Here is a 115343-nt window from a genome sequence, read left to right on the forward strand (position 1 = left end):
GCCCGCCAGCCTGTGGTGAGCGACGGGACCGGGCAGGTGCCCTAGCCTGGGGCGATGGCGGGCTGCGTGTTCTGCGGGATCGTGGCGGGCTCTACCCTCTCCCCACACCACCCACCACGCCGCACGCACCGCTCAACCCGCGCGTCGATCATGCACTTACTGTCGGGACACATGCCGCAGAAGTGATGTATCGGCGACCAGAGGTGCAAGATCGGCGTTATCTAGGAGAGCATCATGGGGTTCAGTGTGCTTGCGGGGACGCGGGCACCGGTGCGGGTCTGGACGGATCCGTACGGGATCGAGGAGCAGGCGGCTCGGCAGCTGCGCAACATCGGGGTGTTGCCGTGGGTGCAGGGGGTCGCGGTGATGCCGGACGTGCACTTCGGCAAGGGGGCCACGGTCGGCTCGGTGATCGCGATGCGGCAGGCCGTGTCACCGGCGGCCGTCGGCGTGGACATCGGTTGCGGCATGTCGGCGGTACGCACCTCGCTGACCGCCGCCGACCTGCCCGACGACCTCGCCGGGCTGCGTCGGGCCATCGAGGACGCCATCCCGGTCGGCTTCGCCCAGCGCGAGAACCCGGTCGACCCGCGTCGGGTCCGGGGTCTGGAGCAGCGCGGCTGGGCCGACTTCTGGCAGCGCTTCGCCGACCTGGATCGCCGGGTGGCGCAGCTTGAGACGCGGGCCCGCCGGCAGTTGGGCACCCTCGGCGGCGGCAACCACTTCATCGAGGTCTGCCTGGAGTCCGGCGGCGCCGACGCCGGCCGGGTCTGGCTGATGCTGCACTCCGGGTCGCGCAACATCGGCAAGGAACTGGCCGAGCGGCACATGGCGGTGGCCCGGCGGCTGCCGCACAACGCCGATCTGCCCGACCGGGACCTGGCGGTCTTCCTCACCGGCACGCCGGAGATGGACGCCTACCGCCGGGACCTGTGGTGGGCGCAGGAGTACGCGCGGCGCAACCGGGCGGTCATGCTCGCCGTGCTGATGAACCTGGTACGGGACCGGTTCCCACAGGTCAGCTACGACGAGCCGATCAGCTGCCACCACAACTACGTGGCCGAGGAGCGTTACGACGGAGTGGATGTGCTGGTCACCCGCAAGGGTGCGATCCGGGCCGGCACCGGTGACCTGGGCATCATCCCCGGGTCGATGGGCACCGGGTCGTACATCGTGCGTGGCAAGGGCAACGAGGCAGCGTACTGCTCGGCCTCCCACGGGGCGGGGCGGCGGATGTCGCGCGCCCAGGCCAAGCGGACGTACAGCACCGAAGACCTGGCGGAGCAGACGTCGGGAGTGGAGTGCCGCAAGGACGCCGGGGTGGTCGACGAGATCCCCGGCGCGTACAAGGACATCGCCGAGGTGATGGCCCAGCAGGACGACCTGGTCGAGGTGGTGGCCCACCTCAAGCAGGTGGTCTGTGTGAAGGGCTGACCGACGCCGGGATGACAGGGGGCCGCACGGTCATGGCCAGCGCTGCGGAAGTTCGTCACGCCCTCGCCGCTCTCGCCGATCCGGACCGGGCGGCGGGGGTGAGCCGGTACCTGCAGATGGTGCCCGGTGGTTACGGCGAGGGCGACCGGGCCATCGGTGTCACCGTGCCGGAGCAGCGGAAGGTGGTCGGCCGGTACTGGCGTGACCTGCCGCTCGATGCTGCGGCGCTGCTGTTGGGCGGTGACGTGCACGAGGAGCGGCTGACCGCGATCTTCATCCTGGTGCGCAAGTTCGCCAGGGGCGACGAGGCGGAACGCGGCGCCATCTTCCGCCTGGTCCTTGCCAACACGGATCGGATCAACAACTGGGACCTGGTGGACTCGTGCGCGCCGTACCTCGTCGGACCCTGGCTGATCGACAAGGACCGCGGCGTACTCGATCGCTTGGCCGCGTCGGACCTGGTGTGGGAGCGACGGATCGCCATCATGGCGACCTTCGCCTTCATCAAGGCCGGTGACTTCGAGTGGACCTTCCGGCTCAGCGAGCGGTTGCTGGGTGACCCGCACGATCTTGTCCACAAGGCGGTCGGCTGGATGCTGCGCGAGGTGGGCAACCGGGACCGGGCGGCGGCGGAGGAGTTCCTGTCCCGGTGGTACCGGGACATGCCCCGGGTGATGTTGCGGTACGCGATCGAGAAGTTCGGACCCCAGCGGCGCCGGCAGTATCTGACCGGGACGATCACGCCGCCGCAAGGATCGTGAGCCGGGGAGTGGGCTACAGCCAGCCGTTGTTGTACGCCACCCGGGCCGCCTCATGCGGGTCGGGGGCCCCGGTTTTCGACACGGCTGCCACGACGTGCGCCTGCAGCGTTGCACTGGACAACCCGAAGATGGAACGCAGCGCCGGCACCGGCGTGCCGTCGTGCAGCGCGGCCAGGATGCCGCGTTCGCGCTGGGTCAGCGGGCCGATGCGAGGGCGTTCGACCGCCCCGGTCGGCGCGGAACTGCTGTCGGCGAGTTCGATGTCGATGACCCGCCGCCCGGCGTGCACGTCCCGGATGGCGCGGCACAGTCGCTCGCTCGGCGCGTCCTTGACCAGGAAACCGGCCACCCCGGCCTGCATGGCCCGGTCGAAGTTGCCCGGCGTGCCGACGCTGGTCAGGACCAGGATGCGGACCGGCGAGCCGGCGTCCTTGAGGCGCTGCGCGGCGACGATCCCGTCCATGCCGGGCAGGTCGATGTCGACCACCGCGACGTCCGGCCGGTGCTGTTCGATCTCAGCCAGGATGGTGTCACCGCGCTCGGTCTCCGCCACGACCCTGATGTCGCTCTCCAACGACATCAGGGCCACCAACGCACCCCGGATAAGGTTCTGATCCTCAGCCACCAACACGCTGATCATGGCTTCTCCTCGGTTCTCAGCAAGGTATGAGCACGGTGAGGACGAATTCTCCGCCGGCGCGGTGACCGGCGGTGAGGCTCCCGCCCAGCGGGGCCAGCCGCTCGGCCAGGCCGGTGAGTCCGCTGCCACCGATGTCTTCGGTGGTAGCGGGGGTGGCCGCGCCGTCGTTGGCGACGTCGAGGCGTACCTCGTCCTCCGAGCGTCGCATGCTGATGCGGCACTTGCTGGCACTGCTGTGGCGAAGCAGGTTGGTCGCCGCCTCACGGACGGCCCAGGCGAGTACTTCCTCGACCGGTGCGGGCAGCGTCGCGGCCGGCGTCGCGACTTCGCACCGGACACCGGCGGCGACCAGCACCGACTGGACGCCCTCCAACTCCCGTTGCAGCGAGTCGCGACGGTAGCCCTTGACCACGGTACGGACGTCGCGCAGTGACTCACGGGCGATGCTGTACACGTCGTCCAGCTCCGACCGGGCACGCACCGAGTCTCGATCGAGCAGTCGCAGGGCGAGTTCACTCTTGAGCGCGATGGCGGAGAGATTGTGTCCCAGGGTGTCGTGCAGGTCGCGGGCGAACCGGACGCGCTCCGCGTCGACGGCGAGGCGGGCGACCTCGGCCCGGGCGGCGAACAGTTCCTCGATGAACGCGACCAGCACGATGATGCCGGCCAGCGCGGCGCCCGTGAGCACGTCCTGCACGGTCAGGAAGACGACGCCCGGAGTGTCGAGCACGATCCGTTCCACCGTGATCAGGACGAGCACCGCGGCGGACAGGAGCAGGCCGTGCCGGGGACGGAAGGTGACCGCTACGGCGGCGAGCGCCAGGAAGCCGATCACCTGCCAGTGCTGGTCGACGAGCACTGGCAGCAGCAGCACGATGCCGGTTATCAGCAGGGCGTCGTGGCGCCTGCGATTGCTCCACGGCTGGCGCATCGCGTGGGTGACCAACCGGATGAAGGCGGTGGCGACGACCGCGAAGCCGACGGCTCCGACGATCACCACCCACCAGGGGCGGCCGTCGGTGACCCCGGCGACGATGGGCAGTAGACCGAAGGCGAGCATGGCGACGGTGAAGACGTACGCGACGGTACGGGTGACCACGACCGCCCGGGCCCGGCGGACCTGCCCGGCGGCGGGCGATCCCGTGCCCGCCGCCGGGGTGATGGCAACGTGCCCGGTCGCCATCTCAGGCGCTCATTCCGACGCAGGCTCCTGGGCAGCTGACGGTGCCGATCGTGGCCATCGCCGCGCCGGCCGTGGTGCTGAGGTCCTCGACCGCGAGTTCGCCCGGGGCGGGCGGCAGGTCGGGGATCTCGTCGCCGTCACCGAGCACAATGCCGTATTCGGTGAGTACTGCGGTGGGGTCGAGCTGGTATCGGTTGGCGAGGGTGGGATCGGACCACGCGTCGGCGACCAACCGAGCAAAGCGGGTACGGTGTTCCGCCGGTACTGGGGCCATCGGTTTATCCCTTCCACGCGATCGGCTGGGGCGCCCCGCGCTGCCTGGCGCTGACGGGGGACAGCGGGCAGGCTGCGCGGGGCGCCCCAGGCGTGTTCGTCAGTTGACGATCGGCTCTTCGATGCCGAACGTGCCGGCGGTGCTGGCGGTGAAGGCGGTGCCACCGATGGTGCTGATGGAGCTCGCGCTGCCCAGCGTGCCCTCGGCGGCGCCGGCGGCGACGGCCTCCAGCGCCTCCATGCTCAGCTCGCCGCTCGGCTTCGGCGGCAGCAGCGGCGGGGCCACCGCGGCGGGGTAGTCGATGCCGTGCTCGGCCAGCACGTCGTAGGGGCTGGTCTGGTAGCGGTCGGCGAACGCGGTGTCGGACCAGGCGCTCGACACGATCTTGGCAAACTTCCGGCGGTCCTCGTCCGACAGGACGTAGATCCCTTCGGCCATGACGATCCTCCTCGTACCGCGCCAGCGGGGCCGGCGCTCGCGGATGTGCGAGGAGCGGACATCTGGACTGTCCGCTGCTCCGGTGGGCGCGGGATTGCGATCACCGGGCCGCCTCCGAAGAGTCACCGGTCTGCTGCTCTCCGGCGGATCGGCCATACCCATGGTGGCGTCCCGTCGGTGCAGCTAAACAGTAATCATCGACACGATCTGCACATGACGAGTGTCATGTCGATCGCCGGATCGCGGGCACGACCGACCTCACCCTCCTGTCCGCAGGGTGCGGTCAGAAGCTGGTCAGGCGCTGATCCAGCCCCGGTCGCGGGCGATGCGGATCGCGTCCACCCGGTTGCGGGCCCCGATCTTCGACATGATGGCCGACAGGTAGTTGCGCACGGTCCCCGGTGCGAGATAGAGCTTCGCGGCGACGTCGGACACGTCGGAGCCCTTGGCGACGTGGGAGAGGACGTCGCGCTCCCGCTCGGTCAGCGGGTTGGGGCCATGGTGGAACGCCGCCACGACGATCTCAGAGTCGATCACCCGCTCGCCCCGGTGCACCCGACGTATCGCGTCGGCCAACCGGGCCGGCGGCGCGTCCTTGGGCAGGAAGCCGGAGACCCCGGCCAACATCGCCCGGGCGATGTTCGCCGAGTCGGCGTGACTGGTCAGGATGATGGCCCGGCACGCCGGCAACTGTTGGCTCAACACGCTGGCCGCCGCCAGGCCGTCGATGCCGGGCAGTCCGATGTCGAGTACGGCCACGTCGGGCCGGTGCGCCAGCGCGTTGGGCAGGATCGCGGTGCCCTCGGCAACCTCCGCCACCACTTCGAGATCCGCCTCCAATGACAGCAGCGCGACGAGCGCGCCGCGAACCATGTGCATGTCCTCGGCCAGCAGGATCCTGATCATCGAATTGCCTCCACCATCGCTGCCTCCGTGACCGTGCTCGGCACGAAGACCACCAGTTCGAAAGATCCGCCACCGAGCGGGCCGGCGTGCAGTCGCCCGTCCAGTTCGAGCAGGCGCTCACGCAGGCCGTCCAAGCCGCTGCCGGCCGGGTGAGGCGGTCCGGAGGGCACGCCGTCGTTGACGATCCGCAGCCTGAGGCCGTCGTCCTGCGCCCGCAAGGTGATCGAGCAGTGCCGGGCGGTACTGTGCCGCAACACGTTGGTGGCGCCCTCCCGCAGGGCGAAGGCCAATGGGGTGGCGGCGTCGGGCGGCAGCGTGTCCAGCGGCACAGCGTCCACATCGCACGTGATGCCGGCCGAGGTGAGTACCGAGGTCACCCCGGTCATCTCGCCGGCGAGCGAGACGCTGCGGTACCCGGCCACCACCTCCCGGATGTCGCGATGCGCCTCCCGGGCCAGCCCGATCACCTCGTCGATCTCCCGTTCGGCGGCCTCCGGCCGGGTACGCAGGACGGCGGCGGCCAACTCACCCTTGAGCGCGATGGCGCACAGCTGGTGCCCGAGCACGTCGTGCAGGTCGCGGGCGAAGCGCAGCCGCTCGACGTCGACGGCCCGGTGCGCGAGGGTGGAGCGCAACCGGTGCACCTCCCACACCAGGGTCGCCATCTTGACGAAGCCGAAGACCACCGCGCCGGTCAACGCGACGCCGAGCGTGGCGTACGCGACGTCGCCCTGCTCCTCGTGGACGAGCAGGGCGAACGGGACCTCCGCCACGACCACCCCGAGGTAGGCGACATAGGACAGCGGCGAACGCAGGGTGATCAGCGCCGAGGCGGCCAGGAAGGACGGCACCCCCAGCCATGCGTCGCCGGCCAGCGGAGCCGGCGCGTACGACAGGATCGCCTGTAGCAGCAGGGTCCACGACCAGGTGACCGGCGGTTCTCCGCGCAGCCCGTGCCAGGTGTGCCGGAACTGCAGCAGCGCCACACCGGTGAGGGCGAGCAGGGCCAGTCCGGCGTTCGGCGCCGTCTGAGTGGTGATCACCCGCGATGCGGGGATGCTGAGGTAGGCGATCGAGAGGAGGAAGACCAGCGTCTGCGCGGTCCGCACCGCCACGCCCGTCGTCGCGCTCTCCGCATGGGGTGTAGGACCCACGTCGACCATCCATCTACCCCCAAGCACTTGCCAATAAATCCTCACATTCATCGATGGGGACAGCAACCAGCCGAACAGATGCCGTTATTCGGCCGCCTTACCGCTTTCCTTCCCAGCGAAAGAAGCGGCGGGTGGCGATCAGACCCACCGCCCACCAGACTCCGAGCACCGCCGCGTCCAGCGGTAGAGCGCCACCGCCGTAGAACGCCGCTCGGACCGCGTCGACCAGGGCGGTCACCGGCAGCAGTTCCGCCAACGTCTGCAACCAGTCCGGGAAGACCGATAGCGGAACGAATATTCCCGAGCAGGCGAAACAGGCGAACAACACCGGAATGCAGAGAATCTGAGCGCTCTCTGCATTAGGGATGAGAGCCGTGTAAGCCGCCGCCAACACGGCGAACACCGCAGTCCCGTAAGCGAGGGCGACCACCAGCAGGAGCGGATTCTCCGGAGCCGGCACGCCCAGGGCGACCAGCCCGATCGCCAGCAGCAACCCCAACTGCAACCCACTGAGGACGTACGCGGTGAGCACGTTGCCGGCCAGGATCGACCGGTCGGACAGCTCGGTCCCGCGCAACCGTTTGAGAATCAACGCGTCCCGGCGGCTGGTCAGGGTCACCACCAGGGTGGTGAACGTGGAGTACACCGTGATCATGGCGATCATGGCGGTCAGGAAGTGCCCCCGGTAGGGCACCCCGTCCCAGTCGAGGCCCGCCGGCACGGTGAACGGGATGCTGACGCACATCGCCACCGGCACCAGGAACGTCGGCACCACCAGGGCCCGGTTGCGCCAGAACAATCGCTGCTCCAGTCGCCACACCGCCACCGAGCCGCCGACCACCGTCACTGCGCTCATTGGTGCCCCACTTCCTGCGGCACGGAATCGACCGGGCCGCGTTGCCGATCGGAGCCTCGGTCGACCAGCCCCAGGTAGACCTCCTCCAGACTGGCCGGTCGGACCGCCACCTGCGGCAACACCCGGCCACGGGCCGCCGCCCAGGCGAACACCTCGGCGGCCGTGTCGTCCGGCGTGCGGGTACGGATCACGACCCGGCCGGCGGAGTACTCGGCCGGCCAGTCGGCCGGCAGGTCGTCCGGCAGCCGGTCCGCCGCGAAACTGACCGTGCCGGCCCCGGCCGAGAGTACGGTCGGCAGGTCCCCCGAGACCGTCAGCCGCCCGGCCTCCAGCATCAACACCCGCCCGGCCAGCCGCTCGGCCTCCTCCAGATAGTGGGTGGTGAGCAGGACCGTCGTGCCACCGGCGGCCAACCCCTCGATGACCTCCCAGGTGTTGTGCCGGGCCTCCGGGTCCAGCCCGGTGGTCGGCTCGTCGAGGAACAGCACCCGGGGCCGGTGCAGTATCGCCAGCGCGAGATCCAACCGGCGCCGCTGCCCGCCGGACAACCGGCCGACCCGGATGCGGGCCTGGGCTCGCAGATCCACCAGATCGAGCACCTCGTCGGGGGACAGCGGATTTCTGCCGAACCGGCGCCACGCCCGTACCGTCTCCGCGACGGTCAACTCACCGAGGAAGCCGGCCTCCTGCAACATGATGCCGACGCTGCGGCGTACCGTCGCCCGGTCCTTGAACGGGTCACCGCCGGCCACCCGGACCCGCCCCGAGGTCGCCGCCCGGTGCCCGGCCAACACCTGCATCGTGCTGGTCTTCCCGGCGCCGTTGCGGCCCAGCAGAGCCACCACCTCGCCGGCCGCGACGTGGAAACTCACCCCTTGCACCGCCCGCACCGAGCCGTACGCCACCGTCAGGTCGTCCACCTCGATCATGACGGCTCCTCCGGCACGGCGCGGTCGTGGCGGGCGGCGCTGAGCAGCTGTCCGGCCCGCTGCGCCCAGTCCGGGTCGTTGGCGCCGCGCCAGTTGGTCCGGCCCTGGTGCGGATCGGTACCGTCAGCCCAGCGCGGCAGGCTGCCGAGCATGAATTCGCCGACCGACGACTCGACCTGCCAGTCCAGCCCGAAGACCCGGGCCGACAGGTGGGCGTCCCCGCTGCCGAGGCCGCACGGAGCCAGTCCCATCGCGGTGGCGACCAGGTACGCGGTCTGGTACGCGACGCCGACGTGCTTGAGCGTGGCGGCGTACCCCATCGCGTCGTACTTCCAGGTCATCCGGCCGAAGCGGGAGGTGAAGGTGATCAGCGCGTCCGGTGTGGGGGCTCCACCGGTGGCCTGCGCGGCACCGGCGAGCAGCCCCTGGATCAGCGTCGGATCGTCGCAGACCCGGATCAGCCGGTGCTCCCCGGCGTCGTAGTGGTAGGCGGCCCGCGCCAGACCGGCCACCCGGTGCGCGGTGACGTAGATCTCCAGGTCACCCGAGGCGCCTCCGGTCGGGTACGGCCGATCGACACCCTCGTACGGCATCCGGTTGTCGTGGTCGGGTCCGTACACCGAGCGGACCCGACCGACCCGGTAGAGGAACTCGGCCAGTTGCGCCAAGGTCATCGGCTCGGCGCCGAATCCCCGCACCGAACGGCGCGCCTCCTGCACCAGCACCAGTGGCGGGTCGCTGGCCCGCAACGCGTCGAAGTCCGGTCGCGGCAGCACCAGCGCGGGGCCGGCCGGGGCGGGCTTGACCGCCGGCAGCGGTGGCCGCACGTCGACGAACGGGAAAGTGGCCCCGAACGACTCGTCGGTCCGCCCGCACCGGCTGCGGGAGTGGAAGTACAACTCGTGCAGGTCCCACTGGTCGGCGGCCGGGTCTACCGCGTCGGTCAGCGCAGCGGCGGCGAGGAAGCCGACCAGTTGCCGGATCGCGGTGTCGTCCAGTCCCAGCCGACCAGCCAGCTCCGGCACGGTGAGCGGCTCGGCGAGCGCGCCGACGAGGGCGAGCGACTGTTCGTGCAGCACGGTGACCCGGAACGGCGCGAGCCCCGACTCGACCACCAGTTGGCCGTCGCGGCGGCGCAGCAGTGCCAGCCGGGACAGCGCCACCGGACCGTCCCCCTGGTACGGGGCAGGGGTGAAGCGGAGGTCACTGGTCAGTGCGGTGACCCGCAGCCAGCCCGGTTCACCGGCCGGGCCGAGCTGCTGCTCCAGCGCGCTGCCGATCCGGTCCAGCAGCCAGTGCAGCCGGGCCAGTACGGCGATCTCGTCGTCCGTTCCGGTGGCCCCGGCGGTGGCCAGCGCCAGACGTTCCAGATCGGTCGGTGTCACCTCTTTCGCGGCGAGCGCCTCAAGCACCGCGACCATGGGCAGGTCGCGTTCGCCGACGGCGGCCCGGCCGTGCCGGGACCACAGGGTGAGCTGCCCGCCGCCGGGCACCAGTCTGCTCGTCGGTTCCAGCCGTAGGAGTCGTTCGTACGGCCGGGTCGACTGTGTCAGGGTCATCGCACCCCTCCAAACCAGGGACGGAACATGCCGCCGGTCACAGGAACATCGGAATGGGGTTCAGGGCGTCCTCCGGCGTGGGTTGGTCGAGCCAACCGAGCCGGACCGGTACGTCGTAGAGCCGTCCGGCGCCGAACCGGGCCCAGAAGTGCCGCATACCGGGCACGATGACCTTGACCACCGGCAGTTCCAGGTCGGGCCGGGTCTGATCGAGCACCAGCATCTGCATGCCGGCCCGCTCGACGAGCCCGCGTACGGTGTCCACGTCGTCCTTGAGGTCGGCGGAGGCCAGGTTGCGGTGCGTCGCCACGGTCGACACCTGCGCCGACGGTGCCAGGTAACCCTCCGTGGCCAGCGTGGCGTGTCGCCACCAGCCCTGCTGGACCGGGTCCGGATAGGCGTAGCCGGTGCCGTCGGGCTGCACGTCGATGACCGCCGGAAGGAACTGGTTCATCTCGCTCAGCGCCCGTTGCACCGCGGTCTTCGCGTCCAGGTGGGCGCCGAAGGCCATCAGGATGTCCTCGGCAGGCTTGTCCGTGCGCCGGCTGATCGCTGCGGCGACCGGGATGCCGAGGTCGGCGGTCAGGTCGAGCACCCACAGGTCGCGGTTGAGCCCGGCGTAGACCTCCCGGAACTCGTCGAACCACGGCTCGCCGAAGCTGTCCAGGTCGAACCGGGGCATGTTCAGCCGGTTGTACCACCACAGTGCGACGCTGTCGCGCTCGACCAGTTCCAGGAAGCCCTGCAGCACGGCGTCCTCGATGCTGGACCCGGCGGCGTTGCCGTTGGAACAGGCCGATGCGAACAGCTCACCGGGCCGGCTCGGGTACTGGAAGTACAGGTGTGCGGTCGGCACGTGGAAGTGCCGCTCGTGGGTCAGCGACCAGACCGGGCTCCATTCGATCGGCCGGTCGGCCGGCAACGGGTCGCAGACGATCTGGAAACTCGACCGTTGTGCCGCGTTCCATGCGACCCGGTTCTCGTGCTGCCGAGGACTGTAGAGCTGCAGGTCGTTCGGGGCCAGCGCCCGGTCGCCCAACTCCGCCGAGGTGGCGGTGATCCGAGGCTCGTCGCCGACGTACAGCCCGCTGTAGCGCTCGATGGCCTCGCAGATCGCGCTGGCCCGGGCCTGGGTGTCGGTGGTGCCCTTGCCGGCCGCCATGCTGCGCAGTCCGCTGCGCAGGTGCCGCAGGTTGTGCACCCGGCGAGCGAAGTTGTGCCCGGCGTAGTACCCCTTGACGAACTCCCGGCCGGTGGCGAAGGGACGCAGCTCGCGTACCACGCCGGTGACCGAGCTGACCTGCGGGGAGTAGCGGGCCAGCACCTCGTCGGGACGCTGGGCCCGGTGCCCGCCGTCGCCGGTGTAGGTCTTCGTCCGTGACGCCAGGCGTACCGGTGCGGCGAACCGCCGGGCGACCAGCTCCGGTTCACCGCAGGACGGGCACTGCGGGCGGCGGTGCAGCGGATGCCGCTGGGTGTCGAGATAGATCGTGTCGAGAGTGAGGATGCCGTCCTCCTGCTCGGTGGCGAGGCCGGCAAGGTGTTTGACCGCCTCCAGCGCGGTCAGCCGCGCGCCGATCTCCCGGGTGGTCGGCAGGTCGGCCAGCGGCACCCGCAGCGGGCCGACGTGTTCGAGCTTGTCGCGCAGATACTCGTCGACCTGCCGGTGCCCGGCCAGCCGGAACGCCACGCACGCCCAGCAGCCGTGCGTCCGGCTCGCCGGCTTGAACGTCGGGCCGATCCACAGCACCGAACCGATCGGCTTGGTCAGCAACCACGGGCGGCCGCTGCGCAGTGCCGCGTCGTTCTGCTCGGCCAGCTCCGGGTTGAGGTAGTTGTCGGTGGCCACCACCGACAGGTCGACCTCGGAGGTGCCACCGGCGACCGCCGGCCTGACCCGCAGGCCGGCCGCCCCGAGCGCGGCCAGCAGCGGCTCCGGGTCGACCTCGCCGACGACCGACAGGCCGACCGTGGCCGCAGACAGCTTGTCGGCGACGACTTCGGCGCTGGACCCGGCCATGTCCCAGAAGGCCGACTCGCGCTGCGGCAGTTCGGGATCGACCCGGAGCACGATCCCCATCCGGACCAACCGCTCGATGAGGAAGAGCACGCGCTCCGGCGGTTCGTCGTCGAGCGCGTCGAGCACGTCGTCGACGTCGTGCTTGCCGTCCAGCAGCGGCATGACCCGCTCGGTCAGCTCACCCTCGATGACCTGGTGGCCACGCTCGGAGAACACGTAAACGGCTTCGCCGGGCACGTTCTCCACACGCAGGTTCCGGCGTACCCGTGGACGGATGGTCATGGAATCTCTCCCGTCAGCTCATCGTTCGAAGCGAGGTCACGTCCTCTTCGGCCAGCGCCAGGCAGGCCAGCCCGGCCGCCGCGAGACCATCCACCGCGGACAGCTGGGTCCGGTCGGCGCGGCGGCGGTCGGGGAACCAGCGGCGCTGGCTGGCGCGGCGGCTCAGCAGCGTACGGGCGGCGGCGTGCGCGGCCGTGCGGTGCTGCTCGTCGCCCTCGCCCCGCCACGCCGCCAGGCCCAGTTCGATCCGGTCGAGCAGGTCGGCGCTGGACGGCGGCCCGGCCAGCACCGGTGCCACCGCCTCAGCGGGCCGGGCCCGGCCGAGTGCCGCGGCGGCGACCGTCGCCGCCAGCCGCCCACCGGGGGTGGAGTCGACGGCCAGCACCAGGTGCTCCCCGTCGGTGCTCAGGCCGTGCCGGGCGGCGTACTGGGCCAGCGCCATCGCCACGCCCGGTGCCCCGGACGGCAACGCGTCAAGCAGCGGGACCCCGGCCGGGTACGCCGACGGCACTCCGCCCGGCAGCTCGGCGAGAAGCTGCTCGTACAGGCTCGCGGCCAGTTCGTCGGCTGCCGCGCAGGGCTGCGCCTCGGTGAGCTTCAGCAGGGCCAGCAGCAGGCCGGCCCGACCGGTCACCGGATCGGCGAGGCTCGTTCCGGTGGCCAGCAGGTCACGGGCTGCGGGCACCAGGCTCTGCGCTTGGGCCAGCAGTTGCGGATCGCCGATCACCTGCCCGCAGCGGGCCAGCGCGTAGATGGTCGCGCCGATGCCGACGAACCCGCCGACGGGCGGCCGGCCACCGGCCATCCGCCGGTAGAGGCTGGCCTGCCCGGCGATCGCGGAGAACTCGGTGGTGGCGGCCAGCGCGTCCTGCGCGAACGCCCAGTAGGTCGGCTTGCCGGTGGTCTGGTAGAGCTCGGCGAGGAAGACCGCGATCCCGGCGGTGCCGGTGAGCAGGTCGCCATGCAGCGGTTCGAGTTGGTCGAGACCGAAGGCCGGGTAGTGGACCGCGCCGACCCAGCCGTGCTGCCCGTCGCCGACCGGCACGGCCGCGGCGATGATGTCGTCGGCCGCCGCGCAGGCGCCCGCGAGTAGCTGGCCGTGGTCGACCTCGGCCCGGAACGCCTTGGGGTGGTAGATGGAGATTCCCAGCTGGGCCGGATCGCGGCGACCGTCGGGATCCCCGGGCGGCGGGGCCCAGACCGGCCGGCCACCGGAGGCGAAGTCCAGGCAGGCGGCCAGTGCCTCCTCCGGCATGGGTGCGCCGCATTCGGCCCGTTCGACGAGTTCGTCGAGGCGGTCACGCAACCGCTGCCAGGCGGTACCGGAGAAGTGGTTGTCGACCCGGGAGCCCTCCGGGGTGTGTACCGTCGAGGTCATCGGCTCGGACTGGAACAGTGGGATGTCCAGCCGGCGCAGCGACTCGATCTCCCGCTCGATCATCTCCAGGCTGTCGGTACGGCGCGGGTCGGTGTGCAGCACCTCGCGGGCCCCCCGGAACAGCCGGGCCAGCACGATCTCCCGGGCCACCCCGTCGGTCAACGCCAGCGGCCCGGACGCGACCTGCAACATCGCCAGGTAGTCCCAGGTACTGCGCCAGATGTAGCGGACCCGGGCCCGGGACAGCAGGTGCAGGGGGCCGCGCTCGGCGGCCAGCGCAGTCGCGTTGGCGACCAGGCAGGCGTCCATCTCGCGGTAACCGGTCAACACGTCGTCGGCGTGCTCCGCCGGGTCGACCGGTCGGCCGTCGACCATCGGCCGGTACGGTGGCGGCTCCCACCCTTCCGGGAAGCCGTCGGAGTCGACCGCCAACTGTTCCTGCATGGGCGCGCAGCAGCCGATGTCGTGCGCCCGCCGGCCGGGCGCCCCGATCCGTGGGTAGGACACTACAGCGGTCTTGGCGACGCTCTCCTCGACCTCGTGCCAGAGTGCCTCGGCACGCGGGCCGAGCAGCACCGGCTTGCGCATCCGGCCCTGGAGCACGTTCTCCAGGTCGATGAACATCGGCCGTTCGCCGATGGCGATGAGGTTGTCGGCCCACAGGTCGCGGCATTCCAGGAGTTGGGCCAGCCGGGTGAGCATGCCGAGTCGGCGGTAGAACCGGGCCGGGTCCTCGCCGCTGACGCAGGGCCGGGCCACGACGTACTCCTCCCAGCCGTAGCCGTCGCGCAGCAGCACCTGCCGGGTGGTCAGGTCCAGCGGCAGCCCGTGGGTGTTGAGGAAGGTCAGCACGTCCATGAAGCCGGCGACGCTGCTGAGGTCCTTCGGCTTGTAGACGACCCGCTGGCCACCGACGAACGACAGCAGGCTGACCGTACGGCCGCTGTCGTGCAGGTCACCGGAGTCACCGGAGTACGAGGCGAGGGCACCCGGGTCGGCCCAGGCCCACAGCTCGCGGCGCAGCATGGGCAGGTCCTGATGCAGCCGGTCGAAGACCTCGCCGACGGCCCGCTTGTAGTTGAGGCAGGTCACCCCGATCAGGTAGGCGAGGCCGGGCAGACCCTCCAGCCGGCTCAGCCAACCGAGCCGGCTGACGTCGATGCCGGCGCGGCCGTACCAGTTGACCGGAGTTGCCGAGCCGTCGGCGATCTGGAGTTCGAAGCCGAGCGCGGCGTGGCACACCTTGATCAGACGTTGCACCAGTTGACCGGTGACGTCGTCGGCGGCCTCCGGAGTCAGGGCCACACCACGCAACCTGCCCTGGCGCATCCCGGTCAGCCGGGCCGCGGCCCGCTGGAAGGAGACGAAGACCCCGCCGACGAGTTCGGCGGCCGGGTCCTGTGCGGCGGTAGGCGGCTGGGCGAGCAGGAAGTCCACCAGGGCGTACGACCAGTCGGGCAGCTTGCCCGGGTCGCGTACGACCACGTCGACCAGCCCGGCGCCGAGGTCGCGGTTGGTCTGCTGACGGTGCAGCAGCAGGGCCCGCAGGGACACGTCGTCCTCGGCGACCGCGGAACGCAGCCACCGCTGTGAGCGTTCGGCGAGTTTTCGGCGCCCGCCGGAGCGGACCGGGGCGAAGTAGACGCCGGCCTCCCGCTCGTCGAACGGCGCCGCCAACGCGATGACGCTGAGCAGCCGTTCGTCGGCACCGCCGAGACCGAGCAGGGTGTCGGGTGCGGACATGGTACTACCCAGACCGATGGATGCGCTGGTCGTGGTCATCAGGTGACCTCCTGCCTGGCGACGAGTCGAGCGAACAGCGGTGCGGTGGCGACAAGGTCGTCGAAGGTTCCCTCGGCCGCGATCCGTCCGCCGTCGAGCACGTAGATGCGGTGTGCGGCACGGATGGTGCTGAGCCGGTGCGCGACGACGATCCGGGTGACGTCGAGGTCGGCGATGCGGTCGGTCACCTTGCGCTGAGTGATGTTGTCCAGCGCGCTGGTGGCTTCGTCGAGCACCAGCACCGGCGGCTGCTTGGCCAGGGCGCGGGCCAGCATCAGCCGTTGGATCTGACCACCGGAGAAGGCCTTGTTGTCCTCACTGACCATGGTGTGCAGCCCCATCGGCATGTCACGGACCTCGTCGGCGAGCCCGGCGAGGCGCAGCGCCTGCCAGACCGCCTCGTCGGTGAGGTCCTCGGTGCCGGCGGCCACGTTGTCCCGGATCGAGCCGCGTACGGCTCGGGCCTGCTGGAGCACCACGCCCAGTTGCGCCCGGACCGCCCGTACGTCCAACTCGGACAGGTCACGGCCGTCGTAGCGGACCGCGCCGGAGCTGGGCGGCACGAGGCCGAGCAGCAGCCGGATCAGGGTGGACTTGCCGGCTCCGGACGGACCGACGACGGCGATGAACTCGCCCGGCTCGGCCGTGATGCTGACCCGGTCGAGGACGGGTCGGCCGGTGCCGGGATAGGTGAAGGTGACCTCGTGCAGCTGCACCCGGCCGCGCAGCCGGCCGGGATCTGCGGCGCCCGGTTGCACGTCTGGCGGGGCGGCCAGCACCGGCGCCAGCCGACGGTACGCGGCGACCAGGGAGAACGCCGAGATCACGCCCCCCTGGAGCATCCCGACCGAGGCGGCGAACTGCCCCACCGCGATGCTGGCTGCGACGAAGGTGCCGAGGGTGACGTCCTGGCGCAGGGCGACCACGAGGCCGAGCGCGGCCAGCAGGGTCGGCTGGAGTGCCGCCGCGCAGGCCGCCACCCGCGCCTGCCACCGCAGCGTTTCGGCGTCGGTGGACCGCTGCCGGGCGTACCGCTGCGCCCAGCCGGCGAAGACCCGTTCCTCCCGGGCCGCGACCTGGATCTTCTCGATCGCCAGCAGGGCGGTGTGCAGGAAACCGGCGACGGCGGCGAACGCCTCCCGGTTGGCCAGCTCGTGGCGCTGTTGACGGATGGCGGCGTAACTCGCCGCGCCCATCAGCAGCACGGTCGCGGCGAGCACGCAGCCACCGACCAACGGGTGGACGAAGATCAGTGCGGCCAGGCTGACCAGCCCGAAGGCACTGCCGAGTACGCCGGCGGCGACGCTGTCGGACAGTGCCTTACGCATCTCGGTGACCGAGTTCGCGCGCTGGACCAGGTCGCTGGTGCCCATCTCTTCGAGTGCGCGTACGTCCCGGCTGAGCAGGTGAGCCCAGACCGCCGGTTCCAGCCGCAGTTGCAGCCGGCCCTGGAGTCGGACCAGGGCGGCGTTGCGGGCCGAGAGCAGCAGCGCGTTGGCCACCACGAAGCTGGCGATCAGCGCGGCCAGGCTCCACAGCAGTTGACCGCCCACGCTGCCACCGGCCACCCCGGTGATGATCCATGCCGACAGGAACGGCAGGACACCACCGATCAGCGCGGCGAGCAACCCGGCCGACAGCAGGAAACGCAGGTCGGCCCCGGCGCCGCGGGCGGCGAACCGGAGCAGGTGACGGCCGGTCACCGCTTCGCCCGACGACAGCGGAGGGTAGACCTGCCAGGCGGTCTGGTCGTACTGCGCCGTGCTGGCGGCGGTGACCGGGCGACCGTCGGCGGTGCGGTAGCCGCGCCGGGCCGGCAGGAGCGCCACGGCCGGCCCACTGTCCGTAAAGACGATCAACGGGGCCGCGCCGCGCCGGTACCAGCGGCCGTCGAGCCGTACCTCGGTCCAGTGCAGTCCGGCGGCGCGCAGCGCGGCGATCAGACCCAGGCCCGGGGTGGGCTGCGGCAGGTCGTAGTGGGCGGCGAGGGTCTGCGCGGCGTCGCAGTCCGGTCGTTCGGGCCGCTCGGCGGCGGCTGCGGCGAGCTGTCGCCAGGCCTCGTCCACGGCGGCGAGATCCGCACCGGCCCGCCCGGTGGTGGGATCGGTACCGGTCCGCCGGGTGGCGGCTCGGTCGACCAGCGCGTCCACGGTGACCGGGTCGACGGTGGTCATACCGGCCGCCCGTCGGTGGCCAGCCGGCGGTAGACGCCGTCGACGTCGATCAGTTCGGCATGGGTGCCGCGTTGCACGATCTCACCCCGGTCGAGCACCAGGATCATGTCGGCGTCGCGCACGGTGGAGATCCGGTGGGCGATGAACATGCAGGTGACCCCTCGGCGGCGAAGTGCTTCCAGGACTGCGAACTCGGTGGTCGCGTCGAGCGCACTGGTCGCCTCGTCGAGCACCAGCAGCGGCGGGTCGGCCGCCAGCGCCCGGGCCAGTTCCAGGCGCTGCTGCTCACCGCCGGACAGGTTGCGGGCGTGTTCGTTGACCGCACCGCTGTCCAGGCCACCACGTTGCTCGACCAGTCGGTCGATGCGAGCGTCGAGCAGGGCGGCCCGGAGCCGCTCCTCGGGCAGGGTCGGATCCCACAGCGTCAGGTTGTCGCGCAGATTGCCTTCGAAGAGTCGCAGCTGCTGCTCCACGTAGCCGATCGACGCGGCGAGCGTACGGCGGGAGTAGGTCTCGCGGGGCCGACCGTCGAGCAGCACCGCACCGCTCCACGGTTCGGCCGCGCCGACGGCCAGCCTGGCCAGGGTCGACTTGCCGCTGCCGCTGACACCGACCAGGGCGACCCACTGTCCGGGTTCGACGGTGAAGGAGATGTCCCGGACCAGCGGCGGGCGGTGCCTGTCGTAGCCGAAGCTGACCCCGTCGAACTGGATCCGGCCGGACAGCCGGGTCGGATTCTCCGGTTCCGGCGCGGCGGTCGGCTCCAGGACGGTGGCCCGGGCCGGATGCGGGGTGGCCGCCAACGCGTCGTCGATCACCGAGACGTGCACCCGGGTCACCTGGATCTCCGAGCCCAGTCCGACGAGCAGCCCGAGTGGGGCGAGCATCGCTCCACCCACCAGTTGGGCGGTGAGCAGCGTGCCGAGGTCGATCCGGCCGCCGGCGACGTCGTGCGCGCCGACCAACGCCAGTCCGGCCAACGCGGCCGGACCGATCGCCGCGCTGAGCGCCATCACCCCCAGCGTCGCCGAGGCCAGCGCATTGGCGGCGTCCAGTGTCCGGCCGGCGGATCGGGCCCAGGACGCGAAGAGCCACCGCTCGGCACCGTCGGCCTTGACCGCCTCGATCATCTTGAGTCCGCTGTGTGCGGTGCTGTCCCGCCGCAACTGCTCGAACAGCAGCCGTTGCTGATGTGGACCGGCCCGGCGCCGGACCACGTTCAGCAGCACGATCTGTGCCGCCATCGCCAGCGACATGACCACCAGCAGCCGGGGTGCCAGATAGCCGATGAAGAGTCCGTACCCGACCACGGTCACCGCTGCCGCGGCGGGCAGCACGACCCGCTCGGACAGCGCGATGGCGAGACCGTCGTTCATCTGGGTCCGGTTGACCAGGCCGCTGAGGTGCCGGCGGTGGAAGAACTCGCCTGGCAGCCGCAGCAGCGCGGTCAGGTACCGGCTGGAGAACCGGGTGGCCATCACCGCCAGCGCGGTGGCGAAGATTCGTTGCTGCGCCCACCCGGCCAGCGCGGCCAGCAGCGCAACGCCGACCAGGATCGCCAGCAGAGCCGGGCGCCAGGCCAGGTCGCCGAAGATCAGTACCCGGTTGAGCACGGCCCGCATGGTCAACGAGGCCAGCAGGGTCGGCACCGCGGCGACACCGCCGAGCAGCGCCCCGGCGAGGATCATCGGCGCGTACGGCCGGATCCGCTGCGCCACCGCGCGGGCGAACGGCCAGCGGTCACCGCCCGGCTCGAACTCCGGTGTGCGGCCGGCGACCAGCACCGGGCCGTTGGCTCGGGTGGCGAACTCGGTCGGAGTCAGCGGCAGCCGCCCGACAGCCGGGTCGTTGATCCAGGCCCGGCCGCGCCGGACGCCCTCCAGAACCGCGTAGTGCCGGCCGTCGAGGAGTACCACCGCCGGCACCGGCACCCGGGAGGCCATGTCCAGGTCGGAGGTGTCGATCCACCGGCCGGTGACCTTGAGCCCGTAGCCGGCGGCGGCCCGCGCGAACCCGGAGGCGGTCATCCCGTCCCGACCCACCCCGCAGCGGTCCCGCAGTTCGGCCAGCGGCACCCGCCGGCCGTGATGGTTGAGGATGATGCTCAGGCAGGCCGCACCGCAGTCGGCATCCTCCATCTGCGGTGTCTCGACGGTGCGGACGGCCCGTTGCCGGCGGGGCTGCGGCTGGGGTTCCTCCGCCGGCCGTGTCGCGGCCTGGTTGTCGGCGAGGACGACCATCACCGACCACCTCCGAGCAGTACGTCGACGGGCCGTTCGGTGCCGACGATGAGGTCCAGGCGGATCGGGGTCAGGGTGGCGCCCGGCCAGGCCGGCACCCCGAGGTCGACCAGGACCGGCCGGACCAGTCGGTCGTCGGCGTACCCGGGCAGTCGCGCAATCCCGTACCGGCCGGCGAGATCGGTGGTGGTCAGCGGGTACGCCTCGACCTGGGTGACGGTGCCGGTCAGGCCGGCGCCGCGGACCTGTGCCCCGGCCGGAATGCCGGCCGGCCGGCCGGCGTCGAGCAGCAGCAGCGCGGACAGTCGCTGGTCGGTGCGGTCGACGGTGCCGAGGGTGGCGCCGCCGTCGACCTGGGCGCCGGGCCGGGCGGTCAGCGTGGTGAGGATCCCGGTCACCGGGCTGGTCACCGCGACGGTTTTGCCGTCGCCCCGCAGGGTCAGCAGCACCTCCCCGGCCTTCACCGGCCGACCGACGGTCGCCCTGACCGAGGCGACCGTGGCCGGGGCCGGGGCGGTCACCAGGGCCGGTCCCCGTCCGGCCAGCAGGATGCCGTCCAGCGACACCGTCGACTCGATTCGGGCGACGACGGCCCACGCCGTACCGGCGCCGAGCGCCAGGAGTACGGCGACCAACAGGGCCCAGCTACGCCGGGTGGTCAGGCGTACGACGTCGTCCAGTTCACCGGTTCGTGGCATGGAGCCTCGCCTCCGCTCGGATCGACAGGGGCTCGCCGGCCGGGGTGACCGTCACCGGCAGCGAGTCGTACGTGAGCAGCGCGGCGGTGTGCCTGCGCCGGGTCGGACCGGATCCGGCCCGCAGGCCCTCGTACGCCGCCAGTTGCCGCAGTACCTCGGCGGCCTGGACACGGGCCATCGCCGCGCCGAGGCAGTGATGCGGCCCGCGACCGAACGCGAGGTGCCGGCCGGCGCGGCCGGGCCGGAACTCGTCGGGGCGGTCGAAGACGGCCGGGTCCCGGTTGGCCACCGCCCAGAGCAGGAACACCGGGTCGTTGGCCTCGATCACCTGGCCGTCCACTTCGATCGGTTCGACGGCGCGCCGCGCGGCGAGCCAGACCGGGCTCTCCAAGCGCAGGCACTCGTCGACCACGTCGAGGGCGCGGTCGGGTTCGCGGCGCAGCTCGGCGGCCAGTCCCGGCTGCCGCAGCAGGGCCGCTACGCAGGTCGAGACCGCCGCGGTGACGGTCTCCAGACCGTTGATGAACAGCAGCGCCACGAACGAGACGAACTCGTCGTGGCTGAGCCGTGGATCCGTGCCGCAGGAGGCGCCGAGCAGTTCCGCGACGAGGTCACCGGTGCGGTCGCGGCGTGCGGCGGCGAGTTCGTCGATGAACCGCAACATCTCGTCGACCTGCCGGTGCATGTCGGCCAGTTGGTCGGCGGTCTGACCGAAGCGGAAGAGTTGGCCGGTCAGCGTGCGGGCCCACCGGTCGACCCGGGACCAGCTCTCGGTCGGCAGGTCGAGCAGCCGACAGGAGGTGAGTACGGGCAGCCGCTCGGCGATCGCCGGCACCACGTCGAACTCTGCGCCGTCGGCCGTCGCCTGCGAGATCAGGTCGGCGACGAGGTCGCGTACGGTCCGGTCGAGGGCGTTGGTGCGGCGGGCGCTGAACGCGCCGGACACGAGCTGCCGCAGGCGCCGATGGGCGGTACCGTCGCGGAAGCTCAGCATCCGACCGAAGATCAACTCCAGTCGTTCGGACTGGGTCAGGGGCAACGGCGGGTCGCCGGCCCGTGGATCGATCACGAGCCGCGGGTCGCCCGCCAGCCTCGACACCTGCTGATAGCCCGACACCAGCCACAACCCGGCGGTACGCAGCACCGGCGCCTCGGTGTGCAACCGCCGGTAGAGGCTCGGGTCGTCCCGGGTGGACGGGTCGAGCAACAGCGCGTGTCCCACCGCGGGCAGCCCGGACATCGCGTTACTCCGCCAACGGGGTGCTGCCGACCCAGCAGAAGGTGCCGAGGCAGAAGCACGGGACCGGTTCGGTCGGCCCGGTGGCCAGGTTCTCCACCCGCAGGAGATCCTGGGGTGCACCGGCGGCGCCATCCAGCCAGGAGGCCGCGAGTGCGGCGGCCCGCGCACGGATCACACTGACGGTGTCTGCTCCGAAGTCGCGCATGTCGTCTCTCCTGAAGTGGTGCATCTGGTTCGAGCGCGGGCCAGCAATTCCGGATAGGATGAAGCCAGCTGTGGGTATCTGGACTACCCACAGCTGTTTCATGTCGGCCAGCTGTTTCATGTCGGCTGCCCGCGAACGGGCCGCCGGGCTCTCATCCGGTTGCTCTCCGCGCCTGCGTCGGCTTGGCTGCGTTATGGATCAGTGTTTCCCGCAGCGATCAGCGGCGGTAGGGCGCCGTACACGTCCCACTCATGACAGTTGTCATCCATTGAGGTCGGTGCCGGCTCCCGTGCTGACTCGGCGTCCCGCATGATCCATGGACCTGGCGCCCCGGCGGCACTCCGTCGGGCAATGATGGACGGATGCTGCCACTGCTCCACTCCCTGCCGGCCGAGCCGTACGCCGGCTGTGTAGCGATGCCCGGCCGGCTGGCCTGCGCTCAGTTGCAGCCGTACGTGTTCGGTTATGCGGGGTTCCACGCGTCGGTCGACGGGCCACTGCGACGTCGGATGCTGCCGTTCAGCCTCACCACGTTGATCGTGGACTTCGCCGGGCGGGGAAGCTGGGTCACCGGAGCGCGTGGCGTTCATGCGGTACACGAGCAGGCCGAGTGGCGGCACGGTGTGGCGATCGGGCTGACGCCGGTGGGGGTGTCCACGCTGTTGGGCGTACCGGCGGCGAAGCTGGTCGGCGCGACCGTGGAGCCGGCGGCGTTGCTCGGCGCCCGCGCGGTCGAGCTGGCGGACCGCCTGGGCTCGGCGTCGAGCTGGCCGGCACGGTTCGCGCTGCTGGACGGCCTGCTGACGGCGTGGCTGCCGGAGCGGGGCCGCCCGCCTGACGCGGCGGTGACCCGCGCGTGGTGGCGGCTGCACCGGCCGGGACGGACGGTGGGGGAGGTGGCGGCCGGTCTGGGCGTCAGCCGGCGCGGGCTGGAGGTGGGCTTCCGACGGCACATCGGCATGTCGCCCAAGACGGTGGCGCGAGTGGCCCGCTTGCAGTACGCGGTACACCGGCTCGGTCGGCCCGGAGCCGGGCTCGCCCGGGCCGTCGAGTGCGGATACGCCGACCAGTCGCACTTCAACCGAGAGATGCGGGCCCTGGCCGGGGTCACGCCGAGCGCATTGTTCGCATTTCTCCAAGACCTGCGGGCGCTGCCCGCCTACCGTCGCAGTTCATGACGTTGAGTGGAAAGACGGCGTTGGTGACCGGCGGTTCGCGGGGGATCGGACGGGCCATCGTACGGCGTCTCGCTTCCGACGGCGCGCGGGTGGTGTTCAGCTATCGCGACAACGTGACCGCCGCCGACGAACTGGCCGGCGAGTTCGAGCGGGTGAGCGCCGTCCGCGCCGACCAGGCCGACCTGGCCAGCCTCGACGCGCTGTTCGGCACGGTGATCGACGGTCTGGACATCCTGGTGAACAATGCGGCGATCAACCCGCCGTCGCCGATCAGGAAGCTGACCGGGGCACAGTTCGACGAGGTGATGACGGTCAACGTCAAGTTTCCGGCGCTGGCCATCCGATGGGCCGCCGAGGTGATGCGTGACCACGGCCGGATCATCAACATCTCCACCCTCAACACGGTGGTGCCGGCACCCGGTGCCGTCCTCTACTGTGCCAGCAAGGCGGCGCTGGAGCAGTTCACCGCCGTCGCCGCACGTGAGCTGGGCGATCGGGGCATCACCGTCAACGCGGTCTCGCCGGGCGCCACCGACACCGATCTGCTGCGCGCCAGCAACCCGCCCGAGGCGCTGGCCCGGACGACGGGGTTGACCGCGCTGGGCCGGCTCGGCCGACCTGAGGACATCGCCGACGTGGTGGCCTTCCTCGCCGGCCCGGACGCGCGCTGGATCACCGGACAGAACATCCGAGCCACCGGCGGCCTCCTGCTCTGACCTCCGCCCGGCAACACCCCGTCGATCATGCACTTGCTGTCGCGGCAAAAGCCACAAACAGCACTCATCGGCGACCGGAAGTGCAAGATCGGCGGGGTCGAGGTCGGGGTGGGGCTTGTGAGCAGGGGAGTGTCCTTTGTGGTGGTCCGGGGTTCGGGGGTGTTTGGGGGGTGTCATAGGCTGCCGTCCGGTTGTGAGCCGGTCGAGGAGTAGCATGACGCGCACTGCCCGTAGTCCGTTGCACCGGCTTGCCGTACGGTGCCAGGCCGTCGTCGGCGCCTCCTGGTTCAACCTGGCCAGCTTCGCCGTGGTCATCGTCAACGCGGTGGCGTTGGGCCTGGAGACGTACGGTGGCGTCGTCGTGACCGTGGGAACCGTGCTGCGCACGGTCGAGTACGCCTGCCTGGCAGTGTTCGTGCTGGAACTGCTGTTGCGCTTCGGCGCGCACGCGCTGGCTCCGGGCGGGTTCTTCCGGGACCGGTGGAACGTCTTCGACCTGTTGATCGTGGCCGCTCCACTGCTGCCCGGTGTCCGGGAGAACGTGACGTTGCTGCGGCTGTTGCGGCTGGCCCGCATCGTACGTGCGTTCCGGCTCTTCCCGAGCCTGCGGGTGATCCTGGTCGGGATCCGGCGCAGCCTGCCCGGGTTGGGCAGTTTCCTGCTGGTCACGGCGCTGCTGCTGTACGGGTACGCGATGTTGGGCTGGATGCTGTTCGGTGCCGCGTACCCACAGGAGTACGGCACCGTCGGGCAGGCCATGCTCACGCTGTTCCTGTTGCTGTCGCTGGACGGCATCACCGACACGCTCCAGGCCGGACGCGAGGTCACCGCCTGGGCGGTGCTGTACTACGTCTCCTACATGGTGGCCGCCTGCTACCTGCTCACCAACCTGCTGGTGGGGCTGGTGCTGACCGCCCTGCAGGAGGCGCACCAGGACGAGCAGGTCGCCGCCCAGCGTGGCAGCCGCCCGATCGGCGGGCACGCCGAGGACGAGCCGTCGGTCCGCGAGCAGTTGGCCCGGGTGCAGGCGATCATCACCGACCTGGAACGGCGACTGCCGGACCGGGACCTCATCGACCCGGCAGTCGCCGTCCGGGGCGACGCCGCGCCGGCCGCCGAGGTCGGCACGCTCGTGCTGCCGAAGCCCCGGGCGGACCGGCGGTCGCGTACGAGAGGACGCCGCAAGCGCAGGTGACGGCCACTCGCCGCGGAGCAGTCGCGACCACCACGGCGGGGGGTTGCGAATCGAGCGGCTGACGCTATTGCGTGGCGGCCAGCGTCACCGGTACGGAGACCAGTTTCGTGCGGGAGCCGTCGGCGCCGGACACCTCGTACGCCTCGATCGTGCCAGGCTGCTCACGGGCCAGCCGGTAGCCGACGGCGAGCCGGTAGTCGCCCCGGCAGCCGATGCCGCAGGTGGCGGTGGTGAACGCGGTGGCGAGTTGCCGGCCGGCGGCGTCGAGTATCCGGACGCTGACGGTCGCCTCGAACACGTCGGCGTTGCCGGTGACGGTGACCGGGCTGGTCACCCGGTCACCGATGACCGGGTGGGTGACCACGATCGCGGGCAGCAGGTCGGCGTAGTCGCCGCGCCCGGCGGGCGCGGCGGTGCCGAAGGCGACCTGCCGGACGGTGGGGAACTGGGTGAGCGTGTAGACCACCTGCGCCTCGCGTAGCCGGCCGGTGCTCGGATCGGGGGCGTCGGGCATGCGGACCACGGCCACCCCGGCCGCGATCCGGCTCACCTCGACCCCTGCGGGCAGCAGGGTGACCAGCCCGACGGTGGCCTCCGCCGGGCTCGGCCCGGCGACCAGTTCGGTCAGTGCCAGCCGGGAGGTGGCCACGGTGGTCGGTCGGGTCCGGCGGGTCGGGGCGAGGCGACCGTGGCGGACGTACCACAGCTCCAGGGTCAGGTTCGTATGCCGAGGGCTGGTCGCGGGCCCGGCGCCCGGTGGCGGAGACGCGGAGATGTCGGCGGTCGACGCCGCGGTGGCGGCCGGTGAAGCGGCGGCGGTGCTGGGCCCGATGGGGACGGCCGGCGCGGAGGCGGTGGTCGCCGGTGCGGGGGCGGTGGGCGCCGGGCCGAGCGCTCCGGATCGCGACGGAGCACACCCCACGGTCATGATCAGCAGAACGGCCGCAGCCCCGGCCATCCGGTGGCGGGACCGGCCGCGCCGACGCCGCTGCGGCCCGCCGACCGGCCGCCGGCTCATCCGGCACCTCCGGCAGCGGCGTCGGACGACTCCACCTCGCCCCGATCGGTACCCGCGCCGACGGAATCGGGCAGGTCGAGGCGGAACCGGGTGCCGATGCCCAGGGCACTGTGCACGGTGAGCCGGCCGCCGAGCAGCCGGGCGTTCTCCTGGGCGATGGCCAGGCCGAGCCCGCTGCCACCGCCGGAGCGGGCCCGGTCGACCTTGTGGAAGCGATCGAACAGGCGCGGCAGGTGCGCGGCCGGGATGCCGGGCCCCTGGTCGTCGACGTCGAAGAACACCCGGTCACCGACCCGTACCACCCGGGCGTGGATCTCACCGGCGCCGTGCTGCACCGCGTTGGCGATCAGGTTGCCCAGCACCCGTTCCAGCCGGCGCGGGTCGGTGCGCAACCGTACCGGCTCGCCGTCGACCTCGACCCGGTGCTGCCAGCCCCGGGCAGCCACGATCGCGCGCAGCAGGGCCGGGGCGTCCACGTCGGCGACCGCGGCGGCCTCCTGCCCGGCGTCCAGCCGGGAGATCTCCATCAGGTCCTCCACCAGCCGTCGCAACCGGACCACGTCACCGACCAGCAGCTCACCGACGCGTCGCGCGTCGCCGGGCAGGTGGTCGAGGTGCTCGCCCAGCAGCGAGGCTGCGGCCACCAGCGCGGTGACCGGGGTACGCAGCTCGTGGGCGACGTCGGCGGTGAACCGCCGTTCCCGTTCCTGGGCGCGACGCAGCGCGGCGATCTTCGCCTCCAACGCCTCGGCCATCTCGTTGAACGAGGAGGCCCAGGCGCTGAACTCGTCCCGGCCCCGCACCGGCAGCCGGGTCGCCAGCAGCCCTTCGGTGATCGCTTGCGCGGCCCGACCGGCCCGACCGACCGGTTCCAGGGTGCGTCGGGCGAGGGTGTGCCCGACGGCGGCGGCGAGCAGCGTCACCAGAACCCAACCGGCCACCAGGGCGTTGCGCAGCTGGTCCAGGCCGGCGGCGACGTCGTCCTCGCCGCTGATCACGTACAGCTCGGCGGTGGAGCCGGGAATCCGGCCGCCGACCACCAGCAGTCGGGGCGGCCCGCTGGTGCGCTGGTAGCCGAGTTGCCCGGCCGCGACGCTGGCTCGTAGCGGTTCGCCCAGCGGCGGGGCGTACTCCGGATGCGACGGTTGCACGTCCCCGGCGACCAGCACCACGTGCTGGCCGCTGCTCTCGAAGCTGGTGAGCAGCTCCGCGCTGCGCTGCTCGGTCAAGGGTAGGAACTGCCCGGCCAGCACCAGCCGGTAGCGGGCGTCCGCGGCGGCGGCGTGCAGCGAGGCGTCGTAGCCGGCCTGCCGCAGCAGCAGGTACGATCCGCCGGCCAGCACACCGGCGGAGACTCCCGCGACCAGCACGAACGCGATGGTCAGGCGGCGACGCAGCCGGCCGGGGCGTACTGGGTCCGTGGCCATCGCCGTCGCCCGCTCAGCTCGCGGTCAGCTTGTAACCGGCACCGCGTACGGTGCGGATCAGGCGCGGGTCGGCCGGGTCGTCCTCGACCTTGGCGCGTAGTCGTTGCACCGCCACGTCGACCAGCCGGCTGTCGCCGAGGTAGCCCTGTTCCCAGACCCGTTCGAGCAGCAGTTCGCGGGTGAAGACCTGCCCCGGCCGACGGGCCAGCTCCAGCAGCAGCCGGAACTCCGTGGCGGTCAACGGCAGTTCGTGACCGTCCCGGCGGGCCACGAAGGCGCCGGGGTCGATCTCCAGGCGGCCGATCCGCAGTGGACCCGGCTCGGGTGGACCGACCGCGCGGCGCAGCAGCGACCGTACCCGGGCCACCAGTTCGGGCAGGTCGAAGGGTTTACGCAGGTAGTCGTCGGCGCCGCACTCCAGCCCGACCACCACGTCGATGGTGTCGGTGCGGGCGGTGAGCATGAGGATCGGCACCGCGCTGCTGCGCCGGATCTCCCGGCACACCTGGAGACCGTCCAGGCCCGGCAGCAGTACGTCCAGCACGATCAGGTCGACCGACCCGGCGCGCCAGGCCGCCAGGGCCTGCCGGCCGTCGGCGGCGGTGACCACCCGGAACCCGGCGCGGCGCAGCCCGAGGGCGGTGACCTCCCGGATGGAGGCGTCGTCCTCGACCACCAGCACGCGGCCGTCCATGACGTATCCAGGGTAGTCCCCGTCGCCCCGGTCGTCGCTCGGCGTGACGGTCGGGGGCGGGTGCCCGAACGCCGGACACCCGCCTCCGTGGCCGGTCACTGCTGCCACTGGTGTGCCACGTCGAGCACGATCCGGCTGTGGGCGCCGGGCCCGGCCAGCACGAGGACCCGGAACGGCAGCCGGGCCCGTACGCCGACGGCGAAGGTGGTGTAACCCTCGAAGCTGCCGCCGAAGACCACGTCGCGCAGCGTCTGGTAGCGCAGCACGTTGGCCACATGGTCGCCGACCCGGTACGGCACGGTGCCGAGGTGCTCGTCGTCGTACGCGGGCGCCCGCAGCGAGACCCGCAGCAGCGCGCCACCGGCGGTGTACGGCGACAGCGCCAGCCCTTCACCATCGGTGTACGTCTCGCCGTAGCCGACGGAGTAGCCGGTCGCCGTCCCGTCGAACTCGAACACCACCCGGTCGTAGCAGTCGTGCCGACCGGTGCGTACCTCGGTCAACGGGGTGTCGCTCAGCGTGCCGGCCACCTTGTCCGCGCTGCCCCAGGTGATTCCGCAGTACGGCTCGCCGGTCGCCGCCGTGCCGACTGCGGCCGTGCCCCCCGTAGCTGTGGCCGTCGTGCCGGCGGTGGCCAGTAGCACGGTGCACGCCACCGTCAGGGCGGCGAGTGTTCTGCTGATCCGCATCGTGGTCTCCTCTCCACTGCCGGCCCGTCCGTGCGGGCCGGCGATGCTCGTGGAATCCACCGTCGACACGCTTCGCCACCGGAGCTTCACCACCAGGTAACAGCCGGGCAACGGTGGCCGGGCGGTATGACACTTCCGCGATGACACCTATTGACGGACGTCTACTAATATCCACGGACATCGATAGCGGTGCGTCGATGCGCCGCGGGTATCCGCAGGGGAGTACGAGATGATCCGACAACGACTGCTGCGCGCGGCCACCGTCGCGCTGGCGGCGGTGCTGGCCGCGGCCGGGCTGCAGGTGGCCACGGCCGCCAGCGCCTCCGCCGCCCGAACCGTCTACTACGACGCCAGCCGGGCCGGCGAGTTCCGGACCAACTTCGACCAGGCCGCCCAGATCTGGAACAGCCGGGTCAGCAACGTCCGGCTGGTGCCCGGCACCCCCGCCAACGTCACCATCCTGGTCGACACCGGCTGGCCCCGGGCCCAGGTCACCGGCCTGGGCTCCGGCCGGATCTGGATGGGATGGCAGGCGGTCAACCAGGGCTACCACCGCACCCGGATCGCCACCCACGAGTTCGGCCACATCCTCGGCCTGCCCGACCGGCGTACCGGGCTCTGCTCCGACCTGATGTCCGGCAGCAGCGCGCCGGTCTCCTGCACCAACGCCAACCCCAGCGCCGCCGAGGCCAGCCGGGTCAACCAGCTCTTCGCCGGCAGCCGCAGCACCGCCGAGGTCGCCGAGACCTACACCTGGACCGGGGACGAGACCGGAGGTATCGGCATCCAGGTGGTCAACGGACGCCCGGCCACCGAGAACTACCCCTGGCTGGTCTACACCTCCGGCTGCACCGGCACCCTGATCAAGGCCAACTGGGTGGTCACCGCCAAGCACTGCCCGACCCCCTCCTCGGTACGGGTGGGCAGCATCAACCGCACCAGCGGCGGCACCGTCGTGGGTGTGAGCCGGGCGGTCAACCACCCGAGCATCGACGTCAAGCTGTTCCAGCTGTCCAGCTCGGTCAGCTACGCGCCGGCCCCGATCCCGACCACCTCGGGTGCGGTCGGCACCGCCACCCGGATCATCGGCTGGGGCCAGACCTGCGCGCCCCGTGGCTGCGGCTCCGCGCCCACCGTCGCGCACGAGCTGGACACCTCGATCGTGGCCGACAGCCGGTGCCTGGGCATCAACGGCACGTACGAGATCTGCACCAACAACACCAACGGCAACGCCGGCGCCTGCTACGGCGACTCCGGTGGCCCGCAGGTGCGGCGGATTAACGGCGTGTGGAACGTGATCGGCGCGACCAGCCGCGCCGGCAACAACAACTCCACCTGCGCCACCGGCCCGTCCATCTACGGTGACCTCCCCTCGATCCGCTCCTGGATCAACACCCAGGTCGGCGGCCTGCCCGTCTGACCCTGATTCCGATCGATCATGTGGTGCCCGTAAGCCCGAACGTGGCTTGCGGGCACCACGACGCTGTGCAGGGCGGCGGGGGAGGGCGGGTGTCGTCGTGGAATAGTGGCTGGTCGTGAAACGGTATGGGGTGTTGATCCTGCCTTCGAGTAACCGGGTGTACTCGGGGGCTGCGGTCGAGTTGACGCGGGCAGAGCTGGAGATCTTCGGCGGGGCGGTGCTCGGCGGGCGACTCGGGACGGTGGAGACGGCCACCGTGGGTGGCGTTCCGTACGTCACGTTCGGGGTCGAGGGCGGGCTGAGCGCGCGGGACGTGGCGCTGCTGGGCAACCTGTCCAGCGCGTACGCGATGTTCGAGTTCGTCGACGACCTGCTGCGCCCGGTGCCGCTGACCCGGCTCGACCGTTTCGACGACGACCTGATCACCATTCAGAAGTACCCGGGCAAGACCAACGAGCAGTTCACCAAGCTGCTGCTCAACGTCACGCTGCTCGCCTCGGACTGGGCCGACGAGCTGCTGACCCGGCGGTTCCGGGTGCTCGATCCGCTGTGCGGCCGGGGCACCACGGTGAACCAGGCGATGATGTACGGCTTCCACGCCGCCGGGCTGGACCGCGACAGCAAGGATTTCGAGGCGTACCAGGCGTTCCTCACCACCTGGCTGAAGCGCAAGCGGGTCAAGCACCGGGTGCTGGAGTCGGGGCCGGTACGCCGGGAACGCAAGGTGGTCGGCCGGCGGCTGCGCCTGGAGGTGGCCACTTCCAAGGAGGCGCACAAGGCCGGCGACGTGCAGACGGTGGACGTGGTCAACGCCGACACCACCCGGATCGGTGAGTTCTTCCGCCCGGAAAGCATCGACCTGGTGGTGGCCGATGCGCCGTACGGTGTGCAGCACGGCAGCCGTACCGCCGACGTTCTGGCCCGCGACCCCCTCGCCCTGCTCGCCGCCGCCGTGCCGGGCTGGGCGCGGCTGCTGCGCCCCGGCGGCGCCCTCGGCATCTCCTGGAACACCAACGTGGCCCGCCGTGAGGCCGCAGCCGAGCAGCTGACCGCAGCCGGCCTCACCGTCCTGGACCACGGCCCCTGGCGCACCCTCTCCCACCGCGTCGACCAGGCCATCGTCCGCGACATCCTCGTAGCCCAAAAACCCACCCCCTAACCCCCACCCTCCCCGCCTCACCCTGACCCCGCAGCCTGCCCTGCCCTGCCCTGTCCCACCCTGCCCGGCGATCTTGCACTTTCGGTCGCCGTGATGAGGCTTTTGTGGCTTATGCCGCGACACAAAGTGCAAGATCGACGGGGTGAGGCGCGGCGGGGCTGGGCGAGGGTGGGGTGAGGGAGGGGAGTGGATGTTGACGGGGGTCGTTGAGGGTGGGAATATCGACTCTCGTGAGTGTTAGCGCTCACAGTTTTGGTGTGCGCTGGGACTAGTGGCAGGAGTGGGGATGAGGATGAGGGTGCGATGGCTTGCGGTGGTGGCCGCGGTCGGTCTCGCGGTGAGTGCGGTGGTGACAGCTGCGGGCACCGCCAGTGCGGAGTCCAACGGTGGGGTGCGGGTGATGCCGCTCGGCGACTCGATCACCGAGGGCACCCAGATCCCGGGCGGCTACCGGATCGGCCTGTGGCAGCGCCTGGTCAACGGCAGGTACACCGTGGACTTCGTCGGGTCGCAGTTTAACGGGCCGGCCAGCCTCGGCGACCGTGACCATCAGGGGCATCCCGGCTGGCGCATCGACCAGATCGACGCCAACGTCGTCGGCTGGCTGAACACCCAGCGGCCGCAGAGCGTCCTGCTGCACATCGGCACCAACGACATCCTGCAGAACTACAACGTGAGCACCGCGCCGAACCGACTCTCCACCCTGATCGACCGCATCACCAACACCGTCCCCACCGCGGAGGTGTTCGTCGCGCAGCTCATCACGCTTTCGAGCACCAACCAGGCGGCGGCCGTACGCACCTTCAACGCGGCGATCCCCGGCATCGTGCAGAGCAAGGTCAACGCGGGCAAGCGGGTCCACCTGGTCAACATGCACAGCGCCCTGACCACCGGCGACCTGATCGACGGCATCCACCCGACGGCCAACGGCTACGACAAGATGGCCGCGGTCTGGTACAGCGCGTTGCAGTCGGTGCCCGGCAGCATCGGCACCCCCGGCAGTGGTGGCACTCCCACCCCGACCCCCAATCCCACCACCACCGCGATCGTCGGCAACCAGTCCGGACGCTGCCTCGACGTGCCGGGTTACAGCACCGCCAACGGCACCCAGTTGCAGTTGTGGGACTGTCACGGCGGCACCAATCAGCAGTGGACCTACACCTCCGGCCGGGCGCTGACCGTCTACGGCAACAAGTGTCTCGACGCCGAGGGCTACGGCACCTCACCGGGCACCCGGGTCACCATCTACGACTGCCACGGCGGGACCAACCAGCAGTGGAACGTCAACGCCAACGGCACCATCACCGGCGTACAGTCCGGCCTCTGCCTGGACGCCAACGGCGGGGGCAGCGCCAACGGCACCCGGCTCGTCCTCTGGACCTGCAACGGCCAGGCCAACCAGCAGTGGAGCCGGCGGTAGTCCACACCACCGGCCCCACGCCCCGGCCCGGCCTCAGCGGGACTGAGCCTGCGGCCGGGCCGGGGCGGAGCCGAAGGTGGTCAGGAAACGGTCGCGGAAGGAATCCATCGACCAGACCGGGGCGGCGGCATCCGGGGTGAGACCCTCCTGCCAGCCCCAGTCGGCGATCTGATCCAGCACGGCGGGGTCCTTCGCGAGCAGGTGGATCGGCACGTCCGGGCTGGCGTTGTCCCCGGTGACCACCGGCGCGGGCTGGTGGTCACCGAGGATCACCAGCACCGTGTCGTCGTCGCCGTAGGTCTCCAGGTAGGAGATCAGGGTACGCAGGGTGTAGCTCACCGCGTGCCGGTAGCCGGTCCGGGCCTGTGCCGTCGGCGTACCGATGATGCCCTTGCGGAACACCTCGCCGTCGTCGATGTCGTCCCAGCCGACCAGCGAGGGCACCTTGGTCCAGGGGGAGTGGCTGGACACCAGCGCCAACTCGGCCATCACCGGACGGTCCCGTGGCCCGACCCGCTCACGGGAGTGGAACACGTTGATGGCGTACTGGTCGGGCATCGGGGAGAAGGCGAACCTGGGGCCCTGGTAGCCGAGATCGGGCCCGCTGTAGAACTGCTCGTAGCCGTAGAACTTCCCCTCCGGCCAGGCCTGGTTGACCGCCGGCATCACCCCGACGGTACGCCAGCCGGCGCTCTGGAACGCCTCACCCAGGGTGAACCGGTCGCTGGCCAGCAGGCTCTTGTGTCGCTGGTTGTTGTCGATCCACAGCCCGGACAGCAGGGTGGCGTGCGCCAGCCAACTGCCGCCGCCGATGGTCGGCGAGGTGAGGAAACCGCTGCGCGAGGAGAAACCGGCCGTCTGCAACCGTCCGGCGCCTTCGTCGAGCAGTCGCTGCACCGAGGCGAACTCCGGGTCGGAGACGGCGTCGCGGCCGTAGCTCTCCACGAAGGCGATCAGCACATCCTTGCCGCGTAGCCCGGTCAACAACTGGTCTGCGGGTACGTCCCGGAACGGGTCCACGCCCACCTCGGTGCGAAACGCCGCGCGATCGTTGATCCGTTCGCGTACCTCGGCGACGTGGTCGTACACGACGGCACTGGCGTTGCTGTCGGCGACCAGCACGCCGGTCACGATCCGCGCCTGGAACGCGGCCAGCAAAGCCCAGACCAGCACCAGCGACGCGACGACCCGGGTGGCGCCGGTACGGTGCCGCACCAGCAGCCGGGACAGCCGTACGGTGGACAGCGCGGTCAGCGCCGGCACGGTCAGCAGCACCAGCACGACGCCGGCCGCGATGGCGATGGCGCCCGGTCGGCCGATCGACTCGGCCACGAAGGTGAACGCCTCGTCCAGCAGCGACCAGTCCAGCACCAAATCGAACGGGCGGCCCAACGAGGAGTAGAAACCGAGATCGCCGATCTTCACCAGCACGACCAGACCGAGCAGCAGACCGGCGAGTGCGGCGACGGCCTGGCGGGGTCGGCCGGGCAGCGCGAGCAGCAACGCGGCGATCAGCAGCGCCTCCAGCGGGATCCGCAGGAACGCGCCGGGCTGCATCCGCCACGGCTGGTTGGGCAGGGTGAAGGCGGCCAGCACCAGCGCGGCGGCCAGCACGGTGACCACCCGGGCCAGCACCCGCCGGCGCCGGCTGACCGGCTTGGCCTCATCGGTGCCGGAGTCGGTCGCGGGGAGGCTCTCGTCGGTGCTCACGGTGAGCCCCGCATCGGAGGTCGACAACTGTTCTCTCCCAGGTCAGCGCAGCGACAGGACGGGCGCGGGCGGCAGGTCGCGATCCTCGACCCGGTCGAGCGGGCGCACGCCCAGCGGCACCGTCGCGACGACGATCGTGGCGACGGTACGCGGCACGCGGTGCCGCCACAGCCAGGCCACGTCCCGGCCGAACGACTCGACCAGCAGGCCGAGCGCCACCACCAGCACCAGCGCCGTCACCGGTGCGGGCAGCACCTGGGACGCGGCGACGGCGAGCATGATCCCCTGGACCGCGGCGACCACCTTGCGCCAGTACCGGGGCGGCAGTCGCGCGTCCATCCAGGGTGCCACCCAGCTCGCGGCGAGGAAGGCGTACCGCATCAGGCCGATGGCGAGCACCCAGACCCCGACCGACGGTGCCACGTAGAGGCTCAGCATCAGCACCAGGATCGAGTCGACCTCCATGTCGAAGCGGGCGCCGAGCGTGCTGACCGTCCGGGTCCGCCGAGCCACCTTGCCGTCGACGGCGTCCAACGCCAACGCCACCGCGGTCAGGGTGACCAGCACCGCCACCGGCGCGGGTCGACCGGCGATCAGCGCGTCGGCGATCAGCGCGGTCACGGCTCCCACCAGCAGTCCCCGGCCCATGGTGACCCAGTCCGCCGGGCCGAGCCGGGCCGAGCCGCTGCGCCGTAGTCCCCGCACGAGTGCCAGGCAGGTCCCGGCACCGTACGCCAGGCCCGCCAGCCAGCCCGCGACGCCGAGGTCGACTGTCGTGGCGAGCCCGGCCAGCAGGACAATCTGGACGATCAGCCCGATTTGCGGACCGGTTCGAACTGTGGACACCGTGCCTCCGTGTTTATGATCGACGACCCCTGTCAAAGAAGTACGGAAAACATGACGGATCGGTTCGGTCCGGACGCAGGTGAGGAGAAATGCCGGTGACGCGAGCCGCCCGCGCCTTCTGGCTCCGTGCACCCGGCACGGGAGAGATCCGTCCGGTGACGCTACCCGAGCCGGGCCCGGATGAGGTGCAGGTGCGCACCCTGTTCTCCGGAGTCAGTCGGGGCACCGAGACACTGGTGTTCGCCGGCAAGGTGCCGGCCAGCCAGTACGCGACGATGCGCGCCCCGTTCCAGGACGGCGACTTTCCGGCCCCGGTCAAGTACGGCTACCTCAGCGTGGGCGAGGTCGAGCAGGGGCCGGCCCACCTGCGCGGACGTACCGTGTTCTGCCTGTACCCGCACCAGAGCGCCTACGTGGTGCCGGCCGACGCGGTGACCGTCGTACCGGAGCAGGTGCCGGCGTCCCGCGCGGTGCTGGCCGGCACGGTGGAGACTGCGGTCAACGCGCTGTGGGACGCGCCACCGCTGCTCGGCGACCGGGTCACCGTGGTGGGTGGCGGCATGGTCGGTTGTGCCGTGGCAGCGCTGCTGGCCCGCTTCCCCGGCGTGGCGGTGGAACTGGTCGACACCGACCCCACCCGGGCCGAGGTGGCCGCCGCGCTCGGTGTCGACTTCGCCGCACCCGAGGCGGCGACCGGCGGACGTGACCTGGTGGTGCACGCCAGCGCCAGCGGCGCCGGCCTGCAACGCGGCCTGGACCTGCTCGCTGCCGAAGGAACGCTGCTCGAACTGAGCTGGTACGGCGACCGCCCGGTGCAACTGTCCCTCGGCGCGGCGTTCCACTCCGGACGGCTGACCATCCGCAGCAGCCAGGTCGGCATGGTCGCCCCCGTGCGCCGCAACAGCCGGGGGTACGCCGACCGGCTGGCGCTCGCCCTCGACCTGCTGGCCGACCCGGTCTTCGACGCGTTGATCACCGGGCGGTCGGCCTTCGCGGAACTGCCCGACGTCCTTGCCCGACTGAGCGCCGGCAGCCTGCCCGCGCTGTGCCACCTCATCACCTACGACGGGGAGTGACTCCGTGTTCAGTGTGACCGTCCGTGACCACATCATGATCGCCCACAGCTTCCGGGGCGACGTCTTCGGTCCCGCGCAGCGGCTGCACGGCGCGACGTTCGTGGTCGACGCCACCTTCCGCCGTCCGGATCTCGACGCCGACGGCATCGTGGTCGACATCGGGCTGGCCACCGACCAGCTCAAGGCCGTACTCGGTGAGTTGAACTACCGCAACCTGGACGACGAGCCGGCCTTCGCCGGCACCAACACCACCACCGAGGTGCTGGCCCGGACCATCGCCGACCGGCTCGCCGACCGGGTGTACGCCGGTGACCTCGGCGCGGGCGCCCACGGACTGACCGGCATCACCGTCACCCTGCACGAGTCACATGTCGCCTGGGCCAGCTACGAACGGTCACTGTCGGGGACGAGCGGTACCGGCGAGGGCAGCGCCTGACGTGCCGAGTGTGCACGTGATCCTGCCCGGGGACATCGACGATCCGGCAGCACCCAGCGGCGGCAACGGCTACGACCGGCGGGTCTGCACCGGACTCGCCGCCGCCGGCTGGTCGGTACGCGAACACGCCGTACCGGGAGCCTGGCCGGCGCCGTCCCCGGCGGAGCACGCCCGGCTCGCCGAGATCCTCATCGGACTGCCCGACGGCGCCGTCGTACTGGTCGACGGGCTGATCGCCTCGGTGGTGCCGGACGCCCTGGCGGCCCACGCCCGACGGCTGCGCCTGGTCCCGCTGGTGCACCTGCCCCGCGACGACGACACCGAGGCGCGGGCCCTGGCCGGCGCCACCGTCATCGTCGCCACCAGCACCTGGACCCGGGACCAACTGCTGCGCCGGTACGCGCTGCCCCCGTCCCGGGTGCACGTCGCCGCCCCCGGGGTGGACCCGGCGCCGGTGGTGGCCGGTGCACCGGCCGGGACGGCGCTGCTCTGTGTTGCTGCGGTCGCCGCCCACAAGGGCCACGATGTGCTGGTCGAGGCGATGGCCGAACTGGCCGACCGGCCCTGGACGCTGACCTGCGTCGGCCCGCTGCACCGCGAACCGGACTTCGTCGACCGGCTGCGTGAGCGGATCACCGCCCACCGGCTCGATGACCGGATCCGGCTGACCGGTCCGCTGGGCGGTGACCGGCTGGCCGCCGCGTACGCCGCCGCCGACCTGCTGGTGCATCCCTCGCGCGGGGAGACGTACGGGATGGTGGTCACCGAGGCGCTGGCACGCGGCATCCCGGTGCTCGCCACGGCGGTCGGGGGCCTGCCCGACGCCCTCGGCCACGTCGCCGGGGAACGCCCCGGAGTGCTGGTGCCACCCGAGCAGCCGGCCGCGCTGGCCGACGCGCTGCGTCGCTGGCTGGACGACGCGACCCTGCGCGAGCGACTGCGTCGCACCGCCGCCCGGCGGCGGGCCGCGCTCGACGACTGGACGAGCACCACCACCCGGATCACCACGGCCCTGGAAGAGGCGATGGCGTCATGACCGAGCACCAGGCAGTTCAGGACGCGCCCATCGAGTTGCCGCCGCACTTCGCGCAGTGGCTCGCGCTACGCGAGCCGGCCGACGTGGCGGCCCGCGCGGCGGACCTGGTCGACACCGTCCGCGCCACGCTGACCGGCGACGGGCCGTACGTGCTGCACGACCTCGGCGCCGGCACCGGTTCGCTGGGCCGCTGGCTGGCTCCGCTGCTGCCCGGCCCGCAGCACTGGGTCCTCTACGACCAGGACGCGGACCTGCTGGCCCGGGCCCGCGCCGGCATGCCCACCGTCGCCGCCGACGGTGCGCCGGTGACGGTGCAGACCCGCCGGGGTGATCTGACCCGGTTGAGCGTCGCCGACCTGGTCGGCGCCGCGTTGGTCACCGCCTCGGCGCTGCTCGACATGTTGACCGCCGCCGAGGTCGACCGCTTGGCTGCGGCCTGCGCCGGAGCCGGTTGCCCGGCACTGTTCCTGATCTCGGTCACCGGCACCGTGCGGCTGACACCTGCCGACCCCCTCGACGGCGAGATCGCCGACGCGTTCAACGCCCACCAGCGTCGCACCACGGGCGGCCGGCGACTGCTCGGCCCCGACGCCGTCGACGCCTGCACCGCCGCGTTCACCCGGCACGGGATGACCGTGCGGACCCGGCCCAGCCCATGGCGGCTCGGGCCGGATCAGGCCGCCCTGGCGGAGCAGTGGTTCACCGGCTGGCTGGACGCGGCCTGCGAGCAACGGCCGGAACTGACCGACCTCACCCGCGAGTACGCCCAGCGTCGGCTGGACGAGGCTAACGCGGGCCGACTCGGGGTACTGGTCGATCACACCGACCTGCTGGCCGTACCTCGTTGAACCGGCGGCACGCCGGTTACGTGCGTACAGTCAGGGAAGATCACCATGCCGGGGAGGCTTGCGTGGCGGATGAAGCTGGTGGCGCCGGGTCCACGGCCGCCCCGGCAGGCCGGTCCTTCTGGGGTTGGCTGCGGCTGGCGCTCGGGCTCGCCGTGCTGGTGGGGCTGCTGTGCTGGCTGGGCACCGGGCCGTTCCTGGCCGGGCTGCGCCTGATCGACGCGCCCGCGCTGGCCGCGGCGCTCGCCATCGGCGTGCTCACCACGGTCTGCGCCGCCTGGCGGTGGAGCCTGGTCGCCGGCGGGCTCGGCGTGCGGCTGCCGCTGCGCGAGGCCGTGGCCCACTGCTACCGGGCCGTCTTCCTCAACGCCACCCTGCCCGGCGGGATCCTCGGCGACGTGCACCGGGCGGTGCGGCACGGCCGCGACGTGGGTGACGTCGGCCGGGGCATCCGGGCCGTGGTCTGGGAGCGCGTCGCCGGCCAGGTCGTGCTGCTCGCCGTCGCCGTGGTGCTGCTGTTCGCCTTCCCGTCGCCGGTGCGGCCGTACCTGCCGGTGGCCACCGCGGTCGTGGTGACCGCGCTGGTCGCCGTGGTGCTGGCCGCCCGCCTGCTGCCGGACTCGGGTGCCTCCCGGTTCACCCGCGCGATGGTCACCGCCGTGTCCGACGTACGTGCCGGGTTGCTGGGCCGGCGCACCTGGGCGGGGGTGCTGGTCGCCTCCGCGCTCGCGGTCGCCGGGCACCTCGCCACGTTCCTGGTGGCCGCCCGCACGGCCGGTTCCACCGCACCGCTGACCCTGCTGCTGCCACTGACCCTGCTGGCCCTGCTCGCGATGGGGGTGCCGGCCAACGTCGCCGGGTTCGGCCCCCGCGAGGGGGTGGCCGCGTGGGCGTTCGCCGCCGCCGGCCTGACCGCCGCCGAGGGGGTGGCCACCGCAACGGTGTACGGCGCCTTGGTGCTCGTCGCGAGCCTGCCCGGAGCGGCCGTGCTGCTGGCCCGTCGTGTCCGTGTACCCGCCACCGTCTGACGAGGAGAGCCATGTCCGAATCACTGCCTGTCGCCACCATCCGGACGCAGGTCATCGTGCCGCTGCGCTTCTCCGACGGATACCACACCACCGCTCGGCTGCACACCTTCGACGGGCTGGTCGACGGGCGGGAACACCTCGCCTTCGCCCTCGGTGACCACCCCGACCACCCCGACGGCGCCGGTGCGGTGCCGCTGGTCCGCCCGCACAGCGAATGCCTGACCGGCGACGTGTTCGGCAGCCAGCGCTGCGACTGCGGTCCCCAGCTGCGCGAGGCGGTGCAGCGCATCGCCGAGGTCGGCGGCTACCTGCTCTACCTGCGGCAGGAGGGTCGCGGCATCGGGCTGTACGCCAAGCTCGACGCGTACGCCCTGCAGGACGCCGGGCTGGACACCTACGAGGCCAACGTCGCCCTCGGCCACGACGAGGACGAGCGTGACTACACCGTCGCCGCGCAGATGCTCGCCGCGCTGGGCGTCGGGCCGATCGCGGTGCTGACCAACAACCCGGAGAAGATCGACCAGCTGAGCCGGCTCGGCGTCACGGTGACCGAGCAGGTGCCCACCGGCGTGTTCCTCTCCCCGGCCAACGCCGACTACCTCGCGGCGAAGGCCAGCCGCGCCGCCCGCGCCGCCGACCTTCCCGCCGTCCGGTGACCGGCCCGTCCACGGCCCGCCGGCCGTACGTGCTGCTCAGCTGCGCCACCTCGATCGACGGCTACATCGACGACGCCACCGACGAACGGCTGATGCTGTCCAACGACGCCGACCTCGACCGGGTCGACGAGGTACGCGCGAGCTGCGACGCCATCCTGGTGGGCGCCGGCACCGTCCGTCGCGACGACCCCCGGCTGCTGGTGCGCTGCGACCGTCGCCGCGCCGCCCGGATCGCCCGTGGCCTGCCGGAGTCCCCGATCCGGGTGACGGTGACCGGCTGCGGGGACCTGGACCCGACGGCCCGGTTCTTCACCGTCGGTGACACCGAGCGGATCGTCTACTGTGCCAGCGCGGCGGTGGAGAAGACCCGGCACCGGCTGGGGGAGCGGGCCACCGTGGTTGACGTCGGTGATCCGGTCGACCTGTCGCGGGCCCTGACCGACCTGGCCGACCGAGGGGTACGCCGACTGCTGGTGGAAGGTGGTGCCCTGGTCCACGGCCAGTTCCTCACCGCGGGGCTTGCCGACGAACTGCACCTGGTGGTGGCCCCCTTCTTCGTGGGCGACCGCCGGGCACCGCGCTTCGTCGGTGACGGCCGGTTCCCGTGGCATTCCGCCCGACGCGCCCACGTGGTCGAGGCCCGCCAGATCGGCGACGTGGTGCTGACCCGGTACGCCCTCTCGGAACGTTGCGAGCTGGCCTGAGCGCCCGGGTCTCGTTCGGCCGCTAGCTCCCGTGACCGCGTGATCATGCAGAACGTCGCTTGTCAGTCGGCTCCCCCTCCGCCACCGCCTGAGCCGAAGTGTGCCGCGTCGCCATAGGCGGCGTTCTCCGCGATGGCGGCGGGTCCTCGCCGTCGGCTCGATGCCAACCGCCGTCGCTCCCTACTGGACCATGCAACCTTTCGTACGCGGTGGCCTCGTGACTTGATGGACGAGAGTCAGCCGTCCCACCGTCGGGGTTCGGCAGGACACGCACTCGCGGGGCGAGTGGTGCAGGGCGTCGCAGGGCAGCCAGGATGTGGTTACCTTCTGATATGCCGCATCCCATCATGTTCGACGAGGCAGACCCGATCCTGGGCCGAGTGCGGACGCTCGCCCTGGCCTTTCCCGGCGCGGCCGAGAAGGTCTCCCACGGGCGTCCCGCCTTCTTCACCACCAAGGTCTTCGCCTACTACGGCGGTTCGGTGAAGGTCGACGGCGTCTATCGCCAGCACGAACAGTCGGTGATGGTGCTGGTCGACCCCGAGGAGCGTGCGGCGCTGCTGACGGAGGAACGGTGCTTCGTGCCGGCCTATCTGGGTGCCTCCGGCTGGGTGGGGGTGGACCTGACCGACGACACCGGCTGGGACGAGGTCGGCGAACTGCTCGACGCCAGCTATCGACTCACGGCCGGGGCCCGCAGGATCGCGCGGCTCGACGCCCGGCGGCCCTGAGCATCCCGCAGCCGGTCGGGCAGTTCAGCCGAAGGCGCCGGCGCGGGCGGCGGTGGCCGTGCTTCGGGCGACACGTTCGGGAAGGCGCGCGTCGGCCGCCGACCGCAGGAGTACCAGTTCGTGATACAGCGGGGCGGTTGCGGCGATGAGCAGCCGGCGCGCATCCGTGCCTGCCGGTATCTCACCGCGGTCGACGGCGCGCCGCACGATGTCGGTGCAGCGGTCGTACCTGTCGGTCCAGAAGGCACGTAGGGCCGTGGCGGCCTGCGTGGACCGGAACGAGGCGGCGATCAGCGCGACGGTCACCGGGTCGCCGGTCAGCGCGGCATGGACCTCCTGGTTGACCGCGATCAGGTCACTCTCCAGCGAACCGGTGTCGGGCGGGCGCCACGCGTCGACACTCGCCTCGTTCAGGACGTCGGCCAGCAGGCCACCGACATCCCGCCAGCGCCGGTACACCGTCGTGCGGTGTACGCCGGAGCGCTCGGCCACCACGTCGATGCTCAGCGAGTCGTAGCCGTGTTGCACCAGCTGGGTGAGCGCGGCGTCGAGCACCCGGCGGCGGACCGCGGCGCTGCGCCCGCCGGGGCGGCGGGTGCGGCCGGTCACGGAGTCGTCGGGAAGTTCGCTTGTCGGTCGTGGCGACGCCATGCCACGATGCTACCGCTACACATGTAGCTTTAGCGAACGGGGACTTCCATGACACCTGACCCCACGGCCCTGCACCCGGTGCCGCTGCATCCACGTGTGGTGTTCCTCAAGCCGCTGATCACCACCCCCACGATCACCGTCGGGGACTACACGTACTACGACGATCCCGACGACCCGACCGGCTTCGAGCGACACAACGTGCTCTACGGCTACGGACCGGAGCAGCTGATCATCGGCGGGTTCTGCGCGATAGCGGCCGGGACCCGGTTCCTGATGGCCGGCGGCGACCACCCGGCCATGGGCCCGTCCACCTTCCCGTTCACCCTCTTCGGCGGCGAATGGGCGCAGCGGACCCTCGACGTCGTGAGCGCCATGCCGAGCCGCGGCGACACCATCGTCGGCAACGACGTGTGGTTCGGCTACCAGGCCACCGTCATGCCGGGAGTACGCATCGGCGACGGGGCGGTCATCGCGGCCGGCGCGGTGGTCACCACCGACGTCCCGCCTTACACGATCGTCGGCGGGAACCCCGCCCGACCGATCCGGCAACGCTTCAGCGACGAGGACATCAACCGGCTGCGGCGGGCCGCCTGGTGGGACTGGCCGGTCGACCTGATCAGCCAGCACTGCCGCACCCTGATGACCGGCACCCCGACCGAGATCGAACGCATCGCCGTCGAGAACGGACTGGAGCAGACGCTGTGACCTTCATCCAGGAGTACGCGGTGGCCGACCCCGGTGCCGGTCCGTACGGCATCACCCTCGGCCCCGACGGTGCCCTGTGGACGGCACTGGAAATCGGAACCCTCGCCCGCATCACCACCCCTGGGCGATAAGGCGGCGTGGGGCGACCTGGCGCGAATCCTCAGGGGACGAGTCGATCGAGCAGGTCGAACCGCTCGTACGGCTGGTCGTGGTCGCCGAAGTGCCCGTCGTCGCGCACGATCTGGGTGCCGCCGAGCCGCTCGAACATGGCGCGTCCCTGCCGGTCGTCACAGCCGTACGGATCGGTGCGGGAGTTGACGAAGTAGAGGTCCCGCACGTGCTCCCGGATCGCGGCCCAGTCGTAGCTCGGTTGCAGGACCGGCTCCTCCTCCGTGTTGGGTGGGGTGCAGTAGCCGGCTACCAGGATCGCCTGGGCGACGGTCACGTCCAGGTGTTCCAGGAGCGCGAGCAGCAGGGCCGCCCCGCCGGAATGACCCACCAGGACGGTGTCCTCGTCGAAGGTGTGGCTGCCCAGCACCTTCGGCAGGAACGTGGTGATCGGCTCGATGTTGATGCCCGGGTGGTGCGGCACCTCGACGGCGTAGCCCCGGATGGCGAGCCGCCCGGCCAACCAGGGATACCAGCAGTTGTCCGGGCGACCGCCGGTCCCGTGGAAGATGATCGCGTTGCGTCCCACCGTGCCCCCATTCGAGTCTCGCCGATCCAATCACCTGGGTCCGACGCGATCGGCGGCCCGGTTCACCGCCCTTGCGCCGAGACGGCTGCCGGAGCGCCGTCGGCGGAGTCCGGGGCGCGGTCGAGGAACATCAGCCGGGCCCGCTTGTGCGGCAGGTCGATCAGTGGCCCCTCGACGAAGCCGGCCCGCTTCAGTCGGGCGATCGCCTTGTCGTTGCGGGCGTCCGGCTCCATGACCAGCCGCAGCCGGGCGGGGTCGGTGAAGACGAACGCGATGAACTCGGCCAGCAGGGTGCCGGTGAAGCCCGGCTCGGGGCGTACCGGGGTGCCGATCAGCAGGTGACCGCCGTGGTCGCCGGGGCGTACCGGGTAGCACTCGCCGACCGGGTCGTGTTCGGGCTGGTAGGTCTGAAACAGCGCCACCGGCTGACCGTCGCGCAGGGTGAGCCAGGCGTGGTGGGTGGGCAGCGAGTCGACGTACCGGTAGATCTCGGCGACCCGGTCGCGGTCGGCGTCGCGCATCCCCCAGAACCGGGCCCGTTCCTGGCTGGTCCAGCCGTGGATGACCTCGGCGTCGGCGTCCGGGTCGACGGGCCGGAAGGTGACGGTCCCGAAGCCGGGGACCTGCCGCCGGTAGTGGTCAGTCATCGTGCTCCTCGGTCAGCCGGTCCCAGTCGCAGGTCACCTCGATCAGTTCGCCGCGTACCCACAGCGCCAGCTGGTCGTCGTGGTGCGGCCCGGCGCCGGTGGCGCCCAGCGGCACCACCCAGCGGCTGTTCTCCCGCCGGCCCAGGTCCCACACGTAGCGGGCGGCCGGGCCGCGTCCGCACAGGTCGGTGACGCCGGGAATGCTGGAGGTGGCCAGCACGCAGTCGTGGTCACCAGCCAGTTCCGGTCCCGGCGGGGCGGCCGGGTCGGGCAGCGCCCGCCACGGCACGAGCCGGTGCCGCTCACCCCAGCGACGGGTGTCGTCCGTCGCGGCGACCTCCTCGACGGCCGTCCGCACCAGCGCGTCCGCGTCCAGGCCGGGCAGGTCGGCGCGCAGCAGCGAGGTCAACGCGTGCCCGACCCGGGGCCGCAGGGCCAGCCAGGGCGCGAACACCTCCGGGTGGGCCGGTGCCTCGGCCAGCCCGGCCAGCGTCGGGTGGGCGGCGAGTCGACGGACCACCGCCGCCCGCAGGTCGGCGAAGCGGGCCGCGTCGACACTGTCGGCGCCCATCCGGCCGTCCCAGCGCAGCAGCCGATCCCGCAGCGCCTGGGCCTGTGCGCTGAGTCCGTCCACGTCGGCGAGCAGATCCAGCAGCGGTTCGGCCGCCGCCAGGTAGGTGTCGGTGTGTACGGCCCCCATCTGCTCGGCCCGCCAGTCGGTGCGTTCGCCGAGCAGCTCACGGATCCGGTCGGCCCGGTACGGCGGGGCGTACTCCACCCCGAGGCCGGCGGAGATGCTCTGTTCGTTGGCCATCACCGCCACCTGATCGACCGGGCGCTTCGGCATCGGCTGCCAGCCCTGCCAGGCGTACGCCGGCTCCCAGGCGGGCACCACCCGCAGCCCGTTGTCGGCGTGGCGGCGGGGTACCCGGCCGGCGACCCGGTGCAGCAGCCCACCGGCGGTGTCCGCGGCCAGCACCACGTTCACCGGCTCCACCCAGCCGTCGAGGGCGGCGTCCAGATCGCCGACGGTACGGGCGCGCAACAGCGCAGGCAGTACGGCGAAACCGAGATCCCCGGTGACCCGGGGCGGATACCGCAGGCTGACCGTCACGTCGGGATGTTCATCGGGACCGCCGGAGATCACCGGCCCCCGCTCGGTCTCGATCACCTCGACCTCGACCGGATCCCCACCGGCCACCTCGATCGTCTCGACCTGCCGGTGCACCGGCTGCCACCCCTGCGGCCCGTACGCCTCGACCAGCTCACCGTGGCGGCGCAGCCGTTCGGCGTACACGTCCTGGTAGTCGGCCGAGGCGTTGGTGATGGCCCAGGCGACCGTGCCGGCGTGCCCGAAGTGCGCGATACCCGGTACGCCGGGCACGGCGAAGCCGAGCACGTCGTACTCCGGGCAGGCCAACCGGATCTGCTGGTAGATGCCGGGGGCCTCGATGAACCGGTGCGGGTCACCGGCGATCAGCGCCGCCCCGGTGGCGGTGCGGTCGGCGGCGAGCAGCCAGCCGTTGCTGCCCGAGGTGACGTGACCGTCGACGGCGAACAGCCGGGCCGAGGCCGGGCCGAGCCGACGGATGACGTGTTCGCGCCAGAGCTTGCCGGGGAAGCCGGCGAAGAGCACGTGATGGCCGAGCCAGATCGCCAGCGGCGTCCACGGCTCCCAACGCCCCGGGGTCAGCCCGGTGGCGGCGAACTCGGGTGCCCGCGCCGCCCCGGCGACCAGTCCGGCGTTGACCCCGTCGACGTAGCGACCCACCCACGCGGCGGTCGCCGGGTCGAGGGCGGCATGGCAGCGGCGGGCGGTGTCGTCCAGCCGCACCCGGCGGGCGAAGCTGTCCCAGCCGAGCGCCTCCGGCCCGAGGAAGGCCGCACTGGTGCCCTGCGACCGGTGCCGCTCCACCTCGACCTGCCAGGCCCGGTCCAGCGCGGTGACCTGGCCCTGGGCGAACGCCAGCGCCTCGTGGTCATCGGCGCGCAGATGCGGGACCCCGTACGCGTCGCGGTACCGCTCGCTCATGCCCGCCCTCCGCTGCTGCCGGTGCGGACGCGGGCGGCCGGGATGACCAGCGGGGTGCCGGTCTCCGGGTCGTCGATGACCCGGCAGGGCAGCCCGAAGACCTCCTCGACCAGTTCGGCGGTGACGATCCGGCCGGGTTCCCCGGCGGCCACCACCCGCCCGCCGCGCATCGCGATCAGGTGGGTGGCGTAGCGGGCGGCGTGGTTGAGGTCGTGCAACACCGCGACCAGGGTACGGCCCTGCTCCTCGTGCAGCCGAGCGCACAGGTCGAGTACCTCGATCTGGTGAGCGATGTCCAGGTAGGTGGTCGGCTCGTCGAGCAGCAGCAGCGGGGTCTGCTGGGCCAGCGCCATGGCCAGCCAGACCCGTTGCCGCTGGCCGCCGGAGAGTTCGTCGACCAGCCGGTCGGCCAGGTCGGCGACGCCGGTCGCGGCCATCGCCTCGGCCACGATCCGTTCGTCGTCGCGGGACCACTGGCGCAGCAGCCCCTGGTGCGGGTAGCGGCCCCGGGCCACCAGGTCGGCCACCCCGATGCCGTCCGGTGCGATCGGTGACTGGGGCAGCAGCCCGAGGGTACGGGCCACCGCCCGCGCCGGACGTCGCTGGATGTCCTCGCCGTCGAGCAGCACCGCCCCGGCGGCCGGTTTCAGCAGCCGGGACAGTGCCCGCAGCAGGGTGGACTTGCCGCAGGCGTTCGGGCCGATGATGACCGTGAAGGACCGGTCGGGCACGTCGACGGTCAGGTCGTCGGCGACGATCCGCCGCTCGTAGGCCAGCCGCAGTCCGCTGCCACCCAGCCGGGAGGTCGGCATGCTGGTTGCTCCGTTCTCGTCGTTTCGGGTCACAGCCGGCCCGCCCGGCGTTCGGTGGCCAGCAGCCAGACCAGATAGCCGCCGCCGAGCACGCCGGTCACCACACCGACCGGCAGTTGGCTGGGGAAGGCCCGCAGGGCCACCTGGTCGGCGACGACGATGATCAGCGCGCCGATGATCGCGGCGGGCAGCAGGTTGGTGCCGGGTGCCCGGGTCAGCCGCCGGGCCAGGTGCGGGGCGGTGAGCGCGACGAACGACACCGGGCCGGCGGCGGCCGCCGACAGCGAGACCAGCAGCACCGCCGTGGCCAGCAGCAACATCCGCAGCCGGGGCACCGGTACGCCCAGCCCGGTGGCCGTGTCGTCGCCCAACTCGGTCATCCGCAGCGCCGGTCCGCAGGTCAGCAGCACCGGCAGGGCGACCGCGAGGGCGGCCAGCAGCGGCGCGGCGTCGGACCAGCCCCGACCGTCCAGGCTGCCGGTGAGCCAGAGCACGGCCCGGGCCGCCTCCATCAGCGGGGCGCGCGTCAGCAGGTAGCCGTTGACGCCGGTGAGGATGGCCGACATGCCGATGCCGACCAGCACCAGCCGGTAGCCGTGCACGCCGCGTCGCCAGGCGACCAGGTAGATCAGCAGGCCGGTGAGTACGCCGCCGATCGCGGCGGCCCCGGCCAGGGCGGCGCTGCTGCCGCCGACGACCACCACGATCAGCGCGCCGGTCGCCGCGCCCTGGGTGAAGCCGAGCACGTCCGGGCTGCCCAGCGGGTTGCGTACCAGGGCCTGGAACACCGCGCCGGCCAGGCCGAGCGCGGCTCCCACCGCCAGCGCGGTGACCAGCCGGGGCAGGCGCAGTTGGGTGACGATGAAGTCCTCGGCGGGACTGCCGCCACCGGTCAGGGTGCGCAGCACGTCGGCCGGTGACATCGGATAGTCGCCGTGGCCGACGGCCAGCACGCCGACGGCGAGGGTGAGCAGCACGCCGGCCGCCCCGACGGCGAGGGCGCGGGGGTGCAGCCGCAGCGAGAGCCGCCCGGGTACACGAATCACGATCATGGGCGGGCCGCCCTCGTCCGGGTCACCAGCCAGAGGAACAGCGGACCGCCGAGCACGGCGGTGACCAGCCCCACCTGCAACTCGCCGGGACGACCGAGGACCCGACCGGCCACGTCGGCGCCGAGCAGCAGCACCGGCGCCAACAGTGCGCAGTACGGCAACAGCCAGCGCAGATCCGGCCCGGTGACGGTACGCACCAGGTGCGGCACCAGCAGCCCGACGAAGACGATCGGCCCGCAGGCGGCGGTGGCGGCGCCACAGAGCAGCGTGATGGCGACGATCACCGCAGCCCGGATCAGCGCCGGGCGGGCACCCAGGGCGCGGGCGGTGTCGTCGCCGAGGGCCAGCGCGTTGAGTGGTCGCGCGGCGGCCAGCGCGGCCAGCAGGCCGACCGCGATGAACGGCAGCACCCGCCGCACGGTGGCGTCGTCGGCGCTGGCCAGCGAGCCGACGGTCCAGAACCGCAGCCGTTGCAGCCCGGCGGAGTCGAGCAGCATCACCGCGCTGACGTACGAGTACAGGGCCGCGTTGAGCGCGGCGCCGGCCAACGCCAACCGGGCCGGCGTGGCGGTTCGGCCACCGCCGACGGCGTACACGCCCACGGTGACCGCGGCGGCGCCGCCGAGGGCGAACCAGACCTGGCCGGTGCCGCCGCCCACGCCGAACAGCAACGAGGCGGTGGCGATCGCGGCGGCGGCGCCGGCGTTGATGCCGAGCAGACCGGGGTCGGCGAGGGGGTTACGGGTCAGCGCCTGCATCGCCGCGCCGGCTGTGCCGAGCGCGGTGCCGGCGAGCAGTCCGAGCAGCGTCCGGGGCAGCCGCATCTCGTGTACCACGGCGTAGTCGGCGACGCCGGGATCGGTGAGCGCCGGCCACACCTGAGCCAGGGGGATCGGTTTGGCGCCGACGGCGATGCTGAGCACCACCACCGCGACCAGAGCCAGCGCGGCGGCGACAAGGCCGGCGGCACGTGACGTGACGCGACGCGACCGAGGCGGTGGTGCGGTCCGCGTTGGCGTCTCAGGTGGTGGCGACTCGATGACGGACAGTGTGGGCTCCAGTGCGGTACGAAACGCCGGACGAGGACTTGACAGCCAGTTAGGTTAGGTTAACCTAACGCCGGCTGTCCATCGCCACCTATGAACTTGATCGGAAGACCACACCATGCCTGATCCTGTTTCCGTACGCCGCCTCTCCCGTCGGGGCCTGCTCGCCGCCGGTGGCGCCGCCACCTTCGCCGCCCTGCTCGCCGGATGCGGCCGGGACGAGGCCGCGAACCCCGGCAGTGGCAACAGCTCCGGACCGTGGTCGTTCACCGACGACCGCCCCGAGGCGATCACCGCGCCGACCCGGCCCGCCCGGGTGGTGGCCTTCACCGGCTCGGCCGCCGCGCTTGTCGACTTCGGACTCGGCCGCGAGGTGGTCGGCGTCTTCGGCGAGACGAAGAAGGCCGACGGCAGCAAGGAACCGCAGGCCGGTGACCTGGACGTGGAGAGCGTGGAGATCCTCGGCAACGTCTGGGGCGAGTTCAGCGTCGAGAAGTACGCGGCGCTGCGCCCGGAGCTGCTGGTTACGCACATGTACGACCCGGGCGCCTACTGGTACGTGCCGGACGAGAGCAAGGACAAGATCCTCCCGCTGGCGCCGGTGGTCACCATCACCACCGCCCGCGTCCCGATGACCAAGCCGATCGAACGCTACGCCGCACTCGCCGAATCCCTCGGCGCCGACCTGTCGGCGCCCAGGGTCACCGACGCCAAGGCCCGCTTCGAGGCCGCCGCCGAGGCGGTACGCCAGGCGGTCAAGGCCAACCCGGGCATCAAGGTGCTGGCGGCCTCCGGCAGCCCCGACCTGTTCTACGCCTCCAACCCGAAGGTCAGCACCGACCTGATGTACTTCGCCGAACTGGGCGTCGACATCGTGGTGCCCACCAAACTGGAATCCGGTGACTACTTCGAGGCGCTCAGCTGGGAGAACGCCGGCAAGTTCCCGGCCGACCTGATCCTGCTCGACAACCGCAGCACCGCGCTGCAACCGGCCGACCTGGCCGCCAAGCCCACCTGGAAGCAGTTGCCCGCCGTGCAGGCCGGCCAGGTGACCCCCTGGGACGCGGTGCCCCGCTTCTCGTACGCCGGTGCCGCCCCGCTGCTCGAAAACCTCGCCAAGGCGATCCAGGGCGCGAAGAAGCTGACCTGACCCGCCACGGGCGACCGGCGTGACCCCGACCCGCCGGTCGCCCGCCCCACCACCCTCATCTACCGCGAACCCGCCGCGCGCCGCGCCGGCGGCGGGTTCCGGCTGCCCGGAAAACCGATCCGCCGAGCGTGGAGGACAGTTCATGACCCTGCCGGTGCACACCGCGACACCGCCGACACCCGCCCGAGCCCACCTGCTGCACGACGGCACAGTCGACGACTACCGTGCCGCGGTGACAGCCGGTGCCGACCGGGTGGCCCGGCGGGTCGCCGAGGCGGCCGGCCCGTTCACCGGCGTACGTCCGGAGCAGTTGGCCCCGCTGGTGGACGCGATCGACCTGGACCGGCCGCTGCGTGACACCACCGCCGCCCTGGACGAACTCGACGAGGTATACCTGCGCGACGCGGTCTGGTTCCACCACCCGCGCTACCTGGCCCACCTCAACTGCCCGGTGGTCATCCCGGCCCTGCTCGGCGAGGCCGTCCTCAGCGCCGTGAACTCCTCGATGGACACCTGGGACCAGAGCGCCGGCGGCACCCTGATCGAACGACGCCTGATCGACTGGACCGCCGCCCGGATCGGTCTCGGACCGGCCGCCGACGGGGTGTTCACCAGCGGCGGCACCCAGTCGAACCTGCACGCTCTGCTGCTGGCCCGGGAGGAGGCCCTGGCCGGGGCGAACCCGACCGACCGGCGGATCCTGCTGCCCCAACTGCGGATCATCACCTCGGCCGCCGGCCACTTCAGCGTGCAGAAGGCCGCCAAACTGCTCGGCCTGGCCCCGGACGCGGTCGTGGTGGTGCAGACCGGGCCGGACCGGCAGATGCGTGCCGGTGCCGTCCGCCACGAGATCAGCCGCTGCCGGCGCGTCGGGCTGACCGTGCTGGCGGTGGTCGCCACCGCCGGCACCACCGACTTCGGCACCATCGACCCGCTCGACGAGATCGCCGAGGTCTGCGCCACCTCCGGCGTGTGGCTGCACGTCGACGCCGCGTACGGCTGCGGGTTGTTGGTCTCGCCGACCCGCCGGCACCTGCTCGACGGCATCGAGCGGGCCGACTCGGTGACCGTCGACTACCACAAGTCCTTCTTCCAGCCGGTCAGCTCCAGCGCCGTGCTGGTCCGCGACCGGCGTACGCTGCGGCACGCCACCTGGCACGCCGACTACCTCAACCCGGCCCGGATGGTCGCCGAACGCATCCCCAACCAGGTCGACAAGAGCCTGCAGACCACCCGCCGCTTCGACGCCCTCAAGCTCTGGCTGACCCTTCGGGTGATGGGCCCGGACGCGATCGGCGAACTGTTCGACGAGGTCTGCGACCGGGCCGCCCAGGCGTGGCAGCTGGCCTCCGCCGACCCTCGGTTCGAGGTGCTCACCCGCTCGGCGCTGAGCACGGTGGTGTTCCGCTGGCGGCCCGCCGGCACCGCGGCGGACCTCGCCGACGCGGCGAACCTGCACGCCCGGTCGGCGCTGGCCGCCTCCGGCCTGGCCGTGGTCGCCGGCACCAGGGTCGACGGCCGGCAGTACCTCAAGTTCACCGTGCTCAACCCGGCGACCAGCACCGACGACGTGGCGTACGTGCTCGACCTGATCGCCGAGCACGCCGGCCGGTACGCGCACACCCACGCCGTGTCCACCGCTGACCTCACCTGCCCGGTGGGCTGAGCATGCCGACGCAGCACCCGAGCCTGGAGGACCGGATGGAAAGCCACGACTTCATCGGGATCGGCCTGGGCCCGTACAACCTGGGCCTGGCCTGCCTGACCGCGCCGATCGCCGAACTCGACGGACTGTTCCTGGAGGCCCGCGACGACGTCTCCTGGCACCCTGGCATGCTGCTGGAGTCGTCCCGGTTGCAGACCCCGTTCCTGGCCGACCTGGTCACCCTGGCCGACCCCACCTCGCCGTACTCCTTCCTCGCCTACCTCAAGGAGATCGGCCGGCTCTACCCCTTCTACATCCGGGAGAGCTTCTTCCCGCTGCGCGCCGAGTACGACGCGTACTGCCGGTGGGCCGCCGCGAAGCTGCCCAACCTGCGCTTCGGTCACCAGGTGACCACCGTCGAGTACGACCCCACGAACGAGCAGTACGTGGTGACCGCCAGCGTCGGCGGCGACACCGTCACCCACCGGGCCCGGCACCTGGTGCTCGGCACCGGCACCCCGCCGCACCTGCCGGCCGCCTGCGCCGGACTGAACTCCGACGCGGTGCACAACTCCCGCTACCTCGAACACCGCGACGCGCTGCGGGCCAAACGCAGCATCACCATCGTCGGCAGCGGACAGAGCGCCGCCGAGATCTACCACGATCTGCTCACCGACATCGACTCGTACGACTACCAGCTGAACTGGGTGACCCGCTCGCCCCGGTTCTTCCCGCTGGAATACACCAAGCTGACCCTGGAGATGACCTCACCGGATTACGTGGACTACTTCCACGCCCTGCCCGAGGACACCCGCTACCGTCTGGAGGCCGAGCAGAAAGGGCTGTTCAAGGGCATCTCCGCCGACCTGGTCAACGACATCTTCGACCTGCTCTACGCCACCAGCGTGCACGGCCCGGTGAACACCCGACTGCTGACCAACACCGAGCTGACCGGGGTCGACTACGACCGGTCCAGCGGCCGGCACACCCTGCGGCTGCGCCATGTCGAGCAGGGGCGGGACCACACCCTGGACACCGAAGGGCTGGTGCTGGCCACCGGCTACCGCTACCAGGTGCCCGCCTTCTGCGACCCGATCCGCGACCGGCTGCGCTTCGACGGCCACGGCCGTCTCGACGTGGCCCGCAACTACAGCGTCGACCACACCGGGCGCGGCATCTTCCTGCAGAACGGCGGTACGCACACGCACAGCATCACCTCACCGGATCTCGGCATGGGCCCGTACCGCAACGCCTGGATCATCCGTGAGCTGCTCGGTCGGGAGGCGTACCCGATCGAGAAGTCGATCACCTTCCAGGAGTTCGGGGTGCCCGCGTGAGCGACACCGTGCACACCCGGATCGATCCACGGCTGGGTGAGTTCGCCCTGCGTACGCTCGACGTGGCCGCCGACGGCCCGCTGCTGCACCGTTGGGTGACCCATCCCAAGGCGGCGTTCTGGCTGATGCAGGACGCCGACCTGGCCGCAGTCGTCGAGGAGTACCGGCGCATCGCCGCCCACCCGCACCACAACGCCTTCCTCGGGCTGTGGCGCGGCGAACCGGCGTTCCTCGCCGAACGGTACGACCCGGCCCAGGTCGAGTTGGTCGGGCTCTACGACGTCCAGCCCGGCGACGTGGGCATGCACTTCCTCTGTGCGCCCACCGAGACCCCGGTGCACGGCTTCACCCGTGCCGTGATCACCACCGTGATGTCCTGGCTGTTCGCCGACCCCACCACCGTCCGGGTGGTGGTCGAACCGGACGTGCGCAACACCGCCGTGCACGCCCTCAACGCGGCCGTCGGCTTCGAGGCGATCGGTCCGATCGCCAAGCCGGAGAAGCAGGCGCTGTTGAGCATCTGCACCCGACAGCGGTTCATCGCCGCGACCCGTAGCGAAGGAGCAACGCTGTGACCACCACCGATCTGGTCGCCCACCTGCGCCCGCAGACCTGGGAGCGGGCCAACCGGCTGCTGGTGCGCAAGGCCCTCGCCGAGTTCGCCCACGAGCGGCTGATCACCCCCGTACCGGACGGCCCGGTCGCCGACCCCACCGAACGCCGGTGGTATGCGGTGACCAGCGACAGTGGCGCCGTGCGCTACCGGTTCAGCGCCCGGCTGCGCACCCTGGAGCACTGGGATATCGACCCGGACAGCATCACCCGGCACCGCGACGGGGAGCCGCAACCGCTCGACGCCGTCGACCTCTGCCTGGACCTGCGTGACTCGCTCGGACTCACCGACCGGATCCTGCCGGTCTACCTGGAGGAGATCAACTCCACCCTGGCCGGCAGCGCGTACAAGCTGGACCGGGCCCTGCCGACAGCGGCCAAGTTGGTCGAGGCCGACTTCCAGACCGTCGAGACGTCGATGACCGAGGGGCATCCCTGCTTCGTGGCCAACAACGGCCGCCTCGGCTTCGGCGTCGACGAATACCACCGCTACGCCCCCGAGGCCGCCCGTCCGGTACGGCTGATCTGGCTGGCCGCCCACCGCGACCACGCCACCTTCACCAGCGCCGCCGACCTCGACTACGACACCCTGGTCCGCACGGAACTGGGCGAGGCGACCCTCGCCCGCTTCGCCGACGCCCTGGCCGCGCTCGACCTGGACCCGGCCGACTACCTGCTCATTCCGGTGCACCCCTGGCAGTGGTGGAACAAGATGGCGGTCACCTTCGCCGGTGAGGTGGCCCGCCGCCGCCTGGTGTGCCTCGGCGAGAGCGACGACGACTACCTCGCCCAGCAGTCGATCCGCACCTTCTTCAACGTCAGCGCGCCGCACCGGCACTACGTCAAGACCGCGCTGTCCGTGCTGAACATGGGTTTCATGCGGGGCCTGTCGGCGGCGTACATGGAGGCCACCCCGGCCATCAACGACTGGTTGGCCGACCTGATCGCCGCCGACGAGGTGTTCCAGGCCACCGGCCTGACGATCATCCGGGAGCGGGCCGCCGTCGGCTACCGCAACCGGCAGTACGAGGCCGCCACCGACCGCTACTCGCCGTACCGCAAGATGCTGGCCGCGCTGTGGCGGGAGAGCCCGGTGCCCACCCTGGCCCCCGGTGAACGGCTGGCCACCATGGCCTCGCTGCTGCACGTCGACGCCGACGGCCGATCCTTCGCCGCGGAACTGATCACCGCCTCCGGGCTGGCACCGACCGAATGGCTACGCCGCTACCTGCACGCCTACCTCACCCCGCTGCTGCACGCCTTCTACGCCTACGACCTGGCGTTCATGCCGCACGGCGAGAACGTCATCCTGGTGCTGCGCGACCACGCCGTACAACGGGTGATCTTCAAGGACATCGCCGAGGAGATCGTGGTGATGAGCACCGAGGCGACCCTGCCACCGGCGGTCGAACGGATCCGGGCCGAGGTGCCGGAGGACATGAAGCTGCTGTCCATCTTCACCGACGTCTTCGACTGCTTCTTCCGCTTCCTCGGCGCGCTGCTGGCCGACCAGGGTGTGATCGACGAGGAGACGTTCTGGCGTACGGTCGCCGACTGCGCCACCGACTACACCGCCCGGGTGCCGCACCTGGCCGACCGGCTGGCCCGCTACGACCTGTTCGCCCCCGAGTTCGCCCTGTCCTGCCTCAACCGGCTGCAACTACGCGACAACCAGCAGATGGTCGACCTGGCCGACCCGTCGGCCGCCCTGCAACTCGTCGGCGCCCTCACCAACCCCATCGCCCGATTCGCCAAAGGAGTAGGCCGATCATCCGGTGACCGTCCGTAGTGGGTGACGCCACAATTGGGCCGTGGTCGACTCCGAGGGCACCCGCGAGCCGTTGGTGCTGCGCTACGAACCGGTCACTGGTCCGGTCTCGAACCTTTTCGTCGAACTGCAACAGGACGCCGAGTTGCAACGACTCTTCGTTCAGAATCCCGCTGCCGTAATCTCACGGGTGCAGGGCCGCGAGCTGCCACCGCAGCAGGTGTCCGAGGCCAACGAGGTGCTCTTCGAGATTCTGGGTAACCAGGCATTGTTGACCTGGCTGCAGGAGTACATGGCCGAGGAGCGGACCTTACCGCTGTCTCGTACGCAGTTCATCGACGACTTCGGCCGGGCATTGCTGACCCACGGCGGCGACAGCCCGGCTGCCGCACGGGTCCGCGACGCGATCCTCGCCGGCGAGCAGGTCACCCTCGGGGACAGCCCGCACTCCTTCATCACACACAGCGAGGTTATCGGGTCCCACCTGCTGTTCTCCACCGATCAGCAGAGTCATAGTCACAGCCACACCGCCCAGTCCGTCTCGGCGGACGGCCATCCGAATCTGCTCTCCGACCTACGCTCCACCACGAACTTCGAGCAGCATTCCCAGACCACCTCACCTGCCACCAGCAGGGGCTCTGGGCAGGATCCGATCGACCAGACGCTGGTCAGCCCCGAATTCATTCGAGGCACAGTGGACGCTCTGGTGCGGCACGCGATCGACGTTCGTAATGCCGGACTGCGGGACACGCCGGGTGGCGGGTGAGCGTGTCGGACACCGGCCCAGAGCGCCACGTCTTCCGCGGCCCACGCACCTTGTCAATCATGCCGACCTTCGCCTGCCCGGCGGCCTGCGGGGAGTGCGGCACCCTGTCGAGCCCGCGTGACCGCACCACCCTGGACCTCGCGAGCATGGTGGCGGCCATCGACGAGGCGAAGGATCTCGGCTTCCACAACGTGGTGTTCACCGGCGGGGAGGCCACCCTGCGCTGGGCGGACCTGCTCGCGGGTGTCGCGCACGCCCACCGGCGCGGACTACCGGTCCGGCTGGTGACCAACGCGCACTGGGCGTTCGATCTGGCCCGCGCGCGGAAGAAGATCACCGGGCTGATCGAGGCCGGACTCGACGAGATCAACTACAGCAGCGGTGACGAACATGCCCGGTTCGTGCCCGTCGACCGGGTCGCGTACGCCATTGTCGCGGCCTGCGAACGGTCCCTACCTGTGCACGTGATGGTGGAACTGAAGAACGGCAACGCCGTGACGCGGGACCAACTGCTCGACCACCCCGCCCTGGCGCGGCTGTCCGCCAACCAGGCGGCGCACCTCACCGTCAGGTCGAGTCCGTGGATGCCGCTGAGTCCGATGAAGTATCACCGGTATCCGCCTGGCCTGACCGTCGACCACAGCAACATCGGTCTGCGGCCCGGCTGCGACAGCGTGTTGCAGACATACACGGTGCAGGCAGACGGACGGATCGGTGCCTGCTGCGGCCTCGGGCTGCGTCGAATCGACGAGCTGAACGTGGCCCGGGTCGACCAGCCGAGTCCACTGCGTACCGCGATCCGTGAGGCCGAACAGGACTTCCTCAAGCTCTGGATTCACTATGAAGGGCCGGAGCGGGTGGTGGCGTGGGCGGCCGAACGGGATCCCTCGATCAAGTGGGAAGGCCGTTACGCACACCACTGCCAGATGTGCCAGCGGTTGTACCACGACGAGGCGATCCGAGCGGTGCTGCGCGAGCACTGGCAGGAGGCGATCAGCCAGGTCCTGCAGAGCGCCTGGTTCGACGAGGTGCTGGCCCGTACGGTGTTGCGTGCACGACCCGTTGATGCAGCCGGCTCGTAGCATTCGCCCAGTGCTCAGCTGCCCAGGTCCGCCAGGTCGCGGTCGAGTAGCTCGGCGAGCAGGGTGTGTCGACCGGGGTCGTTGTCGACGGTGATGCCCCGGCTGGGCATCTCCACGGTCATCAGCAGGTGCAGGTGCATCCGGTACAACGCCAACCGCCGGCGTACCCCGGCGTCGAAGACCAGCGGTGTGCCGGCGGTCTCGGCGTAACCGCGCAGGAACGGATGCGCCGGTTCGTCCTCGGCGCGCCGGAACAGCAGCGGGGAGACCAGGTCCAACACCGGGTCGCCGTAGAGGAACCGCTCGCCGTCGACCAGCCCGCACATCCGGTACGCGCCGCGCTCGTCGGGCGCGGCCAGCACGTTGCCGTCCCAGCCGTCGAAGTGCAGCAGGGCGGGTCGGCGTACCTGGTCGAGCCGGTCGGCGTGCCGAGCCACCAGGGCGCGGAACCGCTGCGGCGGCGCGGGGAGGGTGACCTGCCAGTCCGCAGCGTCGGCGAGCAGATCCTCGATGATCGCCGTGAACGCCGCCGACCAGGTGGAGTCCCCGGTGCGGCCGGCGTCGTAGCCGAACCGGTCGCCGGTGATCCGGTGCAGGGTGGCCATCGCGGCGCCGAAGTCGTAGCGCGCGCCCTCGTCGGCACCGTCGAGGTCGGGCAGTGCCCGGCCGGGCAGCCGGCCGGTGACCAGCCATTCGCCGAGTCGGGCGTCGCGGCCGTGGTGCAGCACCGGCGGTACCGGCACCTGCGGCGCCCGCGCGGCGACCAGCCGGAAGTAGCGGGCCTCGGCGGCGAGCATCCCGGCCTCGTAGCGCAGCAGCGGCACGTGCGACGGCGGCCCGACCTTGAGGACGACGTCCCCGCCGTGGTCGAGGCGCACCCACCAGACGGTGGCGAAGCCGCCGCCGGCCAGCGGCCCGCAGTCGACCACCTGCCGTTCATCGCCGAACGAGGCGGCGATGCAGTCGGCCACGTCGTCGGGGGAGAGGACCTGCTGGGTGGGGCTCAGCGGTGGCACCGGCACAGGGTATCCGTACCGGTGTCACCGCGTCGCCGCTCAGTCGTCGGTCACCACACCGGTCAGCACCGGTGGTAGCACCGGCCCGTCCGGTTCCTGGTCGAAGTGCAGTTCGATCCACTCGTCCGGCTCGGCCACCGAGTCGGTGATCGTCGGTACGGTGATCTCAGCGACGACCGCGTCCGGGGCGAGTTCCATGTACGGCACCAGCCAGGTCTGGGACAGCGGCCGTTCGGGCTCCACCGGCGAGTACGCGTGCTCGGTGAACCAGTCCGGATCGACGTCCATGGTGGACAGCTCGGGGCCGGCGGTGGGTGGCTGCGGCCAGGCGATCGCGAAGATGCCCTGTTCCGTCGGCGCGGACGAGGTGAAACGCCAGGTCAACGTCTCGCCCTCGGTGACGCGCTGGGCGGGTTCGACCGTGATGGTCGGCACCGGATCGTCATTGAGCACGTCGAGGCCGCCGATGTAGCTGCCGACCACCATGCCCCGCTGCGCCTTGGCGGTCAGCAGATGCCGCTCGGTGTAGTTCCACAGCGCGTCCCCGACCACCTCGGCCGGCACCCGGATGCTGCGCTGACCAGGCCGGACGGTGGCCAGCCAGGAGCGGCTGACGAACATTTCATCGGTCAGGTTCAGTTGTACCGTCGCGCTGCCGCGTCCCGTGATGGTCACCGGGATCTCGTGTGTCTTCGTGCCGGAGTCACCCTCGGCCACCTCCAGGGCGCCGATGTCCAGCCGAGGTAGGCGGAGGGCACTCGGGTCGGGTGTGCCCGGCTTCCAGCCCCAGGCGTCGAGCAGCCATGCCTGCCCGGTCGCGGTGCGTGGAGTGACCTCGATGGCGGCCAGCCGTGCCGGTGCCCCCTTCAGCGGCACCCGCACCTCCTGCGCCCAGTACGAGGTCGTGTTGCCGGTACCGGGCAGGCCGTCGATCCGGACCTCGCCCAGTCGGCTGCGTCGCCCGTCGGTGCCGACGACGGTCACCTTCAACCGGGTGCCGGTCGTGTTCGGCGGGACGATGACCCGCAGCGCGAGGTCACGGGCACCGGCGACGGACACCGGCCGGGATGCAGCCAGCCGCATCGGTTTGTCGGCACGGGACCAGGTCAGCTCGGCCGCGTACCGGTCGGGCTCGGGGATGTTCCAGAAGAAGGGCGTGAAGTGCGCCAGAAGGGCGTTTCGGTCCGCCGGGTCGAGACAGGACCGTTCGGCGTCGTCGGTGACCTGGTCACAGATCCGCGCCCCGCCCGACAGCCGCGTCGACGCATCCGGGGTGAGCACCGGCGTGCGGTTGCCGCCGAGGGCGTGGCTGAGTACCCGCGCCGGGTCGGCCGAGGGCGCCCGCCGACCGGTGCCGTCGAGCAGCGGCCGGACCCGGTCGTCACCACCGACGAAGAGCCGCGCGGCGGCGGCGATGTAGGTGGCGCCGACGGTCTGCTGCTGGGCGGCGGTGAGTCGGGTCGGCATGCCCGGTGAACAGACCGGATCCGGCTCGTCGTCGCTGGTGTAGAAGTCGTCCCAGGACGGTGCCGCCGACTGTCCGGGCGTCCATTCGGTGTTGAAGTAGTTGTGGTTGGCCCCGATCACGTACAGCGCGCTGCGCAGTGCGCGACTGGGGCTGAGCCCGCGTGTCGCGTCGACGAACATCTGACCCTGCTGGTCGAAGACGTCACCGTCACAGCCGGGCAGGATCGTCACCGAGGGAACGTCCGGCACCGGGTTGTGCCCGAAGAGGGTGGGACCGATCAGCAGCATGCCGCGTACGGTCCACCGAATTTTGCCGGGATAACCGTCCTGTGCCCTCGGCGGTGGGGTGAGCGAGTCCATCGCCGCCCGGCTGACCCCCTCGCCACCACGGGAGTGACCCATCAGGAACACCTGGGACAGGTCGGCCCGGGGCGCGGCCCGCACGATGGCCGGCGCCCCGGCACGACCCGCACCGGCCCAGTCGGCCCACTTCGCCAGGTGCAGCCGCACGAGCGAGGATCGAGCCTGGGCGCCACCGTCGGCGACGGCCCAGTCCTGGCCGTTGATTCCGTTGGCCGAGATGGAGACCGTCACATAGCCCTGCGAGGCGAGCAGCCGCTGTGCCTGGAGGTAGCCACGGTGGCTCGGGATGGGATCGGAGCCGGTCGGGCACGGCCACTGCTGGGGCACCTCCTCGTCACCCCGGTAGCAGACGGTGTGGCGGCCGTGCAGGAACAGGGCCAGCGGCCGAGCTCCGGAGGCGCCCTGCGGCGCGACCACCACGGCGCGCATCTCGACCTTCTCCGCAAACTCCGGCAGGGTGATCCCGGGCAGGTCGTACTCGCCGGTGATCTGCCGGTACGGTCCGGGCCTGCCGGGATCGACGGGGCCGGCGGGCTGCGGGGCCGCCACGGCGGCGACCGGTCCCGACCGACGGGCGCGCTCGCGCGGGGCCTCCGCGTCGATCCGCCTGCCGCCGACCCGCACCGCGAGTTCGTCGGGTTTGACCGGCCCGGTCAGCGGGAGGCTGAAGGTCCGGCCGTCCGGGTGCGGGCGAGCCGGGCCGAGACGCCGCTGGCCCGACCAGAATTCGACGGCAGCGTTGCCCATCGGCACCGGTTTGGCCGAGCGCCAGGTCAGCTCGCCTTCGGCCAGCGACCAACCCTCGACGGCAGGCCGGGGAGCGGGCCTTTCGGGTGGATCAGCAGCCACCGGCCCGGCGGCTCCGGTCACCAGCGCCACCGCAAGAGCAGCGGAAATCAGGAGTCTACGCATGTGACTATATCTATCCCATTCGCGCAAATCGCGTGGGGATGGTCAGTCAGTCCGGCGGCGGTCCGGAGCTGTCCCGGCGGACCAGTTCGGCGGCGAGTGACTCCACCCGAGGTCCGGCGGAACCACCGTCGAGGGCCAGCGCCATCGCCCGGGCACCCATCTCGACCAGGGGCAGCCGGATCGTGGTCAGCGCCGGGGTGACGTCGCGGGCCATCGGCATGTCGTCGAAGCCGAACACACTGACCTGCTCGGGCACCGCCACCGATCGGGAGCGCAGCAGCGACAACGCGCCGATGGCCATCGAGTCGTTGAGCGCCGCGATCGCGGTCAGTCCGGGCTCGGTGTCCAGCAGGGCGGCGGTGGCTTCGGCGCCGCTGTCCCGGTCGAAATCGGCGTACCGGACGAGATGCTCCGGCAGTTGCCGGCCGTGTTCGGCGAGCGTCTCGCGCAGCCCGGTCAGCCGGTCGCTGGTGGTGGTCAACACCCGTGGCCCGGCCACCACCCCGATCCGCTGGTGACCGAGCCGGCAGATCTCCTGGCCGAGCAGCCGGGCGCCGCCACGGTTGTCCGGCATCACCGCGTCGCCGGAGTGCTCGTGACGGCCGATCACCGCGACTCGCCCCCCGGTGGCCTCGTACGCGGCCAGCTTCCCGTTCAGCAGCGTCGTGAAGTCGGGATCGTGGTAGCCGGAGCCGGCCAGGATGATGGCGGCCACCTGCTGCCCACGCAGCAGTTCGACGTACTCCAGCTCCCGATCCGGGTCCCGGTAGCTGTTGCAGATCATCAGCAGCCGCCCCTGGTCCGTGGCGACCCGTTGCAGCCCTCGGGTGATCTCGGAGAAGTACGGGTCGGAGACGTCGTGCACGATCACGCCGACCGCACCGCGATGCGATCGGGCCAGCAGTTGGGCGTGGGCGTTGGGTACGTACTGCAACTCGGCGACGGCCCGCAGGACCCGTTCGCGCAACTCGTCGGTGACCGGCTTGCTGCTGCCGTTGATCACCCGAGAAGCCGTGGCGGGGGAGACTCCCGCCCGCCGCGCCACATCGGACAGCGTCGCCACCGGCGTCCCCTCCCGTGTCGCGTCGGCCGCGCCTGCGACGGCCAGCGTCACCGTACCGCAGGGGGTGCCTTCCGCCGCCGCTGCATGGTTCGCGCAGGTCACACCGGGAGATAGGCCCGGTTCGGCCGGTTCGTGCTGACGTGCTGCCGTCGGACGTTCGCAGTTGCTGCCAACAGGAAAGCCCTTGCCCGGAGGTTCCCGCTCACCCTAGGCTCCTCCTAGGAAAGCGCTTACCTGATCTCGTTGCGGAAGGACCCCCTCATGACCCGCAGGTCGATCGGCATCATCGTCAACGGCGTCACCGGCCGGATGGGTTACCGGCAGCATCTGGTGCGTTCCCTGCTCGCCATCCGGTCCGCCGGTGGTGTGCCGCTGGCCGACGGCACCACCATCTGGCCGCACCTGGTCCTGGTCGGACGCAGCGAGACCAAGTTGCGCGAGATCGCCGAACGACACGGTCTGGACGACTGGACCACCGACCTGAGTGCGGCGTTGGCCCGCGACGACGTCGAGATCTACTTCGACGCCCAGGTCACCCAGCAGCGGGAGAAGGCGATCCGGGCGGCGATCGAGGCCGGCAAGCACATCTACACCGAGAAGCCCCTCGCCGAGGACACCGCCGCCGCGCTCGACCTGGCCCGCGCGGCCCGCGCCGCCGGCGTACGCACCGGGGTGGTGCAGGACAAGCTGTTCCTGCCGGGCCTGCGCAAGCTCAAGCGGCTGCTCGACGGCGGCTTCTTCGGCCAGGTGCTGTCGGTGCGTGGCGAGTTCGGTTACTGGGTCTTCGAGGGTGACTGGCAGCCCGCCCAGCGCCCCTCCTGGAACTACCGGTCCGAGGACGGCGGCGGCATCGTGGTGGACATGTTCCCGCACTGGCACTACGTGCTGGCGGAGCTGTTCGGCGAGGTGCGTTCGGTCTCCGCCACCATCGCCACGCACGTCCCGCGCCGGGTCGACGAGGCCGGCAAGCCGTACCATGCCACCGCCGACGACGCCGCGTACGCCGTTTTCGAACTGGACGGCGGGGTGATCGCGCAGCTCAACTCGTCGTGGGCGGTGCGGGTGTTCCGCGACGAACTGGTGGAGTTCCAGGTCGACGGTACCGAGGGCAGCGCGGTGGCGGGGCTGCGTCGCTGCCGGGTGCAGCACCGGGCGGTCACCCCGAAGCCGGTGTGGAACCCCGACCTGCCGGTCACCGAGGACTTCCGGTCACAGTGGTCCGAGGTACCGGACAACGAGGACTTCGACAACGGCTTCAAGGTGCAGTGGGAGGCGTTCCTGCGGCACGTGGTGGCCGGTGAGCCGTTCCGGTGGGACTTCCTGGCCGGCGCACGGGGCGTGCAGCTGGCCGAGTTGGGTCTGGTGTCGGCCCGCGAGGGCCGCCGCGTCGAGGTGCCGGAGCTGGGCCTGTGAGCGGCACGACGGTCACCCTGCCCGGCGGGCGGCGACTGCGGCTGGGCGGCGGCACCGGACATCCGCGCCCCGACGGCCCGCCACGCAGCCGGATCGCGTACGCCGCCGCGCACGTGGTGGCCGATCCGAGCGCCGACAACACCCCGGGCACCTCGGCAGTGCTTGACTGGGACCGCACCCTCGCCTTCCGTGAGCACCTCTGGTCGTACGGCCTCGGGGTGGCCGAGGCGATGGACACCGCGCAGCGCGGCATGGGCCTGGACTATCCGACCACCCGGGAGCTGATCCGCCGCAGCGCGGCGCAGGCCCGCGCGGTCGGCGGCCGGATCGTCGCCGGGGTCGCCACCGACCAGCTTCCGCCCGGCCTGGCCACCCTGGCCGAGGTCACCGCCGCCTACCGCGAGCAGCTCGCCGACGTGCAGGCCGCAGGGGCCGTGCCGGTGCTGATGTGCAGCCGTCACCTGGCCGCCGCCGCCCGGCATGCCGAGGACTACCTGCGGGTGTACGACGACCTGCTGACCGCCGCCGACAGCCCGGTGGTGCTGCACTGGCTCGGCCCGATGTTCGACCCGGCGCTGACCGGCTACTGGGGCTCGACCGACCTGGACCTGGCCGCCGACACCGTCGTCGAGCTGCTCAAGGCCCACGCGTCGCGGGTGGACGGCATCAAGATGTCACTGCTCGACGCCGGCCGCGAGGTGGCGTTGCGGCGGCGGCTGCCCGCCGGGGTGCGCCTCTACACCGGCGACGACTTCAACTATCCCGAGCTGATCAGGGGCGACGACACCGGGCACTCCGACGCGCTGCTGGGCGTCTTCGCCGCGATCGCGCCGGCCGCCGCCGCCGCGCTGGCCGCCCTCGACCGCGGCGACCTGGCCGGGTACGACGAGATCTTCGCTCCGACCGTGCCGCTGGCCCGGCACCTGTTCGCCGCACCCACCTGGTACTACAAGACCGGCATCGTCTTCCTCGCCTGGCTGACCGGCCACCAGGACCACTTCACCATGGTCGGCGGTGTGCAGTCCGGCCGGTCCCCGGTGCACCTGGCCACCCTGCTCACCCTCGCCGAGGCCGCCGGTCTGCTACCCGACGCCGACCTGGCCGCCGCCCGCGCCCGGGCCTACTTCACCGTGGCGGGGGTGACCCAGTGACCGGCGACCGGGCGGCGCTGCAACGCTTCTCCCTCAACCAGGCCACCACGAAACACTGGCCGCTGCCCGACGTGGTGGCCGGCTGTGTGGCCGCCCGGGTGCCGGGCATCGGCCTGTGGCGGGAACCGGTCGCCGAGTACGGCCTGGCCCGTACCGCCGAACTGGTCCGCGACGCGGGGCTTGCGGTGACCACGCTGTGCCGGGGCGGCTTCTTCACCGCCGACGATTGGCGCGACGAGAACCTGCGCGCCATCGAGGAGGCCGCCACCCTCGGCGCACCCGTACTGGTGCTGGTCTCCGGCGGGCTACCGGACGGCAGCAAGGACATCGACGGGGCCCGCGCCCGGGTGGCCGACGCGATCGCCGACCTCGCCCCGCACGCCGACGCCGCCGGGGTGCGACTCGCCATCGAGCCGCTGCACCCGATGTTCAGCGCCGACCGGTGCGTCATCGCCACCCTCGGTCAGGCCCTGGACATCGCCGAACGGTTCGACCCTGAGGTGGTCGGCGTGGTGGTGGACGCCTACCACGTCTGGTGGGACGACACGGTGTACGCGCAGATCGCCCGGGCCGGGGAGTGGATCGCCTCGTTCCAGGTCTGCGACTGGATCACCCCGCTGCCCGAGGGGGTGCTGCTCGGCCGGGCGCTGCCCGGCGACGGCTGCATCGAGCTGCGCCGGCTACGCGAGGCGGTCGACAAGGCCGGCTACACCGGCCCGATCGAGGTGGAGGTCTTCAACGCCGACGTCTGGGCACGCCCCGGCCACCAGGTGCTCGCCGCCGCTATCGACGGCTACCTGCGCGAGGTAGCCTGATCGTGCAGGGGCGACCGCGCGGTGGAGCCGACGCGCGAACGCACCGGCCTCGGCGCGGCGCCGAGCCTGGTCGGTAGCTACCCGGCGGTTTCGCGGGTGGCGAGCGCGTCGACCAGACGGCGGGTGGAACCGGCCAGGTTCCACCGCTGCGCCAGGTCGAGCAGCCGCTCCGGGTCGGCGGGCGCCACCGGCAACTCGGTGGGCAGCGGCGGCAGCGGCACGTCCAGGGCGACCCGGACCACCTTCGGCGCCACCGCGAGGTAGTCCCGGGCGGCGGCGAGCTTGGCGCGTAGTCCGGGCGCGAAGCCGGAGCCCGGGTCGTCCAGGGCGGCGAGGATGCCGGCGATGTCGCCGTACCGGTCGACCAGCCGGGCGGCGGTCTTCTCACCGACACCGGCCACCCCGGGCAGCCCGTCGCTCGGGTCGCCGCGCAGGGCGGCGAACTCGGCGTACCGGTCGGCCGGCACGCCGTAGCGGGCCCGCACCGCGGCGTCGTCGCAGTCCTCCAGTTTGGTCACGCCCCGCCCGATGTAGAGCAGCCGCACCCCGCGGGCGTCGTCGATCAACTGGAACAGGTCACGGTCGCCGGAGACCACCTCCACCGGCCCGGGCTGGGTGACCGAGAGGGTGCCGAGCACGTCGTCGGCCTCGTAGCCGGCCGCGCCGACCACGGTGATCCCCAGCGCGTCGAGCACGTCGAGGATCATCGGCACCTGCGGGGTGAGGGTGTCCGGCACGACCTCGCCGCCCTGCGGAGCCACCCGGTGCGCCTTGTACGACGGCAGCAGCGCGACCCGCCAGTCCGGTCGCCAGTCGTGGTCCATCGCGCACACCATCCGCCCCGGCCCGCGGGTACGCACCAGGTGGGCGAGCATGTCGAGCAGTCCGCGTACGGCGTTGACCGGCTGGCCGTCGGCGGTCTTCGCGGCGGACTCGGGAATGCCGAAGTACGCGCGGAAGTAGAGACTGGGCGTGTCGATGAGCATGATCGGGGTCTGCTGTGCCACGTCCGACAGCCTGGCACATCCCACCGACATTCGGTGCGCCCGGCACGATCAGGAGGATTTCGATGTCCGTACCCGCCCGGCTGACGCTGACCACGGTCAACCTGGACACTCCCGACCCGGCTGCGCTGGCCCGCTTCTACGTGCGGCTGCTCGGCTGGGAGATCGCGGACGAGCAGGCCGACGATGTCATCCTGCGCAACGCCGACGGCGGGGTGGGGCTCTCCTTCCAGCGCGAGCGGGCGTACGTCCGCCCGACCTGGCCGGCCGAGCCGGGCCGGCAGCAGATGTCGATGCACCTGGAGATCGGCGTCACGGATCTGGCCGCCGCGCTCGATCACGCGCTGGCCTGCGGCGCCACCCTGGCCGACTACCAGCCGCAGGAGGACGTCCGGGTCTGCCTGGACCCGGACGGTCACCCGTTCTGCCTCTGGCTGATCGGTTGATCGGATCCCTTGGTTCACACCCAAATGGTGTGCCGAGCGGGCGGGCCCGACGTGAGGTCGAGCCCGCCCGGTTTCGGTCCGGTTCTTGGGCCTAGCCCGCCAGCCTGTCGTCCTGGCTGCCGGCGAACAGTGGATCAGCGATGCTCATCGTGCGACGAGGCTGAATCGCTGGTTGGTGCCGCCGTGGCAGTCGTAGAGCTGGACCTGCGCTCCGTTGGCGGTGCTCCAGGCGTCCAGGCAGCGTCCGGACTGGACGCCGCTGATGGTGCCGTTGGAGTTGACGTTCCATTGCTGGTTGCCTTGGCCGTGGCAGGCGTAGATTTGGACGGCGGCGCCGTTTCCGGAGCCTGCTGCGTCGAGGCACATGTTGCCGTACACCCGTAGTTGTTTGTCTGCGGTGTAGGTCCAGGCTTGGTGGGACTGTCCGTGGCAGTCGTAGAGCTGTACCCGGGTGCCGTTGTTCTGGGAGGCGTTGGGTACGTCGATGCATCGACCCGACTGGCTACCGACGATCTGGCTGGCGGAGCCGGAGGGCGGAGGCGTGGTCGGCGGCGGAGTGGTCGGCGGAGGCGTGGTCGGGGGCGGAGTGCCGTCCGGTGCCACCGCTCGGCCGGTGCTCGGTGAGATCATGCCCGGACAGAGGTTACGGCTGCTCAGGTTTGCCATGATCTGCGGAATCGCGTTGCGGGTGTTCTGAATGCCGTCGTGCATCAGGATCACCTGGCCGGCCTGGAGACGGCTGGCGTTGGAGACGATCTGGCTGACGCTGGCGCCGTTCCAGTCCTGGGAGTCGACGTCCCAGATCACCTGGCGCAGGCCAAGCGACGCGGCGACCGACTGGAGAGTCGAGTTGGTCTCCCCGTAGGGCGGGCGGAACAACTGCGGCCGGACGCCGGTCGCCGCCTGGATCGCCGAGTTGGTCTGGGAGAGGTCCGACTGCATCTGGCTCTGGTTCATCGAGGTCATGTGCGCGTGGTTCCAACTGTGGTTGGCCACCCACATGCCCGCGTCGACCTGGGCCCGCGCGGCGGACGGGTTGCTCTGCACGGTCTGCCCGACGTTGAACATGGTCGCCCGTACGCCGTTCGCGCGAAGCACGGACAGCAGTGCGCTGGTACTGCCGGTCGGCCCGTCATCGAAGGTGATGCCGACGTACCCGTTGCAGACGGCGGCGCTGGACGGAGTGGCGGCGATCGCGAGACCGGCGGCACTCAGCGCCACGGTGGAGGCGAGCGCGGCCAACCGGACGGTGAGGCGCGATTTTCGGGGGGCGGACGGGCGGCGGGAGCCGCCGATACTTTCGTACATGCGCAGGTCCTCCTTGGGGCGGATGGCACCTGACGACGCATGGTTTTAATCGACAGGACTTGATGCCATCGCGCTCGGAGTATTGCAACGGCGTTTCGAACACGTCAATAGCTTCCGGAAGTTCTCCGGAAGTTCCGGAAAGCCGGCTAATCGGCCGCGACCGCCCAGGCTGGCACGCGTACGGCGGCGTTGGCGCGGCCCTGCACGTGGGGCTGGCTGAGCACGGTCTCTACAAGATCCGGGGCAGGCTCACAGCGTCGCGTCACCGACGGCGGCAAGATGGCGCGAGGTGCTGTAGGGATTTCTGGCCTGGTCGGTGCGACGCAGGTCAGCGCCGAGGTAGCACGCCCAGGAGGGTTGCGGTCAGGGCCAGCTTCAAGGAGTCCTTGAGATCCATCCTGAAGCGGGCCAGGTCGGGTTCGGCCTGGTAGGCCGCCTCCAGGCTGGGTGGGGGTGTGCTGTACGCCGACAGCGCGCCGGCCATGACCATGGTCTGCAGGCTGAACAGTGTCGCGTTCTCGCCCAGCTCCGGCAGGTACTTCTGGATCAGGGCGGTCATGGTTGTCAGGCGGTCCAGGGAGGCGCGCTTGTAGCGTGCTACGACCTCGACGGAGACGTTGTGTTCCAGGACGCTGCCCTGTGCGCCGAAGAGGTCGCACAGCACCACTCGGTCGGACAGTGAGCGGCTGAGGATCTCGGCCACCGCTGTCGCCCGCTCGGCCATTGGTAGATTCTCGTCGATGCCGGCGGCCAGCTCGCCTGCCAGTTCCGTCAGCCATTCCCGCAGGAAGTGGTCCAGCAGTTCCAGCAGCACCGCCTCACGGGACTCGAAGTAGCGCAGCACGTTCGGCTTCGCCAGGCCCACCCGGCGGCTGAGCTCGTTCAGGGTGACTGCGGCCACGGGCATTTCGTCGAGCATCGCCGATGCCACGTCGAGGATCGCTCGTCGGCGGATCTCCCGTTGTTCCTCGGTTCGCGCCCGCTGGAAAGTCACGATCGCCAGCCTAGCTTGCGTACCTCCGGTACGTTGACAACGTACCGAAAGTACTTTAGCGTCTTCAGGCACAAGATACCTTCGGTACGTTATGCGATGGGGGCCTGACATGGGCGAGAAGTGGACGACAACGAACATTCCGGACCAGCGCGGGCGGGTGGCCGTGGTGACCGGGGCCAACACCGGGCTGGGGTACGAGACCGCCAAGGCGCTCGCCGAGCGCGGGGCGTCCGTGGTGCTCGCCGTGCGTGACGTCGAGAAGGGGGAGCAGGCCGCGGCCCGCATGACCGGCGACGTGACCGTGCAGGCGCTGGATCTGACCTCGCTCGACTCCGTCCGGACCGCGGTGGCGGCGCTGCGGTCCCGGCTCGACCGGCTCGATCTGCTGATCAACAACGCTGGCGTGATGTACACCCCGAAGCAGACCACCCGGGACGGCTTCGAGCTGCAGTTCGGCACCAACCACCTCGGCCACTTCGCGCTCACCGGGCTGCTGCTGGACCTGATGCTGCCGGTGCCCGGCTCGCGCGTGGTGACGGTCAGCAGCACCGGCCACCGCATCCGAGCCGCGATCCACTTCGACGACCTTCAGTTCGAGCGGTCGTACGGTCGGGTCGCCGCCTATGGGCAGTCCAAGCTGGCCAATCTGATGTTCACGTACGAGCTGCAGCGCCGCCTCGCCAGGCACGGCACCACCGTCGCGGTGGCCGCGCACCCCGGCATGTCCAGCACCGAGCTCGCCCGCAACACCCCCGCAGCCCTCCGGCTTCCGCTCACCTGGCTCGCGCCGCTGATCACCCAGACGCCGGCGATGGGCGCGCTGCCGACCCTGCGCGCCGCCACCGACCCCGCCGTGCTCGGCGGCCAGTACTACGGTCCCGGCGGACGCAACGAGATCATGGGCCACCCCCGGCTGGTCACCTCCAGCCCGGAGTCGTACGAGGTGGCCGTCCAGCAACGGCTGTGGGCCGTCTCCGAAAACCTCACCGGAGTGCGGTTCCCCGCCGTCTGGTCCACGCAGAACCCGCTTTCCTCCGGAGCGGCTGGCAGTACAGCATGAGCTCATCCTCCGCAGGTGGCACGCTGTCCGCCCCGCCGCCTGCGGGCGTACGGCAGCACGAACAGGTACAGCCCGGTGAGCAGGAGCAGGGCCAGCGGGGGCAGTGGTAGGTAGAAAAGCCACTCGGCGGGTTCGGTCTGGGCGGCGGCGACGAAGGCGACGATGACGGTCCCGACGAACGTGAGGGACGTCCATCGGTGGGTCTTCCGGACAGCGTTGTTCCAGTGCACGTCGACCTCCGTGAGAAGATGAGCTGCCCGGCCCGGCGAGCTGCGTCGGGCGGGATGTCCTGGGGCAAGCTTGCTCGTGATCCGGCGGCGGTACTTCTCGATTCCTGACCGGTTGGGTGGGGCTGCGCGCTCGACGTAGAAGCGACCGTCCACAAACCCACCCTTGAACGACCGTTAAGCTGTGTGGGTGGGAATCGACGAACTTTACCCGCCGCAGCGGCTGGTCGCCGCGCAGCACGCCATCGCCGCCGCCGGACTGGACGCCCTGCTGCTGAGCCCCGGCTCCGATCTGCGCTACCTCACCGGCTACGACGCGCACGCCGGTGAGCGGCTGACCCTGCTGGTGCTGCCCGCCGAGGGTGAGCCGACGCTGATCGTGCCGACCCTGGAACGGCCGGCGGCCGAGGCGTCCCCGGCGCCGGCCACCGGCGTACGCATCGTCGACCACGCCGACGGCACCGACCCGTACCCGCTGGTCACCGCAGCGCTCGACGGGGCGGTCGACGCGGTGGGGCTGGCCGACCGGATGTGGGCCGAGCAGGTCCTCGCGCTGCGTGCGGCACTGCCCGGTGCCCGGCAACGGCTCGCCTCCGAAGTGCTGCGGGAACTGCGGATCGTCAAGTCGCCCGCCGAGATCGCCGCGCTGGCCGAGGCCGGAGCGGCCATCGACGCGGTGCACGAGCGCATGGGGGAGTGGCTGCGGCCGGGGCGTACCGAGGTCGAGGTGGCCGCCGACATCGCCGCGGCGATCCGCGCCGCCGGGCACGTCACCGTCGACTTCGTCATCGTCGCCGCCGGCCCGAACGGGGCCAGCCCGCACCACGGCACCTCCGACCGACCGATCGGCGTGGGGGAGCCGGTGGTGGTGGACATCGGCGGCACCATGCCCTCGGGCTACCGCTCCGACTGCACCCGCACCTATGTGGCCGGTGGCCGCCCACCGGCCGAGTTCGTCGACTACTACCCGGTGCTGCGCGACGCGCAGCACGCCGCGGTAACGGCGGTCCGACCGGGTGTGACCGCCGAGGCGGTCGACGCCGCCGCCCGGGAGCCGATCGCGGCCGCCGGCCACGGTGACGCCTTCCTGCACCGTACCGGCCACGGCATCGGCCTGGACGGCCACGAGGAGCCGTACGTGGTGGCCGGCAACGACCGCCCGCTGGTCGCGGGGATGGCGTTCTCCGTGGAACCGGGGATCTACCTCGCCGGTCGGCACGGCGCCCGGATCGAGGACATCGTCGTCTGCACGGCCGACGGCGTACGGCGGCTCAACACCACCACCACGGAGCTGATCGAGCTATGACCGTCGAGCGGATCCTGCCCACCGAAGAGGCACACGACCTGCTGGAGTTGGCCACCGAACTCGCCGACCGGGAACTCGCACCGAAGGTGGTCGAGTACGAACAGCGTGCCGAGTTCCCCCGGGAGGTGCTACGCACCCTGGGCCGGGCCGGCCTGCTGGGGCTGCCGTACGCCGAGGAACACGGCGGCGCCGCCCAGCCGTACGAGGTCTACCTTCAGGTGCTGGAGATCCTGGCCAGCCGCTGGCTCGCCGTCGCCGAGGCGGTCAGCGTGCACACCCTGTCCTGCTACCCGGTCGCCGCGTTCGGCACCGACGAGCAGCGCAAGTTGCTGCCGGACATGATCGGCGGTGAGTTGCTGGGCGCGTACTGCCTCTCCGAGCCGCAGGGTGGATCCGACGCTGCGGCGCTGACCACCAAGGCGGTCCGGTCCGGGGACGACTACGTCGTCACCGGCACCAAGGCGTGGATCACCCATGCCCACACGGCGGACTTCTACAACATCTTCTGCCGCACCGGCGGCGCGGGCCCGAAGGGGATCTCCTGCCTGCTCGCCGACCGGGCCACGCCGGGCATCGCACCGCAGGTCGCCGAGCGCACCATGGGGCTGCGGTCCTCGCCGGTGGCGCAACTCGTCTTCGACGACGCCCGGGTGCCGACCGGCCGGCTGATCGGCGGCGAGGGCAACGGCTTCACCATCGCCATGGCGGCGCTGGACTCCGGCCGGCTCGGTATCGCCGCCTGCGCGGTGGGGCTGGCCCAGGCGGCGTTGGACTACGCGGTCGACTACGCCCGCCAGCGCCAGCAGTTCGGCCGTTCGATCATCGACTTCCAGGGCCTCGGGTTCACCCTGGCCGACCTGGCCACCCAGATCTCCGCGGCCCGGGCGTTGACGTTGGCCGCGGCGCGGCTACGGGACGCCGGCCGGCCGTACTCGATCGAGGCGGCCAAGGCGAAGCTGTTCGCCACCGACGTGGCGATGCGGGTGACCACCGACGCGGTGCAGGTGCTCGGCGGCGCCGGCTACGTGGCCGACCACCCGGTGGAGCGTTACTTCCGGGAGGCCAAGGTGTTGCAGATCGTCGAGGGCACCAATCAGATCCAGCGAATGGTGATTTCCCGGGCGCTGGCGAAGGGCTGAACGTCGCATGTCGGGCGCTTTCCGGGTAGGTTGCACGCCGTGGAGGAGATCGATCGGGCCATCGTGGCGGCACTGACCGTCGACGGTCGGCTGTCGTACACGGACCTCGCGGAGCGGGTTGGCCTGTCGGTCTCGGCGGTGCACCAGCGGGTACGCCGGCTGGAGCAGCGTGGTGTCATCAAGGGCTACGCGGCGCGGGTGTCCTTCGAGTCGCTCGACCTGCCGCTGACCGCCTTCGTGGCGATCCGGCCCTTCGATCCCTCGCAGCCCGACGACGCGCCGGAACGGCTCGCCCATCTGCCGGAGATCGACTCGTGCTATTCGGTGGCGGGTGAGGACTTCTACCTGCTGTTGGTGCGGGTGGCCGGTCCGGCGGACCTGGAACGGGTGCTCCAGGAGATCAGGACCTCGGCAAACGTCACCACCCGGACGACGGTGGTGCTCTCCACGCCGTACGAGCACCGCCCGCCGAAGACCGCGCAGCAGCCGAACCAGCATCGGCTGCGTGGTGTCGCCGCCGAGTCGTCCGGCCCGTAGCCGGGTCCGTTGCGCGGCGCGTGAGTCGCCTGACCAGGCGGGTCGGGAGCGGCGCGAATCCAAGCTGAGGCGTTTGTGTGAAATAGGACGAGATGATCAAGAACATCCGACCCCGGTGCGGTGAACTTCGGGGATACGGAGCTAGGATCCATCCCTGATTCTGCGGAAGTGAGACCCGATCGTGAGCGGCGCGAGCCGGCGCGCGGTGTTCCCTGGTGGTGCCGCGGCACCGGGTCAATCGGTATGTCGTCAAGGGGAGGATGAGATGTTCCGACCGCTATGGTCGCGATTCAGCCACACAGGGTCCGGAGTCCGGTCGTGACCCGCATCCTCGTCCGCGCCGGCAAGCACCCGGCGACAGTGCTGTCCCACGAGCAGAGTCTGGCCACTTCGCGGCTTGGTGTGTTCGGGTCGAACTCCGGCAACATGCTCTTCTACAGCGCGGTCTTCCGGGCGCTGAGCGTGCCCGACGCCGAACTGGTCGCCAACTCGTACGTGCACGAACGTCCGGTTCACCTGGGCCGGTACATCGAGCGGACGAACGAGGAGTTCGACCGGTTCGTACTGCCGATGGCGAATTCCTACCGGGACTCGTTCCTGCCGCACCTGGAACGGCTCGCCAAGGTCGTGGAGAAGCTGACCATTCCCGTCACGGTGGTCGGCATCGGCGCCCAGCTGCCGTACGGCACCCAGTTCGACTCCCTCCCCGACGAGTACAAGCGGATCGTCACCCGGTTCACCCGGGCCGTGTTGGACCGCTCCGCCTCGATCGGGGTACGCGGTGAGTACACCGCCCGGATGCTGAAGTACCTCGGCTTCGGTGACGAGCACGTGCGGGTCATCGGCTGCCCGTCGATGTTCGGCAACGGACCGCTCGGGCCGCTGGTGCGCAAGGTCGGGCACCTGCGCTACGACAGCCCGCTGGCCATCTCGTACACCCCGAAGGTCAAGGGGGTGGACCGGCTGGTTGAGGCGAACACCGACCGCTACCCGAACAGCGTCATCGTGCCGCAGCAGCATCACCGTCTCGCCCTGATGCTCTGGGGGGAGAACCCGGCCAAGGTCGGCAACAAGCGGATGCCGATCCACACCGAGCATCCGCTGTACGAGAACGACCGGATGCGCTTCTTCGTGGACGCCTCGACCTGGGTCGAATTCATGGCCGAGCAGCACTTCGCCTTCGGTACCCGCATCCACGGCAACGTCGCCGCCGTACTGGCCGGGACGCCGGCGGTCGTGTTGGCGCACGACTCGCGCACGGTCGAGCTCGCCGAGTACCACGGCATCCCGTACCGCCTCTACGCCGACCTGCCGCCGGACGTCGACGCGCAGCGGCTCTACGAGGAGGCCGACTTCGACGGCTTCGCGTCGCGTCAGGTGCCGACCTTCGAGACCTACCTGCGGTTCCTTGAGCACAACGGCCTTGAGCACGTGTTCCAGCCGGGCAAGGAGAACCCCGCCTACGACAAGGCGCTCGCCTCCGCCAAGTTCCCCGGTCCGGTGCACACGCTGATGGCCTCGGACACCGTCGGGCGCCGACAGGTCATGTCGCGCCTGCGCTGGCTGCGGCAGGGCCACGATGGTGACCTGGCGCGACCTGCCTACGACTTCGAACCTCCCTTCCGCGAGCCCCGCGGATACAAGTCACTCGAGGAGCGGGTAACCCAGTTGGAGAAGGAACTCAAGGCTCAGCAGACCTTCCTGGCGAGCTGGCGCGGCCGGGTCAGCCGGGTACTGCGGATGAACGGCACGTCGACGGGCGTTCGGCGGTGACCGCCAAGTCCGGGCTACGGGGGTGGCTGGCGGGCCGACTACCCACCCTGACGGCCGAGGTGGCGGCATTGGTCGCCCTGCTGCTGGCGGCGGTGGCGGACTCGCCGCTGTGGGCGCTGGCCCCGGCGCTGGTCGCGGTCGGCCTGATCGGTTACACGTGGCGCACCGCGCTGCGCGGCGGCCCGGCCGCCTCCGGCTCGACGATGGTGGCCCGACTGCTCCTGTTGGCCTGCGCCTACCTGCTCGGCGTGGTGCACTCCGGTCTGGACATCATCCTGGCCCTGGGGGTCGGCGTCGCGGCCCTGGCCGTCCTCGCCGAGCCCGCGGTGACGGCCACCTCCCGGTCGGTCTACCCGGTGTCGGCCAACCTGCGCGGCAGCGGTCTGCGCCCCAACCTGCGGCCCAACACCAGCCGCGCCGTGCTGGTCAACGGTGTCGCGGTGCTGGTCGCGCTCGGCTGCGCGTTCGTCGGCACCGTCGAGGTGATCTCGCTGGTGGTGTCGGCCGCCGCGCTCGCCCTGGTCGCGTTCACCGGCTGGCAGGCGGTGACCCGGGTACGGGCCCGGCACGCCAGCGAGACGAGGTTGAACGCCGCGCTGGCCGCCTATGAACCGGTCTTCCTGCTGCACTGGGACGCACCGGCCGGTACCGCGTACCAGGTCGGGATGTGGCTGCCCTACCTGGAACGGCTCGGCAAGAAGTTCTTCGTGCTGGTGCGTTCCGAGGCCAACTTCAACGAGGTGCTGCGCCTGACCACGGCGCCGGTGGTGCTGCGGTCGGGGTTGACCCAGATCGACGACGTGGTCGTCCCGTCGCTGCGGGCGGCCTTCTACGTCAACACCGCCACGAAGAACAACCACCTCGTGCGGTACACGAACCTGACGCACATCCAGCTCAACCACGGTGACAGCGACAAGGTGCCGAGCCACAACCCGGTCTTCCGGATGTACGACAAGAACTTCGTCGCCGGCCAGGCCGCGGTCGACCGGTTCGCGGCCAACGGCGTGAGCATGCCGGCGGAGATGTTCAGCATCGTCGGGCGCCCGCAGGTGGAGAACGTCGCCATCGCGGCTGCCCCGATCGCCTCGTTGACCGCGCCTCGGGTCCTGTACGCCCCGACCTGGGCTGGCTTCTACGCCGATTCGAACTACTCGTCGCTGCTGGTGGGCTACGACATCGTCAAGGCGTTGGTCTCGCGGGGATGCAGCATCGTGTTCCGGCCGCACCCGTACACGATGCGCTCGACGGCGTTGACGCACGAGTCGGAGCGGATCAAGGCGCTGCTCGCCGAGGACCGTCGGTCCAGTGGCCGCAAGCACGTGTTCGGCGCCGAGGCCGAGACGAAGATGTCGGTGGTGGACTGTTTCAACGCCTCGGACGCGATGGTGTCGGACGTGTCCAGTGTGGTCGCTGACTACCTCTACTCGGAGAAGCCGTTCGCCATGGTCGCGGTCTCGACCCCGGCCGACCGGTTCACCGACGCCTTCCCGCTGGCCCGGGCGTCATATGTGATCGACGCGCACGCCGGGCGGGTGGAGAACCTGGACCAGGTGCTGGACGACCTGCTCGGCAGCGACCCGCTCGCGGCCACCCGGCACGATCTGAAGAAGTACTACCTCGGGGACATTCCGGCCGAGGGGTACGCACAGCACTTCCTGGACGAGGCGAATCGTCACCTCTGATCCGGCCGGCGACTGGCTCCGGCATTCGGCGTGGTATGCGCGCTGGATGCCGGAGCCAGTCGCCGTTGTGGTCAGTGACGGGTCGATCCAGGGCGGCACGTTCCAGGTCAGTGTCGGGCCGTGGTGGCGACCACCGTTTCGGTCAGCGGTGCGGCGGGCGGGTTGTTCCAGTGGAGGATGACCCGCCGCCCGTGTTCGTGGCCGAGCAGGCTGAGGGTGGCGGTGTCCAACCGCAGCAGTCCGCCGGCTGACGGTGGCAGGCCGATCCACCGGGCGCCCAGCACGCGCAGCGAGTGGGCGTGCCCGACGAGGGCGACGGGACCCTGGTCGAGGAGGGGTTGCAAGCCGGCCAGCAGACGGTCGACGCGTTCGCCTACCTCGCTGGGGGATTCCCCGCCTGGGCAGCCGTCGGTCCAGACGTTCCAGTTCGGCTGGTCGTGGTGGATCTCGGCGGTGGTTCGCCCCTCGTATTCGCCGTAGTTCCATTCCGCCAGGCCCTCGTCGGTGTCGGTGATGGTCAGGCCGGCCAGTCGGGCGGTGTGTGTCGCCCGTTGCCGAGGGCTGGTGAGCACCGCGACGAATCGTCGGCCGGCCAGGACGGGGCCGAGGGAGCGGGCCTGTCGCTCGCCGTCGTCGGTCAGCGCCAGGTCGGTGTACGAGGTGTGCCGGCGACTGGTGCTCCAGGTGGTTGCGCCGTGTCGGATGAGCGTGATCTGTCCCATCGGCCCAGTCAACCAGTCGTCGTCCCCGACCGATCACCTAGCATCCTAGGATGCCTTACGCGATGTGCTGACCGACACAGGGTTTTCACCGACGGCGCCCGGGGACACCAACGATGCGGGGCTCACCCGTCCCGGCCGAGCAGAGGAGGCGAGATGAGCTTCATCGACAAGGCGAAGAACAAGGTCGAAGAGATGAGCGGCACCGCCAAGGAGCGCATCGGCGACATGGCCGACAACGAGCGCATGCGTGCCGAGGGCGCCGGCAAGCAGGCCGAGGCTCGCGCGCGGCAGGCGGGCGAGGACATGAAGGGCAAGGCGAAGAACGCCTTCGACCGGTGACGAACGATGCTAGGGGCCCCCGGAGTTGTCCGGGGGCCCCTAGCGGTACGTGTCGTCGGGCGTCAGTCGTCGCGGTGGGTCCGCCACCACTGCTGACCGGCCTCGGGCAGCGTGTCGATCGGGTCGTAGTAGGCGTACCGCTTGCTCAACGCCGCCAGATCGGCGGACTCGATGGAGGTGCGGTAGTTCTTGGTCCAGTACGAGATGCCGCGCTCACGGTCGTACTCGGTGACCATGTGCACCCAGCGCTTGCCGACGAACGGCACGTCGCAGACGATCCGGGGGGTGGCGTAGCCGGGCAGGTAGCCCATGATGTCGTGCTGGAGCTGCTGGGCGTGCCAGACCGGGACCCGCCAGTGTTCGGCGTTGGGGATCATGTCGCACATGTAGAAGTAGTAGGGCAGGATGCCGGTTTCGCCCTGTAGGCCGAAGCACAGGTCGAGCAGGTCCTTGCTGGTGGCGTTGACGCCGCGCATGAGGACGCCCTGGTTGCGCACGTCGCGTACGCCGACGTCGAGGGCGGTCTGGGCGGCCTTGGCGACCAGTGGGGTCAGCGACTGGGCGTGGTTGACGTGGGTGTGGATAGCCAGGTTGACCCCGCGTCGGGCGGCGGTGCGGGCGACGCGTTCCAGACCCTCGACGACGTCGGGCTGAAGCCAGTGCTGGGGCAGACCCATGAGGGCCTTGGTGGCGAGTCGGATGTCGCGGATGGTCTGGATCTCCAGCAGGCGCATCAGGTAGGACTCGAGGTTGCGCCAGGGCACGTTGGCCACGTCGCCGCCGGAGACGACCACGTCGCGTACGCCGGGGTGGGCTTTGAGGTAGCTGATGTGGGCGTCGTAGCGGTCGACGGGTTTGAGGCTGAGTTTGAGCTTGTCGACGGCGGGGGTGGAGTTGCCGACCAGGTCCATGCGGGTGCAGTGGCCGCAGTACTGGGGGCAGGTGGCGAGCAGTTCGGCGAGGACTTTGGTGGGGTAGCGGTGGGTGAGGCCTTCGGCGACCCACATGTCGTGTTCGTGCAGGGAGTCGCGGCTGGCGTACGGGTGTGACGGCCAGTCGGTGCGTCGGTCGGAGGCGACCGGGATCATGTAGCGCCGGATGGGGTCGGCGAGCAGTGTCTCGGTGGTCGGCGGTGCGTACGGCACCATGGTGTTGATCATCTGTGGCGGCACCAGCATGGACATGGTGGCCATGGCGCGTTGGTCGGCTTCCAGGTCGGCGTAGAAGCTTTCGTCGACGGTGTCGCCGAGTACGGTGCGCAGCTGTTTGACGTTCTTGACGCAGTTGACGCGTTGCCATTGGGCGTTTTCCCACTGGTCGCGGGTGACGTGGCGCCAGCCGGGGAAGCGGGTCCAGTCGGGTTCGACGAGTGGGGTGCGGCGGTATTCGTAGGGCTGGCCGGTGGTGTCGGTGGGGGCCGGCTGGGGTGCCGGGGTGCTCTGCACCGGCGGGTGGGTCTGGGTCACGGCCCCTCCTAGTGGTTGTGGTCGATCGAAGTAACGAAGGGTACTGGAAAATATCCGGTCTAGAAATTATTCTGCCGTAAGTTTTCCCGCCTCGCGAGCCTCGGTCCGGGGTTCAGGCGGTCGGACAGGGGAGGTCGGCGTGACGTCACCGGTGGGTATGCACCGCGTCGTGGAACCGGCGGGGGTGCTGCCGCAGGCTGCCTGGCGGCTGGACCCGCGGCCGGAGATCGCGGCGAACGAGGTGCGCATCCGGGTGGAGCGGCTGAACCTGGACGCGGCGAGTTTCCGCCAGCTGTTCGGCAAGCACGGCGGTGACGGTGATGCGGTCCGCGCCGAGGTGCTGGAGATCATCTCGACTCGGGGGAAGATGCAGAATCCGGTCACCGGGTCGGGTGGCATGTTGATCGGCACGGTCGAGGAGGCCGGTCGGCGTTCGCCCTTGGGCCTCAAGGCGGGGGAGCGGGTGGCCACGTTGGTGTCGTTGACGTTGACTCCGCTGGTGGTGACCGATGGGTTGGCCCGCTGGGACGGTCTCAGCGAGCAGGTGCCGTGTGACGGGTGGGCGATCCTGTTCGCCCGGTCGATCGCGGCGGTGCTGCCGGAGGATCTGGATCCGCAGTTGTCACTGGCGGTGTTGGACGTGTGTGGTGCGCCGGCGTTGACGGCGCGGGTGGTGTCGCGGTATGTGGCCGAGCGGGCGGGGGATGCCCGGCCGGTGACGGTGGCGGTGATCGGTGGTGCGGGCAAGAGTGGCTCGCTGTCGCTGGCCGCCGCGCGGCAGGCGGGGGCGGGCCGTACGGTCGGGGTGGTGCCGGTGTCGGCGGAGCGTGACGCGCTGGTGGCGGCGGGGCTGTGCGATGCGGTGGTGGTGGCCGATGCCCGGGATCCGGTGGCGTTGTCCACGGCGGTGACGTCCGCGCTGGAGGTGCCGGCGGATGTGACGGTGGTCTGCGTGGATGTGCCGGGTTGCGAGCACGGGGCGGTGCTGGCGACGACGGACGGCGGCACGGTGATCTTTTTCTCGATGGCGACGAGTTTCTCGGCGGCGGCGTTGGGGGCCGAGGGCCTGGCGGCGGATGTGACGATGCTGGTCGGTAACGGGTATGTGCCGGGGCACGCGGAGTTGGCGTTGGGGTTGCTGCGCAGTGAGCCGGGGGTGCGTGGGCTCTTCGAGGCGCGGTTGGCGGCAGACTGAGGCCATGACGAACAACCCCTCGGTGAGCAGTCCCTCGACGTTGTATCGCGGCGGTGTGCTGCATTGTCCGGCGGATCCGTCCGCTACCGCGCTGTTGGTACGGGATGGGCGGATTGCCTGGTTGGGTGCTGATGCGGATGCGCCGGGCGCGGACCGGGTGGTGGAGTTGGCCGGGGCGCTGGTGACGCCGGCGTTCGTGGATGCGCACGTGCATGTCAGTGACACCGGGTTGGCGTTGTCGGGGCTGGATCTGTCCGGGGTGCGGTCGGCCGGTGAGTTGTTGGACGCGGTGGCGGTGTTCGCGGCGGGGTTGCCGGCCGATGCGGTGGTGTTGGGGCACGGTTGGGACGAGTCGACGTGGGCGGTGCCGCAGCCGCCTTCGGCGGTGGAGTTGGGGCGGGCGGCCGGTGGGCGGCGGGTGTATTTGTCGCAGGCGTCGATTCATTCGGCGTTGGTGTCGTCGGCGTTGTTGGCGGCGTGTCCGCAGGCTGCGGCGGTGTCCGGGTACGACGGTTCGGGTTGGTTGCGGTTGGACGCGCATCATGTGGTGCGGGCGGTGGCGCGGGCTTCGGTGACGCGGGCGCAGCGGGTGGCGGCGCAGCGGGTGGCGCTGGAGCATGCGGCGTCGTTGGGGATCGCGGCGGTGCACGAGTGTGGTGGGCCGGAGATCTCCGACGAGGAGGATTTCACCGGGCTGTTGTCGATCTCGGGTGCGGGGGTGCCGGAGGTGTACGGGTACTGGGGTGAGTTGGGTGGTGCGGCGCGGGCTCGTCAGTTGGGTGCGGTGGGCGCGGGTGGTGATCTGTTCGCGGACGGTGCGTTGGGGTCGCGTACGGCGTATCTGTCGCGGGAGTACGTCGACGGTGACGGGTGCGGGCACGGTTATCTGAGCGCGGAGCAGGTGCGTGATCACCTGTTGGACTGTGCGGCGCACGGGATGCAGGGCGGGTTCCATGCGATCGGGGATGCGGCGATCTCGACGGTGCTGGAGGGGTTCGCCGGGGCGGCGCGGCGGCTGGGTACGGATCGGGTGCGTGCGGCGCGGCATCGGGTGGAGCATGCGGAGGTGATGGATCGGCGGTTGATCGCCGGGTTCGTGGAGTACGGGGTGGTGGCGTCGGTGCAGCCGGCGTTCGACCGGTTGTGGGGTGGTGCGGGGCGGATGTATGAGGCGCGGTTGGGGTTGGAGCGGTCGTTGGCGTCGAATCCGCTGGGGGCGATGCATGGGGTGGGGGTGGCGTTGGCGTTCGGTTCGGATTCGCCGGTGACGCCGTTGGATCCGTGGGGTTCGGTGCGGGCGGCGGCGGCGCATCACAGTCCGGTGCAGCGGATGAGTGTTCGGGCGGCGTTCGCGGCGCATACCCGGGGTGGGTGGCGGGCGGTGCATCTGGACAGTGAGGGGGTGTTGGCGTTGGGTGCGCCGGCGACGTTTGCGGTGTGGTCGACGCCGGCGGGGGTGGAGCGGGGTCTGCCGGTGTTGCAGGCCGAGGATCCGGAGTTGCGGGGTGCGCAGGATCCGACGCCGTTGCCGGTGTGTCGGGCGACGGTGTTGCGCGGTGACGTGATCTATCGGCGGGAAGGGATTTCGTGACAGGCAAGCTTGATCTGGATCCGGTGCTGGTGGCGCGGGCGCGGGAGTTGGCGCGTCGGGCGGGGCGGCCGGTGGTGGAGTTGGCGCGTAGCCATACCACGGTGTCGGTGGAGCGTGCGGTGTTGCGGCTGGCGGGGGTTGCCGGTGCCGATCCGGATGGTATTCCGTGGGTGAATCGGCTGGTGGATGCCGTGGTGGCGGATGTGGGGTTGGGGCATGGGGTGGCGGTGCCGGTGTTCGATGCGCTGGCGCGTGAGCAGATCACCGATGTGACGTTGTTGGCGCAGAAGGCGGCGGCGGGTTCGGTGCGGTTCGAGTTGCCGTCGGGGCGGGCGGCGACGGCGGCGCGGCGGGCGGCGCGTAGGGCGGTCGGGGCGGGGGTTCGGCAGATCGATCGGCGGCGGGCCGAGCGGGAGCGGCTGGTGCGGCGGTTCGGGGATCCGGTGCGGCGGCCGTGGATCTATCTGATCGTGGCGACGGGGGACATCTACGAGGACATTCCGCAGGCGCAGGCGGCGGCGCGGGCCGGGGCGGATGTGATCGCGGTGATCCGGTCGACGGGGCAGTCGTTGTTGGACTATGTGCCGGAGGGGGCGACGCGGGAGGGTTTCGCGGGTACGTACGCGACGCAGGAGAATTTCCGGTTGATGCGGGCGGCGTTGGATGTGTCGTCGAAGGAGTTGGGTCGGTATGTGCGGCTGACGAACTACGCGTCGGGGTTGTGCATGCCGGAGATGGCGACGCTCGCGGGTCTTGAGCGGTTGGACATGATGCTCAACGACTCGATGTACGGGATTTTGTTCCGGGACATCAATCCGATTCGGACGTTTGTGGATCAGCGGTTCTCGCGGCAGGTGCACGCGCGGGCGGGGATCATCATCAACACCGGTGAGGACAATTATCTGACCACCGCTGATGCGGTGGACGAGGCGCACACGGTGACGGTGTCGCAGTTGTTGAACGAGTACTTCGCGCATGAGGCGGGGTTGGCGGACTGGCAGTTGGGGTTGGGGCACGCGTTCGAGATCAACCCGGATGTGCCGGAGTCGTTGCGGTTGGAGTTGGCGCATGCGTTGTTGGCGCGGGAGTTGTTTCCGGATGCGCCGTTGAAGTGGATGCCGCCGACGAAGCACATGACCGGTGACGTGTTCCGGGGCAATCTGCTCGACGGGTTCTTCAATCTGGTCGGCACGATGACGGGGCAGGGCATTCTGCTGGTCGGGATGATGACCGAGGCGGTGGTGACGCCGTGGTTGTCGGATCGGGACATCGCGTTGCAGAACGTGCGGTATGTGCTGGGCGCGGCGGGCGGGTTGCACGAGGATTTCGTGCCGGCGCCGGGTGGGTTCATCCAGCAGCGGGCGCACCGGGTGCTCGGTGAGGCGGTGGATCTGCTGGAGCGGATCGGGGATCAGTCGTTGCTGACGGCGATCGCGGAGGGCACGTTCGGGATCATGAAGCGGCCGGCGGACCGTGGGAAGGGCCTGGACGGGGTGGCCCGGCACGAGGCGGACTACTACAACCCGGCCACGGAGATTCTGGAGCAGCCGTCATGAGCGAAGGCACCGAGCGGAGCGAGGGCCGTGAGGGCATGCCCAGCCGGCACAGCATGAGCGAGAAGATGGTGGTGCGGCCGTACGGGGACACCACTGGTGACGGCATGGTGCAGGTGTCGTTCACGTTGCCGGTGCCGCATGACAAGCGGGCCGAGGGTGCGGCGGTCCAGTTGGCCAACAAGATGGGCATTGATCCGGCGCTTCTGGTGCACGCGAAGCCGGTGGGTGAGGGGTTCACCTTCTTCGTGGTGTACGGGCGGGTGAACCATCTGGTGGACCTGGTGAAGGTGCAGGTGGTGGAGCGGGATTTTCCGCTGCTGAGCGCCAAGGAGGTCAACGCGGTGGTGAAGCGGCGGTTGCGGCGCAAGTTGTCGGTGGTGGGGGCGTGTATCGGTACGGACGCGCACACGGTGGGCATCGACGCGATTCTGAATGTGAAGGGCATCGCGGGGGAGAAGGGGTTGGAGTACTACCGGGAGTTGAAGGTTACCAATCTTGGTGCGCAGGTGAGTGTGCCGGAGTTGGTGGAGGCGGCTCGGGCCGAGCGGGCGGATGCGGTGTTGGTGTCGCAGGTGGTGACGCAGCGGGATGCGCATCTGCACAACACGCGGGAGATGTCGGCGGCGTTCCGGGAGGCGTTGCCGGCTGGTCGGCGGCCGTTGCTGATCGTCGGTGGGCCGCGGTTCGACGAGTCGATGACCGCCGAGTTGGGTGTGGATCGGATCTTCGGTCGGGGGACGACGCCAGGTGAGGTGGCCAGTTACCTGGTCCACGCGTTGATCACGAACAAGAGGGTGCAGTGATGACTGATTCGCGGGTCGGGTTGACGGTGACGCATCGGCGGTATGTGCCGTATTCGCATGCCCACTATGCCGGTGATCTGGTCGACGGGGCGTACGCGTTGGGGTTGTTCGGTGACGTGGCCACGGAGGTGTGTATCCGTACCGACGGGGATGAGGGTTTGTTCGCGTCCTATTCGGATGTGCAGTTCCGGGCGCCGATGCGGGCCGGTGACGTGTTGGAGGTGGTGGCGACGGTGACGCGGGTGGGTACCCGTAGCCGCACCCTTGATTTCGAGGCGCGGGTGGTGTGTCGGGGGCGGCCGGATCGTGGTGGGTCGGCGGCGGAGGTGTTGGCCGATCCGGTGGTGGCGGTGACGGCGACCGGCACGGTGGTCGTTCCGCCGGTGGCGTGAGGGTCGCGGTCTGCGCCGACGTCGGGTCGACGTTCACCAAGGTGGTGGTGGTCGACCTCGACGGAGGTGGCCTGGTGGCGTCGGCGTCGGTGCGCACGTCGGTGGACACGGATGTGTTGCACGGTCTGGATGCGGCGGTCGGGGTGGCGCTGACCGGCCTGGGGTCGCGGGACGTGCCGTGGTTCGTGTGCTCGTCGGCGGGGGGTGGGCTGCGGCTGGCGGTGGTGGGTTACGAGCCGCTGGTGACCGCGCAGGCGGGTCGGCGGGTCGGGTTGTCGGCGGGCGCGGACGTGGTGCATGTGGCCGCCGGGCGGCTCGGTCGGGTCGAGTTGACGGCGTTGCGGGCAGCCCGCCCGGATGTGGTGCTGCTCGTCGGTGGCACCGACGGCGGGGATGCCGAGACGTTGACGCACAACGCGACCCGGTTGGCGCGGGCCCGGTTCCGGGTGCCGGTGGTGCTGGCCGGCAACGTCGATGTCCGCGACGAGTTGCACGCTGTGTTGGCGCAGGCTGGGGTGCCGGTGACGGTGGCCGACAATGTGCTGCCCCGCATCGGGGTGTTGGCGCCGTTGTCGGCGCGGGAGGCGATCCGGCAGGTGTTCCTGCGGCATGTCATCGGTGGTAAACGGCTGTCGCGGGGGCGCCGGTTCGCCGGGTTGGTGCGGGCGGCTACTCCGGATGCGGTGCTGACCGGGGTGGAGGCGTTGGCCGAGGTGGCCGGTGGTGATCTGGCGGTGGTCGATGTGGGTGGGGCCACCACGGACGTGTATTCGGTGTTGACGCCGGACGAGCGGGCCAGCGGGCCGGGTCGGGAGGTGGCTGGTTCGTTGTGGCGGGCCCGGACGGTCGAGGGTGATCTGGGGATGCGGTGGAGTGCGCCGGGGGTGGTGCGGGCCGCGGTCGAGGAACGGCTGGTGGGGCAGGACGAGCGGGCCGGGTTGGTGGGGGAGGCGGCACGGCGGGCCGCCGATCCGGGGTTTCTTCCCGGCGACGCTGCGGGGCGGGCGGTGGATGCGCGGATCGCGGCGTTGGCGGCGACGGTGGCGTTGCGCCGACATGCCCGTGGGGTGGGCACCGGGGAGCGGTCGGGGCGGGATCTGCGGGATGTGCGGCTGCTGGTCGGGTCGGGTGGGGTGCTGCGGCACGCCCGGGACAACGACGCGACCGGTGTGCTGGATGCGGTGTTGTCCGATCACGCCGGTGGGTGGGCGTTGCCGCGGGCGGCGCGGCCGGTGGTGGACGTCGACTACGTGTTGGCTGCGGCGGGGTTGCTGGTGGGAGAGCATCCGGTGGCGGTGCGGGGGTTGCTGCGGCCGCTGCTGGGTTGACGCTGGTGCCGTGCGGCTGGTGCGACACGCCGAGGTGCGGCGACGACTCGTCGGTGGCGGGGTTGACAAGTGCGGGGGTGGGCCACGTACCGTCTTTGAGTCCTACCACGGGAAGCGGCTGTTGTTCGCTTCGTCCCTTCGTCCGCTGGCCGAGCGAGATGTTGTCGCGGCGGCCAGGTCCAGCGGGCGGGGGTCGGCGGGGCGGCGCGAACCGGCCGCGGTTACCGGTGTACGGGCAGGGTGTGGTGCACGGCCAGTAGACAACGGCCCGGCGGGGGCAGCCAGTTGCCGTCCGGTCGGTCCGAAGGTCGGCGTACCGCATTCTCGCCCCACCGGTCGGGAAGGGGCCTGGGAGCATCGGGGCGCGGCGTACGCCGCGCCCCGATTTGGTTTTCGTTCAATCGGTGGTGGGGCGGGCCCGTACGTGCAGACGTTCGCCCTGCGGGCCGAACAGGGTGAGCACCTCGGCGGGTTCGGGGTCGGGGTTGCTGATGCAGTGTGGTGTCCGGGTGTCGAACTCGGCCACCTCGCCCGGTTCGAGGATCAGGTCGTGTTCGCCGAGCCGTAGGCGTAGCCGGCCGGAGAGCACGTAGAGCCATTCGTAGCCTTCGTGGGACTGTGGTTGCGCATCGGTGGGGCTGTGCGGGGGCAGGATCTGTTTGAAGGCCTGCAGTCCGCCGGGTCGGCGGGTCAGCGGCAGGAATGTGACGCCGTGGCGGACGATCGGGCGGGGGCGTACCCGGGGGTCGCCGACGGCGGGCGCACCGACCAGCTCGTCCAGCGGCACCTGGTGGGCGCGGGCCAGGGGCAGCAGCAGTTCCAGGGTGGGGCGGCGTTGTCCGGATTCGAGCCGGGACAGGGTGCTCACCGAGATGCCGGTGGTGTCGGCGAGTTCGCTCAGCGTGGTGCCGCGGTTCTTGCGCAGGGCCCGCAGTCGTGCGCCCACCGCGGCCAGCACCACCGCCTCGTCGTTTGCCATAACGGCAACAATACTTGTCATCCTGTGCGGTTGGGTGGACGGTGGGACGCGGAACAGGACGAGGGAGTGGACATGGACGACAGGTACGACGTGGTGGTGGTCGGCGGCGGGGCCGCCGGGTTGGCCGGGGCGCTGACGCTGGCCCGGGCGCGCCGCTCGGTGCTGGTGGTGGACGCCGGTGAGCCGCGTAACGCCCCGGCCGCCGGGGTGCACAACTACCCCGGGCGGGAGGGGATGCCGCCGGCGGAGTTGGCGGCGATCAGCCGCGACGAGGTGACCGGCTACGGCGGGCAGCTCCTGACCGGGCGGGTCGCCGGCGTCGACCGTGACGGCGACGAGTTCGTGGTGACCGTCGACGGTGGGCGTCCGGTACGGGCACGGCGGCTGCTGGTCACCACCGGCCTGGTCGACGAGTTGCCGCCGCTGCCCGGATTGGCCCAGCGGTGGGGGCGCGACGTGCTGCACTGCCCGTACTGCCACGGGTGGGAGGCGGCCGACAAACGCATCGCGGTGTTGGCCACCGGGCCGTTGGCCGCCCACCAGGCACGGCTGTGGCGGCAGTGGAGTTCCGACCTGCTGCTCCTGCTGCACCACGAGCCTGCACCCGACGCCGAGGAGACCGAGCGGCTGGCGGCTCTGGGGGTGGCGGTGGTGCCGGGCCCGGTGGCCGGGCTGATAGTGGATGCCGACCGGCTGACCGGGGTGCGCCTGGCTTCGGGGGAGGAAATCGAGTGCGACGTGCTGGTGGCGGGCCCGCGGATGACCGCCCGCGCGGAGCTGCTGTCGTCGTTGGGGTTGACGGCGGAGCCGGTGGAGATGTTCGGGCACGTGCTCGGTGAGCAGGTGCCGGCCGGGCCGTCGGGTGCCACCGCGGTGCCGGGGGTGTGGGTGGCCGGCAACGTCGCCGACCTGTCCGCGAAGGTGATCCGGGCGGCCGGGGCCGGGATCACGGCCGCGGCGGCGATCAACGCGGACCTGGTCGAGGAGGACACCCGGCAGGCGGTGGCGCGGCATCGACGGCAGCGGGAGGAGGCGTTCACCGAGGCCGGGTGGGAGCAGCGCTACCAGGAACGGCCGGCGGTGTGGAGTGGCCGACCCAACCCGCAACTGGTGGCCGAGGCAGCGGAGTTGACGCCGGGGCGGGCCCTGGACGTGGGCTGCGGTGAGGGAGCCGACGCGGTGTGGTTGGCCGAACGGGGCTGGCGGGTCACCGGGGTGGACATCTCGAAGACCGCTCTGCGGCGGGCCGCGCAGCACGCCCGCGACGCCGGTGGGCAGGTCGCCGAACGGATCGAGTGGGTGCACACCGACCTGCTGCGCGGCGAGTGGGACGAGGGCGGCTACGACCTGGTGTCGGCGCAGTTCATGCATCTGCCGCCGCAGCCACGGCGTGAGCTGTATGCGCGGCTGGCCGCCGCGGTGGGCGCGGGTGGGTGGCTGCTGATCGTCGGGCATCACCCGCGGGACCTGCGTTCCACGGCACATCGCCTGCACTACCCGGAGATGATGTTCACCGCCGAGCAGATCGCCGCCGACCTGGACCCCGACCAGTTCGAGGTGGTGGTGGCGCAGGCCCGCCCCCGTACGGCGGTGGATCCGCAGGGACGCGACATCGTCGTGCACGACGCGGTGTTGCTGGCCCGCCGCCGGTGAGTGCGCCGCCGACGGGGGTGGTACGGGCCGGGCGTCGGTGCGGGTAGCCTTCGGCGCGTGACCGCGCCCGACTCGCCCGTGACGACCGTGGACCACGTCGCCGCGGCCACCCCGCCACCCCGCCTGCGGCCGGTACGCCTGCCGGCGGCGTTGGCCATGGCGGTGGCCGCGGGGCTGGCGCTGCTGCTGGCCTTCCCGCCGTACGGGTGGTGGCCGTTGGCGCCGGTGGGCGTGGCGCTGCTGGCCGCGGCGACGCACCGGCGGCGGCTGCGGGCCGGCGCCGGTCTGGGGTTGGTGACCGGTCTGACCCTGTTCGCGCCGTTGCTGGCGTGGACGAACCTGCACACCGGCTATCTGCCGTGGGTGTTGTTGTCGGTGTTGCAGGCCTGCTACCTGGCGTTGTTGGGTCTGGCGACGGCGTGGGTGTCGCCGCTGGCCGACCGGTTCCCGGTGGCGTGGCCGGCGTTGACCGGTGTGCTGTGGGTGGGGCAGGAGGCGCTGCGCGACCGCACCCCGTTCGGCGGGTTCCCGTGGGGGCGGCTGGCGTTCGGTCAGGACGGCTCGCCGCTGCTGCGCCTGGCGGCCCTCGGCGGTGCCCCGTTGGTGACCTTCGCGGTGGCGCTGACCGGTGGGCTGCTCGTCGCGGCGCTCTGGTGGCTGGCCCGGGCCCGGCGTCAGCCCCCGCAGCCCCGCTGGTGGGCTCCGGCCGCCGGGGCGGGCGCGGCCGTGGTGGTGCTGCTCACCGGTGCGCTGCTGGTGCCGCTGAACACGTCCGGTTCCGGCCCGACTGTCACCGTCGCCATCGTGCAGGGCAACGTGCCACGCCTGGGGCTGGACTTCAACGCCCAACGGCAGGCGGTGCTCGACAACCACGTCGACGCCACCATCGCGCTGGCCGGTGAGGTCGCCGCCGGCCAGCGGGAACAGCCCGACCTGGTGGTGTGGCCGGAGAACTCCAGCGACATCGACCCGCTGCGCAACCCGGCCGCCGGTGCCCGGATCTCGGCCGCCGCGGACGCCATCGGCGTACCGATCCTGGTCGGGGCGGTGCTGTCCGGGCCGGAGCAGGGACAGGTGCGCAACGCGGGACTGCTGTGGCATCCGGGTAGCGGACCGGACCTGGAGCAGCTGTACATCAAACGTCATCCGGTGCCGTTCGCCGAGTACGTGCCGCTGCGCGACATCGCCCGGATGGTGAGCAAACAGGTCGATCGGGTACGCGCCGACTTCGTCGCCGGCACGCAGCCGGGGGTGGTGCGTACCCCGGCGGCGGTGCTCGGTGACGTGATCTGCTTCGAGGTCGCCTACGACGGGTTGGTCCGGGACACGGTGACCGGTGGGGCGCAACTGCTGGTGGTGCAGACCAACAACGCCACCTTCGACGTCGCCGAGGCCCGCCAGCAACTGGCCATGGTGCGGCTGCGGGCCGTCGAACACGGCCGGCCGGCGTTGATGGCCTCCACGGTCGGGGTGTCCGGGTTCGTCACCCCCGACGGGCGGGTAAGCGATGCGACCGGGTTCAACACCCGCGCGGTCGTGGTACGGCAGTTGACGTTGACCGAGGGGCGCACGCTGGCCACCCGGATCGGGGTGCTGCCGGAGGTGCTGCTGGCCGGGTTGTGCGTGGCCGCGCTGGCCGGCGCGGTCGTGCTACGGCGCCGGCCAGGCTGAAACCCGCCGGCCCGGTGAGATGGGCCGGTACGAGGGAGGCAGCGGTGGTGAGCGAGACGCACAGCGGTGCGACGGTGCCGGGCGTGGGCCGGGTACTGGTGGTCATCCCCACCTACAACGAGGCCGACAACGTCTCGACGATCGTGGGCCGGGTCCGGCAGGCCGCCCCGCAGGTGGAGGTGCTCGTCGCCGACGACAACAGTCCCGACGGCACCGGCGCCATCGCCGAGGACCTGGCCCGCAGCGACGGGCGGGTGCACGTGCTGCACCGGGAAGGCAAGCAGGGTCTCGGTGCGGCGTACCTGGCCGGGTTCGGGTGGGCGCGGCGGCGGGGCTTCGACGCGGTGGTGGAGATGGACGCCGACGGCTCCCACGACCCGCGGGATCTGCCGGCGTTGCTGGCTGCCGCCGTGGACGCCGACGTGGTGATCGGCTCGCGGTGGACGGGGGGTGCCCGGGTGGTCAACTGGCCGCTGCGGCGGCTGCTGCTGTCGCGTTTCGGCAACCTGTACGCGCGGCTGGCGTTGGGTATGCCGGTGGCCGACGCCACCGGCGGTTACCGGGTCTACCGGTCGAGCCTGCTGGACCTGCTGGACCTGGATTCGGTGTGCTCGCAGGGCTACTCGTTCCAGGTGGAGCTGTGCCGGTTGGCGCATCGGGCCGGGGCCCGGATCGTGGAGGTGCCGATCACGTTCGCGGAGCGGGAACGGGGTGCCAGCAAGATGAGTCCGCTGATCGTGGCCGAGGCGTTGTGGCGGATCACCGGCTGGGCGGTGGACGACCGGCGTACGGCGATGCGCCGTGGGTGGCGTGCGGTGACCGTGGGGCAGGACCGGTGGCCGTGAGCCGGGTCGTGTCATGCTGGAGGTACGCAGACGGCTGCGCCGCACCGGCCAGCCGCGTACGATGACACGCCATGCGGCGGATGGGGTGATATGCGCCGATCACTGCGGTTCGTACCGTTGGCCTTGCTGGGTTCCGTGGCTGCGGAGCTGGCCGTGTTCGTGCTGGTGGGCCGGGCGATCGGCTTCGGCGCGGCGACCCTGATGGTGTTCGCGGCCTCTTTGCTCGGCATGGTGCTGCTGCGGCGGGAGGGCATCCGCGCCTGGCGGGGGTTCCGGGCCGCCGCGCAGTCCGGTCGGCCTCCGGGTCGGCAGGTGACCGACGGGTTGGTGGGTCTGCTCGGCGCGCTGCTGTTGGCGACCCCGGGCCTGCTCAGCAGCCTGGTGGGGTTGGTGTTGCTGCTGCCGCCGGTGCGTGGGCTGGCCCGCAGTGGGGTGCAGCGGGGCGCCGAGCGTCGGGTGTCGTCGATGACCGCCGGTGACCTGTTCGGGCCGCGTCGGGTGCGGGTGTACCGGGGTGCGCCGCAGCCGGACGAGGCGACCCGACCGGAGACCGCCGGTCCCGCCGCGCCGCGCCCGCCGGCCACGCCGGTGGTCGACAACGGTCAGGCCATCGAAGGTGAGATCGTCGAACCACGCTGACGAAGGCACAGCCGGACATGACGACGGCGCCCCCGGGAGATGATCTCCCGGGGGCGCCGTCGTCGGTGGGTCAGGCGCGACCGCGGCGGGTGCGGACCTCCTGCAACCGCTCGGCGAGGATGTCCTCCAGCTCGGCGATCGAACGCCGCTCCAGCAGCATGTCCCAGTGGGTACGCGGCGGCTTGGCCTTCTTCTGCTCCGGCTCGGTGCCGTCGACCAGCCGGGCCACGCTGCCGTCGAACTTGCATTCCCAGGTGGTGGGCACCTCGGCGTCGACGGCGAACGGAACCTCGAACTGGTGACCCTTGGCGCACAGGTACTCGCGGGTCTGCCGCGGCGCGAGCTCCGTGTTGCGATCGGATTCGTAGCTGACCGCGCCCAGTCGGCTACCGCGCAGCATACGCTCGCCCATGATCGACTTCCCCTCTTCGGTGGTGCTGGTCCTGTCGGTGTAACGGTCCGCCGCCGCCGGGCCATTCCCACGGCCACGCCTCGACGGCCCGCTACCCGCGGGTGCGCAGTCAAGGGTAACCGGCCACGGCATACGCCCGGCGGGGTCTGCCCCGGCCGGGTCGTACCGGCGGACCGCCGCCGTCAGCGCTGATGGTAGCTCGCCCGACTGCCACGCCGGCGGTGCGCCTCGCCGCCAGGGCGGCGCCGGTCAACCCGTGGGGGTGCGCCGGGTCAGGGCGGTGGCCAGTTCGGCGACCTGACCGGCGAGCTGGGCGACCCGCTGACGGGCGTCGTCGCGGTCGGTCTCGGCCGTGCGCAACCGCTGCGTCAGCTGCGCGGCCCGGCTGTCGGCGGCCGCTGCCGCCGCCTGCACGGCCGCCAGGTCGGCGCGCAGGGCGTCGGAGTAGGTGACGGCGGCAGCCAGGTCGGCGCGCAGCGAGTCGGTGTCGGCGATAGCGGCGGCCAGGTCGACACCCGCCTGCCGGGCCGTGGCCTGCGCCCGCTGCCGGTCCGCCTCGGCCTGCACCCGCGCCTGCTGCGTCCGTTCAAGGTCGGCGCGGACGTCGGTGAGCCGCGCCGCCAGCTGCTCGGCCTCGGTACGCCTCTGGGCGCACTCGGCCCGCAACTGCTGCGCCTGCGCGCGGGACTGCTCCGCCTCGACCCGCAGCGCGTCCACGCGGGCGGTGGCCTCGGCGAGGGCCCGGTCCGCGCGTTGGGCGTCGGCGCGGGCGGTGTCCCGTTCGGCGACCAGCGCAGCACTCTGACGCCGCTCGACGTCCAGGTCGGCACGCACGGCGGCCAACTGTGCGCGGGCGTCGTCCCGGTCGGCCTCGGCCTGCGCCCGCAACGCCTCGGCTGCCGCCGCGGCCCGCCGGGCGTCGTCCCGGTCCGTCTGCGCAGCCACGGCCCGCGCCTCGGCTGCCGCCGCCTGCTGCTCGGCGCGGGCGGTGTCGGCGCGGGCCGTGTCACGTTCGGCCGTGGCCGACTGCGCCTGCCGGCGTTCCCGCTCGGCCCGCGCGGTGGCGTCCTCCGCCGCCCGCAACGCCTCGTCCCGTTCGGTCTGCGCGGCGGCGACCGCACCGGCCGTCTCCGCCCGGACCTGCGCCAACTGCCGTTCCACCCCCGCCGGGGACAGCTCGGCGTGCAGGGCCTCGGTCAACGTCTGCACGATCTGGTCGAGCCGATCGACCGCCTCCCAGGTGCGGGCCACCTGACCGGGCAGACCGGGGGCGTTGCGGTGCCGCATCCGGCTGTTGCGGGAGGCCCGCTGGCAGGCGCCGTCGTTGTCCCGGCAGTACCGGAACGGTCGGCCCGCGCCGGCCCGCTGCGGCACGTCGCGTCCGCAGTGGGTACAGGGGCGGGTGTCGGTGGCGGGCTCGGCGTCCATCGAACGGGCAGTCTAGTGGCCGGGGCGGGAGGTGCTGTCACGCACGGCCAGCCGCGGTGGCAGCAGCGTGACCTCCGGCACCGGCTCGTCGCGAAGTTTGCCCATCACCAGCGACACCGCCTGCCGGCCGATCTCCTCGGCGGGCACCGGCACACACGTCAGCCGAGGGCTGGCATGTTCGGCGAACTGGTCCGGGCAGACCGCCACCACCGACACGTCATCGGGCACCCGGCGGCCCAACGCGGCCAGGGCCGCCTGCATCGGCCCGACCGCCGCCTCGTTCTGCACGATCAACGCCGAGATGTCCGGGTGGCGGGCGAACAACCCGACCACCCGATGATGGACGTCGCTGGCGTTCTCCTCACAGGGCAGGGTCACCGCGTCGACGCGGTGGCGGGCCGCCGCCTCGATCACCCCGGCGCGGGTGCGGTGGGCGAACCCGGTGCCCCGGTCGTAGACGGCGGCCGGGGCACCGAGCAGGGCGACACGTCGGTGACCGAGCCCCGCCAGATGCTCCACACACAACTGCCCCGCCCGGTGGAAGTCCAGGTCCACACAGGTCAGCTCGCAGGTGTCGGCGGGCAGGCCGATCAGGACGCTGGGCCGACCCAGCTGCCGCAGCAGCGGCACCCGCACGTCGTGCAGTTCCACGTCCATCACCAGCACCCCGTCGACCAGGGCACCGGCGGCGATCCGGCGCAGCCCTTCCGGGCCCTCGTCGGAGGTGAGCAGCAGCACGTCGTGCTCATGCCGGCGAGCCGAGGTCACCACGGCCGTGGCGAACTGCATCACCACCGGCACGTGGATGCCCGAGCGCAGCGGCAGCACCAACGCGATCACGTTGGCGCGGCGGCTGGCCAACGCCCGGGCCCCGGCGTTCGGGTGGTAGCCGAGCACCCGGATGCTGGCCAGCACCCGACTGCGGGTCACCTCGGAGATGGCACGTTTGCCGCTGAGCACGTACGACACGGTGCTCACCGCCACACCGGCGTGCCGGGCCACGTCGGCGATGGTCGGCTGACCGGACGCCAGGCGTCCACGCCCGCTCACCGGGCCCCGCTCGCGCTGGGCAGCCGCGACGACGACGGCACCGGTTCACCGCGTACCGCCAGGCTGCCGGTGAGCCGGACATCGGTCGCGGAGCGTCCGACCAGCACGGTGTGGGTGGCGTCCTCCACCACGTGGCCGCCCCGCTCGGCGTCCCACCAGCCCAGCTCCGCGCTGCACAGCCGCAGGGTGACCGTCCGGCACTCACCGGGAGCCAGGGTGACCCGGGCGAAGTCCCGCAGCTGCCGCAGCGGCTGCTTGACCCGGGAACGACGCTGCCGGGTGTAGAGCTGCACCACCTCCTCACCGACCCGGGCGCCGCTGTTGGTGACGTCCACGCTCACCTCGACCTCGGTGCCGACCGGCACCACCGTCGCGCTCAGGCGCAGGTTGGTGTAGTCGAAGCGGGTGTAGGACAGCCCGTGCCCGAACGGGTACAGCGGTTCACCCCGGTAGTACAGGTAGGTGAAGTCGGCGCCGATCACGTCGTAGTCGAGCAGATCGGGCAGCTCGGCGGTGTCGGCGTACCAGGTCTGGGTGAGCCGGCCACCCGGTTCGGCGGCGCCGAGCAGCACGTCAGCCAGCGCGTTGCCGTGTTCCTGTCCACCGTGCGCCGACCACAGCACCGCCGGCAGGTGCCGTTGCGCCCAGCCGATCGCGTACGGGTAGCTGCTGGTCAGCACCAGCACCGTACGCGGATTGGCGGCGTGCACGGCACGTAGCATCGCCTCCTGCCGGGCCGGCAGGGCCAGGTCGACGCGGTCCTCGGTCTCCCGCCCGTTGACCATCGGATGGTTACCCAACGCCACCACCGCCACGTCCGCGGCGGCGGCCAGCGCGGCGGCCTCGGCCGCCCCGTCGACACCGAGTTCGATGCCGAACGCGGTGGCCGCCTGCGGGCCGTCGCCGTCGACCCGTAGGCGCCCGTCGGCGTCGACGGTGACGTACCGGTCAGTGGCTAGATGCCGCAGCAGCACCGTCCCGCCGGGCAGCGGGTCGAACTGGAAGGTCTCCCGCACCACCCATCCGCCCGGCCCCGGACGGTCGTTGACCAGCACACCGTCGTCGTCGGCGCCGACGTGTCGACCGTTGCCGGCGGCACGCAGCGCCACCGTGTCCCGCCCCCAGTCGAACACGTCGAACCAGGCGGGCTCGCCGCCGACGGTCAGCGGGCCACCGTCGGCGTGATCCGGGCAGCCCACGTACCGGTCGGCCACCCGCAGCGCGATGCGGTCGGTACCCGGATGGGTGGTGACCTGCGGCAGCCGTGCGGCCAGCGCGTCGCGCAGGGTCACCGCGTACGGCAGGGTGCCGCTGTACCAGTCCTCGTACACCGTGTCGGCCAGCGGGCCGAGCACGGCGATGCGCGGCGGCGACGCCAGGGGCAGCAGGCCGTCGTTGTCCAGCAGCACCACGCACTGGCGGGTGGTCTCCCGGGCCAGCCGTCGATGTGCCGGGCAGTCGATCACGTCGGTGGTGGTGACGTACGGGTCGGTCTCCGGTGGGTCCAGGTCGCCCAGGCGCGAGCGGAGGGTGAGGATGCGGCGTACCGCCCGGTCCACGTCGGCCACGCTGATCAGTCCTCGACGCAGCGCCTCGGTCAGGCGTTGCCGGGTGGGGTCGCTGTCGGTGTCGTCCTCGGTGAAGCTGTCGATGCCGGCCCGCAGGGCGGCGGCGAAGCCGCTGACGTGGTCGGGCAGGTGGCCCTGCACGCCGGCGAGGTTGCTCACCGCACCCGCGTCGCCGACGACCAGCACCTCGCCCGGTGCCCACCGGCGCAACTCGCTCTCGATCAGTGGGCTCAGGTGCGCCGGCAGGCCGTCGACCAGGTTGTAGGAGGCCATTGCGGCAACGGCCGCACCAGCGGCGATGGGGGCGCGGAACGCCGGCAGTTCGTACTCGTGCAGCACCCGCGGCGGCAGGTCGCTGGAGGTGGTGGCCCGGTCGGTCTCGTTGTTGTAGGCCAGGAAGTGTTTGACCGTGGGGGCGGTACGCAGCCGCTCGGGGTGGTCACCGCGCAGCCCTTGGGCGTATGCGGTGGCCAGGTGGCCGGTCAGCCACGGATCCTCCGACCAGCCCTCCTCGTTGCGTCCCCAGCGGGGATCACGCAGTGGGTTGACCACCGGTGCCCACACGTTGAGGCCGACGCGCTGCGGGTCGGCGTGGTGCTTGGCGCGTACCTCCTCGCCGACGGCGGCGCCGACGGCCCGCACCAGCTCCGGGTTCCAGCTGCTGGCCAGGCCGATCACCTGGGGGAAGACGGTGGCCGGGCCGAGCCAGGCGACACCGTGCAGCGCCTCGGTGCCGGTGCGGAAGCCGGGCAGGCCGAGCCGGGGTACCGGCGCCTGCCACTGGTGCAGCAGGCCGATCTTCTCCGGCAGGGTCAGCTGGGCGACCAGGTCGTCGACGCGTGTCTGGTGGGAGGGCGTGCTGCGGTCGGTCATGGTGGTTCGCCTTCCAGTGCCCGGCGCGCCGAGGGTCGAAGCGCTTCGACGACGGACGGCCGAACGGCATCGCAGGTCAGGGTGGGATGACGGTCGTCGGCCCGGACGCTGGTGAAGCGCTTCGACAAACCGTGGAAAGCAAGCCGCCCCGGGTGCCCGAGCGGAGCGGCTCGCTTCGAGGTTGGCACCCGGCACGGGTCCGGTCAAGACTCGGCCCGGCGCGGCTGCTCCGACCGCTCCGGCCGGCGGGGTGGCGGGTCAGAGCGGCCGGACAGTCGGCTCAGGTGCTGGCTCGGGTCAGCGGGCCGGCAGGCGTCCGGCCTCGACGCCGGCCAGCGCGGCGGTGGCACCACCCAGCGCCGCCGCGGCGTCCAGGACGGAGGCGTCCAGCCGGCAACCGCCCGCGCCCGGAGCGTGCGCCCGGGCCGCCAGCCCGGACCGGGCCGCCGGCAACAGCCAGGGTGCCAGGGTGGCGAGATGGTCACCCAACACCACCGCCTCCGGGTTGAGCAGGTCGACCAGGACGGCGACCCCCCGCCCGAGGTGCCGGCCGGTCTCGGCCAGCCCGCTGAGCACGGCGGGATCCTCCTGCCGGGCCAGCGCCACGATCCGCTGCAACTCCGGCAGGTAGTCGGTGACCGGGCCGTCGGCCTCGACGTCGGGCAGCAGTCGGCGTACCACCGCGGGCAGGCCGACCAGTGCGGTCAGGCAGCCACGGCTTCCGCAGAAACACTGCGGGCCGGTCGGGTCGAGGCAGAGATGGCCGATCTCACCGGCGAAACCGCGTCCGCCGCGCAGCAACCGGCCGGCGGTGATGATGCCCGCGCTGACGGCGATCCCACCGGTCAGGTGCACCAGGTCGGCGGTGCCGGCGTAGCCGCCGTGGCGCTGCTCGGCGAGGGCGGCGAGGTTGGCGACGGTGTCGACGCCGACTGCGAAGCCCGGTTCCCGCAGGGCGGCGCGCAGTTCGGTCGCGACGGGTACCTCCTGCCAGCCCAGGGCGGTGGCCAACGGCACCGTCCCGGCCGGGTCGACCAGCCCGGGCACCCCGACGGTGAGGCCCAGCACAGTGCGGCCCTGCGCGGCGACCCGACCGATCGCCCGGCGGGCCAGCGCGGCCAGCGCGCGTAGCGTCTCGGTGGGGGAGACCACCCCGGCGGCGAAGGCCCGCCGCCAGGTCAGCAGGCGGTTGCCGCCCAGGTCGATGGCGACCGCGACCAGTTCGTCGGCGCCGATCTGAAGACCCAGCGCGGCGTACGGCTCGCCGTCGAGCACGAGCATCGTCGCCGGGCGGCCGACCCGGTTCTCGGTCAGCCCGGTCTCCCGGATCAACCGCTGGTCGATCAGTTCGCCGACCAGGCTGGAGACGGTGGCCTTGTTCAGGCCGGTGCGGGCGGCGATGTCGGCCCGGGAGCAGGGGGCGTGCAGACGTACGTGTCGCAACACAACCGCCCGGTTGGCGACCCGCACGTCACCGAGGTCGGTCGGCTGCGGCTCGTTGTGGATGCTGATCACGATCTGCCCGCTCTCTGCGCCGGTGTCGCGGCGCGCGTCAATCATCGCGTACCGCCGTGGCGGGGCCGGCCCCGCTGGCACTTCCCTGTCCTGGAACGGATCGTCGTCGATCGGTCTATTCGATTGGAAACCAAACTAATGCTAGTCGGGGTGTCGGGTGTCGCAAACCCGTATCCGGTGCCCCGAGGTGCGTCGCGCCCGGCTCCGTCCAGACCGGGCGCGACGCACGTCGGTCAGTCCCGCGCGGGGAACAGCCCCGCGAAGGACCCGACGGTCACCACCTCACCGTTGAGCAGTGACCGGGCCGGTCGATGCTCGTCATCACCGACCCCGGCGAGGACGAGTTGTCCCACCCGCAGCGGTCCTCGCGTCCGGACCCGCAACTGGGGGCCGTCCCGGATCGCCTCGATGTTCGTGTCGCCGTCGATGTCGTGCACCACGGTGGCGCCGTCGACGGCACCCCAGCTGACCAGGGTCACGTCGGTGAACGGGCCGTCGCCGACGGTGTCGCCGGGTGCGATCAGCGGCAGCAGCGCGCCGTGACGCACGTACAGCGGGGTCCGGGACAGCGGCACGGTGACCCGTAGGTGCTGGCCGCCGGCGTAGCGCCGGTGCGTCGCCGCGTCGATCCAGTCGTCACCCTCGGGCAGGTAGACGTCGCGGCCCGCGACGGGGTCGATCACCGGCGCGACCAGCAGATCGGTGCCCAGACGGTACTGCAGGTCGGTGGTCCAGGCCGTCGGGTCGTCGGGGGTGTCGACCAGCAGGGCACGCATCATCGGCGCGCCGGTGCGGGCCGCCCGCACCGCCGCCGACCACAGGTACGGCATCAGCCGGTAGCGCAGCCGCAGCGCGGCCACCACGTGGCGTTGTGCCTGCGCCGGGAAGTCCCACGGCAACCGGCTGGTGGTGCCGTGCAGCCGCAGCAGCGGCGACAGCGCACCGAACTGCGACCAACGCACGTACAGCTCGGGGTCGGGAGTGCCGTGGAAACCGCCGGTGTCGTGGCTCCAGAAGGGCACCCCGGACAGGCCGTGGGACAGGCCGCCGCGCAAGGTGCCGGCCAGAGCCGGCCAGGTGGCGTTGACGTCGCCGCTCCACTGCGCACTGTGTCGCTGCCCGCCGAGGTACGACGAGCGGGCCCACACCGTACGATGCCCGGTCACCTCCTCGGTCACCCCGGCGACCACGTCGTTGAACAGCAGGGCGTACACGTTGTGCAGTTCGACGCCGCTCATCCCGTTGTGCGCCACCGCGTCGGCGGGCACCGCCTCGGCGAAGTCGGTCTTGAACACCGCCACGCCCTGTTCCAGCAAGGGCCGCAGCAGGCCGGTGAACCACTGCACGGCCTGCGGATTGGTGAGGTCCACGATGGCGCTGGCCGGGTAGCTGCCGTGCCACACGTCGGCGATGTAGGTGCCGCCGTCGGGCCGGCGCAGGAAGTAGCCGGCCCGGTCGGCCTCGGCGTACAACGGGCTCGCCGTCATCAGGTACGGGTTGATCCAGAGGCAGACCCGGAAACCCTGCCCGGCGAGGGTACGCAGCATCTCGGCCGGGTCGGGGAACGCCTCGGCGTCCCAGCGCAGGTCCGACCAGTTGCCGGCCACCTGCCAGTAGCAGTCCAGGTGCAGCACGTCGCACGGGATGCCGTGCTGCCGGATCCGCCGGGCCCGGTCGAGGACCTGCCGCTGGCTGTCCGGGAAGAAGCCGGAGGAGATCCAGGTGCCGAACGCCCAGCGGGGCGGCAGGTACGGTCGACCGGTGAGCCAGTCGAGGCGATCCAGCACCTCGGCGGGGTCGGGGCCGGCCAGCACGTAGTAGTCCAGCAGGTCGTCGGGGACCAGGATCTGCACCGCGCTGTGGGTGGACTGGCAGACGTCGAACTGCACCGGCAGCCCGCTGTCGACCAGCACCCCGTAGCCACGGTTGGACAGGTAGAACGGCACGTTCTTGTGGGAGCGGTCGGACTCGCTGCCGAAGGCGTCGAAGTTCCACATCAGGGCCCGCTGACCGCGCTTGTCCAGCGGGGTGAACTTCTCGCCGAAGCCGACGAAACGCTCGTCGCCGGGTGCGACGAAGCTCTCGTGCCAGGCGACGCGCATCCCGTCGACCGTGGAGCGGCCGAACGGCAGGGTGCGCTGCCGGCCGCTGATGTCGGCAGTGCCCCGGTCCTGTTCGACCAGCACGGTGCCGTCGGGGCGCAGGAACCGGATCCGCCACGGATCGAGGTGGATCTCGGCGGCCAGCGCGCCGGCGCTGACCCGTACGCACCGGTCGAAGGTGCTGACCGTGGCCGGATACATGGGTGGGTGCACCAGCGTCACGGCGCGGGCCGAGCGGCTGCGGGCCTGCGGGTCGTCGGCGAGGCGTACCCGGATCACGCCGTGCCCGGCCGCGTCGATCCGTACCACCGTCGTCGCGCCGTCGGTCAGGGTGGCCTTGAGGGTCACGCCGTGGGGGTCGGTGCCGGCCAGTTCGGCCCGGGTCAACACGGCCGGGCCGTCGTCGTCGGGGCCGCGTACGGGCAGGTCGGGCGGATCGGCGACGAAGGTCTCGTACGGCACCAACGGTGGTCGGTACGGCATCCGGGTCTCCTCGACGGCAGCTCAGGCGGTGCCGACAGTTTCTTTAACTATCCAACGAACTGTCAACGAGAAGCATCGATTGCGAAAGTATCGGTCTTGTTTGACATGGGCAAAGTCGATCCCTAGTTTGGACGCATCTCAAACTAAATTGGCGGGTGGGTGGCATGTTCAGCGACGGCCGACTCTGCTTCGGCGGCGACTACAACCCGGAACAGTGGCCGGCGTCGGTGTGGGCCGAGGACGTCGCGCTGATGCGCCAGGCCCGGGTCAACCTGGTCACCGTCGGCGTGTTCGCCTGGTCCCGCCTGGAACCGGCACCCGGCCGCTACACCTTCGACTGGCTCGACGAGGTGCTCGACCTGCTGCACGCCGGCGGCATCCGGGTCGCGCTGGCCACCCCGACCGCCTCCCCGCCGCCGTGGTTCTCCGCGGCCCACCCGGGCGCCCTGCCGGTCACCGCCGACGGCGTACGCCTGCACCACGGCAGCCGGGACACCTACTGCGCCGCCGCACCCGCCTACCGTACGGCCGCGCTGCGCATCGCCGGCGCCCTCGCCGACCGGTACGCCCACCATCCGGCCCTCGCGCTGTGGCACGTGCACAACGAGTACGGCACCATCTGCCACTGCGAACACACCGCCCGCGCGTTCCGCCGCTGGCTGGCCGACCGGCACGGCGACCTCGCCGCCCTCAACGACGCCTGGGTCACCAGCTTCTGGAGCCAGCACTACTCCGACTGGGCGCAGATCAGCACCCCCCGGGCCACCCAGTACCTGGCCAACCCCGGCCAGTTGCTCGATTTCCGCCGCTTCTGGTCGGACACCCTGCTGGCCGCCTACCGCGAACAGCGGGACCTGCTGCACGCTGCCAACCCGGCCATCCCGATCACCACCAACTACGTACTCGGTGACTGGGTCCCGGTCGACCACGCCCGGTGGGCCGCCGAGGTGGACCTGGTCGCCGTCGACCACTACCCGTCGGCGGTCGACATCGGCGCCGAGGAACAGACCGCGCTGGTCGCCGACCTGGCCCGAGGCTGGGCCCGGCACGGCAACCGCCACCGGGGCACCACCGGTCCGACCGGCCGGGCCTCGGCCTGGCTGCTGATGGAAAGCGCCCCCAACCAGATCCACACCGCCGGACGGATGCACACCAAGGAACCCGGCCGGATGATCCGACACAGCCTCGCCCACGTCGCCCGCGGCTCGCACGGGGCGATGTTCTTCCAGTGGCGGGCCCCCACCGGCGGCGCCGAACGCTTCCACTCCGCGCTGGTGCCACACGCCGGCCCGGACAGCCGGGTCTTCCGCGAGGCGACCGAACTCGGCGCCGCGCTGCAACAGCTCACCGAGGTCGGCGGCGACGTCGAGGCCACCGTGGCGATCGCCGTGCACGCCCCCAGCGGATGGGCGTTACGCCACCCGGGCCTGCCCTCGCAGCGACTGGACCACCAGCAGGAGACCGCCGCCGCCCACCGTGCCCTCTGGCACGCCGGCCACGGCTGCGACATCGTGCTGCCCGGCGACCCGCTCGACGGCTACCGGCTGCTCGTGCTGCCCGCCCTCTACCTGGTCAGCGACGCCACCGCACAGTGGGTACGCGAGTACGTCGAGGGCGGGGGGCACCTGCTGGCCACGTACCTCAGCGCAGTCGCCGACGAACACGCTCGGGTACGCCTCGGCGGCTACCCCGGTGCACTGCGCGACGTGCTCGGTGTGTGGGTCGAGGAGTTCCACCCGCTCGCCGAGCACGACCACGTACGACTCCACGGCGGCGGGACCGGACGGATCTGGGCCGAGTCGCTGCGGCTGACCGGCGCGCAGGTGATCGACGCGTACGACGGTGGGGTGCTCGACGGTCGGCCTGCGATCACCCGGCACCGTACCGGCGCCGGAACCGCCTGGTACGTCTCCACCCGGCCCGACGACGACACGTACCGCCGGCTGCTCGACGAGGTCGCCCGGTCAGCCGGCGTCACCCCGGTGTGCCCGGGCGCCCCGGCGGGCGTCGAGGCGGTCCGCCGCCGGGGCGACGACGCGAGCTGGCTGTTCCTGTTCAACCACACCGACTCCCCGCAACAGGTCCCGGCGCGCGGCACCGACCTGCTCACCGCGACCCCGGTCGACCAGGTGGTGCAGCTGACACCCGGTGGTGTCGCCGTGCTGCGCGAACACTGACCCGACGGCATCGCCCCGCGACGCCGGGCAGCACGTGATGTCAGGGAGTGGCCACCGCGGCACGCGAACGGTCGGCGGCGATGCGTACCGCCAGCGCCGCCAGCACGGTGCCCATCACCAGTCGCTGCACGCGCAGCCACAGCGGCCGTCGGCCGAGGAACCCGGCGATGCCACCGGCGGTGAGCACGATCAACGCGTTCACCGTCAACGCCACCGCGATCTGGGTCAGCCCGAGCAGCAGACTCTGCACCGCCACGCTGCCCCGGTTCGGGTCGATGAACTGCGGCAGCAGGGACACGTACAGGATGGCGATCTTGGGGTTGAGCAGGTTGGTGACCAGCCCCATGGTGAACAGCCGACGGTTCGGGTCCGCCGGCAGCGGCGCGGGAGTGAACGGCGAATGCCCACCCGGACGCACCGCCTGCCACGCCAGCCACAGCAGGTACGCCGCACCGGCCAGCTTCACCGCCGTGTACAGCGCCGGCACCAGCACGAACACGGTGGCGATACCGGCCACTGCGGCGGCCAGGTAGACCGCGAAACCGGCGGCCACCCCGAGCAGCGAGACCAGCCCGGCACGCCGACCCTGGGTCACCGACCGCGACACCAGGTAGACCATGTTCGGCCCCGGGGTCAGCACCAACCCCAGGGCGACCAGTGCGATTCCGACAATTCCCGCTGTGCTCACCATCGCCGTACCCCCGCTTCCTCGTCTTCGACGGAGCCTAGTGGGCCGCGATTGCTCGGCTCGATCCACGACCAGCGGGAGGCGGTGACGCTGTGTACCGGGTAGCCGGAGCCGCGTTACGGTGAGTGGGGAGGTGGCGGGATGGACAGCTGGCAGGCGTCGGTCGAAGCGCAGATCCGGTCGGCTCAGGAACGTGGCGAGTTCGACAACCTGCCCGGCGCGGGCAAGCCGATCCCCGGCCGTGGTCTGCCCTACGACGAGTCGTGGTGGATCAAGAGCTTCCTGGAGCGCGAGCAGGTGCCCACCGATCTGCTGCTGCCCACCCCGCTGTTGCTGCGCCGCCGCATCGAACGGTTGCCCGACGAGGTTCGTGACCTGCCCACCGAGCAGTCCGTACGGGCCTGCGTCGCCGACCTGAACGCGGAGATCATGGCGTGGCTGCGTAACCCGTCCGGCCCGCGTGTGGTGGTGCGCCCGATCGACGCCGACTCTGTGGTGCGCCGCTGGCAGGCCGACCGCCGTGCCACCGGCACCGCCCCGGTGGTCCCCGCCGACACACCACCGAAGCCGCCCCGGCGTGCCTGGTTCCGCCGACGCCGCGCTTCTTCGTGAGCGCCGCGCGTCACTGCCCATCTGTGTGCGGACCCAGCGGTAGCTTGCCCCTACGAGCCGACACCCGCTGGTTCGGCTGGACGATCGTGCGTCGCATTCGTCGTGGAGTGGGACTGAAGTTGGTTGGGCGCCGAGGGCAGGTCCTGACGGCGGGTGCCGGTACGGCGCAGTTGGAGCACGGCGACGGAGGACAGCACCAGGGCGCCGCCGAGAAGCTGTAGCGGGGTCAGGGACTCACCGAGGACGAGCGTGGCCAGTGCGGCGGTGACCACGGGCTCGAAGGTGGACAGGATCGCGGCCGTCGACGCGCCGGTGCGCTTGAGCCCGGCGAAGAAAGTCAGCATCGCCACGACGGTGGAGACCACGGCGATGCAGGCCAGCCAGAACCATCCCGGCGGCCCGAAATCGAGGTCGACGCCGCCGGTGAACAGGGCCCGGACGCCGAGGGTGCCAGCGGCGCCGGTCATCACCAGGACCGACAGCACCACCGGTGCCAGTCGGTGCACGACGGTGTCGGCGACGAGAATGTAGACGGTGTAGGTGATCGCGGAGGCGAACGCCAGCAGCGCCCCGAGCGGGTGGAAGCTCACGCCGCCGGCACCGAGCAGGACCAGCAGGGTGCCTCCCGAGGCGGCCGCGAGCGCGGCACCACGCGCCGGGCTCAGCCGGTCACGACCGAGCAACACCGCCACCACGGTCACCATGACCGGATAGGTGTAGAGGATCAGGGCCAGCAGCGAGGCGTCCATCAGTTCGAGCGCGGAGAAGAACAGACTCGCCTGCGTGGCGTACCCGATGGCGCCCAGGCCGAAGGCGATGGCCAGCACCCGTCCCCGCCGCATCGGTGGCCGATCGGCTGCGTCGGTCCCGTGCGCATCGGATCGGGCGCGGCGCAGACCCGGTCGCGCCAGCAGAACCATCCCGAGCAGGACGGCGGCCAGGCTGAATCGCACCAGCAGCAGCGCCGCGGGGGACACCCCGGCGTCGTACGCGAGCTTTCCGAAGATCGCCATCGCGCCGAAGCAGGCCGCGGACAGAAGACACAGTGCTGCACCCATGCGCCCAATGATCTTGGGATTGACCCCTCGGGTCCAGCGATGATTCCCGCAGGTGACTCGTTAGAGTTCCCGAATGATCGAGATGGATCTTCGGCGGCTGCGTTTCCTGCGGGAGTTCGAGGAGCGGGGCACCCTGGCCGCCGTCGCCGCCGCCCTGGGCTACAGCCCGTCCACGGTCTCCCAGCAGCTCACCCTGCTGGAGAAGGAGGTCGGTGTCCGGCTGCTGGCCAAGGCCGGGCGGGGTGTGCGACTCACCGACGCCGGACGGCTACTGGTGCAGCACGCGCGGGTGCTGTTGTCGGCGGCCGAGGCGGCAGCCGCCGACCTGGCCGCGCTGAGCGGCGACATCCGGGGCACCGTACGTGCCGGCGGCCTGCAGTCGGCGGCCCTGCGGCTCCTCGTACCGGCACTGGGGCGCATGCAGGCCGACCACCCGCAGATCCGGGTGGAGATCTTCGAGTTGGAACTCGAACAGGCCCTGCCCAGCCTGCGGCTGGGCGCCGTGGACCTGGTCATCGGTGACGAGTACGACGGCCATCCCCGCCCCCGTCCGGCCGGACTGCGCTTCACCCTTCTGCTGGAGGAGCCCCTGAAGATCGTGCTGGCGGCCGCACATCGGCTCGCCCGGCCCGGCGGGCCCGTCGCGGTCGCCGACCTGCGATCTGACATCTGGACCGCCTCGGCCGAGGGCACCGGCCATCACGCCATGGTCGTCGGGACCTGCCGCGCCCTCGGCGGCTACGAACCCGACCTGCGGCACCGCTCCAGCGACGCCGACGTACAACTCGAACTCGTCCGCGCTGCCGCGGCCGTCTCCCTGATGCCGGCCCTCACTCTGCCCAGCAACGATCCCGCGCTGGCGATCCGGGACATCGCCGAAGCCGCCCTCAAGCGCCGTCTGGTCGCCGCCACCCGGGACACCCCGCCGGCTCCCGCGCTCACCACCTTCCTGGCCGCTGTGACGGACCAGGTGCACCGGATCGGGCTCAGCCTGCGGAAGTTCTCCGCATCCACTGCCTAGCGTCGCTGTCCAGTCCTGCTGGAAGCCCGCCCGGGTCCGCGCCGTGTCCGTCACGACGCGAGGGTTGGGCGAGGCCTCCATGAATTACTGATTTACTTTGCTGAGCAATCCAGTAATTCATGGCCACAAACTCGGCATATCGGGCGTACATCATAATGACTGTTATTGTGCGTAAGCATTAGGGCTGGTGTAATCGTGGCGTCGACCGGCCACCCTGAAGCGGAAAAGCCAGCCGAGCCCGGCGATCAGGACGGTTGACGTCCGTACGTCACGCGCCCGTTGGCGACCGCTGCGGCCTGGCGCTCACGCCAACGCTGCTGGGCTTCTCGGTTACAGCTGCGGCAGACCCGCCGCAGCCGGCCCGTCGCGGGGTCGATCTCCCGGTCGTGGCCGTTGCGACACCGCGGTTGTCGGGCGCGTTCCCGGCAGGTGTCCGCGTGGCTGAGCTGACGCAGGTGGCTGGGCTCGATGCAGTCCGGGATGCCGCAGTCGTGGTGGACCTCAAGGGAGGGGTCGTAGCCGCCGACGAAGACCACATACGCCGCGATGTGTGCCCAGGCCCGACCGGCCAGTTTCTGATACACGCCGCGCTGAGGTCCGTAGCCGCGCACGACGAGGCATCCGTTGTCGGCGCGCGTGGAACGGCTCAGCAGGTAGGCCCGCAGGGTCCTCTCGGTGAAGTGTCGCGACAGCCCGTTGATCTGGGACAGCATCGGCTCATGCTATGACCCGACGCCGACAGGGTGCCGTCGTCGCGCGGGACGAACGGCGGCATGCCTCATCGTTCGGCGCTACGCGTCCGACGGCGGGGAAGGCGCTGACCGCTGCCAGCGCACGGTGACCTCGAACTGCCCCTGCACCCCGGTACGGGCGATCACGGCGTTGGCCTCTGCGGTCAACTGCACCCCGAACTTGATCTCGATCTCGTCGGGCCGGTGCGGCATCGACCGGAACTGGGCGAGCGCGGCGGAGGCGGCGTCGCGTACCTCCGTCAGGGCCCGATCGAACGTCACCTGCGCCTCACGGACGGTCCTGCCGGCATTGGCGGCCGGCGCCACGCCGGGTTTGCCGTCGACCTCCACCACCACCGAGCCGCCGGTGTCGAGCGAGAACCTGCGTAGTTCAGTCATCGTTCACTTCCCTTGTCGCTCGGTCGGGGGCATGGCCGGATCACAGCCCAGGTCCATCCACTCGTCGGGTGGCACCGTCCTGCTGACCGCGTCGAGTTCGGTGAGCAGGACGTCGAGCCGGTCCGGCTGTTCGAGGTAGACCAGCACCGCCCGTTCGAAGGCCGCAGCCATCGCCGCCGGCATCAGGTCGGAGCCGTCCCGACACAGGGTTGCGGTGCCGAGGCGGGCACTCATCCTGTCGATGATCGGGTCGGCGCCGGTGCCGACGGTTCCACGCCGGTTGAAGTGCAGGCCACCGCTGGCGGCCTGCCAGATGCGCTGCGCCTTCTTTGAGGCCAGATAGGTCATCAGCGCCCGGGCCGACGCGGTGTCGCGGAACATCGCCGCGACGTCGTCAGACACCTCCTGCAGCGACGCGTTGTCCGCCGAGCCGATCGGCGGGGTGGGGAAGAAGTCGAACCCGCCCGGCGTCGCGTTCGGCAGAGCCCGGTAGTGCCGCACCGCGAAGGAGCCCTGATGGTCCAGATAGCAGCCGTCGAACAAGCCTGAGCCGGCCTCCAACCAGGTGGAGAAGAGAGCGGCCCGCGTCACGGCCCGCGACGTGGGGGTCGTCCCCAGCAACTCACCCCAGGTGTGCCAGGCGTCGCGGACCTGCTCCGAGGTCCAGGCCAGTTGGCCTCGGGTCCACCGCTCGTAGGTCTGCTGCCCGGACTGGTGCAGCAGGATGTCCTCGATCCAGTCCGTGCCCGGCCAGCCGGAGACCGGCGGGGAACTCATCCCCAGGCACCACGGCACCTCGTTGCTGCCCTCGACGGCCCGACTTAGGGCGACCAGTTCCGGCCAGGTGGTCGGGGGTGGTCGGCCCACGGCGGCGAGCCGGGCGGGGGCGTACCAGAACACGCTCTTGAGGTGCGTGGCGACGGCGACGGCGTAGATCTGCCTCGGTCCGCCCGCGCCGGCAAGGCGGATCAGCTGCGCGGCGGCGCCCGCGTCGCCGGTCAGCTCGACGATCGCGTCCAGCGGCTGCAGCGCGTCCTGGTTGACGTAGCGTTGCAGGTCGTTGAGGCGGGGCACGATCGCCACGTCGGGCGGGCGTTGCCGTTCGATGCCGGCCTGGAGTACCTGGCTGACGTCACGGTGGCCCTGATAGTCGGCGCGGATGCCGGTCTCGGCCTCGAATCCGTCGAGCACCGCCCGGAAGATGGCCTCCTCGTCGCCGGTCCAGGAACCGAGGACGCTCACCCGCCCAGCCGGCTCGGCCGCCGAGCAGCCGACCAGCCCGATGCCCGCGAGCATCAACGTGACCAGGGCACGTGCCAATCTGCGGTGCGTCATGCCGACCGGTGTCCGTACTCGGCCAGCCGGGGCTGGAATCCCGCGAGCACCAGCAGCGCGATGCCCAGGGCCAGCACCGGCAGGACGAACTCCACCAGGCGGCTGTCGGCCGCCCGGTCAGCGTGGGCCATCGTGTCCGCCTCCGGATTCGGTGCACGCTGCGGCGGTGACTGTGCAGCGGCTCGGGCATCGGCGTCGAGGGTCGTGAGCAGGCCATCGCACCCCTGGGGGCAGTGGTCGCGTACTTCCGTGGCGAGACGTGCGGCGGCCTCGGCACGTACGTGGTCAAGTTGTTGTTGGCGGGTCTGCTGGACGGACTGGATGTGCTGCCCGACCCGGTCCAGGTGTGTGGCCGCCTGCAGGCTCAGCGAGGTCAGCACGATCATCGCCGAGGTGGCCACCGTCGCCAGCACGAGCGGCGGGTTCAGCAGCCGCCGGAACCTGCGGTACAGGTACACCTGGGCCAGCACCAGCAGGGTGGCGAGGGCGGCCAACGGCAGCAGCCAGGCGAGCGGCGTGGTCGTCTGCGTCCAGCCGGCGTCGACCTGCTTGGCCAGCACGGCGGACTGCTTCTGCCGCAGTGTGTCGAGCAGGACGAGGATGTCGTCCAGCAGGCTCGCCGCGTCGCGCAGCGCGGCGGCGCCGAGCGCCGGCAGGCCGGCATCCCGGTACCGGGCGTCGGCCTGCCCGATCAGGCCGGTGTAGGTGACCAGCAGTGCCTCTATCGTCTGGATGTCACGGGTGCCGTTCTCGCCGGCCGCGTTGTTCTCCGCCACCAACGTGAGGTACTGGCCGGCACCGGCGATCTGACGCTGGTACTCCACCCCCGGCCCGCCCAGCACCGGTGCGCCGTCGGCGAGGTTGCGCACGGCTGCGGCGTGGGCGCTGCGCAGCGCGTGCGCCGCGTCGTGGATGGCGAGAATCGCCGGCACCGACCGGTTGGCGGCCGCGTCGGCCGTGCGAGCCACGCCGACGAAGACGGTCAGGCAGCCGGCCAGGGCCAGCGCCGTGGCGGCCAGCAGCGCCGACCGCAGCCGCAGCAGGGTACGACGGGTGGTGCTGACACGCCGGGGCGGTGCCGCGGCGGGGACGCCCGTCACGTCCCCGACCGTCCACTCGTGCCGGTGGCGTGCAGTTCAGCGCCGCAGCGCTCGCAGTATTCGGCGTCGGACGGCGAAGCCGCACCACAGTCACCGCAGAGCCGGTCCACTTCCGTCGGGCGGTGCTGCGGCGGCGGGGTCGCGCGGTCGGGGTGCAGGGTCCGGCTCGACATGACGGAGCTGACGTTCACGTCGATCCGGCTGAGGTTCGGTTTCAGCCGGACCACGCCGGCAGGCTCGATGTCCACCAGGTGCCGCAGTTGCACCAGCGCCGACTCGTCCTGCGCGGCGGTGGCCAGTTCCACCGCCCGGGCCCACTGGGTGTGGGCGGCGATCCGGTCGCCCCGGTCGTAGGCGTCGCAACCGGCGTTGATGGCTCGGCGTACCTCCTCCTGCCCCATCACCTGGGAGACCTCGGCGTCGAGTCGAGCCGACTTCACCAGGTCGTCGGTCCAGTTCACCAGCACAGCGGCGGTACCCGAGGACACCTGACCCTGCACCACCAGATCGACTCGGGCCGCCAACCGGTCCTCGTCGCGGACGCCGTCGGGTGCCGTGAGGTCGAGACGCAGGTGGTAGTCGCGGCGCTCGGCACCCCACGAGCCGATGGGGAACTCCACCGTCCGCTCGTCGACGACGTCGGCGTGCTCGGTGAGGTCGGCGAGGGTGGGTCTAGCCTGTTTGAGGAAGCCCACCCGGGCGAACGGCAGGGTCCGGACCCGGATCCGTACGTCGGGTTGCAGCTTGGCCAGGGCGACGCGGATCGTCTCCCGGAAGCCCGCCGCCAGCTCGGCTGGTTGACGCACCGCCTCGGCGGTGCCGCTGAGCACGGTGGCGATCCGGGTCAGGTCGCGGGGACGCCAGCCGTCGCCGATGCCCCGAGTGTCGCAGACGAACCGGCCGACGCAGCTGCCCAGCACCCGCTCCAACTCCTCCGGGCTCTCGTGCTGGTTGATGCCGTCGGTGAGCAGCAGGACGTGGCAGAGCGCCGACGATTGGGGCGGCAGCAGGTCCCGGGCGGCGGCCAGCCAACTACCCATCGCCGTTCCGCCGCCGGCGCCCAGGCGCGCGACCACCATCTTGGCGTGTTTCCGGCTGTTCGCCGACGCGGTCGCCAGCCCGGGCTCCGGCGGGTAGACCACCCGGGCCCGCTCCGTGCCTTCCACCACGGCGAACCGGACCCCGTCGGGCAACGCGTCGACGGCTGCGGCGGTGGCCCGCCGCGCCGCCGCGATCTTGGTCGGCGGATCCGCCATCGATCCGGAACAGTCGATCACCAGGACCTCGGCCAGACGGGACGGCTCCGCCGGACGCCGGTCATCGCCGTCGGCCTGCCGTCGCCCGGTGACCGAGACGATGGCGTGCATCTGGTCGCCGTCCACCGGCAGGTACCTGTTCTGACTGACCTCCAGGCCGAACTCCAAGCCGGTGTCCACTCCACGCTCCCCGCTAGATCGGTCGCTCACCATCGGGTCCGGGGCCGTACCAGGTTCGCCCGGTCGATCAGTACGTTGTGCTCTTCGGCCCGGTGTGCCTGCTGGGCGAGCGCCCGGTACGACCTGTCCAACAGTTCCCGGACACCACGTTCGGTCGGCGGCGTGCCGAGCACCCGCCCTCGGGCCAGACCGGTGGCATTGCCGGACCGGATCAGGTCGAGTACCGCCTCGCGGATCGCCGCCGTCAGCCGGTCACGGGACTCGCCGTTTCGTTCGCCCCCGTCGAGGTGCAGCAGGGCCAGCCGGCGGACCGCCTCGTTCAGGTCGGCGACACCGGGCAGCCCGCCGGCGAGCCGGGAGGCGAGGACCCGCACCGCGGCGATCCGGGCGGCGTCGTGATGTCGGGACAGCGCCGGGACCTCGTCGAGGATGGCCACGGCCCCGGCGCGGTCGGTGGCGGTGAGCCGCAGCCGGGCCAGCCCGAACGCGGCACTGGCCTGGAACGGGTCCCGCCGCCACACCGCCGTGTAGTAACGGGTTGCCAGTACGCCGTCGCCGTCGCGTTCGGCGCAGTAGCCGAGTGCGAGTTTCGGGGCGATCTCCCCGGGGATGTCGGCGTAGACGGCGTCGAACTCGCGGCTGGCCTCACCGATCCGGTCGGCGGCGAGCGCGATCAACGCCCGGTGCCAGGTGAAGCGCCAGTCCACCTCGGCCCGTGGGCCGAGCAGCGTCGCGGCGCCGGTCAGGGCGTCAACGGCCGCGCGGGGATCGGCCAGTTCGAGATGGGCGCGGCAGCGGCGCAGCTCCACCTCCACCGACGCGTGCCGCACGGTGGTGAGCTTGTTGAGCAGGCTCTGGGCGTCCGGTGCGTCGATCGTGGCGAGTTCACCGGCCGCCGGGTCGTCCGGGTCGGGTCGCGGTACCGGCAGGCCGAGCGCCACCACCCAGGCGGTGGGGCAGCCGGTGTCCAGCCACGCACGGTCCTGCATGCCGGTCCAGGTGTGCAGCGGCGGGACCAGCCCGAGACCCGCGTCGAGCAGTCGGGCGGAGGGCTGGAACAGCGAGACTGGTTCCGGCTGCCGCTGATCCCGGGTGCCCGCCACGATTTCCCGCAACACCCCCAGAAGCTGCTCGGACATCTCCTTGGCGGTGGCGAACCGTCGAGTCCAGTCGGGGTGTGCGGCGCGGGCGACGAGCCGGCGGAACGACTCGACGCCCAGCGCGTCCCCGGCCGCGCCGGGAGTGTCCGGTGCGGGGGTGTGGTGCGTGAACAACTCGGCCAGCGTCCGACCGAGGGCGAACAGGTCGGAGCGGGCGGTCGCCCCTCGGGTCTGAAGTTCCTCCATGCCGACCAGGAAGTCGGGGGAGCCGACGAGCCCTCCGTAGCCGCCGTCCTCGCGCCGCACCCCACCGAGGTCGATCACCTTGATCCGGTCGGCGGTGCGCATCACGTTGTCCGGCTTCATGTCGGTGTAGAGGAGTCCGCGCCGGTGCAGGTAGTCCAGCGCCGCGAGGATCTCGTGACCGTAGGCGAGGATGTGGTCCAGCGGCAGTGTGACCTCCGGCTGCCGGGGATCCTTGGCGGCGCTCAGCAGCCTGCGCAGCGACATGCCGTCGAGGTAGTCCATGACGATGTAGCCGGTCGGCCCGGCCATCGGGTCGTCGTGGAGGGCGAAGTCGATGCTGCGGACGATGTTGGGATGATCCAGCGAGTTGAGGAACTGTCGTTCCTGGACCGCCGCGGCCAGGGCCTTCTCGTCGTTGGCGTGCAGCACGCCCTTGAGCGCGACCTCGATGTGGTCCTGATGGGTGTCCCGGGCCAGATAGATCCAGCCCTGGCCGCCCCGGGCGAGACAGCGGACCACTTCGTACCGGTCGGCGACGACGACACCGGGACGTAGCCCGGGCAGGAAACTGAACGGGGTACGGCAGTGCGGGCAGAACCCCTCGTCCAGGCCGGGGCGACCGCCCCGGCTGCGGCCGACCGGGTGACCCTTGGCGCAGAAACGGGCCTCCTCCGGCACCCGCAACGACTGCGTCGCCGCGTGTTCGGGGTGGAACGTCAGCACCGGCAGCGAGACGAGACTGGCCACCATCCAGCTGTCCCGGCTGTCCGCCCGGGCCACCGGCGAGCGGTCCGGCTGTCCGGTGGCGACCGGCGGGGCTGCGGGGGACAGGCCGCAGCGTTCGCAGTAGCCGGTCTCGTCGACGCTGCCGGGGCAGCCGATCGTCCGGGTGCAGGTCAACCGGCACCTCCCCGTCGCTGCTGCTCGATGCGGGTCAGGACTGCGTCGCTGAATTGGCGCACCGCCGCCTCGGCCGCCGTCAGGTCGCACGGGCCGTCGACGAGCAGGTGGTGTG

At 71.4% G+C, this 115343-nt stretch carries 102 protein-coding genes and 1 pseudogene (1 of these 103 running past the window's edge); 49 read left to right on the top strand and 54 right to left on the bottom strand.

The window, feature by feature from the left end; translation table 11 throughout:
* Nucleotides 1-234 precede the first annotated feature (234 nt).
* Both AB0M35_RS19430 and AB0M35_RS19435 read left to right on the top strand, forming a co-directional pair.
* Complete coding sequence (locus tag AB0M35_RS19430) at nt 235-1434, top strand: RtcB family protein (protein WP_363746945.1); 1200 nt, start codon at nt 235-237, stop codon at nt 1432-1434.
* Between the two features lie 32 nt (nt 1435-1466).
* Nucleotides 1467-2195, top strand: a complete 729-nt coding sequence (locus AB0M35_RS19435) for a DNA alkylation repair protein (protein ID WP_363746946.1) — start codon at nt 1467-1469, stop codon at nt 2193-2195.
* Between the two features lie 13 nt (nt 2196-2208).
* Here AB0M35_RS19435 and AB0M35_RS19440 read toward each other — a convergent pair whose 3' ends face one another.
* The 16 genes from AB0M35_RS19440 to AB0M35_RS19515 all read right to left on the bottom strand — a co-directional run bounded on the left by AB0M35_RS19440 (nt 2209) and on the right by AB0M35_RS19515 (nt 22153).
* The gene (locus AB0M35_RS19440; protein WP_363746947.1) at nt 2209-2835 is read right to left on the bottom strand and encodes a response regulator transcription factor; all 627 of its coding nucleotides are present in this window, start codon (nt 2833-2835) and stop codon (nt 2209-2211) included.
* Nucleotides 2836-2851: 16 nt separating this feature from the next.
* Nucleotides 2852-4018 (bottom strand): sensor histidine kinase, encoded by a 1167-nt coding sequence (locus AB0M35_RS19445; protein WP_363746948.1) that lies wholly within the window; start codon nt 4016-4018, stop codon nt 2852-2854.
* 1 nt (nt 4019) lies between these two features.
* Nucleotides 4020-4292 (bottom strand): TIGR04351 family putative TOMM peptide, encoded by a 273-nt coding sequence (locus AB0M35_RS19450; protein WP_363746949.1) that lies wholly within the window; start codon nt 4290-4292, stop codon nt 4020-4022.
* A gap of 99 nt (nt 4293-4391) precedes the next feature.
* Complete coding sequence (locus tag AB0M35_RS19455; RefSeq protein WP_363746950.1) at nt 4392-4730, bottom strand: TIGR04351 family putative TOMM peptide; 339 nt, start codon at nt 4728-4730, stop codon at nt 4392-4394.
* A gap of 294 nt (nt 4731-5024) precedes the next feature.
* Nucleotides 5025-5636, bottom strand: a complete 612-nt coding sequence (locus tag AB0M35_RS19460) for a response regulator transcription factor (protein WP_363746951.1) — start codon at nt 5634-5636, stop codon at nt 5025-5027.
* A complete protein-coding gene (locus AB0M35_RS19465) occupies nt 5633-6790 on the bottom strand; it encodes a histidine kinase (RefSeq protein WP_363746952.1) in 1158 nt (385 codons plus the stop codon). Before AB0M35_RS19465 ends, AB0M35_RS19460 begins: the two co-directional genes overlap by 4 nt.
* Before the next feature lie 97 nt (nt 6791-6887).
* A complete protein-coding gene (locus AB0M35_RS19470) occupies nt 6888-7646 on the bottom strand; it encodes an ABC transporter permease (protein WP_363746953.1) in 759 nt (252 codons plus the stop codon).
* Nucleotides 7643-8575 carry an ABC transporter ATP-binding protein gene (locus AB0M35_RS19475; protein WP_363746954.1) on the bottom strand — a complete coding sequence of 311 codons (933 nt, stop codon included), beginning with the start codon at nt 8573-8575 and terminating at the stop codon, nt 7643-7645. The genes AB0M35_RS19470 and AB0M35_RS19475 overlap by 4 nt, the downstream gene beginning before the upstream one ends.
* The gene (locus AB0M35_RS19480; protein ID WP_363746955.1) at nt 8572-10134 is read right to left on the bottom strand and encodes a SagB family peptide dehydrogenase; all 1563 of its coding nucleotides are present in this window, start codon (nt 10132-10134) and stop codon (nt 8572-8574) included. The genes AB0M35_RS19475 and AB0M35_RS19480 overlap by 4 nt, the downstream gene beginning before the upstream one ends.
* 37 nt (nt 10135-10171) lie before the next feature.
* A complete protein-coding gene (locus AB0M35_RS19485; RefSeq protein WP_363746956.1) occupies nt 10172-12436 on the bottom strand; it encodes a TOMM precursor leader peptide-binding protein in 2265 nt (754 codons plus the stop codon).
* 13 nt (nt 12437-12449) lie between these two features.
* Nucleotides 12450-15596, bottom strand: coding sequence for a type 2 lanthipeptide synthetase LanM (lanM, locus tag AB0M35_RS19490; protein ID WP_363746957.1), 3147 nt, complete (start codon nt 15594-15596; stop codon nt 12450-12452).
* Entirely contained in the window at nt 15596-17770 is a 2175-nt protein-coding gene (locus AB0M35_RS19495; protein WP_363746958.1) for an ATP-binding cassette domain-containing protein, read from the bottom strand. The genes lanM and AB0M35_RS19495 overlap by 1 nt, the downstream gene beginning before the upstream one ends.
* Nucleotides 17767-20010 (bottom strand): ATP-binding cassette domain-containing protein, encoded by a 2244-nt coding sequence (locus tag AB0M35_RS19500; protein ID WP_363746959.1) that lies wholly within the window; start codon nt 20008-20010, stop codon nt 17767-17769. The genes AB0M35_RS19495 and AB0M35_RS19500 overlap by 4 nt, the downstream gene beginning before the upstream one ends.
* On the bottom strand, nt 20010-20708 hold the full coding sequence (locus AB0M35_RS19505) for a biotin/lipoyl-containing protein (RefSeq protein WP_363746960.1): 699 nt from the start codon (nt 20706-20708) through the stop codon (nt 20010-20012). Before AB0M35_RS19505 ends, AB0M35_RS19500 begins: the two co-directional genes overlap by 1 nt.
* Nucleotides 20692-21948 carry a cytochrome P450 gene (locus AB0M35_RS19510; RefSeq protein ID WP_363746961.1) on the bottom strand — a complete coding sequence of 419 codons (1257 nt, stop codon included), beginning with the start codon at nt 21946-21948 and terminating at the stop codon, nt 20692-20694. Before AB0M35_RS19510 ends, AB0M35_RS19505 begins: the two co-directional genes overlap by 17 nt.
* Before the next feature lie 4 nt (nt 21949-21952).
* A complete protein-coding gene (locus AB0M35_RS19515) occupies nt 21953-22153 on the bottom strand; it encodes a hypothetical protein (protein ID WP_363746962.1) in 201 nt (66 codons plus the stop codon).
* Nucleotides 22154-22515: 362 nt separating this feature from the next.
* Between AB0M35_RS19515 and AB0M35_RS19520 the strand changes: the two genes are divergently transcribed.
* The 3 genes from AB0M35_RS19520 to AB0M35_RS19530 all read left to right on the top strand — a co-directional run bounded on the left by AB0M35_RS19520 (nt 22516) and on the right by AB0M35_RS19530 (nt 25242).
* Nucleotides 22516-23331, top strand: coding sequence for a helix-turn-helix transcriptional regulator (locus AB0M35_RS19520; protein WP_363746963.1), 816 nt, complete (start codon nt 22516-22518; stop codon nt 23329-23331).
* Entirely contained in the window at nt 23328-24047 is a 720-nt protein-coding gene (locus AB0M35_RS19525; protein ID WP_363746964.1) for an SDR family oxidoreductase, read from the top strand. The genes AB0M35_RS19520 and AB0M35_RS19525 overlap by 4 nt, the downstream gene beginning before the upstream one ends.
* A gap of 214 nt (nt 24048-24261) precedes the next feature.
* A complete protein-coding gene (locus tag AB0M35_RS19530) occupies nt 24262-25242 on the top strand; it encodes an ion transporter (RefSeq protein ID WP_363746965.1) in 981 nt (326 codons plus the stop codon).
* A 64-nt stretch (nt 25243-25306) separates the two neighbouring features.
* Here AB0M35_RS19530 and AB0M35_RS19535 read toward each other — a convergent pair whose 3' ends face one another.
* From AB0M35_RS19535 to AB0M35_RS19550, 4 genes are all read right to left on the bottom strand, one after another.
* A complete protein-coding gene (locus tag AB0M35_RS19535; protein ID WP_363746966.1) occupies nt 25307-26260 on the bottom strand; it encodes a Gmad2 immunoglobulin-like domain-containing protein in 954 nt (317 codons plus the stop codon).
* Entirely contained in the window at nt 26257-27687 is a 1431-nt protein-coding gene (locus tag AB0M35_RS19540) for a HAMP domain-containing sensor histidine kinase (protein ID WP_363746967.1), read from the bottom strand. The genes AB0M35_RS19535 and AB0M35_RS19540 overlap by 4 nt, the downstream gene beginning before the upstream one ends.
* Nucleotides 27688-27700: 13 nt before the next feature.
* Nucleotides 27701-28381: a response regulator transcription factor gene (locus AB0M35_RS19545; RefSeq protein WP_363746968.1), complete on the bottom strand. Its 681-nt coding sequence runs from the start codon at nt 28379-28381 to the stop codon at nt 27701-27703.
* 95 nt (nt 28382-28476) lie between these two features.
* Nucleotides 28477-29130: a hypothetical protein gene (locus AB0M35_RS19550; RefSeq protein WP_363746969.1), complete on the bottom strand. Its 654-nt coding sequence runs from the start codon at nt 29128-29130 to the stop codon at nt 28477-28479.
* A 169-nt stretch (nt 29131-29299) separates the two neighbouring features.
* Here AB0M35_RS19550 and AB0M35_RS19555 point away from each other — a divergent pair, with 169 nt between their 5' ends.
* The 3 genes from AB0M35_RS19555 to AB0M35_RS19565 all read left to right on the top strand — a co-directional run bounded on the left by AB0M35_RS19555 (nt 29300) and on the right by AB0M35_RS19565 (nt 33069).
* Nucleotides 29300-30490 carry a snapalysin family zinc-dependent metalloprotease gene (locus AB0M35_RS19555; RefSeq protein ID WP_363746970.1) on the top strand — a complete coding sequence of 397 codons (1191 nt, stop codon included), beginning with the start codon at nt 29300-29302 and terminating at the stop codon, nt 30488-30490.
* 115 nt (nt 30491-30605) lie between these two features.
* Entirely contained in the window at nt 30606-31649 is a 1044-nt protein-coding gene (locus tag AB0M35_RS19560) for an SAM-dependent methyltransferase (RefSeq protein ID WP_363746971.1), read from the top strand.
* A 286-nt stretch (nt 31650-31935) separates the two neighbouring features.
* Complete coding sequence (locus AB0M35_RS19565) at nt 31936-33069, top strand: ricin-type beta-trefoil lectin domain protein (RefSeq protein WP_363746972.1); 1134 nt, start codon at nt 31936-31938, stop codon at nt 33067-33069.
* Nucleotides 33070-33102: 33 nt separating this feature from the next.
* On the opposite strand, the gene AB0M35_RS19570 is transcribed toward AB0M35_RS19565, so the two are convergent.
* Together AB0M35_RS19570 and AB0M35_RS19575 are read right to left on the bottom strand one after the other, a co-directional pair.
* Nucleotides 33103-34806 carry a sulfatase-like hydrolase/transferase gene (locus tag AB0M35_RS19570; RefSeq protein ID WP_363746973.1) on the bottom strand — a complete coding sequence of 568 codons (1704 nt, stop codon included), beginning with the start codon at nt 34804-34806 and terminating at the stop codon, nt 33103-33105.
* A 129-nt stretch (nt 34807-34935) separates the two neighbouring features.
* Nucleotides 34936-35625, bottom strand: a pseudogene (locus AB0M35_RS19575) (CDP-alcohol phosphatidyltransferase family protein); the annotation flags it as partial.
* Nucleotides 35626-35720: 95 nt separating this feature from the next.
* On the opposite strand from AB0M35_RS19575, the gene AB0M35_RS19580 reads away from it, so the two are divergent.
* The 8 genes from AB0M35_RS19580 (at nt 35721) to AB0M35_RS19615 (ending at nt 42137) form a co-directional block, all read left to right on the top strand.
* Nucleotides 35721-36701 (top strand): dehydrogenase, encoded by a 981-nt coding sequence (locus AB0M35_RS19580; protein ID WP_363747180.1) that lies wholly within the window; start codon nt 35721-35723, stop codon nt 36699-36701.
* Nucleotides 36702-36705: 4 nt separating this feature from the next.
* Nucleotides 36706-37137: a 6-carboxytetrahydropterin synthase gene (locus tag AB0M35_RS19585; protein WP_363746974.1), complete on the top strand. Its 432-nt coding sequence runs from the start codon at nt 36706-36708 to the stop codon at nt 37135-37137.
* A 1-nt stretch (nt 37138) separates the two neighbouring features.
* Nucleotides 37139-38173, top strand: coding sequence for a glycosyltransferase family 4 protein (locus AB0M35_RS19590; protein WP_363746975.1), 1035 nt, complete (start codon nt 37139-37141; stop codon nt 38171-38173).
* On the top strand, nt 38170-39021 hold the full coding sequence (locus AB0M35_RS19595; protein ID WP_363746976.1) for a class I SAM-dependent methyltransferase: 852 nt from the start codon (nt 38170-38172) through the stop codon (nt 39019-39021). The genes AB0M35_RS19590 and AB0M35_RS19595 overlap by 4 nt, the downstream gene beginning before the upstream one ends.
* Before the next feature lie 62 nt (nt 39022-39083).
* A complete protein-coding gene (locus tag AB0M35_RS19600; protein ID WP_363746977.1) occupies nt 39084-40046 on the top strand; it encodes a lysylphosphatidylglycerol synthase domain-containing protein in 963 nt (320 codons plus the stop codon).
* A gap of 11 nt (nt 40047-40057) precedes the next feature.
* Nucleotides 40058-40702, top strand: coding sequence for a GTP cyclohydrolase II (gene ribA, locus AB0M35_RS19605; RefSeq protein WP_363746978.1), 645 nt, complete (start codon nt 40058-40060; stop codon nt 40700-40702).
* The gene (locus AB0M35_RS19610) at nt 40699-41406 is read left to right on the top strand and encodes a dihydrofolate reductase family protein (RefSeq protein WP_363746979.1); all 708 of its coding nucleotides are present in this window, start codon (nt 40699-40701) and stop codon (nt 41404-41406) included. The genes ribA and AB0M35_RS19610 overlap by 4 nt, the downstream gene beginning before the upstream one ends.
* Before the next feature lie 347 nt (nt 41407-41753).
* A complete protein-coding gene (locus AB0M35_RS19615; protein WP_363746980.1) occupies nt 41754-42137 on the top strand; it encodes an MmcQ/YjbR family DNA-binding protein in 384 nt (127 codons plus the stop codon).
* 24 nt (nt 42138-42161) lie between these two features.
* On the opposite strand, the gene AB0M35_RS19620 is transcribed toward AB0M35_RS19615, so the two are convergent.
* The gene (locus AB0M35_RS19620; RefSeq protein WP_363747181.1) at nt 42162-42692 is read right to left on the bottom strand and encodes a TetR/AcrR family transcriptional regulator; all 531 of its coding nucleotides are present in this window, start codon (nt 42690-42692) and stop codon (nt 42162-42164) included.
* Nucleotides 42693-42836: 144 nt separating this feature from the next.
* On the opposite strand from AB0M35_RS19620, the gene AB0M35_RS19625 reads away from it, so the two are divergent.
* Both AB0M35_RS19625 and AB0M35_RS19630 read left to right on the top strand, forming a co-directional pair.
* A complete protein-coding gene (locus AB0M35_RS19625; RefSeq protein WP_363746981.1) occupies nt 42837-43493 on the top strand; it encodes a CatB-related O-acetyltransferase in 657 nt (218 codons plus the stop codon).
* Nucleotides 43490-43624 (top strand): hypothetical protein, encoded by a 135-nt coding sequence (locus AB0M35_RS19630; RefSeq protein ID WP_363746982.1) that lies wholly within the window; start codon nt 43490-43492, stop codon nt 43622-43624. Before AB0M35_RS19625 ends, AB0M35_RS19630 begins: the two co-directional genes overlap by 4 nt.
* Nucleotides 43625-43653: 29 nt before the next feature.
* On the opposite strand, the gene AB0M35_RS19635 is transcribed toward AB0M35_RS19630, so the two are convergent.
* The 6 genes from AB0M35_RS19635 to AB0M35_RS19660 all read right to left on the bottom strand — a co-directional run bounded on the left by AB0M35_RS19635 (nt 43654) and on the right by AB0M35_RS19660 (nt 49827).
* Nucleotides 43654-44190: an alpha/beta hydrolase gene (locus AB0M35_RS19635; protein WP_363746983.1), complete on the bottom strand. Its 537-nt coding sequence runs from the start codon at nt 44188-44190 to the stop codon at nt 43654-43656.
* A gap of 62 nt (nt 44191-44252) precedes the next feature.
* Nucleotides 44253-44837 carry a GNAT family N-acetyltransferase gene (locus AB0M35_RS19640; protein ID WP_363746984.1) on the bottom strand — a complete coding sequence of 195 codons (585 nt, stop codon included), beginning with the start codon at nt 44835-44837 and terminating at the stop codon, nt 44253-44255.
* Nucleotides 44830-46869, bottom strand: a complete 2040-nt coding sequence (locus AB0M35_RS19645) for a penicillin acylase family protein (RefSeq protein WP_363746985.1) — start codon at nt 46867-46869, stop codon at nt 44830-44832. The genes AB0M35_RS19640 and AB0M35_RS19645 overlap by 8 nt, the downstream gene beginning before the upstream one ends.
* On the bottom strand, nt 46866-47681 hold the full coding sequence (locus AB0M35_RS19650; RefSeq protein ID WP_363746986.1) for an ABC transporter ATP-binding protein: 816 nt from the start codon (nt 47679-47681) through the stop codon (nt 46866-46868). Before AB0M35_RS19650 ends, AB0M35_RS19645 begins: the two co-directional genes overlap by 4 nt.
* A 29-nt stretch (nt 47682-47710) precedes the next feature.
* Nucleotides 47711-48733 carry an iron chelate uptake ABC transporter family permease subunit gene (locus AB0M35_RS19655; protein ID WP_363746987.1) on the bottom strand — a complete coding sequence of 341 codons (1023 nt, stop codon included), beginning with the start codon at nt 48731-48733 and terminating at the stop codon, nt 47711-47713.
* Nucleotides 48730-49827 (bottom strand): iron chelate uptake ABC transporter family permease subunit, encoded by a 1098-nt coding sequence (locus AB0M35_RS19660; protein WP_363747182.1) that lies wholly within the window; start codon nt 49825-49827, stop codon nt 48730-48732. Before AB0M35_RS19660 ends, AB0M35_RS19655 begins: the two co-directional genes overlap by 4 nt.
* A gap of 70 nt (nt 49828-49897) precedes the next feature.
* Here AB0M35_RS19660 and AB0M35_RS19665 point away from each other — a divergent pair, with 70 nt between their 5' ends.
* The 7 genes from AB0M35_RS19665 to AB0M35_RS19695 all read left to right on the top strand — a co-directional run bounded on the left by AB0M35_RS19665 (nt 49898) and on the right by AB0M35_RS19695 (nt 58139).
* A complete protein-coding gene (locus AB0M35_RS19665; RefSeq protein WP_363746988.1) occupies nt 49898-50929 on the top strand; it encodes an ABC transporter substrate-binding protein in 1032 nt (343 codons plus the stop codon).
* 142 nt (nt 50930-51071) lie between these two features.
* Nucleotides 51072-52595, top strand: a complete 1524-nt coding sequence (locus AB0M35_RS19670; protein ID WP_363746989.1) for an aspartate aminotransferase family protein — start codon at nt 51072-51074, stop codon at nt 52593-52595.
* A gap of 35 nt (nt 52596-52630) precedes the next feature.
* Nucleotides 52631-53911 carry a SidA/IucD/PvdA family monooxygenase gene (locus AB0M35_RS19675; protein WP_363747183.1) on the top strand — a complete coding sequence of 427 codons (1281 nt, stop codon included), beginning with the start codon at nt 52631-52633 and terminating at the stop codon, nt 53909-53911.
* Nucleotides 53908-54486 (top strand): GNAT family N-acetyltransferase, encoded by a 579-nt coding sequence (locus AB0M35_RS19680; protein WP_363746990.1) that lies wholly within the window; start codon nt 53908-53910, stop codon nt 54484-54486. The genes AB0M35_RS19675 and AB0M35_RS19680 overlap by 4 nt, the downstream gene beginning before the upstream one ends.
* The gene (locus AB0M35_RS19685) at nt 54483-56312 is read left to right on the top strand and encodes an IucA/IucC family siderophore biosynthesis protein (protein WP_363746991.1); all 1830 of its coding nucleotides are present in this window, start codon (nt 54483-54485) and stop codon (nt 56310-56312) included. Before AB0M35_RS19680 ends, AB0M35_RS19685 begins: the two co-directional genes overlap by 4 nt.
* Before the next feature lie 22 nt (nt 56313-56334).
* Nucleotides 56335-57057 carry a hypothetical protein gene (locus AB0M35_RS19690; RefSeq protein ID WP_363746992.1) on the top strand — a complete coding sequence of 241 codons (723 nt, stop codon included), beginning with the start codon at nt 56335-56337 and terminating at the stop codon, nt 57055-57057.
* Between the two features lie 59 nt (nt 57058-57116).
* Complete coding sequence (locus AB0M35_RS19695) at nt 57117-58139, top strand: radical SAM protein (RefSeq protein ID WP_363746993.1); 1023 nt, start codon at nt 57117-57119, stop codon at nt 58137-58139.
* 14 nt (nt 58140-58153) lie between these two features.
* On the opposite strand, the gene AB0M35_RS19700 is transcribed toward AB0M35_RS19695, so the two are convergent.
* Genes AB0M35_RS19700 through AB0M35_RS19710 form a run of 3 tightly spaced genes read right to left on the bottom strand, consistent with a single transcriptional unit; the run spans nt 58154 to nt 62960 of the window.
* On the bottom strand, nt 58154-59155 hold the full coding sequence (locus AB0M35_RS19700; protein WP_363746994.1) for a fructosamine kinase family protein: 1002 nt from the start codon (nt 59153-59155) through the stop codon (nt 58154-58156).
* 39 nt (nt 59156-59194) lie between these two features.
* On the bottom strand, nt 59195-61897 hold the full coding sequence (locus tag AB0M35_RS19705) for a hypothetical protein (RefSeq protein WP_363746995.1): 2703 nt from the start codon (nt 61895-61897) through the stop codon (nt 59195-59197).
* A 46-nt stretch (nt 61898-61943) separates the two neighbouring features.
* Entirely contained in the window at nt 61944-62960 is a 1017-nt protein-coding gene (locus AB0M35_RS19710) for a LacI family DNA-binding transcriptional regulator (protein WP_363746996.1), read from the bottom strand.
* 261 nt (nt 62961-63221) lie between these two features.
* On the opposite strand from AB0M35_RS19710, the gene AB0M35_RS19715 reads away from it, so the two are divergent.
* Genes AB0M35_RS19715 through AB0M35_RS19725 form a run of 3 tightly spaced genes read left to right on the top strand, consistent with a single transcriptional unit; the run spans nt 63222 to nt 66339 of the window.
* Nucleotides 63222-64373 (top strand): Gfo/Idh/MocA family oxidoreductase, encoded by a 1152-nt coding sequence (locus tag AB0M35_RS19715; protein WP_363746997.1) that lies wholly within the window; start codon nt 63222-63224, stop codon nt 64371-64373.
* Nucleotides 64370-65524: a dihydrodipicolinate synthase family protein gene (locus AB0M35_RS19720; RefSeq protein WP_363746998.1), complete on the top strand. Its 1155-nt coding sequence runs from the start codon at nt 64370-64372 to the stop codon at nt 65522-65524. Before AB0M35_RS19715 ends, AB0M35_RS19720 begins: the two co-directional genes overlap by 4 nt.
* The gene (locus AB0M35_RS19725) at nt 65521-66339 is read left to right on the top strand and encodes a sugar phosphate isomerase/epimerase family protein (protein ID WP_363746999.1); all 819 of its coding nucleotides are present in this window, start codon (nt 65521-65523) and stop codon (nt 66337-66339) included. Before AB0M35_RS19720 ends, AB0M35_RS19725 begins: the two co-directional genes overlap by 4 nt.
* Before the next feature lie 77 nt (nt 66340-66416).
* Here the strand turns inward: AB0M35_RS19725 and AB0M35_RS19730 are convergent, their stop codons facing one another.
* A complete protein-coding gene (locus AB0M35_RS19730) occupies nt 66417-67376 on the bottom strand; it encodes a 5'-3' exonuclease (RefSeq protein WP_363747000.1) in 960 nt (319 codons plus the stop codon).
* A 32-nt stretch (nt 67377-67408) separates the two neighbouring features.
* Here AB0M35_RS19730 and AB0M35_RS19735 point away from each other — a divergent pair, with 32 nt between their 5' ends.
* A complete protein-coding gene (locus tag AB0M35_RS19735) occupies nt 67409-67789 on the top strand; it encodes a VOC family protein (protein ID WP_363747001.1) in 381 nt (126 codons plus the stop codon).
* A gap of 144 nt (nt 67790-67933) precedes the next feature.
* Here the strand turns inward: AB0M35_RS19735 and AB0M35_RS19740 are convergent, their stop codons facing one another.
* Nucleotides 67934-69097 (bottom strand): polysaccharide deacetylase family protein, encoded by a 1164-nt coding sequence (locus tag AB0M35_RS19740; RefSeq protein ID WP_363747002.1) that lies wholly within the window; start codon nt 69095-69097, stop codon nt 67934-67936.
* Nucleotides 69098-69425: 328 nt separating this feature from the next.
* Complete coding sequence (locus AB0M35_RS19745; RefSeq protein ID WP_363747003.1) at nt 69426-70091, bottom strand: TetR/AcrR family transcriptional regulator; 666 nt, start codon at nt 70089-70091, stop codon at nt 69426-69428.
* A gap of 109 nt (nt 70092-70200) precedes the next feature.
* Between AB0M35_RS19745 and AB0M35_RS19750 the strand changes: the two genes are divergently transcribed.
* A complete protein-coding gene (locus AB0M35_RS19750; RefSeq protein ID WP_363747004.1) occupies nt 70201-71151 on the top strand; it encodes an SDR family NAD(P)-dependent oxidoreductase in 951 nt (316 codons plus the stop codon).
* Between the two features lie 2 nt (nt 71152-71153).
* On the opposite strand, the gene AB0M35_RS19755 is transcribed toward AB0M35_RS19750, so the two are convergent.
* The gene (locus AB0M35_RS19755; RefSeq protein ID WP_363747005.1) at nt 71154-71381 is read right to left on the bottom strand and encodes a hypothetical protein; all 228 of its coding nucleotides are present in this window, start codon (nt 71379-71381) and stop codon (nt 71154-71156) included.
* A gap of 181 nt (nt 71382-71562) precedes the next feature.
* On the opposite strand from AB0M35_RS19755, the gene AB0M35_RS19760 reads away from it, so the two are divergent.
* From AB0M35_RS19760 to AB0M35_RS19780, 5 genes are all read left to right on the top strand, one after another.
* On the top strand, nt 71563-72684 hold the full coding sequence (locus AB0M35_RS19760) for a Xaa-Pro peptidase family protein (protein ID WP_363747006.1): 1122 nt from the start codon (nt 71563-71565) through the stop codon (nt 72682-72684).
* Nucleotides 72681-73823, top strand: a complete 1143-nt coding sequence (locus tag AB0M35_RS19765; RefSeq protein WP_363747007.1) for an acyl-CoA dehydrogenase family protein — start codon at nt 72681-72683, stop codon at nt 73821-73823. Before AB0M35_RS19760 ends, AB0M35_RS19765 begins: the two co-directional genes overlap by 4 nt.
* Before the next feature lie 39 nt (nt 73824-73862).
* Complete coding sequence (locus AB0M35_RS19770; RefSeq protein ID WP_363747008.1) at nt 73863-74360, top strand: Lrp/AsnC family transcriptional regulator; 498 nt, start codon at nt 73863-73865, stop codon at nt 74358-74360.
* Between the two features lie 318 nt (nt 74361-74678).
* Nucleotides 74679-76133 (top strand): polysaccharide pyruvyl transferase family protein, encoded by a 1455-nt coding sequence (locus tag AB0M35_RS19775; RefSeq protein ID WP_363747009.1) that lies wholly within the window; start codon nt 74679-74681, stop codon nt 76131-76133.
* Entirely contained in the window at nt 76130-77815 is a 1686-nt protein-coding gene (locus AB0M35_RS19780) for a CDP-glycerol glycerophosphotransferase family protein (RefSeq protein ID WP_363747010.1), read from the top strand. The genes AB0M35_RS19775 and AB0M35_RS19780 overlap by 4 nt, the downstream gene beginning before the upstream one ends.
* Nucleotides 77816-77922: 107 nt before the next feature.
* Here AB0M35_RS19780 and AB0M35_RS19785 read toward each other — a convergent pair whose 3' ends face one another.
* Nucleotides 77923-78537 (bottom strand): histidine phosphatase family protein, encoded by a 615-nt coding sequence (locus AB0M35_RS19785; RefSeq protein WP_363747011.1) that lies wholly within the window; start codon nt 78535-78537, stop codon nt 77923-77925.
* A gap of 153 nt (nt 78538-78690) precedes the next feature.
* Here AB0M35_RS19785 and AB0M35_RS19790 point away from each other — a divergent pair, with 153 nt between their 5' ends.
* On the top strand, nt 78691-78876 hold the full coding sequence (locus AB0M35_RS19790) for a CsbD family protein (protein ID WP_363747012.1): 186 nt from the start codon (nt 78691-78693) through the stop codon (nt 78874-78876).
* Nucleotides 78877-78938: 62 nt separating this feature from the next.
* Here AB0M35_RS19790 and AB0M35_RS19795 read toward each other — a convergent pair whose 3' ends face one another.
* A complete protein-coding gene (locus AB0M35_RS19795) occupies nt 78939-80342 on the bottom strand; it encodes a lysine 2,3-aminomutase (protein WP_363747013.1) in 1404 nt (467 codons plus the stop codon).
* A 157-nt stretch (nt 80343-80499) separates the two neighbouring features.
* Here AB0M35_RS19795 and AB0M35_RS19800 point away from each other — a divergent pair, with 157 nt between their 5' ends.
* From AB0M35_RS19800 to AB0M35_RS19825, 6 genes are read left to right on the top strand one after another with little or no spacing between them, the layout of a single operon-like run.
* Nucleotides 80500-81537: a zinc-binding alcohol dehydrogenase gene (locus AB0M35_RS19800; protein ID WP_363747184.1), complete on the top strand. Its 1038-nt coding sequence runs from the start codon at nt 80500-80502 to the stop codon at nt 81535-81537.
* 22 nt (nt 81538-81559) lie between these two features.
* On the top strand, nt 81560-83128 hold the full coding sequence (locus tag AB0M35_RS19805) for an amidohydrolase family protein (RefSeq protein WP_363747185.1): 1569 nt from the start codon (nt 81560-81562) through the stop codon (nt 83126-83128).
* Nucleotides 83125-84684, top strand: coding sequence for a lysine 5,6-aminomutase subunit alpha (locus tag AB0M35_RS19810; RefSeq protein ID WP_363747014.1), 1560 nt, complete (start codon nt 83125-83127; stop codon nt 84682-84684). Before AB0M35_RS19805 ends, AB0M35_RS19810 begins: the two co-directional genes overlap by 4 nt.
* Before the next feature lie 53 nt (nt 84685-84737).
* The gene (locus tag AB0M35_RS19815; RefSeq protein WP_363747186.1) at nt 84738-85487 is read left to right on the top strand and encodes an OAM dimerization domain-containing protein; all 750 of its coding nucleotides are present in this window, start codon (nt 84738-84740) and stop codon (nt 85485-85487) included.
* A complete protein-coding gene (locus AB0M35_RS19820) occupies nt 85487-85879 on the top strand; it encodes a hotdog domain-containing protein (protein ID WP_363747015.1) in 393 nt (130 codons plus the stop codon). Before AB0M35_RS19815 ends, AB0M35_RS19820 begins: the two co-directional genes overlap by 1 nt.
* Entirely contained in the window at nt 85876-87207 is a 1332-nt protein-coding gene (locus AB0M35_RS19825; protein WP_363747016.1) for a glutamate mutase L, read from the top strand. The genes AB0M35_RS19820 and AB0M35_RS19825 overlap by 4 nt, the downstream gene beginning before the upstream one ends.
* Before the next feature lie 397 nt (nt 87208-87604).
* On the opposite strand, the gene AB0M35_RS19830 is transcribed toward AB0M35_RS19825, so the two are convergent.
* On the bottom strand, nt 87605-88186 hold the full coding sequence (locus AB0M35_RS19830) for an XRE family transcriptional regulator (protein ID WP_363747017.1): 582 nt from the start codon (nt 88184-88186) through the stop codon (nt 87605-87607).
* 72 nt (nt 88187-88258) lie between these two features.
* On the opposite strand from AB0M35_RS19830, the gene AB0M35_RS19835 reads away from it, so the two are divergent.
* From AB0M35_RS19835 to AB0M35_RS19850, 4 genes are all read left to right on the top strand, one after another.
* The gene (locus AB0M35_RS19835) at nt 88259-89839 is read left to right on the top strand and encodes an FAD-dependent oxidoreductase (protein ID WP_363747018.1); all 1581 of its coding nucleotides are present in this window, start codon (nt 88259-88261) and stop codon (nt 89837-89839) included.
* Nucleotides 89840-89917: 78 nt separating this feature from the next.
* On the top strand, nt 89918-91510 hold the full coding sequence (lnt, locus tag AB0M35_RS19840) for an apolipoprotein N-acyltransferase (RefSeq protein WP_363747187.1): 1593 nt from the start codon (nt 89918-89920) through the stop codon (nt 91508-91510).
* A 47-nt stretch (nt 91511-91557) separates the two neighbouring features.
* On the top strand, nt 91558-92355 hold the full coding sequence (locus AB0M35_RS19845; protein ID WP_363747019.1) for a polyprenol monophosphomannose synthase: 798 nt from the start codon (nt 91558-91560) through the stop codon (nt 92353-92355).
* A gap of 90 nt (nt 92356-92445) precedes the next feature.
* Nucleotides 92446-92994, top strand: a complete 549-nt coding sequence (locus AB0M35_RS19850; RefSeq protein ID WP_363747020.1) for an FxsA family protein — start codon at nt 92446-92448, stop codon at nt 92992-92994.
* A gap of 70 nt (nt 92995-93064) precedes the next feature.
* On the opposite strand, the gene AB0M35_RS19855 is transcribed toward AB0M35_RS19850, so the two are convergent.
* The 6 genes from AB0M35_RS19855 to AB0M35_RS19880 form a co-directional block, all read right to left on the bottom strand.
* Nucleotides 93065-93406 carry an RNA polymerase-binding protein RbpA gene (locus AB0M35_RS19855; RefSeq protein ID WP_007070998.1) on the bottom strand — a complete coding sequence of 114 codons (342 nt, stop codon included), beginning with the start codon at nt 93404-93406 and terminating at the stop codon, nt 93065-93067.
* A gap of 249 nt (nt 93407-93655) precedes the next feature.
* Nucleotides 93656-94834, bottom strand: coding sequence for a hypothetical protein (locus AB0M35_RS19860; RefSeq protein ID WP_363747021.1), 1179 nt, complete (start codon nt 94832-94834; stop codon nt 93656-93658).
* A 12-nt stretch (nt 94835-94846) separates the two neighbouring features.
* On the bottom strand, nt 94847-95884 hold the full coding sequence (locus AB0M35_RS19865) for a LacI family DNA-binding transcriptional regulator (protein WP_363747022.1): 1038 nt from the start codon (nt 95882-95884) through the stop codon (nt 94847-94849).
* Nucleotides 95881-98325, bottom strand: coding sequence for a glycoside hydrolase family 3 C-terminal domain-containing protein (locus AB0M35_RS19870; RefSeq protein WP_363747023.1), 2445 nt, complete (start codon nt 98323-98325; stop codon nt 95881-95883). The genes AB0M35_RS19865 and AB0M35_RS19870 overlap by 4 nt, the downstream gene beginning before the upstream one ends.
* Before the next feature lie 297 nt (nt 98326-98622).
* Entirely contained in the window at nt 98623-99885 is a 1263-nt protein-coding gene (locus AB0M35_RS19875; RefSeq protein ID WP_363747024.1) for an ROK family transcriptional regulator, read from the bottom strand.
* A gap of 188 nt (nt 99886-100073) precedes the next feature.
* On the bottom strand, nt 100074-102425 hold the full coding sequence (locus tag AB0M35_RS19880) for a TIM-barrel domain-containing protein (protein WP_363747025.1): 2352 nt from the start codon (nt 102423-102425) through the stop codon (nt 100074-100076).
* 164 nt (nt 102426-102589) lie between these two features.
* On the opposite strand from AB0M35_RS19880, the gene AB0M35_RS19885 reads away from it, so the two are divergent.
* On the top strand, nt 102590-104602 hold the full coding sequence (locus AB0M35_RS19885; RefSeq protein ID WP_363747026.1) for a beta-galactosidase: 2013 nt from the start codon (nt 102590-102592) through the stop codon (nt 104600-104602).
* Between the two features lie 40 nt (nt 104603-104642).
* Here the strand turns inward: AB0M35_RS19885 and AB0M35_RS19890 are convergent, their stop codons facing one another.
* Nucleotides 104643-105293: a LysE family translocator gene (locus AB0M35_RS19890; protein WP_363747027.1), complete on the bottom strand. Its 651-nt coding sequence runs from the start codon at nt 105291-105293 to the stop codon at nt 104643-104645.
* A 138-nt stretch (nt 105294-105431) separates the two neighbouring features.
* On the opposite strand from AB0M35_RS19890, the gene AB0M35_RS19895 reads away from it, so the two are divergent.
* A complete protein-coding gene (locus AB0M35_RS19895) occupies nt 105432-105902 on the top strand; it encodes a DUF1992 domain-containing protein (RefSeq protein WP_363747028.1) in 471 nt (156 codons plus the stop codon).
* 50 nt (nt 105903-105952) lie between these two features.
* Here AB0M35_RS19895 and AB0M35_RS19900 read toward each other — a convergent pair whose 3' ends face one another.
* Nucleotides 105953-106960 (bottom strand): DMT family transporter, encoded by a 1008-nt coding sequence (locus tag AB0M35_RS19900; protein ID WP_363747029.1) that lies wholly within the window; start codon nt 106958-106960, stop codon nt 105953-105955.
* Nucleotides 106961-107033: 73 nt separating this feature from the next.
* Here AB0M35_RS19900 and AB0M35_RS19905 point away from each other — a divergent pair, with 73 nt between their 5' ends.
* Nucleotides 107034-107981 carry a LysR family transcriptional regulator gene (locus AB0M35_RS19905; protein ID WP_363747030.1) on the top strand — a complete coding sequence of 316 codons (948 nt, stop codon included), beginning with the start codon at nt 107034-107036 and terminating at the stop codon, nt 107979-107981.
* Nucleotides 107982-108226: 245 nt separating this feature from the next.
* On the opposite strand, the gene AB0M35_RS19910 is transcribed toward AB0M35_RS19905, so the two are convergent.
* The 7 genes from AB0M35_RS19910 to AB0M35_RS19940 all read right to left on the bottom strand — a co-directional run.
* Complete coding sequence (locus tag AB0M35_RS19910; RefSeq protein WP_363747031.1) at nt 108227-108694, bottom strand: HNH endonuclease; 468 nt, start codon at nt 108692-108694, stop codon at nt 108227-108229.
* A gap of 78 nt (nt 108695-108772) precedes the next feature.
* On the bottom strand, nt 108773-109111 hold the full coding sequence (locus AB0M35_RS19915) for a CU044_2847 family protein (protein WP_363747032.1): 339 nt from the start codon (nt 109109-109111) through the stop codon (nt 108773-108775).
* A 3-nt stretch (nt 109112-109114) separates the two neighbouring features.
* The gene (locus AB0M35_RS19920; RefSeq protein WP_363747033.1) at nt 109115-110446 is read right to left on the bottom strand and encodes an ABC transporter substrate-binding protein; all 1332 of its coding nucleotides are present in this window, start codon (nt 110444-110446) and stop codon (nt 109115-109117) included.
* Entirely contained in the window at nt 110443-111546 is a 1104-nt protein-coding gene (locus tag AB0M35_RS19925) for a hypothetical protein (RefSeq protein WP_363747034.1), read from the bottom strand. Before AB0M35_RS19925 ends, AB0M35_RS19920 begins: the two co-directional genes overlap by 4 nt.
* Nucleotides 111543-112982: a VWA domain-containing protein gene (locus AB0M35_RS19930; RefSeq protein ID WP_363747035.1), complete on the bottom strand. Its 1440-nt coding sequence runs from the start codon at nt 112980-112982 to the stop codon at nt 111543-111545. The genes AB0M35_RS19925 and AB0M35_RS19930 overlap by 4 nt, the downstream gene beginning before the upstream one ends.
* Before the next feature lie 26 nt (nt 112983-113008).
* Complete coding sequence (locus tag AB0M35_RS19935; RefSeq protein WP_363747036.1) at nt 113009-115228, bottom strand: tetratricopeptide repeat protein; 2220 nt, start codon at nt 115226-115228, stop codon at nt 113009-113011.
* A protein-coding gene (locus tag AB0M35_RS19940; RefSeq protein WP_363747037.1) for a serine protease crosses the window boundary here: on the bottom strand, nt 115225-115343 show its final stretch. 1543 nt of this gene lie beyond the right edge of the window; the window shows 119 of its 1662 coding nt (coding positions 1544-1662); its start codon lies beyond the right edge, outside the window; the stop codon is at nt 115225-115227. Before AB0M35_RS19940 ends, AB0M35_RS19935 begins: the two co-directional genes overlap by 4 nt.

The organism is Micromonospora sp. NPDC051196 (assembly GCF_040682415.1).
GTDB lineage: Bacteria > Actinomycetota > Actinomycetes > Mycobacteriales > Micromonosporaceae > Micromonospora.

Coding starts and splice junctions, on each gene's coding strand:
- AB0M35_RS19455 (WP_363746950.1), bottom strand. CDS start 4,730: ATGGCCGAAGGGATCTACGTCCTGTCGGACGAGGACCGCCGGAAGTTT.
- AB0M35_RS19525 (WP_363746964.1), top strand. CDS start 23,328: ATGACGTTGAGTGGAAAGACGGCGTTGGTGACCGGCGGTTCGCGGGGG.
- AB0M35_RS19485 (WP_363746956.1), bottom strand. CDS start 12,436: ATGACCATCCGTCCACGGGTACGCCGGAACCTGCGTGTGGAGAACGTG.
- AB0M35_RS19695 (WP_363746993.1), top strand. CDS start 57,117: ATGCCGACCTTCGCCTGCCCGGCGGCCTGCGGGGAGTGCGGCACCCTG.
- AB0M35_RS19535 (WP_363746966.1), bottom strand. CDS start 26,260: ATGAGCCGGCGGCCGGTCGGCGGGCCGCAGCGGCGTCGGCGCGGCCGG.
- ribA (WP_363746978.1), top strand. CDS start 40,058: ATGTCCGAATCACTGCCTGTCGCCACCATCCGGACGCAGGTCATCGTG.
- AB0M35_RS19595 (WP_363746976.1), top strand. CDS start 38,170: ATGACCGAGCACCAGGCAGTTCAGGACGCGCCCATCGAGTTGCCGCCG.
- AB0M35_RS19885 (WP_363747026.1), top strand. CDS start 102,590: ATGTTCAGCGACGGCCGACTCTGCTTCGGCGGCGACTACAACCCGGAA.
- AB0M35_RS19870 (WP_363747023.1), bottom strand. CDS start 98,325: ATGACCGACCGCAGCACGCCCTCCCACCAGACACGCGTCGACGACCTG.
- AB0M35_RS19910 (WP_363747031.1), bottom strand. CDS start 108,694: ATGCTGTCCCAGATCAACGGGCTGTCGCGACACTTCACCGAGAGGACC.
- AB0M35_RS19830 (WP_363747017.1), bottom strand. CDS start 88,186: ATGGCAAACGACGAGGCGGTGGTGCTGGCCGCGGTGGGCGCACGACTG.
- AB0M35_RS19750 (WP_363747004.1), top strand. CDS start 70,201: ATGGGCGAGAAGTGGACGACAACGAACATTCCGGACCAGCGCGGGCGG.
- AB0M35_RS19470 (WP_363746953.1), bottom strand. CDS start 7,646: ATGAGCGCAGTGACGGTGGTCGGCGGCTCGGTGGCGGTGTGGCGACTG.
- AB0M35_RS19850 (WP_363747020.1), top strand. CDS start 92,446: ATGCGCCGATCACTGCGGTTCGTACCGTTGGCCTTGCTGGGTTCCGTG.
- AB0M35_RS19645 (WP_363746985.1), bottom strand. CDS start 46,869: ATGAGCGAGCGGTACCGCGACGCGTACGGGGTCCCGCATCTGCGCGCC.
- AB0M35_RS19670 (WP_363746989.1), top strand. CDS start 51,072: ATGACCCTGCCGGTGCACACCGCGACACCGCCGACACCCGCCCGAGCC.
- AB0M35_RS19530 (WP_363746965.1), top strand. CDS start 24,262: ATGACGCGCACTGCCCGTAGTCCGTTGCACCGGCTTGCCGTACGGTGC.
- AB0M35_RS19650 (WP_363746986.1), bottom strand. CDS start 47,681: ATGCCGACCTCCCGGCTGGGTGGCAGCGGACTGCGGCTGGCCTACGAG.
- AB0M35_RS19675 (WP_363747183.1), top strand. CDS start 52,631: ATGGAAAGCCACGACTTCATCGGGATCGGCCTGGGCCCGTACAACCTG.
- AB0M35_RS19905 (WP_363747030.1), top strand. CDS start 107,034: ATGATCGAGATGGATCTTCGGCGGCTGCGTTTCCTGCGGGAGTTCGAG.
- AB0M35_RS19440 (WP_363746947.1), bottom strand. CDS start 2,835: ATGATCAGCGTGTTGGTGGCTGAGGATCAGAACCTTATCCGGGGTGCG.
- AB0M35_RS19450 (WP_363746949.1), bottom strand. CDS start 4,292: ATGGCCCCAGTACCGGCGGAACACCGTACCCGCTTTGCTCGGTTGGTC.
- AB0M35_RS19915 (WP_363747032.1), bottom strand. CDS start 109,111: ATGACTGAACTACGCAGGTTCTCGCTCGACACCGGCGGCTCGGTGGTG.
- AB0M35_RS19435 (WP_363746946.1), top strand. CDS start 1,467: ATGGCCAGCGCTGCGGAAGTTCGTCACGCCCTCGCCGCTCTCGCCGAT.
- AB0M35_RS19625 (WP_363746981.1), top strand. CDS start 42,837: ATGACACCTGACCCCACGGCCCTGCACCCGGTGCCGCTGCATCCACGT.
- AB0M35_RS19545 (WP_363746968.1), bottom strand. CDS start 28,381: ATGGACGGCCGCGTGCTGGTGGTCGAGGACGACGCCTCCATCCGGGAG.
- AB0M35_RS19735 (WP_363747001.1), top strand. CDS start 67,409: ATGTCCGTACCCGCCCGGCTGACGCTGACCACGGTCAACCTGGACACT.
- AB0M35_RS19705 (WP_363746995.1), bottom strand. CDS start 61,897: ATGCGTAGACTCCTGATTTCCGCTGCTCTTGCGGTGGCGCTGGTGACC.
- AB0M35_RS19895 (WP_363747028.1), top strand. CDS start 105,432: ATGGACAGCTGGCAGGCGTCGGTCGAAGCGCAGATCCGGTCGGCTCAG.
- AB0M35_RS19875 (WP_363747024.1), bottom strand. CDS start 99,885: ATGATTGACGCGCGCCGCGACACCGGCGCAGAGAGCGGGCAGATCGTG.
- AB0M35_RS19505 (WP_363746960.1), bottom strand. CDS start 20,708: ATGCCACGAACCGGTGAACTGGACGACGTCGTACGCCTGACCACCCGG.
- AB0M35_RS19880 (WP_363747025.1), bottom strand. CDS start 102,425: ATGCCGTACCGACCACCGTTGGTGCCGTACGAGACCTTCGTCGCCGAT.
- AB0M35_RS19555 (WP_363746970.1), top strand. CDS start 29,300: ATGATCCGACAACGACTGCTGCGCGCGGCCACCGTCGCGCTGGCGGCG.
- AB0M35_RS19445 (WP_363746948.1), bottom strand. CDS start 4,018: ATGGCGACCGGGCACGTTGCCATCACCCCGGCGGCGGGCACGGGATCG.
- AB0M35_RS19835 (WP_363747018.1), top strand. CDS start 88,259: ATGGACGACAGGTACGACGTGGTGGTGGTCGGCGGCGGGGCCGCCGGG.
- AB0M35_RS19500 (WP_363746959.1), bottom strand. CDS start 20,010: ATGGTCGTCCTCGCCGACAACCAGGCCGCGACACGGCCGGCGGAGGAA.
- AB0M35_RS19665 (WP_363746988.1), top strand. CDS start 49,898: ATGCCTGATCCTGTTTCCGTACGCCGCCTCTCCCGTCGGGGCCTGCTC.
- AB0M35_RS19890 (WP_363747027.1), bottom strand. CDS start 105,293: ATGGTGAGCACAGCGGGAATTGTCGGAATCGCACTGGTCGCCCTGGGG.
- AB0M35_RS19615 (WP_363746980.1), top strand. CDS start 41,754: ATGTTCGACGAGGCAGACCCGATCCTGGGCCGAGTGCGGACGCTCGCC.
- AB0M35_RS19480 (WP_363746955.1), bottom strand. CDS start 10,134: ATGACCCTGACACAGTCGACCCGGCCGTACGAACGACTCCTACGGCTG.
- AB0M35_RS19730 (WP_363747000.1), bottom strand. CDS start 67,376: ATGTCGGTGGGATGTGCCAGGCTGTCGGACGTGGCACAGCAGACCCCG.
- AB0M35_RS19540 (WP_363746967.1), bottom strand. CDS start 27,687: ATGGCCACGGACCCAGTACGCCCCGGCCGGCTGCGTCGCCGCCTGACC.
- AB0M35_RS19790 (WP_363747012.1), top strand. CDS start 78,691: ATGAGCTTCATCGACAAGGCGAAGAACAAGGTCGAAGAGATGAGCGGC.
- AB0M35_RS19785 (WP_363747011.1), bottom strand. CDS start 78,537: ATGGGACAGATCACGCTCATCCGACACGGCGCAACCACCTGGAGCACC.
- AB0M35_RS19565 (WP_363746972.1), top strand. CDS start 31,936: ATGAGGATGAGGGTGCGATGGCTTGCGGTGGTGGCCGCGGTCGGTCTC.
- AB0M35_RS19430 (WP_363746945.1), top strand. CDS start 235: ATGGGGTTCAGTGTGCTTGCGGGGACGCGGGCACCGGTGCGGGTCTGG.
- AB0M35_RS19510 (WP_363746961.1), bottom strand. CDS start 21,948: ATGTCCGGGCTGCCCGCGGTGGGACACGCGCTGTTGCTCGACCCGTCC.
- AB0M35_RS19495 (WP_363746958.1), bottom strand. CDS start 17,770: ATGACCACCGTCGACCCGGTCACCGTGGACGCGCTGGTCGACCGAGCC.
- AB0M35_RS19740 (WP_363747002.1), bottom strand. CDS start 69,097: ATGTACGAAAGTATCGGCGGCTCCCGCCGCCCGTCCGCCCCCCGAAAA.
- AB0M35_RS19715 (WP_363746997.1), top strand. CDS start 63,222: ATGACCCGCAGGTCGATCGGCATCATCGTCAACGGCGTCACCGGCCGG.
- AB0M35_RS19655 (WP_363746987.1), bottom strand. CDS start 48,733: ATGATCGTGATTCGTGTACCCGGGCGGCTCTCGCTGCGGCTGCACCCC.
- AB0M35_RS19475 (WP_363746954.1), bottom strand. CDS start 8,575: ATGATCGAGGTGGACGACCTGACGGTGGCGTACGGCTCGGTGCGGGCG.
- AB0M35_RS19820 (WP_363747015.1), top strand. CDS start 85,487: ATGACTGATTCGCGGGTCGGGTTGACGGTGACGCATCGGCGGTATGTG.
- AB0M35_RS19520 (WP_363746963.1), top strand. CDS start 22,516: ATGCTGCCACTGCTCCACTCCCTGCCGGCCGAGCCGTACGCCGGCTGT.
- AB0M35_RS19860 (WP_363747021.1), bottom strand. CDS start 94,834: ATGGACGCCGAGCCCGCCACCGACACCCGCCCCTGTACCCACTGCGGA.
- AB0M35_RS19640 (WP_363746984.1), bottom strand. CDS start 44,837: ATGACTGACCACTACCGGCGGCAGGTCCCCGGCTTCGGGACCGTCACC.
- AB0M35_RS19800 (WP_363747184.1), top strand. CDS start 80,500: ATGCACCGCGTCGTGGAACCGGCGGGGGTGCTGCCGCAGGCTGCCTGG.
- lanM (WP_363746957.1), bottom strand. CDS start 15,596: ATGACCACGACCAGCGCATCCATCGGTCTGGGTAGTACCATGTCCGCA.
- AB0M35_RS19855 (WP_007070998.1), bottom strand. CDS start 93,406: ATGGGCGAGCGTATGCTGCGCGGTAGCCGACTGGGCGCGGTCAGCTAC.
- AB0M35_RS19765 (WP_363747007.1), top strand. CDS start 72,681: ATGACCGTCGAGCGGATCCTGCCCACCGAAGAGGCACACGACCTGCTG.
- AB0M35_RS19900 (WP_363747029.1), bottom strand. CDS start 106,960: ATGGGTGCAGCACTGTGTCTTCTGTCCGCGGCCTGCTTCGGCGCGATG.
- AB0M35_RS19815 (WP_363747186.1), top strand. CDS start 84,738: ATGAGCGAGAAGATGGTGGTGCGGCCGTACGGGGACACCACTGGTGAC.
- AB0M35_RS19515 (WP_363746962.1), bottom strand. CDS start 22,153: ATGCGCGACTTCGGAGCAGACACCGTCAGTGTGATCCGTGCGCGGGCC.
- AB0M35_RS19460 (WP_363746951.1), bottom strand. CDS start 5,636: ATGATCAGGATCCTGCTGGCCGAGGACATGCACATGGTTCGCGGCGCG.
- AB0M35_RS19920 (WP_363747033.1), bottom strand. CDS start 110,446: ATGACGCACCGCAGATTGGCACGTGCCCTGGTCACGTTGATGCTCGCG.